Below are 115,343 nucleotides of genomic sequence, written 5' to 3' on the forward strand. Positions count from 1 at the left end.
CAATCGTGTGATTGGCGTGATCGGAATTATTTGCTCAACCCAGGCGCAGCGTGACGCGTTATTGAGCCAGATTGATAAATTTGTCACTTTTATTGAGCAAATCGCGGTGATGATCTCCAGTAAGGTCTTTGAATGTCTGGAGCGTTTACGCGCGCAGGAAACCCTCGGCGCATTTCGGCGTCTGATCGATGCCATGGACCGCGGCGTTGTAGCAATTGATGGCAATGGTCTTATCTGGCATGCCAATCATTCAGCCGATCGCATTCTCAACCGCGAAGTTCAGGGATTACCGCTGACCATTGAAACAACCGGGGACAGTTTGTATGGCGATGAAGAAGCATGGCTGACGCTTGAAGGCCAGAAACACCATGTACTGTGCAAACAAATTTCGCTCTCCTCGCTGGATAACGATCGCTTAACGATGGTCATCTTTCGTGATGCGCACGACTACCTGAGTAACCTTACTCCATCCCCTTATGAGTCTGACACGCAGGTGCGGCTGATTGGCCACTCTTCCTCAATGGAGCAGCTCAGAAGCACCATTAGCAAAATTGCCAACAGCTACGCCAGCGTGCTCATCACCGGGGAAAGCGGCTCGGGTAAAGAGGTCGTGGCATTTGCCATTCACCAAAACAGCCCCCGTAAAGCCGCCCCTTTCGTGACAATCAACTGCGCGGCAATCCCCGAGCAACTACTGGAAAGCGAACTGTTTGGCTATGTACGCGGTGCATTTAGCGGTGCAGATCCCAAAGGACGAATGGGGAAATTTGAACTGGCCAACGGCGGCAGCCTGTTTCTGGATGAGATCGGCGATATGCCGCTGCACCTGCAGGCCAAGCTGCTCAGGGTGTTGCAGGAAAAAGCGATCACCCGCGTGGGTTCTAATAACATCATTAATATTGATGTGCGCATTATTGCCGCGACCAACAAAAATATTAGCGCGATGGTGGAGAATAATCAGTTTCGCGAAGACCTTTTCTATCGCCTGAATGTCGTCCCTCTGGTGCTTCCTTCCCTGCGTGAACGCAGGGCTGATATCGCCGTCCTCGCACAATACTTTGCCGATGAGTTTTCGGTCAGTTACCAACGTGCACCGCAAAAACTGCCCGATGACGTTATTAATCGCCTTTATGCCTGGCACTGGCCGGGGAACATTCGTGAATTACGCAACGTCATCGAATACATTTTTGTGATGCGCGGAGAAGCCGCCGGGATCAACGCCAGCCATCTGCCCCCTTATTTACTCTCCCCGGCTGACAGCAGGAAAACCACGATGACCGCACAACCCCGACAGCTGGCGATCCAAGGAAAACAAGCGGAAAGGGACGCCATCGAAAATGCCATTCAGCGATTTGGTTCAAGCGTGGAGGGCAAAAAACAGGCTGCATCAGAACTGGGAGTCAGTATTGCCACGCTCTATCGAAAAATAAAACTGTATGGTTTGTGAGCCCCACTTTTTTAACAATTAAGCCCGCGTAGCGCGGGCTTGTGGTGTGTATAACAGAGCAAATTAAGTACAGGGATACTTAATCAAACACACCATTGATAACCGCGGTGACAATTGCCGTGCTCAGTGCAATCAACACCAGATTGTCGCCAACAACCTGCCATTCATAACCTGGGTAATACGGCAGTTGATTCAGCATCGAGGATGGGACACTTTTCTTAGCGATCCCCGGAGGAAGTGGTTTTCCTCGCGCCAGATTTTTGGCGATGCCCGGAGGCAGTGACTTATATCCCGTCAAACCATATCTGACGGCATACTGCCTGGCCATGTTATAGCTAATATCACTATCAACATGGTCCGGCTTGCCATAATTTTTACGCTGTTCCGATTGCGAGTTGTTTTTTGGGCCTGGGTTTCCTTTCTGGCTATGACTGCTATTACCCTTATTCCCACTATTACCATGGTTGCCGCTATTACCATTTCCGTTGCCATTACCGGGGTTAGCCGAAACGGGGATAGCGCACATCGACATCGCGGCAACGGCAACTAAAGCCGTTGCTAAAGTACGGAGCCTGGACATGATGATTCCTTAAGATATGGATACATACAAAATGTATGGTATTGCGTGAATATTGGCTATCGCTATGAATCCGATTTATTGGCAGAAAAACGCTGTCGCTTTGCAAAGTGAGCAGCTTTGATTGACCGTTTTTAAAATTAAAAACCGCCATTCCCGTTAACTCAGATCGGCAAGCGACAGGCACAGGATCTGAGTTTTTGGGAATAACTTCGCGAAAATGGAGAGAAAACGGCGTTTTTTTTCGGTTAAGCTATGTTCATGCTTTGGCGCTACCCATGGTCAGATTCACTATTCAGGAACCCACCCATAATGGCAAAAAGTACCCCGCAGCTGCCGCTCGACCCACATATGTGTCGCAGCTATGAAAAAAAGTCGCGAAGTCCGCTGGCGCTCTACTCAGAGTATCAGCGGATGGACGTCGAGCTGCGGGCTCCGCTGGCCATGACCTACAGCCACTGGCACGGTCAGGTTGAAGTGAATGTGCCGTTTGATGGCGATGTGGAGTACCTTTTCAATGACGAAGTGGTGAAAAGCAAACAGGGCTTTATCACGCTGTTCTGGGCCTGCACACCCCATCAGCTGACGGATGCCGGGCACTGTAAACAGATGGCCATCTTCAACTTACCGATGCATCTGTTTTTGTCCTGGCCGCTGGACAGGGAACTGATTAACCACGTGACGCATGGGATGGTGATTACGTCGCTTGCCTCGCAGCAGTTGAGCGCTTTTGAAGTGCAGCGTTGGCAGATTGAACTCAACAGCGACAATGAGCAAATTCGTCAATTAGCCATTGATGAGATTGCCCTGATGCTCAAGCGATTTAGCCTCGCTGGCTGGCGGCCAGTGCTGGGTAACAAAACATCGCGCACCCAGAAAAACAGTATTTCACGGCATTCACAGTTTTACGTCAGCCAGATGCTGGAGTTTATTGCCGCAAACTGCGACAAACAGCTTACGGTCGATGCAATTGCCGAACACGTTAAGCTCAACCCAAATTATGCGATGGGCATTTTTCATCGCGTGATGCAACTAACCATGAAACAGTATATTACCGCAATGCGCATCAACCATGTGCGGGCTTTGCTCAGCGATACGGATAAAACAATTCTGGATATCGCTACAATTGCAGGTTTCCGATCCAGCAGCCGTTTTTATAGCTCATTTCATAAATACGTCGGCATGCCGCCGCAGCAGTATCGCAAACTGAGCCAACAGCGCCGAAATCATTCACCTTATGCCGAGGGGTAATTTATTCGTCAAACTCACTCTTACCTTACAACCAAAATATAAGCATCAGAATAGCAGGTCAAAATAGATAATCTGCAGCAGTTAATAAAATAGGGTTCAGACATGAACTCTGGCAACTATGTTACTCAGTTATGGGTGACCTGTAGCAGGTATTTATTTGACGTGTTCAACCATTAACGATTGGGATGTAATTATGGAATTAAATAGCTGCACCGCCAACAACAGAAAGCCATTGTCTTTCTTTTGGTCAGTTTTACCCATGATAGTCATGCTGGGTGGCATTAGCATCGGATATTTTATCTTCAATATTCGAGCTGAACCCATGATCCTCGTGGGAACCGCAACCGCCTCGTTTATCGCCATCGCTCACGGCTACACATGGGATGACATTCTACAATCTATTTGCAATAAAATATCTGAAGCGCTTCCTGTCATATTAATCGTCGCCAGTATCGGTTTCTTAATTGGCGCATGGATGGTGTCAGGCACTATTCCAATGATGATTTATTATGGTCTGAAGTGGATTAACCCGCAGTATTTCTATATTTCAGCATTTATGCTGGGAGCGCTGATCTCAGTCTGTACCGGCACCTCCTGGGGATCCATCGGAACCGTCGGGATCGCCATGATTGGCGTAGCGATTGGTCTGAATGTTTCGCTGCCCATTGCTGCTGGCGCTATTGTCTCCGGCTGCTGGTTTGGTGATAAGCTTTCTCCGGTTTCTGACTCAACCAACATGGCGGCGCTGGCTGCCGGTGTAAACCTGTACTCGCATATCGGCCATCTGCTGTGGACCACCGGCCCGGGATTTATTATTTGCTGCGTCGTATACAGCTATATGGGCATGGGCATTGATGCCTCATCCAGCGCGCCTGCCAATATCACCAACTTGATGAACGCTATCGGCCAGATTTATCACTTTAACATTCTTCTACTGTTGCCACCGATCATCGTTTTGTATGGCTCACTGTCAAAAAGACCGCCAATCCCGATGCTCTTTTTATCCACAATAGTCTCGATGATTCTGGCATTAGCCTTTCAGCAATTTACCGCATCATCGGTTGGCGAATCCGTGGTTAGCGGTTTTAAGCTCGCGATGCTCACCGGAGATAACCTGCCAACACTGTCATCAGATGTTTCCCGCTTACTGGAACGAGGCGGCGCCATTTCAATGTTTAGCAGCTTCGTCACCGTCTTCAGCGCCTTCAGCTTTGCCGGCGCAATGAGTGCGACAGGCTCTTTGCACACCGTCATAAACGCGCTCACGAAAGGCGTTAAATCCACATTCCGCCTGGTGGCCACCACGATTGTGACGACGTTCACCATCTGTGCCTGTACGGCAAATGGAACCTTGCCACTGCTGCTGTGCGGCGATGCCTTTAAAGAAGAATATAAAAAACGAGGGCTTGCGACAAAGAACCTCTCGCGTACTACCGAAGATGCCGGAACCGTTGTCGAACCGATTATCCCCTGGTCTGCCTCAGGCGTTTATTGCGCCACGATGCTGGGCGTGGCGACGCTTGATTATTTGCCATGGGCAATCCTCTGCTACAGCGGCATCATCTTTGCCCTGCTGTGGGCGGCCACCGGTATTGGTATTGCTAAATATGAACCAAATGAAGCTACAGAGCATATGGTTGAGCAAAAATCATAGGCTAATAAATAGCTAAATATTGGCTACCACCAGGGTAAATTTAATATATCAATTAGATATACAGAAATATTCTTCACTGTTGCGTTGCTTAAACTATTTTTCAGAGACTGTCCAGGAGTCAGCAATGTCTTTGTTTGATGATATTGTCATAAGGGATGTTAATTGCCGTAAATACGGTCAATTACAACAGATGTACGGCACCACCGATGTATTACCGCTGTGGATTGCAGATATGGATTTTGTGACGCCAGAGCCAATCATGAGCACACTGCGTTCAGTGGTATCGCAGCCAGTACAAGGCTACAACCTGGATTATCCGCAATGGAAAGAGTCCGTTATTCATTGGTATGCACAACAGTATGATGTCGACATAAAGCCACACTGGTTGCATTTTATTCCCGGCGTCATAAAAACTATTGTGCTCTCTCTGATGGTGTTTACCCGACCAGGTGATAATATTTTAACCTGTACGCCAATATATGACCCCTACCCTAATCTGGTAAATACCAGCGGCAGGAATTTGATTCAAACGCGCCTCATTGAGAAAGATGGTCATTACGAATTTGACTGGCATGATTTCAGCGAAAAACTCAAGCAGTGCAAAATGTTTCTTTTCCCTTCGCCGCATAATCCGGGCGGTATGGTGTGGTCGCGGGAAACGCTGGAAAAAGTAAGTCACTATTGTCAGCAAGCTGGCGTCATTATTCTCTCAGATGAAGTGCATAGTGATTTAACCCTGCCAGGCAAGCGCCATCTGCCGTTTTTTACTTTAGACGAAGCGACAGGGAGTCAGTCAATCGTGCTGACCTCAATCAGTAAAACCTTCAATACGGCGGCGATCCAGGGCGGAATTGCCATTATTAAAAATGATGAATTACGCCATCAGTTCTATGGTTTCCTGGATAACTGCTACCTGGCCGAGACACATTCATTACAGCAGGCGGCCATTTACAGCGCCTTTACCCATTGTGGCGACTGGCACCAAAAATTATTAGCCTACCTGGCCGACAATGTGGCGTTTGTTAAAAGTGAAATTGAAAAGCACTGTCCCTTAATCTCCATTGTGTATGGCGGCGCATCGTATCTTCTGTTCCTGAACGCGGAAAAAATGAATCTTAGCGATGAACAGCTAAGCGCATTTTTTGTGCAGGAAGCAAAACTGGGTCTGTCACCAGGCGCACAATATGGCCCCGGCGGAGAGGGTCACATGAGACTCAACGTTGGGTGCCCGCGCTCGGTACTGGTAGAAGCGATGAACCGACTGAAAGCGGCGTACCAAAAACGACAGAACGCGTAGCGCGCATCACACTCTTTGCCCCGCCACGGTGGGGCAAAACTATACAAAGATGTTGCAGAACTGCTATAAAGTTTTTCCGTTCTGTCGGCTGGTGTTAAACTGGAAAGTGTGATCTTCATCATAACCTGCTTAAACAGAGAAAAGAGACACTGCTATGCAACATATCATTGAGGGCTTCCTCAACTTCCAAAAAGAGATTTTCCCTCAACGTAAGGAACTCTTTCGCAGCCTGGCATCCAGCCAGAATCCCAAAGCGCTTTTCATCTCCTGTTCCGATAGCCGCCTGGTGCCAGAACTCGTTACTCAGCAAGAGCCCGGACAGCTTTTCGTTATCCGCAACGCCGGTAATATCGTTCCGTCTTTTGGACCGGAACCCGGTGGCGTATCTGCTACGATTGAATACGCGGTTGTCGCACTTGGTGTGACGGATATCGTCATCTGCGGACACTCCAACTGCGGCGCGATGAAAGCCATTGCTGATAGCCAGCCTCTGGATCCGATGCCCGCTGTGGCTCACTGGTTGCACTATGCCGATGCCGCGAAAGCCGTGGTTGAGAAGAAAACCTGGGATAACCCAATCGCTAAAGTTAACGCCATGGTGGAAGAAAACGTTATCGCACAGCTCAATAATATTAAAACGCATCCTTGCGTCGCGGTTGGGCTGCGAAATAATGCGCTTCGTCTGCACGGCTGGGTATATGACATCGAAAGCGGTGAAATCCGTACCCTTGATAAAAACAGCAAAACCTATGTTTCCCTTGCAGATAACCCGCAGGTGCATTTCGAGTAAATTTTCCCCTGGAGCAAGGATGCTCTGGAGAGCTTTTACCTACTTTTGTGCTATAGACAAAAAACGCACTTGCAGCTAGTTTTTTAAATAGCCGTTGATGTTTTGCTTTTGCATTGGCCTTAGCTCATCCATTCAGTATTGCAACAGATTGCATGTATTTAGAGTTAAAACAGCTGTTCACCTGAGTGTTTTATCAAAATTATCTAGCAGCGATATCAATTCTGATAATGGTGCAGGCGATAAAAAGGAGCTGACGCAAATGCTAGCGAAATTAAAACGAATAATAAATATGTTATTCTATCATGAATCATGGGATATCATGATTATTAAGGATCATGGTACACACCAATTCCCAGATAACACACTGGATATATTAAATAAATCCGCTGCACAGCAGTTAAAAAAGGAATATACGTTTCAAGCCGATCCTTTTCTTATTGAAAAAGATGATAAACTGTATGTTTTTTATGAAGCTTTTAGCTTTCGCAACTCGAAAGGCACGCTCCGATGCCGTATTCTTGATCGTGAACTGGTTGAAATTGATGACGTGAAACTTGAAGGTTTTGACGACCTGATGTGTCATTTGTCATTTCCGTTCCTGATCAATATTAACGATCAGCTCTTCATGATTCCTGAATCATCAGAAAGAAAAGAAGTGATACTGTTTCAGTCAGTAGAGTTTCCTACACGCTGGAAGAAAATTAAAGTTCTAATCTCTGACACCGAAGTGACAGATAACATTTTTCTTTCAATGAATGAGACCTGCTATCTTATATCGACCACCATGGATAATAAAATAATTATTCATTCGGCAGAGCATCTTCACGGACAGTGGCAGAGAATTACTCCTGCATTGAAGGTGAGCAATCATCATCATCGGGGAGCGGGTGCGCCTTATCTTGTCGATAACAAAATGTATTTCTTAACCCAGGAATGCACACCTGAAACATATGGAAAATCTATCTACATCAAAGAATTAGTCACACTGAATGACGCTACTTTTGATGAGAATCTGATCGAACAAATCAATTCGTCGATCAACCACAGTGACGGCGTTCACACGCTAAATTTCTCAAGTAACTATATTGCCTATGATACAAAAATAAACAAGTTCAGTTTTTTATCTATACTTAGAAAAATATCTTACAAGTGTATGGTGAGTTACCGAAATTATTACCTTGCCAGGCGTCACCAATAGCGTTTTCTATGATAGTGACGTGAATCAATGCCCATTTTCATCGCATTTTCTGGAGTCCATATGGCTATTCTTGTCACTGGTGGTGCAGGTTATATTGGTTCACATACTGTTTTAACGCTACTGGAAAGAGGCGATGATGTCGTTGTCATCGATAATCTGGCAAACGCCAGCCGAATCTCGCTGGACAGGGTCGCGGAACTCACAGGAAGGGAACCCATTGTCTATATCGCTGATGTTCTCGACAGGCAGGCATTAAAAAACATTTTCGCCAACCATAACATCACCGATGTCATTCATTTTGCGGGCCTCAAATCGGTTTCCGAGTCGATAAAAGAACCCCTTGCTTACTACGAAAACAACGTCACTGGAACGCTGGTTTTACTGGATGAGATGCTGGCCGCAGGCGTTAATCGATTCATTTTTAGCTCATCAGCTACGGTATACGGTAATCCGGAAAGCGTGCCGCTGAGCGAGCAATCGCGTACGGGGGGAACCACCAATCCGTACGGTACCTCTAAATTAATGGTCGAACAGATTCTGGCCGATTTCTCCCGCGCGCAGCCCGATTTCCGCATTACCTGCCTGCGCTATTTCAACCCGGTAGGCGCCCATCCATCGGGTCGGATTGGTGAGGATCCCAACGGTATCCCCAATAACCTGGTGCCGTACATCTCCCAGGTTGCGATTGGTAAGCTGAAAACCGTGTCGGTGTACGGTAATGACTATCCAACCCCCGACGGCACCGGCGTTCGTGATTATATCCACGTCATGGATTTGGCGACCGGCCATTTAGCCGCGCTGGATAGCCAGAATAAAGGCGCTGCCTATAAGGTGATTAATCTCGGTACCGGGGTCGGTTATTCTGTGATTAATCTGATTGAGGCGTTTGAAAAAGCGGCGCAGAAAAAAATAAGCTATCAGTTTGTCGACAGAAGGCCCGGCGACATTGCCGAATGTTGGTCTGACCCGTCACTGGCATACAAAGAGTTAGGTTGGAAGGCCATCTACAACCTTGATGAAATGATGCGTGACACCTGGAACTGGCAAAAAAACAACCCGAATGGTTATAACATCTGATGTACCCGGCAACGAGCCTTAGCCTCAGGCTCGTTGCCATGACGGGTTAGCGTGCCGTTATCGTTGATACGCGATACCAGCCGCTGCTCTGCTTTCCTTCGTTGGCAAAGTTAATTCTTGCCGCCCCGGATTTATCCAGCATCGAAACCTCAATGGCGTATTGCCCTTTCGCCAGTCGGCCCGGCATGGGCAATGCGTAGCTAACCTGATAAACGCCCGGGAGCCAACGTCGTATATCATCCGCCGCATTCCCCTGCGCCACCACCTTATTGGCGCTATCCACCACACGAAATGCCAGCGTGTAGGGCAGATAAATCGGTGCGATACCTTCGTTATACCAGGTACTGTTCAACCTCAACGTTTGTCCGCCGTCCCACACAGACTCATGGCTCAGAGACGCTAAGCGAAACCGATAGCCCAGTTTGGTCAGCGCATCATCAACAATCGGTCGATAATCGCTGGGTATCGCTCTCGATTTCAGGTTGATCGTGCTGGCGTGCTGCTTGACCGCCCAGTCAAAAATGCCCTGCACTTCGGCACGCGTATAGTGGAAGGTGTTCTTCCAGTCCTGCATATATGAACAGATTTCCAGACTGACCGGCGCACGTTTCCAGGCATCGTTAAACCCCGAATAGCTCTGCTGTGCTGCCAGTAATCGCTGCGGGTAATCATCGGCCATATGGCTCCAGGAGTCCGAAAATACGCGCAGGTCACCCCAGCAATCCGCCCGCCATCCAGCCCCTCGCGCCACCGCATTCGCCAGGCTTTGCCCACCGCTCATCAACATTATTTTCGGCGTCGAAGGGAAGGCAGAAAAGTGCATTGCGACGTAGGGGTCTAACTGCGCGGTGGTGTACTGCTCCAACAGTGGTTTCAGATCAGGGAAATTGCTGTTATGCCATTCCCCCCAGGCCCCCACCATGCCGATATCCACAAAAGCGAGATTCTCATTACCGTCGTAGCGTTTTCCGAATGCGTTCAGCAGACGCTGGCTGTACTCAATAAACAGCGGGTCGCTTAAATCCGGAATAAATGTTTTATTATCGGGCGTCCAGCTGCCTTTCACGCCTTTTTTAATCAGCCAATCGGGAATTTTGGTGCCATCCCCCGGATCGGCAAGCACCATAAACCGCAGCCCGACATTCATCGCGGGACGATGCGCTACCGCGTATTTGAAGGCATCATCCACCAGCGCAAAATTATACTGACCTTCAACAGGCTCCAGCTCTCGCCAGTAAAATCGCTCGTATTCAAATCCGGTATTGGGATAATCCGCCAGACCCAGCGTTTCACCGTACCCCTGATGAAAACTTGCCACGCCAATCCCCGGATTGGTTAGCGGGCCCGTTAATGCTTTGGGGGTTACGGTCGTTAATGCGGACATAACCGCCAACGGAAAGGACATCAACAACAGCGCAGAAACCCATTTACACTTCATCGCAGTGACGCCCTCCACAGGTTTGTTTACGCTAGCGGTTTTTCAGACTTAACCACCAGTCCCATATACCCACATGAAAATTTTGGAACACATCAATACCTAATGCTGATTTGATCATATACAGCGTCAGCAATACGCAGCAGGTAACGAACAACACGGCTATCAGCAGCAAAAAAGTGAGCAATATTCTCGACAGGGTCGATTCCTGACGATGCTGCCGACGCAAATCTCTGCCAAACAAAAAAACCAGATAATAGCGTTTACTGAAAAAGGGAAAGCTTCGGCGAATATCGATCTGATGCCGCGAAGTCAGAGTCGAGGCCAGGATCGCTTTTTCCACCCCTTCTTTTTGTTCAGGAGTCAACCCTTGCGCAATCGGCTCGTCAAGGTGAGCATAAAATCGTTCGATGACGGGAGGACGATTTTGAGGACTGGTCAAAATTAACCTATATCTTTATCAATTGAGTGATAGACGTTAATCGTCTTTTTGGCGATTTCATGCCAGTTATAGTTTTGCAAATATACACGATAGTCCACGCTATTGGTTGCCGCCCACTCGGTTAGTTTTTCGGCCAGGCTGGTCACATCCCCCACCTTAAAATAGGCCTCGGACGGCAGTTGAACTTCGAGGTTAGCCGGAATATCACTGACGACGGCAGGAAGAGAAAATGACATTGCTTCCAGCAGCGCAATGGGCAATCCTTCATGGTATGAAGGCATCACAAACAGCTGTGCCTGGGAAAACACCGCCTGAAGCTCATCACCACGCAAGAACCCCGTCATCACAACGCCAGGCGTGTCCGCGGCAAGCTTTTTGAGGCGAATGCTGTATTCGGTCGGATGATCCGCATCGCCAATTAACACTAACGGCATAGTTAAACCGCTGCGCTGATAGGCGGCGATGGCATCATGCATCCCTTTTTCTTCCACAAATCGCCCAACCACCACGAGGTAGTTTTTCGGCTGCAGCCCAAAGCGGGAGAGCGTATTGTCGATGGTCAGCACAGATAACGACCGCGGCTCGTTGACGCCATTGTGAATTAAATGCGCATCATAGCGAGCGTGTTTTTTCTGGATCAGTTGATTAATAACCTCAGAAATCACAATCACTTCGTTGGCATATCTCACTGCCCAACGCTCACCCAGCAGCAATATTTTTTTGGCAACGAATCCCCATTTTTGACGATCGTAATCAGGTCCATGGTGGGTGAAAACCACCTTCTTCCCTAACATGCGTAATAATGGGATCACAAGCCCAGGTCCGATAGCATGGACATGCACAATATCTGAATGGTCGATACTTGTCCTAAATGCCGCTAAAACGGAATGGACAATCGCTTCCAGCGAGCGCTTTTTTGGTGCCCACAGCGCGTAGGTTTCAACTTTCTTATATAACGATCGTTTGTAATTTACATACGGCGAGCGTGCAATCACGCAAATATCAACGTCCAACTGCTGCTTAATGGCAGGATATAGATTCTGACAGTGTGTCTCCACCCCGCCCAATACATCGGGAATACCACGCGTACCAAAAACCGTTATTTTTTTACTCATACTATGGCCTGCTCAGCAGTTCTTTATAGAGCGCCAGTAGAGTATCCATATGTTTACTCAGCGCATATTTTTCACTCAATCGCGCACGACCCTGTAAGCCCATGACCCGCGCCTTCTCTGGCGAGTCGGCCAGTGCATCCAGCGCATTTGCTAACTCCTGCGCATTGCCAGGTTCGAATAAAATCCCTTCGATTCCGTCACGAATTTGTTCCGGGATACCGCCGATGCGCGATCCGATCACCGGCTTGCCTAAGGACATCGCCTCTAATATCGCCATCGAACAGTTTTCATAGCATTCTGAAGGAAGGATCACTGCCCGTGCATGCTTAATAAGGTTATCGAGAGCTTCCCCTTGTTGCACATAACCTAAAAACTCAACGTCCGGGTATTGGGCGACTAATTCATCGTGCAGTGGACCGTGCCCCACAATTTTCAGCGGCGCTTTGTTCTGCATTTTCTCATGCGCCGCCAATAACGTTGCCACGCCCTTTTCACGGCTCAGGCGACCGAAGTACAGCATATAGCCCGCATCGCTTACCTCACCCAGAGGACGGCTGTCATCAACGCCATTGACGATGACATCAATGCGCGAATTCGGCAGCGTACGCAACAATACACCGCGTAAAAAGACGCTCGGCGAAACGATCACATCCAGCGCCTGGTAATTTTGCGCAATATACTGCCAGGTCGCCTCTAAAGAGAGCAGGAGGCTTTTTGAAGCAGAGCCTTCCTGGCAACGATACCTGAAGGCATTGAAAACCGTCCCGGTAATACAGGAATCACACACTTTACCGTCGCGCAGCATGGAATAGGCAGGACAGACGATTTTATAGTCATGCGCGGTCAACACCGTTTTGCAGCCAAAATTGCGGGCCACTTTAATCAACGCCGGCGTTAACTGATGGTAAATGTTATGGAAGTGGACGATATCCGGACGCTCTTTTTGTAGTAGCGCCAGCATCTTTTTGCAGGCCTGCGAATTATGAATAAAGTTAACCGCCGTTTTGAGCCCGCCCAGCAGATTGCGCTCCTGGTGGTAGTCCACATTGCTGACGAAATAATCCGCATAGTCCGAAGGGAAATTGTTCTCATGCTGCATCGAGAAATCAATAACCTGTACTCCGGCCTGTTTCAGCATCTCGCGCTCTTGAAAATAAACGGTTTCCGCGCCGCCTTTAATGAAAAAAAACTTATTCACTAATAAAACTTTCATTGCGCCAGCCTTAGTTATTCATGAATGATTTTACTGTCAGGCGGAGTCAACGGATCGCGTACTGGTTTAGTCAACCCTTTAACAAGTCCCGCAGAAAGCACGGCCAGGTTCATTACGCTCTGCAATCCGTTCAATAACGATCGATTCTGCACGGTTTTCAAGATAATAAAGGCAAGCAAGGGTAGAAATGCAATATCGAAAAGTTCGAGATTGAAGGTCACCGCCGCAATAAACAAGGCAATCAGATAAACAGAAAAAATCGCCTCGTTCTTAACCATTTTTAACGCTTTGCCGAAATAAGGTTTTCCCCACGCACAACGTAAAAGCTCGCCCGGTGCCTGATAGTATCCACTTTTCCAGCGGTGCTTCAGCATCTGAAAGGTCGGCATGGTATGCGAAGTATGGATAAAATACGGAATATTCAGACGGCGTAGTTTATAACCCGCATCGAGCAAACGCAGGCCAAGTTCAGCTTCTTCATAAGCGTGCAAATTACGGTTGGTGAGATAACCAATTTTCTCAATCGCAGAGCGGCGATATAACCCACCACCGCCTAAATGGTCGCTATCTCCAAGCGGATAGATTTTACTAATACGCTGCTTACGCGATTTAAATTCATAGTTAACGGCATCGTCCATTTCAACGGTTCCCGCGACACCTGCATATTCCGGCTCAGCCTGCAAAAAAGCGACAGCCTGATCCACAAAGCCCCCTTCCAGCTCCATGTCGCCGTCCATCAGCAACAGATATTCCCCTTCACTATACAGATAACCTAACTGATGCCCGACGCCGCAGCAGCGATCGCCTGGGTCAGTTAAAGAGACCACGGTCACCCCTTTATCGATCGCAAGCTGTTGGGTGTTATCCGTTGACAGGCTATCTGCCACTATAATTTTATGTGGATAATCAACAAGCTGCCTGCGGATACTGTCTATCGTTTTCTCAATACATTCAGATTCATTGAGTGTTTTAATACTCACTGAAATAAACGGTTTTTGGTCCATACAATTACCCTACACAGCGAAGGACGGTTCGACGAATCACTAAACTTGATCCTAGTGATAAATAGAACAGGAATTGTAACATCGGTGTAATCATCAGTATCTGGCTGTAAGGTAAGCTAATTAAGCAACTGATAGCAAAAGCGTTAAACGCCGGTGCAAAGCTCAGCAACTGAAGATCCTGCTGGTCCAGTTGTTCAAGCGTCAGTAATGGCTTTGGCTGACAAACTTTCAGGATATAAATGAATAAGCTAATAAAAAGTAACGTGCCGATCACCCCGACTTCCCACAGCAGCATACTCAGGGAAGTCGAGTCGAGAATTAAGTTATAAATGATATTCAAAAAGCCCGGCGATACCGTACTCCCGCTGTTTGTGGCGTTGAGCCCATAACCAAATAACGTTCCTGAAAGCCCCCACAGATCGTTATTTTTCAACCAGAACAGGAACGTCGTAAAGCGCCCTAACTCCCCGGTAGACATGATGTAGTTCGGGTCAAAGATATAGCTTAAGGAGTCGATGAAAATGCTTAACGAGCTTTTCGACGGATCGCCGCCAAACGCGGAAGAATAATAGTACGCGAGGATCACTATCGACAGGCTAATAAGCAGCAGCATGCCCGCCACAATAACCAACAGCGTCTTCAGATTAACCTTACTGACGTCTTTGACGTAGCTCGGTGAGATCCACACCCACGCGAGGAACAGAGGTGACAGCAGAATGACGAACTTCACTTCACCAATAATACATAGCCCGATCCCAAGAACAATGTGCAACGCCATGGACTTGAACGTGGTCAACCCGTGCTTATACTCAGAGACTTTTAACAACATAATCAACAGGCAAAACAGGCCCATCGCAGCAGTGTTACCGCCCCCCATGGGGTCACCGCCAAACGTGCCAACCACAGAGTCCCATTTCTCATCTTCGCCACGCACCGCAACGCGCTGGGGAACGACCAGTAAAACCTGATAAATCATTACCGGGATTTGCGCGTAAAACACCCAGTACAGATAGCGCGTTGCACGGTAAATCTGCGACTCCCGGCAAAATCCCAGCAGCAAACAGATCATCACCAGTGACAATGCGATTTCATTTTTAAATGCCACAATCGCGACGGTGATCCCGCCCTGAATCAGCGTCGATGTTCCGGCCAGTATCAGGAACGAAAAATACAACGCCAGGACAATCGTCTCCTGCGCATCCAGCTGCAGCGAGCCATCACGCGTCTGCATCACCAATAATCCCACCATCAACAGGGTCAGGAAAAAGGGGATCCACAGCACCGACTGCATGCCGGTAAAGTATTGCACCAGGCCACACAGGATCAGCGTGATAAAGCTAAAAACCTGTAAATAGTATCCGGTATTCAGCGTCATAGTATCACCGGCTTGTCTTTCAGAAGATTGGCTCGCTTATTCATTTTCAGATAAATGAAGGCGTAGCGAATAAATGTCAGTGAAGAAAACAGGATAACCGACGTGGCATAATCTTTATGAAAATAGGGAATGACGACAAATGCGAATAACACAATCGCCAGCTGTTCCAGTTGGATACGCAGAAAATAGCGGTGGGAACCAAAAATAAGCTCAATCACCGTCAGAGGGCTTATCGCCAGCGCCGGGAATAAATAGGGCAACATGTAGCGCGACGTTTCAATGGAGTTAATCCAGTCTTCACTAAAGCCCAAACGCATCACTATTGGATAGAAAATAAACACCCCGAGAGTACAGATAACCCCCAGAACCAACAGTAGCATCCGCACCCTGGTATATTCATGATAATTAAAGGTATTATTTCTGAAGTCGATAGACCACTTGGAAAAAATAGTATTGCGCACTGCGTTGCCGATAATCACCACCGGCGCCAGGCAAAAGCGGCTAACTACGGAAAAATAACCTGCCGTCAGCGCCGAGAACCAAAAGTTAATCAACATAATCGGCAAATTACTGCTGGCCATCGCCAGCACTTCCGCACTCCCGACTTTGGTAATGTGATGGATATTTTGTTTGAAAAAATGCCAGTTACTGGCAGGTCGCAAATGTCTGGCCGCCACGGAACGAATATCAAACGAATGCAAAATACAGCTTATGGTCAGCACCATCGTCGCGCAGGCCCATGACCAATAAAACAGTTGCACCTGATGCGTAACCAGAACCGAAAGTAATACCACCACAGAGACAGAGATGCGCTGGAAAATCAGAAAACGAAAATTGGCCGTGCGCAGCGACAGGTTTTCCGAGATTAAAACCCACGCCGTCGCCAGCGTCAGCAAATAGAGGAACAGGATGTTCTGGTGAAACAGCCACGCTGTCAGTACGGCGTACGGTAAGGCAATGATCGTGCTTTGGATCAGGCAAAATACGACGTTCTGTACCAGTTCGTCGTCGTGCTGTTTTGGAATTAAAAGCTGCGATGCAAAGGTACACACCTGCGCGCCCACCACGGCGATGCTGTAATTGAGCGCATAAAGCCCCACCTCAGCCATATCGTACTTGTGCGAAATCAACCAGATAGACAGCGCACCAATCAACTGCGAGATGACTGATGAACCGGCTATCGTGGAAGCGCTCTTCAGTAGACTCATACCCGGCCTGGCGTCGTCATCAGTTGATCGGTACTGAAGTTAAGTGAACGCAGACCCTCCTGGGTTTCAAGATCTTTTTCTTCAACCGCATTGAGCACCGCGCCAATCACCACGCCGTTATTTTCCTCAATCTTATCCAGTGCGCTGGCGATGTGTCCCGCCGACCCCATCCCGGCTTTCACTATGAAAACAACCCCATCGACGGCACGTTTGATCAGTTGAACATCCTGGCTCTGATTCACAGCAGCAACATCAATAATGATGCGCTGATAATGCGATTTCAGTTCGCGCATTAAGGGTTCAACGTGCTCCGACGACAACATCAGTAAAGAAGAGATGGTGCTCTTGCCGTGCGCAATAAAGTCGAGATTATCACTGAGCGTAATCCGCGCCTGTTTAAGCTCAGTCTCCCCGCGCAACAGTTCCGCCAGACCTGCGGATGTTGCCGACGCCAGTTCAGAAGAGAGCCCATCAGTATTAAAGAAATCCGCATCAATAAGCAGAGTTTTCTGATCGAAACTAAAGGAGTTCGCCAACAAACTCGCCAGCAGAGAACGTCCTTCACCGTGCTCCGTTGACGCCACGATGAGCGTCTGTAATGACCGGTTATCGAGCATAATCCGGGTACGGATACCGTGCACAATATCGGCATTCAGCGGGTTCTTCAGGATCATGTCCCGCACTTGCGCACGCCCTGAGGTTCCACTAAAACGACGGATTTCGCCCAGCGGGGTAACGTTGAGGCGCTTTTTCATGCGACTCAGGCTAGCGATTGAGTTATCCATCGCCGCTTTGACAATGAAATACATGATGCTGAACACAACCACCAGCATGACCACCATCACCAACAGCAGTGATTTATTCGGCTTCGCCGGTTTTAATGCAGGAACTGCGGGATCGTATAACACCGCATCGGCATTCACGCCGGACAGCGACAACTCCTGAGTACGCTGATAGAGCGATTTGTACAGATCTTCCATTTTATCTAACGCCAGTTTTTGGCTGTTCCAGGCATCCCGTTTTGACGCCATTTTCTGGAAGATCGCTTTCTGCTCAGCCAATTGTTGCTGGTAGTTCTTTTCATCCGCAAGCGCCGCCAGATATTGCTGGCGTAAACCCACTTTCAGTTCACCCAACACCCGTCCCGTTTGGCTTTGGATCGACTGCACATCAGCTTCTGCTTTTAAAATGGCCGGGTTTTTTGGCCCATAGACTTTGCGCAATTCAGACAACGTACGCTGCGCCTGAATTAACGCAATGCGTAAATCCTGAATCTGGGCGTGGTTAGAGACCGAAGGTAGCGAGATAACACTCTCAGCGGACTTCCCTCCCCCGTTCACCTCGTTATAGACAGATTCCGCGGCAACACGACGCTGAGTCGCATCGGCCAGGCGATTGGTCACGATACTTAACTGCTCGGTTTCAAAACCATCAATACCGCGAAAGGTCAGCAGCCCGGCATTTTTCAGATAACTCTCCATATCTTCTTTTTGCTTCGCTATCGACTTCTGAATCTCTTCCATTTTTTCATAATTCAGTTCGCGGGCTTTCTCTACTTTCTGACGCTTTTGCTCCAGCGTATAGTTGATGAAAGCCTGAGCGACGCCGTTGGCGATATTAGCCGCAACCTGGGGCGAAGTCGATTCATAGGTAATAGAGGCGAGGTTCGTTGTCCGAATACCGATGACATTCAGGTTTTTCGACAACGTTTTCAGCGCCAGCTCCATTCTTAGTTGCCGACTTTCACTGCTATCAGCGCCCTGAGCATCGGCTTTTTCCCCGGTAAATGCCGGATTTTCATCCAGCTTCATATCGCGAACGGCTTGCTCGAGCACAATTCGTGAATGCATCAACGCATATTGCGTTTCGTAGTAACCACTGCGCGTTGAATCGAAACCATCAACCTGTGGGAACGGAGAAACGTTATCGGCCTGCGCCTTAATCAGCACAGTCGCCGTTGATACATACTTTGAGGACATCATGCTGATTAACGGATAAGCCACGACCCCGGCAACGATACCGGCCAGCGCGATTTTCCAGGCGTTCTTTTTCAGCGCTTTGGCAAAGCGGGAGAATTCAACAGTGCTTTCTCGTTTTTTGCCGTTTTCCACTATTGATAGTTTCATCGTCAGAAGAACCCCATGCCAATAATCACGACATCCCCAGGATGAACAGAGTGCGTTAAATCAACATTCTCAAGCAGCTGATTGCTACCTGACAGGCGAATGTTGATATCTTGACGGTCAGCACGATCTGTAAATCCCCCCGCCTGCGCAATAGATTTCTCGACGGTAAGTCCTGGCTCATAAGCGAATCCATTCGGACTTTTCACCTCGCCAGAAACATAGTATTTACGGAACTCGGCAATACTCACCGTCACCATCGGAGTAGTAAAATAATCTCCGGTCAGGCGTTGAGTTAATTCGTTAGTCACCTGTTCAGCAGTTTTATCTTTTAATATAAGAGCACCAACAAACGGGAAATTAATCTCCCCACTCTTATCCAAAATAAACCGCATCGTCATATCGGGTTGACCATGAACAGCGATATTGACAGTATCCCCTGCCCCAAGTCGGTAATCCTGCTGAACAGTAGCAGGATCGTCCATTAATCTCGGGCTGGACGTCGTGCATCCGACCATCAGGATACTGAATAGCAAAACCGCGCACAGTTCTATTATTTTCATTTTAGATCTGAACCTTAGCTTTAAGCATAATCATAGAATTATCATAACCCAACGTTCTGATGACTTCCTGATTGTCGTTGGGACCGATATAAAACGAATCAGTATCCTTATTCGAATTCAACGTATCTATTTGATATTTAATCTCAAAATTGACAGACGGCGTGTAGTCATAGCTCATGGTTACGCTAAATACCCCATCTTTATCATGCCGATCTTTATTCTGTTTTTTATAGTCTTCTGAAGTGTATGAGTAATCCAGCAAGGTAGAAAAACGGTTGCCTAACCAGAAGTGCTGGTAAGAAAGACCATACTGGGTGACTAAAATATATCCCCCAACTTCCGATGGGTCTTTAATGCTTTGCGCTGAGTGCACCGTGAAAACAGACTGCTGTAACGGCTTCCACTCCCCTTTTATATCCCAGTTTAGACCATTAAAATCATGCGAGTTTGCGTTGTTTTTAAATGTCTTGTACAACCATGAAATATTCATGTCGACATTGGTTTTTCCCGTCAACTGCGACTTCAGGCCATACAGCAAATAATACTCATTAGTGTCTTTTTCTGAGTTGTTATCATAGTGACGCTGGTTAGTAATAAAGCTATAGCGAAAACGCGTTCTGGATGTGTATTGGTCAAAAATTTCTGCCACCAGGCTATTTTCGTGCCATTCCTGTTCCTGAATATAATTGTAGAAATCTTCACTACTCTCCTGGGCGTCGGACGTATTGCCGAACGTCAGTTTTTTGTATAACAACGCCAGTTCCGCTTTCCCGCGCCCATCCGGCGCGCCATAGCTATAGCGCAATTCACTGTTAATAAAATTCGTCGTCAGCGGAGATTTAATCCCATACTGCTCGAATTGACCCGGTAGAAACCCCTCAGTGATCCCTCGACCGCGGGATTCGTGCCCAAGCGTATCCTCCAGATTGAGTGTTAAGCCGTGCTTGAGCCCATAGCGCCAGGCACCGTTAAAACGGAAAAAATGATCGTTATAGTTATCAGCGGAATCGCTTGAGTAGTTACGATAATCACCGGAGTACATCAGTAAATACTTATCCTGACCGCGCTCTCCGATCATACTCAAAACGGGCGCTGCGCTCTGAAACGAGGAACCGATAGCATCTCTGCTATGTGGCTGATAAGACACGTTATCATTATAACCATAGTCCACAGCGACCTTGCCCTGGAAGTCGATCCCCGCAAAGCCAATGTGTGATTTCGGTGTTAAATCAGCCCATACGGGCTGCGATATCACGATTCCGGTAATAACGAGTAATTTAGTATGCATTCTTACCGATAAATCCTTTAAAAATAGTTTTAATAATAATTTTTATATCCAGCCATAAAGACCAGTTTTGAATGTACTCAATATCGTACTGAACCCTTTTTTCCATCTTATAAAGCGCATCGATTTCCCCGCGGAAACCGTTGATTTGCGCAAGCCCGGTGATCCCAGGCTTAACTTTATGGCGGATCATGTAATTTTCGACCTGTTTACGGTACTGCTCATTATGCGTAACCGCATGAGGTCTGGGACCGACAATCGACATACTTCCCTGCAATACATTGATAAATTGCGGTAGTTCATCCAGTGAGGTGCGGCGTAAGAAACTACCGAATTTGGTTACCCGCGGATCGTTTTTAGTGGCCTGAATAACCGTATCGGCGTTCTCCATAACGCGCATCGAGCGAAACTTCCAGACCTTAATTTTTTGCCCGCTAAGACCATACCGATCTTGTTTGAAAAAGACTGGCCCGCGGGAAGTAAGTTTGATTCCAATGGCAATGGCCAACATTAGCGAAGAAATCATCACCATAATAATGCTGCCAAGCACCAAATCTTCCGCCCGCTTGATAAACGAACCCGCCCCTTCAAACGGCGAACTAAAAATTCCAATAGTTTGCAGGTTGTGAATGGAGCGTAGCTTGGACATGTTGTTACTGTAGGTATAGAAGTCAGGAACAATATACGTATCTACGGTAGTGTCTGACATCATCGCCAAAAAATGACGAATGCGCTGTAAAGCTACCATCGGTAAAGCGATGTAGATTTCGTCTATATTTCCCTGCCGGGCTTCCTCAACCAGATTGATCACCGGCCCACGAAAGGGGCTTTTAACCTTATCGACGATATCGCCACAGCGGGATAAGGCGCGCTCATCATAAAAAGCCAGATCCAATGTGATATTAGCGTATTCATCCATTAACGCGTTTTCTGCAGCCAGACCATTGTCGGTCAGACCAATAATCGCCACGCGCATACTCTTTTTCGTTGAATATTTAAAAATGAAAAAGCGAATGTAATAAAGAAAAGGTAATGGGATGAAGTACCAGTAAATAATCGCTGAATAAAAGGGGGAAGGCAGTTTGTCTAAGTAGCCGAGAGACTCGGGTTCAGCCACCGTCATGCTGACCAGTTCGTTAAAAAAAATCGCCAGCAGCGTACAAAAAACCAACCGTTTTTGATTACGTAAACCGATCGTCTTAATCTTTTGTTGATACATTTTAATGTATTCAGCAAACAGTAAGAAAAAGACTGAGAAGAGAATACTCAGAATGGCAATGGTGTTAAATGGCGCCAGACCTAACAGATGGGCGCTAAAAATTAACGTCGCATTGATTACAATGAAATCGACCAGCTTTAAAAAGACTGGATATCCGTGGCTGCTAATCTTTAGCGATTTTTTAAGCATATCTCAGCCCATTATTTATTGATTTTTAATTGTTTTTTTCCTCATTTATGTTGCTAATTATATCACAAGTCTTAAAAACGCAATGGCACACAGTCATTAAATGTAAAAAACAATGTAATACAATGTGATGGGTTTCGCACCATACAAATGCAACCCAATGATTTAGATGATTATTTATTGGTAATATTTTTTAATTTCATCCTTAAAAAACATGATTAATTGCAACATAAACATCATTGACAGTTCACAATTCATAAGCTACCACGGGTAGAATCACATGATGATCGCCTGACAACGCGTTAACCTTACAAAAAGCAATACTTTGTCCAAACCTCGTTGCGCTATGGTCAGTGATGAGAGTCCTGGAGAGCGACAAGAAGAAATCAATAAGTCTATTTATAATTCCCACCATAAAAATAACTTAGTAACACATTTACAAAGCAATGATTAGCAACCTTATTATAAATAAGGTATTTTACGAAGAGTCTGCGATTGCTTTCATTTTCACGCTCAAAATTCAAAAAAAAACGAATAGTAAAAAAATTTAGTTTAAATAATTGTAGCAACTCCGATGAGTAGAAGTGGCAAGCATGGCTTAAATTAAAACGATAGCCAATCATTGAGAAAATGCGTGTTACATATTACTAATGTCAACATTCTGCATGAACACACCTTTAACATCAGAATTTTCAGCGCTTACCAACACATCGATTTAAAATAAAGAGAAGAGAATAAATGACAGCATTAAAATTTTGTTAAAAGCAGCGTAAATCGCCCCAACGAATTATTGATAACAATGTATACACTTTTGTTAAGATATATATAAAAACACCTTCCAAAGCCATTCAATCATGCCAAAAAATTTTGTTTACTTATTTTTCGCAAATAAATAATATCCGCGCCGGATTACTTGTTGAGCAATTTACGCACGTTAATCATTTCTTTCAAATGAAGTCCTACATCATTTTTTGACGTTGATGAACTCCAGCTGAATCTGTGCCTCTGACAAGTACTTTTCTGGGTAAATAATAAATTTAACGGAGTTATGATGATGAAAACTGCACTTACCAGCAGTGTACTGGTCGCTTTGTTTGCCGCTAATGCTGGCGCAGCAGCGAATTACGTTACCACTGCCGCAACAGGTTCTAAAGCCACCGCGACGGTCCATTTTACCGGTGAAATTGTTGCCAGTACCTGCGTGGTGAGCACAGCAAACCAGCCAGGTAAAACAGTGGCATTGCCACAAGTTACCAACCAGCTATTTAGCGGCGCGGGCTCTAGCACCGGTGATACTCCGTTTACGTTGCAATTTAGCGGCTGTAGTGGGGTAACTGGAGGAAGCGGCTATGTGGTGGTCTTTACTGGTAAAACCCCTGGCAGTAACACAGCACTTCTGGAAGCGAAACGTGGCTCGGCTTCTGCCACCGATGTTGGCATCGAAGTGGATCAAGCGGGTCATGCCCTCGATTTCGCTTCCGGTAGTAATGAGGTGAGCTTAACAGCAGATCAAAATGGCGATGCACAAATCGATCTGGTCGCCAAATATCAGCAAATTGGCGGAACGCTGCCTGCGGCAGGCACGATCACTGCGGATATGAATTACACCGTCATTTATAAATAACGGACGTTGATTGCTATGGATGGCACTCTTCCCTGAACCTGGAAAGTGCACCTGATGAATAAAATATTCTTTTACCTGTTGCTGTGTGTGGTTAGCACCGCTCACAGCGCAATTAATTTAGGTCAAACACGCGTTATTTATAATGAGAACGATAAAGCGGCGATGTTTGACGTCAACAATAATACAGACAAGCCATATATGGTACAGACGTGGCTGGATAATGGTAATCCGGATGAGACACCAGCCAATCTGCCAATGTTAATTACGCCCCCGATCCTGAAACTTGATGGCCATAAATCAGCCGTGTTGCGAGCTATTTATCAGGGCAATGGCTTTCCTGAGGATGTTGAATCTGTAGTGTGGATTAATGTGCAGGAAATCCCCACCATCGAGAATGAAGAAAATACCTTACAGCTGGCGCAGCGTATTCGCATCAAACTATTTTATCGCCCTGTTGGGCTGAATATGACGCTACCTGAAGCCGTTGAGAAATTACAGTGGCAGTGCCACGGTCATACTCTGCGGGCAGTCAATGCGACGCCGTTACATATCTCCCTGACGCAATTACATATTAACGGCCAAAACATCGATGCCGACATGGTTAATCCGCATGGCGAACGCACGTTTGCGTTGTCACAGCAAAAAGTCAGCCATATCGGTTTTAGCTGGGTAGATGATTACGGCGGCACTAACGCGGTTAATAACGTCCCGGTATCTTGCAATTAAGTTAGGGTTGCACATGATGAAAAAAAATAAGCAGCCGCAACGGTACACCCTCTTTACGCTGTCAACGCTGGCCGTGTGCATACCTGCATACGCCAGCAGCACGCCGCAGTTTAATACCCGTTTTGTACATGGTACGCAAAATATTACCTCCGTAGTGCAAATAGCCCGTAATGACGGACTTAGCGAAGGCACGTTTGAATACGATATATATCTAGACCATAGCTTCGTCGAAACGCGCAATGTTGACTTTAAAAGACGTCAACCACAAGGCAAGCCGCAACCTTGCCTGAGCGCGGACGATCTGCGCAAATACGGGATTAAAATCCCTGAAGGTAACGCCGATACCTGCGTGGAGCTCACGGCTCTGATCGCAAACAGTCGCCTGACGGCAGATGCAAACTACCAGCGCATTGATATTTCAGTACCAGAAGCGTTTCTGCTTTCGACTGCGCATGACGCCGTGCCTGAATCGGCCTATGACGATGGGATTAATGCCGCTTTTGTCGGCTACAACGCCAATACGACGCACCTGATTGAACAGGGTCAGGATCATGACTCTGTTTTTGCCAGTTTTGCCAACGGTATAAACCTGGCGGGATGGCATTTTCGCAACCAGTCTACTTTCAACTATGCCAGCGGTTCAGGCCGTCAATGGCAGGCGGTTTCCACGTGGGTGGAACGTAATATTATTGCGCTGCGTAGCCGCTTGCGCTTCGGGCAAACCTATACGGACGACGATGTGTTTGACAGCATCCAGTTTACCGGGGCACAGCTCACCAGCGATGAAAACATGTTGCCTGATAGCCAACGCGATTTTGCGCCAGTCGTTCGCGGCGTCGCCAATAGCAATGCCACAATAGAAATCCGTCAAAATGGCTATCTGATTTACAGTAAAAACGTCGCGCCGGGCGCATTTGACATTGATGATATCAACCCCAGCAACCAAAGCGGCGACCTGAACGTCAGCGTTATTGAAGCCGATGGCAGTCGGCGTAATTTCACTGTGCCTTATTCGGCGGTACCGAACATGCTGCGTGCAGGTAACAACCGCTTTCAGTTTACGGCAGGGGAATACCGCGACGGTTACAGCGGCGGCTGGCGGCCCCGCTTTGTTCAAGGCACATTGAGTTATGGTCTCAGCTTTGGCTCCACGTTGTACGGTGGTTTCCTGACCGCAGAAAGCTATAATGCGATTGCCACCGGGATCGCTCAGGATCTGCACCAGTTCGGCGCGATCTCTTTCGATATCACTACCGCCAGAGCGCAGCTCGCCAGTGGAGATGCGTCCACAGGACAAAGTTATCGTTTCTTATACTCCAAATCGCTGAACCAGTACGGTACGGATTTCCGTCTGGTAGGCTACCGCTACAATACCTCCGGTTATTACAGCTTTAGCGACACCATTAACGAGCATAACAGCTGGTCCTCGGGCTATTACGACATCGCCTATGACGACCCGAATCAACAGCTGCGTTTTCCTGGCGAAGAGCACAACAAAAAGCATTACTACACCACTAACTACAATAATCGCCGCCAACGTTTTGAGGTCTCTGTTAACCAGCGTTTGTGGGATAACGCCTCTCTTTACGTCAGCGCCAGCCAGCAAAACTACTGGCACAACGGGAGTCACGACCGCACGATACAGCTGGGTTACAACGATACACTGGGGAAAATCAACTGGAGCGTTTATGTACAGGATACCCGTAACCAGTACGACTACCAGGACCGCAGTATCAACCTGACGCTTTCCATTCCATTCGATTTCATGGATAGCCGCGGCTTTGTCTCCACCAACATCATGCATAGCCAGCAGAATGGCGACAGCTACTCCACCAGCTACAGCAATACAGCATTTGACGATCGTCTGAGCTGGGGCGTTCAGGGCAGTACCACCGATCGACAGGATTCCTCTGCCGGGGTTAACGCCGCCTGGCAAGGCGATAAGATGAATGTTCAGGGGGGCTACAGCGCAGGACGCAACTACCAGAATATGAATATGGGCATCAGCGGCGGGGCAATGCTGCACGCAGGCGGCGTGACGCTCATGCACGCTCCTGGCGACACCATGGTGTTGGTCGAGGCCAAAAATGCCAACGGTGTCCATATCCAGCAACAAAATGGCGTGGCAATTGACGGTAACGGCTATGCGGTCCTTACCGCCGCAGACGCATGGCATTACAACGTGGTGAGTCTGAATACCGCTGATATTGGTGCCGGGCTGGATATTCCGCAGGCACAGAAAAAAATTGTTCCAACAGAGAAAGCCATCGGCAAAGTGGTGTTTGAAACCTTCAGCGGCCGCAACTATCTGGTCAATGCCGTCATGCCCGGCAATATTGCCCCCCCGGTCGGCGCGAACGTACGAGATACCAAAGGTCGTAGCCACGGTCTGGTCGGTATGCATGGCGCACTGTATGCCAGCGGTGTGGAAGACAATTCTCGCCTGGAAGTGCGCTGGGGCTCCCATGCAAATGAACACTGCTTTATTCAAATGCCGGATAACCATAACCAGCCGGTGAAGAAAATCGGATATACACAAATTACCGCCCAGTGCGTCGGCTCGTAAGGTGCAATCAATGAATCCGTTAAAAATAGTTAAACTTGTGGTGCTGCTTTGTTTGCCGATATTCAGTAGTGCAAGCTATGCGGTTACCTGTACAGCAAACAGCGTCTCCGTACACGTTGATCCCATTAAAATCAGCCACAGTACCACCGCTGGGGACACCGTTTGGGTGTCCAATCCACAAACCGTTAGCGTCACTTGCCGCGACACAGACTATATGCCCCACGGCGAAGCCGCCAGAATCTACATCGACCCTGATCATGAGTTTGCGCATTTTCTGCAGGGAACCAATATGAAACTGGTGGTGAGCATTGATGGTCGCCCCTACGATCAAAGCGCCCAGGCCGTCACCACCCAATATCAGGCAACGTTGCCCCGAGCAGGTTCAGACAACTACTGCAGGAGTAATAACCACAGCCATACCAGTGACTGCCAGGCGCGCCCACAAACATTTTCTTTCACCTTTAACCTCAGTCTGGTCGCTACCGGAAAACTCCCGGATCCTTTGCCTGCGCTGGCCGGTCGCACCATCAACAAAGTTTTCGTCGTCGACGGTATTGGCAGCATTAACGCCTGCGGTTCGCATTGCTCCACCAGCAATCCGGCAAAAAACTTTGGCCCCGCGCTTAATGGCCTGAATAACATCAGTTATATCAACTGCGAACCGATCGTCTCTATCAGCTCTGACAAAGGAACGGATACCGTCGAGTTTGGCAGGATCAGCATTACCGAAGCAAAAGTGGGAAAAGATAACAGCCACAGTAAACAGTTTGCCGTTATTGCCGCAGAAGCCGCCGGGAAGCATGAATGTCGCGGCATCAACTACGCGGTAACGTTTACCGGCACCACGAGCAACAGCGGCGCAGTTTTTACCGGTCAGGGTACGCCAGATATCGGCGTTACGCTCCAGGATGCTGCACACCCCGGCTCCGGGGACATTATCAGCGGCAACCGTATCGATTTTGCCAGCAGCGCGTTTACCAACCAGAGCGACAGCCGACGCAAAGAGTTCATGGCAACCCTGTTCTGGCTGAAAAATCCTCCCCAACCCGGCACATTTAGTATCCCTGTCAATGCGACGGTGACCTTTAAATAACAGGCGCAGGACGATGCTGATCGTCCTGAGCGTCTCGCACCAGGCATAAAAACCGCAGTCGTACGCTTAACCCGCCTAATGTTTCACTCCGTGATAGCTGAGGGTGCGAGCGGTGCAGACGAGCAATGTCGTTGACCAGCGCCAGGCCTATCCCGGCGCCAGGGACATTACCGACGTTATCAAGGCGATGAAACGGTAGCAGCGCCTGGTGCACCATCTGCTCATCGATACCCGGCCCGCTATCTTCAACCACCAGCACCACCGCCTCTCCTTTTCGCAGCAGACGGGCGGTTACCACACCATGCGGCGGCGTGTATTTTAGTGCGTTATCCAGCAGATTCCCGCACAGTTCGCCAAGCAGGACTTCATCGCCCTCAATCCACACCGCATCCTGTTCCCCTTCATAGCCCAGATCGATCCCTTTACTGCGCGCCTGCGCCAGTCGCGTGAAACAACTGCTTTGCACCACCTCATACAAATTAACCGGCGAGAAGTGCCTTTCTCCTTGCTCTTTGCGCTTCACAGCCGACAACTGTAACAGCCTTTCCGTCAGTTGAATGGTGTTGTCCAGCGTGGAGCTCATGGCTTGCAGACTCTCATACCATTGCTGCGGCTGCTGGCTGGCGAGGGCCACCGCCGCCTGAGTTTTTAGCACCGCCAGCGGCGTTTTAAGCTGATGAGAAGCATCCGCGCTGAAGCGTTCCTGGCGAGAGATCAGGCCGCGAAGTCTGTCCAGATAACGGTTGAATGCCACAATCAACAGACGGGTTTCCGACCACGGCAGCAGCTCCGGCAGCGGCGTCAGCAGCCCAGGCTCGCGACGCACCATCAGCGATGACAGCTGGCGCATCGGGCGTAACACCCGACGCAGCAGCCAGCCGACCAGCACCAGCGTGAGCAGCACCAGCAGCCCTTGCGAAACCCACGAGGAAAACAGCAGCTGTCGCGCCAGGTAACGTCGCGATTGCAGCGTTTCGGCGACATAAATCTCGGCCATGCCGATAATGCCGCCCTCGTTGACGGGCTGCAGCAGACGCGCCACGCGAATTGCCTCCCCGCGATATTCAGTGTGATAAAACCACGCCAGCGCCGGATAAAGCCGCGTACGCGATGTCGCAGGCGGCATCGCAGGTAAATCGTCATAACCTGAGATAACCTTCCCCGCCGGATCGACCACCTTGTAATACAACCTGTCGTTCATATTCAGCTCAAAGCTGTCCAGCACCACCCACGGCACATTCACTTCCAGCTGTTTGTTGTGCACCACCAGTCGCTCGGAGACGGTTCTGGCAGACGAGAGCAGCGTCCGGTCATACGCCTGCGTCGCCGCCTGTAGCGCGCTGACATAGCTGTTAAATGCCGACAGCCCCCACAACAACATGAGCGGCAAACCCAGAAACATCAGCAGTTGCAGGTACAACGATTGGGGTTTAACCCACTTCATCGCTACGCTCCAGCACATAGCCCAGCCCGCGTAGCGTGGCGATGCGCACATCGCTTCCCTGTAGCTTTTTACGCAGACGATGGATGTACAATTCAATGCTTTCGGGGCTGACCTCATCGTTTAGACTGAAGACCTGTTCAAACAACTGCTGACGCGAAACCGGTCGCAATCGACGGTACATCAGCACCGTCAGCAATGCCTGTTCGCGCGGCGTGAGCGCCAGCGGCTGCCCCTGCAACAGAAAATAGCCCTCATCGTGAAACGCCAGTTCGCCCAGTTGCTGTATGCCCTGCACCTGCCCCGCGCTGCGGCGTAGCAAAGCCCTCAGCCGGGCATCCAGCTCCTCGATTTCAAACGGTTTTGCCAGATAATCATCGGCCCCGACGTTCAATCCTTTCACCCGATCGGCCACCGCGCTGCGCGCCGTCAACAGCAGCACAGGAAGCGTCTGCCCGCGTTTGCGCAGGCGCTGCACGACGTCAAGACCATCCAGTCCCGGCATATTGATGTCCAGCACCGCCAGCGCGTACGTTTCGCTATGTAAAAGATGGTCGGCCGCCAGGCCATCAAAAACGCAGTCGACGGCAAAACCGTTTTGCACCAGCGCTTTCTCCAGCCAGTGAGCTAACTCACGGTTATCTTCCGCTAATAAGAGACGCATATCACATCCTGTAAAGTTTCTGCCGCATTGAAAGGGAATTGAAAGGTTAATGTTTTAACAATCACGCAACCGAACTGCTACACATCGGCTCACATAATCACAAAAATCTTCTTCCGTACCCGAAAATCCGGTTTTCCGGCGTGAGGATAAACAATGAAAAAACAGTTACTTCGTACCCTTACTGCAAGCATTTTACTGATGAGTACCTCTGTTCTGGCGGAACAAGCGCCATCGCGCACGGAATGTATCGCCCCTGCTAAACCTGGCGGTGGTTTCGATCTCACCTGTAAGTTGATTCAAGTGAGCATGATGGAAACCGGCGCTATCGAAAAACCAATGCGCGTAACCTACATGCCCGGTGGCGTTGGCGCCGTGGCCTATAACGCGATCGTCGCGCAACGTCCGGCTGAAGCGGGTACCGTAGTGGCATTCTCCGGCGGCTCGCTGCTGAACCTGTCACAAGGGAAGTTTGGTCGCTACGGCGTTGATGATGTCCGCTGGCTGGCAAGTGTCGGCACTGACTACGGCATGATTGCCGTACGCCAGGACTCACCATGGAAAACGCTGAAAGATCTGCTGACGGCTATGGAGAAAGATCCTAACAGCGTGGTCATTGGCGCAGGCGCCTCTATCGGTAGCCAGGACTGGATGAAGTCGGCGCTGCTGGCGCAAAAAGCCAACGTCGATCCACACAAGATGCGCTATGTGGCCTTTGAGGGCGGCGGCGAACCGGTCACCGCGCTGATGGGGAATCACGTCCAGGTGGTTTCCGGCGATCTCAGCGAGATGGTGCCTTATCTTAGCGGCGACAAAATCCGCGTGCTCGCCGTGTTCTCTGATGAACGTCTGCCAGGCCAGTTAGCTAACGTACCAACCGCCAAAGAGCAGGGTTACGACCTCGTGTGGCCCATCATTCGTGGCTTCTACGTTGGACCAAAAGTCAGCGACGCCGAGTATCAGTGGTGGGTTGATGCCTTTAATAAACTCCAGCAGACCGATGAGTTTAAAAAGCAGCGCGATCTGCGCGGCCTGTTTGAATTCAACATGAGCGGTAAGCAGCTCGACGAATACGTGAAAAAGCAGGTCACGGATTACCGTGAGCAGGCGAAAGCCTTCGGTCTGGCGAAATAAGCGCAGAGGCAAAGATGATGAGCGATCGTATTTTTGCAGGTATCTGGCTGTTGCTCTGCATAGCCGGGCTGTTCGTGGCCTGGCAAATCACCAGCGAATACAGCTATGAGCCGGTTGGGCCGCGTCCCTTTCCGCTTGGCATTATCAGCCTGATGCTGGTATGCGCCGTGGCGCTGCTGTTGCGCCATCCCGACACCATCAGTTGGCCCCGCCGCCACGTGCTGCAAAAGCTGCTGACAATGGTGATTGTTCTGTTGATGTACGCCTGGGGTTTCGAATGGCTCGGTTTTCCCATCGCCACCGCCATTCTCACCGTGGTAATTGGCATGCTGTTCGGCGCAACGATTCCGGCTGCGGGGATTTCCGGCGCGGTACTCGGCATTCTGCTGTGGTATGCCTTTGACCGACTGCTTGACGTCACCTTACCACTCGGCGCCTGGCTGGGTTAACGGAGAAACGATGGATACCTGGATTTATCTTTCTCAGGGTTTCGCGGTGGCCATGACGCCGGAAAACCTGGTCATCGCCCTGATTGGCTGTTTTGTCGGTACCATTGTCGGGCTGTTGCCTGGTCTTGGACCCATTAACGGCGTGGCGATCCTCCTGCCTCTGGCCTTCGCTTTGCATCTGCCTGCAGAATCTGCGCTGATCCTGCTGGCTACGGTCTACATAGGTTGTGAATACGGCGGACGTATCTCCTCCATCCTGCTGAATGTTCCCGGCGATGCGGCGGCGATTATGACCGCGCTGGATGGCTACCCGATGGCGCAGCAAGGCCGCGGCGGCGTTGCGCTCTCTATCTCGGCGGTCAGCTCTTTCATTGGTTCGCTTATCGCTATCGGCGGCATCATTCTGTTTGCCCCGGCGTTAGCCCAATGGTCGCTGGCCTTCGGTCCGGCAGAATACTTTGCCTTAATGGTTTTCGCCATTGCCTGCCTTGGCAGCATGATGGCGCAAAACCCGCTGAAATCATTTCTGGCAGCGCTTATCGGTCTCGGCCTTGCGACCGTCGGCGTTGACGCCAATACCGGGGTTTATCGCTTTACCTTTGACAGCGTTCATCTCTCCGACGGTGTGCAGTTTATCGTGGTAGTGATTGGGCTGTTCTCAGTCTCTGAAATACTGTTAATGCTGGAACATACCAGCAGTGGCCAGACGCTGGTGCGTAAAACGGGCCGCATGTTATTTAACGCCAAAGAAGGTGCGCAGTGCGTTGGCGCAACCCTGCGTTCATCGGTGATTGGCTTTTTCGTCGGCGTCCTGCCTGGCGCGGGCGCAACCATTGCCAGCGCTATCACCTATATGACCGAGAAAAAGCTCAGCGGTAATAGCGACAGCTTCGGCAAAGGGGATATACGCGGCGTGGCGGCCCCCGAAGCCGCCAACAACGCCTCGGCCTGTGGCTCCTTTATCCCGATGCTGACGCTCGGCGTACCGGGCTCCGGCACCACGGCGGTGATGATGGGCGCGCTGACGCTGTACAATATCACCCCGGGTCCGGCCATGTTCACCGAACAGCCGGACATCGTCTGGGGGCTGATTGCGGCGCTGCTGATTGCTAACGTGATGCTGCTGGTGATGAACATCCCGTTGATCGGCCTGTTTACCCGTATGCTGACCATCCCCTTGTGGTTTTTGGTACCGGCTATCGCGGCAGTCTCCGCGGTGGGCGTGTATGCCGTCCACAGCACCACTTTCGATCTGGTGCTGATGGTTGCCCTCGGCGTGCTGGGCTACATATTGCGCAAAATGCACTTCCCGATGTCGCCGTTGATTTTAGGCTTCGTTCTCGGGGAAATGCTGGAGCAGAACCTGCGTCGGGCGCTGTCTATCAGTAACGGTAATATGGATATTCTGTGGGCCAGCGGCGTGGCGAAAGTGCTGCTGGTGATGGCGGTACTGGTTATCGTGGTCCCGCCAGTGCTACGCCTGATTCGTAAACGTAACAGCAAACCACAGGTGGATATCAGCTAATAATATGCCGGATAACGGCGCTGACGCGTCTTATCCGGCATTTTCATCTTAATTCCTGAACGGCACTGAGTACGTGCTCAACAAACCGCGTCAGCTTAGGCAGCGGACGCAAATCTTGTCGCCACAGTAGATGAATCGGCCGCGGCTGCGGCGTAAACTTTTCCAGTATCCGAACCAGTTTCCCGGTAGCCAACTCTTGCGCCAGCAGCACCTCCGGTTGCAATAACAGTCCGGCCCCCGCTACCGCCGCCATACGCAGGCCATGACCATCGTTACAGCGCAGGATCGCATCGCGCTTCCATCTGACTTCGCCCGTCACGCCAGGCAGTATCCATTCGTTGCGAGCCGTCCACACGGTATGGGACAGGCACAGATGATCCACCAGATCCGCAGGCGTAAGGGGCGTGCCATGACGGGCAAGATAATCCTTTGATGCACAGATCGCCATACGGTAAGGGCACAGGTATTTCGCCACCACATCAGTCTGATGGATATCGCCAATACGGATCGCCAGGTCGACGCCTTCATTCACCAGATCAACCATCCGGTTGGTCAGATCCAGCTCAATGCGCACTTCCGGCCATGCCTGTAAAAACGCAGCGGCCAGCGGCGAGATAACGCAAGCGCCAAAAGAAGTAGGCGCGCTAATGCGCAGCGTCCCCGCAGGGGCCAGCCGCAGACGCTCTACCGAACGCTCGGCTATCGACACCTGCTCCAGCACGCGGCGGGCTTCTTCAAAATAGACACGCCCGGCATCGGTCAGGCTCTGGCGGCGAGTATTGCGCTCCAGCAGACGCGTGCCAAGCTGTGCTTCCAGTTGGGTGATATATTTTCCCACCATCACCGCAGACATCTCGAGTCTAGTTGCCGCGGAGGTAAAGCTTCCGCTCTCCACCACGGCGATAAACGTTTCCATGCCGCGCAGCTTATCCATATTACAAACTCCTGGTTAGTAATCATCTAACTTATAGCCAGTTTATCCGATTTCATTTTCATTAAAGAATAGCGGCTCACACTATTCTGGAGGTGGTTATGAAAATCGTCATTATTGGTGCCAGCGGTACAGTGGGGCGCGCAGTCACAGAAACGTTAAGCCGTAAACATGAGGTGATCCGCGTAGGTCGCACGCAGGGAGATTACCAGGTCGATATCACCTCGCAGGAGAGTGTCGAGGCATTGTTTGAAAAAGTCGGTCGGGTAGATGCGATCGTTTCCGCCACCGGCAACCTGTTCTTTGGCCCGCTGTCGACAATGACCGACGAGGACTTTAATCAGGGATTACAGGATAAGCTGTTAGGCCAGATACGTCTGGCATTAACCGGGCAACATTTCCTCAATGATGGCGGCTCGATTACGCTAATTAGCGGCATTATCGCCCATGAACCCATCGCACAAGGGGCGAATGCGGCAACGATCAATGCCGGGCTGGAAGGATTTGTGCGCGCTGCTGCCTGTGAGCTAGGTCGTGGTCAGCGCATAAACCTGATAAGCCCAACCGTACTCAGTGAATCCGCCGAAGCATACGATGGTTTCTTCCCAGGCTTTGAAAGCGTCCCCGCCGCTACCGTTGCCAACGCCTATCGCCGCAGCGTGGAAGGCATCCAAACCGGACGTATTTATAAAGTCGGTTACTGACTTTGCTGCTGCCGTTGAGTTACCCTCAGCGGCAGCATAATTAACTCTTTGTTTTAAAATAATATTACCTGCCCTTCCTTCTCATCCCCGCACTTAACCTCACTTTTTATAATGTTAAATAATTGTTGTTTTTGATCACAAATAATAAACAAACAAGCCCATTCTGTGCGCGTTTTTCAAAAATGTAGATATTTTTAATTTATGGCTACGAAACGAGCTGCGCCATATCTCCCTGACAATCTACTGAGAGGAACGATTTGATGAACGCACTGACTGCCGTAAAACCGAACGCTGATGATCCAGCCCAGCACTACAGCGGTTTCACGTTGAAACCATCAGCCCAGTCGCCTCGCCTGCTGGAGCTGACTTTTTCCGCTGAGACCACTGAGCAATTTCTGAAAGCCGTAGCGCAGTGGCCGGTGCAGGCACTGGAATACAAATCCTTCCTGCGCTTCAAAGTGGGCAAGATCCTCGACGACCTGTGCGGTAATCAGTTGCAGCCTTTGCTGCTGAAAACGTTGCTCGATCGTGCCGAAGGCGCACTGCTGATCAACGCTGTTGGCGTAGATGATGTGGCACAGGCTGAAGAGATGGTCAAGCTGGCGACGGCGGTAGCGCATCTTATCGGGCGCTCCAATTTTGATGCGATGAGCGGTCAATACTATGCCCGTTTTGTGGTGAAAAACGTTGATAACTCAGACAGCTATCTGCGCCAGCCGCACCGTGTAATGGAGCTGCATAACGACGGAACCTACCTCGAAGAAATCACCGACTATGTGCTGATGATGAAGATTGACGAGCAGAACATGACCGGCGGTAACTCGCTGCTGCTGCACCTCGACGACTGGGAACATCTGGATCAGTACTTTACCCACCCGCTGGCGCGTCGCGCCATGCGCTTTGCCGCACCGCCAAGCAAAAACGTCAGTCAGGAAGTGTTCCATCCGGTGTTTGACGTTGACCAGCAGGGCCGCCCGGTGATGCGCTACATCGACCAGTTCGTCCAGCCTAAAGATTATGAAGAAGGCGTCTGGCTGAGCGATTTGTCCGATGCGTTGGAAACCAGCAAGGCCATTATTTCCGTTCCGGTTTCAGTCGGTAAATTCCTGTTAATCAACAACCTGTTCTGGTTGCACGGTCGCGATCGCTTTACCTCGCATCCTGACCTGCGCCGCGAACTGATGCGCCAGCGTGGTTATTTCGCTTACGCGACAAACCACTACCAGACCCATCAGTAAGCGCGAAGGAATAAAGCGGATGTATGATTTTGTGATTATTGGCGGCGGCATTATCGGCATGTCGACCGCCATGCAGCTGATTGATGTCTATCCGGACGCCAGAATCGCGCTGCTGGAAAAAGAGTCCGGCCCGGCCTGTCACCAGACGGGCCACAACAGCGGCGTAATTCATGCCGGGGTCTATTACACCCCCGGCAGCCTGAAGGCGCAGTTTTGCCTGGCCGGAAATCGCGCCACAAAAGCCTTTTGCGACCAAAACGGCATCCGCTACGACGTCTGCGGAAAAATGCTGGTTGCCACCTCCGAACTGGAAATGGAGCGCATGCGCGCGCTGTGGGATCGCACCGCCGCTAACGACCTTGAGCGCGAATGGCTGAATGCGCAGGAGCTTCGCGAGCGTGAACCCAACATCACCGGGCTGGGCGGTATTTTTGTTCCGTCGAGCGGGATCGTCAGCTACCGCGAAGTCACCGCCGCGATGGCGAAAATATTTCAGGCCAAAGGCGGTGAGATTATCTACAACGCTGAGGTCAGCGCGCTAAAAGAGCACGCTGCGGGCGTTGTCGTACATACCCGTCAGGGTCAGGAATTTGAGGGAGCGACGCTGATTAGCTGCTCTGGCCTGATGGCGGACCGACTAGTGAAAATGCTCGGCGTTGAACCCGGCTTTATCATCTGTCCGTTCCGTGGCGAATATTTCCGTCTGGCGTCAGAACATAACCAGATAGTCAACCATCTGATCTACCCCATCCCCGACCCGGCGATGCCGTTTCTCGGCGTTCATCTGACCCGGATGATTGACGGCAGCGTCACCGTGGGCCCCAACGCGGTACTGGCATTTAAACGTGAAGGCTACCGTAAACGCGACTTCTCGCTCAGCGATACGCTGGAGATCCTCAGCTCTTCCGGCATTCGTCGCGTGCTGCAAAACAACCTGCGCTCAGGACTTGGCGAAATGAAGAATTCGCTGTGCAAAAGCGGTTATCTGCGGCTGGTACAAAAGTACTGCCCGAGTCTGACGCTCAAGGATCTGCAGCCCTGGCCTGCAGGCGTGCGGGCACAGGCTGTATCACCGGACGGCAAGCTAATCGACGATTTCCTGTTTGTCACCACGCCACGCTCAATTCACACCTGTAACGCGCCTTCTCCGGCAGCAACGTCGGCGATCCCTATCGGCGCGCATATTGTCAGCAAAGTTCATGCGCTGCTGGAGAACCAGAGTAATCCCGGACGCACGCTGCGTGCGGCACGTAGCGTGGAAACATTACACGCCGCATTCACCCGTTAAAACGATTTAGACAGGACGCAATTATGCAACTTAACGATCCAACCTTATTTCGCCAGCAGGCACTGATCGACGGCAACTGGCGTGACGCCAACAGCGGCGAGACCATCGCGGTGACCAACCCCGCCAACGGTCAGCAATTAGGTAGCGTACCGAAAATGGGGGCGGATGAAACCCGCGAAGCGATTAACGCCGCTAACCGCGCTCTGCCCGCCTGGCGTGCGCTGACCGCCAAAGAGCGGGCCAACATCCTGCGCCGCTGGTTCAACCTGATGATTGAGCATCAGGACGATCTCGCCCGTCTGATGACCCTGGAACAGGGTAAACCGCTGGCAGAAGCCAAAGGTGAAATCACCTATGCCGCTTCCTTTATTGAGTGGTTTGCCGAAGAGGGCAAACGTATCTATGGCGATACGATCCCCGGCCACCAGGCCGACAAACGCCTAATCGTCATCAAACAGCCGATCGGCGTTACCGCCGCGATTACGCCGTGGAACTTCCCCGCGGCGATGATTACCCGCAAAGCCGGTCCGGCGCTGGCGGCTGGTTGCACAATGGTGCTTAAACCGGCCAGCCAGACTCCCTACTCCGCACTGGCGCTGGCAGAGCTTGCCAATCGCGCCGGGATCCCGGCAGGCGTTTTCAGCGTGGTGACCGGTTCAGCGAGCGCGGTCGGCAACGAGCTAACTGGCAACCCGCTGGTACGCAAGCTGTCATTTACCGGCTCAACCGAAATTGGCCGTCAGTTAATGCAGCAGTGCGCCAAAGACATCAAAAAAGTGTCGCTGGAGCTGGGCGGCAATGCGCCGTTTATCGTCTTTGACGATGCCGATCTTGATAAAGCCGTGGAAGGCGCACTGGCATCGAAGTTCCGTAACGCTGGCCAAACCTGTGTCTGCGCCAACCGCCTGTACGTGCAGGACGGCGTGTATGACCGTTTTGCCGAAAAACTCCAGCAGGCAGTGAGCAAACTGCACCTCGGCGATGGTCTGCAACCTGACGTCACCACCGGACCGCTGATCGACGAGAAAGCGGTAGCCAAAGTGCAGGAACACATCGCCGATGCTCTGGATAAAGGCGCGCGCATTATCGCGGGTGGCAAACCTCACGCACTCGGCGGCAACTTCTTCCAGCCCACCATTTTGGTGGATGTGCCTGACAACGCGAAGGTCGCCAAAGAAGAGACGTTCGGCCCGCTGGCTCCGCTGTTCCGTTAAGGACGAGGCTGACGTCATCGCTCAGGCCAATGACACCGAGTTTGGTCTGGCCGCCTATTTCTACGCCCGTGATTTGAGCCGCGTCTTTCGCGTTGGCGAAGCGCTGGAATACGGCATTGTCGGGATTAACACCGGCATTATCTCCAACGAAGTCGCCCCGTTTGGGGGAATTAAAGCCTCCGGTCTTGGCCGTGAAGGATCGAAATACGGCATCGAAGACTACTTAGAAATCAAATATATGTGCATCGGCCTTTAATAAAATAAATACTGGAGAACACCTGATGAGCACCAACAAAGAACTTATGCAACGTCGCAGCAACGCCGTTCCCCGTGGCGTAGGACAAATCCACCCTATTTTTGCCGAGCGTGCAGAAAACTGTCGAGTCTGGGACGTTGAAGGCCGTGAATTCCTCGATTTTGCTGGCGGTATTGCGGTGCTGAACACCGGCCACCTGCACCCGCAGATCGTCTCTGCGGTAGAAGCACAGTTGAAAAAGCTGTCCCATACCTGTTTCCAGGTGCTGGCCTATGAGCCGTACCTGGAGCTGTGCGAAATCATGAATAAGAAAGTGCCGGGCGATTTCGCCAAAAAAACCCTGCTGGTGACAACCGGCTCGGAAGCGGTGGAAAACGCGGTGAAAATCGCCCGCGCTGCCACCAAACGAACCGGCACTATCGCCTTCAGCGGCGCTTACCACGGTCGAACCCACTACACCCTGTCGCTGACCGGGAAAGTAAACCCGTACTCTGCCGGAATGGGACTGATGCCGGGCCACGTGTACCGTGCGCTTTATCCTTGCCCGCTGCATGGCATCAGTGAAGACGATGCTATCGCCAGCATTCACCGTATCTTCAAAAATGATGCCGCTCCGGAAGATGTTGCCGCCATCGTGATTGAGCCCGTCCAGGGCGAAGGTGGTTTTTACGCCGCCTCTCCTGCTTTTATGCAACGTCTGCGCGCCATTTGTGACGAGCACGGCATCATGCTGATTGCCGATGAAGTACAGAGCGGCGCGGGCCGTACCGGTACGCTGTTCGCTATGGAGCAGATGGGCGTTGCGCCCGATCTCACCACCTTCGCCAAATCTATCGCCGGTGGCTTCCCGCTGGCGGGAGTGACCGGGCGCGCCGAAGTCATGGACGCAATCCCACCGGGCGGTCTGGGCGGTACCTATGCCGGTAACCCGATTGCCTGTGCCGCCGCACTGGCGGTACTGAATATTTTCGAACAGGAAAATCTGCTGCAAAAAGCCAACGAGCTGGGGCAAACCCTGCGCGAAGGCCTGCTGGCTATCGCGGAAAGCCACCGCGAGATTGGCGATGTACGCGGGCTGGGAGCGATGATCGCAATAGAACTGTTTGAAGACGGCGATCACACGAAACCAGACGCCAAACTGACCGCGGAAATCGTCGCGCGTGCGCGCGATAAAGGGCTGATCCTGCTCTCCTGCGGACCTTACTACAACGTACTGCGCATTCTTGTCCCACTGACCATTGAAGATGCCCAAATCCGCCAGGGGCTGGACATTATCGCTCAGTGTTTTGCCGAAGCGAAGCAGGGTTAACACCGCATTCGACCAATAAAAAACGCAATCCTCAGGCCGGATAAGGCGGAGCCGCCATCCGGCAGACAGGGTCAATAACAATAATACGCGTGCCCCGGCGCGGGAATGCCGGGGTGCTCTCCCAAGTGAAATACTTTCGAGAGGTTTAAAAGATGGGGCAAGTGTCACAATCACATGATTTAGGGGGCGGGCTGAAATCACGCCACGTCACCATGCTGTCTATTGCCGGGGTTATCGGCGCAAGTTTGTTTGTGGGTTCAAGCGTGGCGATTGCAGAAGCCGGTCCCGCAGTATTACTGGCCTATCTGTTCGCCGGATTGCTGGTGGTGATGATTATGCGCATGCTGGCCGAAATGGCCGTTGCCACCCCGGATACCGGTTCCTTTTCCACCTACGCCGATAAGGCCATTGGCCCGTGGGCGGGTTATACCATCGGCTGGCTGTACTGGTGGTTCTGGGTGTTGGTTATCCCGCTGGAAGCGAATATTGCCGCCATCATTCTGCACTCCTGGGTTCCAGGCATTCCTATCTGGCTGTTTTCTCTGGTTATCACGTTGGCATTAACCGGCAGTAATTTGCTGAGCGTCAAAAATTACGGTGAGTTCGAGTTCTGGCTGGCGCTGTGCAAAGTGATTGCCATACTGGCGTTTATCACTCTCGGCGCGGTGGCGATTAGCGGTTTCTATCCCTATGCCGAGGTCAGCGGAGTTTCGCGCCTGTGGGATCAGGGCGGCTTCATGCCCAACGGTTTTGGCGCGGTGATCAGCGCGATGCTAATCACCATGTTCTCCTTTATGGGCGCAGAGATTGTTACCATCGCCGCCGCCGAGTCCGACACCCCGGATAAGCACATCGTCCGCGCCACCAACTCGGTTATCTGGCGTATCTCTATCTTCTATCTGTGCTCTATTTTCGTGGTCGTCGCGCTGATTCCGTGGAACATGCCGGGACTGAAAGAGGTGGGCTCTTACCGCTCGGTGCTGGAGTTACTGCATATCCCACACGCGAAGCTGATCATGGACTGTGTCATATTGCTGTCGGTAACCAGTTGTCTGAACTCCGCGCTGTATACGTCCTCGCGTATGCTTTACTCCCTGAGCCGTCGTGGCGATGCTCCCGCCTTTATGGGTAAAACGAACCGGAGTAAAACGCCTTATGTGGCGGTGTTGCTGTCTACGGGTGCCGCGTTCCTCACCGTGGTGGTCAACTATTATGCCCCGGCCAAGGTGTTCAAATTCCTGATCGACAGCTCCGGCGCCATCGCCCTGCTGGTTTATCTGGTGATTGCAATTTCCCAACTGCGGATGCGCAAAATCCTGCTGGCGCGAGGCGGTGAAATTAAACTGAAAATGTGGCTCTATCCGTGGCTTACCTGGCTGGTAATCGCCTTTATTATCTTTGTGCTGGTGGTGATGCTCTTTCGCCCGGCTCAACAACTGGAAGTTATCTCTACCGGGTTGTTAGCCATAGGAATTATTTGCACCGTGCCTATTATGTCACGCTGGAAAAAACTGCTATCGTGGCAAAAAGCACCGTTGCAAAATACGCATTAAACCTTTTCCCGGCGCAGGCCGGGAAAACCGTTCAGGAGTAAGACCATGACCGCCATTCCCCAACCGACGGCCATTGATGGATACCGCTGGCTGAAAAACGACATCATCCGCGGTGTGTATCAGCCTGATGAAAAACTGCGTATGAGCCTGCTGACCTCACGCTATGAGCTTGGCGTGGGACCGCTACGCGAAGCGCTTTCGCAGTTGGTTGCCGAGCGGCTGGTCACGGTGGTCAATCAGAAAGGGTATCGTGTCGCCCCAATGTCCGAACAGGAGTTGCTCGATATTTTCGATGCCCGCGCCAATATGGAAGCCATGCTGGTCGCGCTGGCCATTGAACGCGGCGGCGACGCCTGGGAAGCTGAAATTCTGGCGCGGGCGCATATGCTCGGCAAGCTTGAAGCCGTTGACGCCAGTGAACAGATACTCGACGAGTGGGATCAGCGCCATCAGGCTTTTCACTCGGCAATTGTCGCTGGCTGCGGTTCACAGTATCTGCTGCAAATGCGCGAACGGCTATTCGATTTGGCGGCGCGCTACCGGTTTATCTGGCTGCGAAAGACGGTGCTGTCGGTGGAGATGTTGGAAGATAAACACGATCAGCACCAAACGCTGACCGAAGCAATTCTGGCACGCGATGCTGCACGTGCCAGCGAATTAATGCGCCAGCACCTGCTGACGCCCATTCCGATTATTCAACAAGCGATGTCCGGCAAATTGCTGACGCAATAAGCCTGAACTTTCTTATTGTTCTGGAATACGCAAAACCTGCCCTGGATAAATTTTATCCGGGCTTTTCAGCATCGGTTTATTCGCTTCAAATATCTGGTTATACAGGTTGGCGTTACCGTATACCTGTTTGGCAATAGCGCTCAGGGTATCTCCTGATTTTACGGTATAAAACTGGCTTTCACTCGCCGGCGCAGAAGTTTTTACCTGATCGTCGACGCTGGCAATACCAGAGATATTACCAATCGCAATCAGGATTTTTTCTTTCGCTTCCTGACTTAATCCATCGCCAGAAACGGTGGCTTTACCTTCGTTAATTTGGACGTTCACTTTATCCGCATCCGGGATGCCCGTTTTGTTCAGGTGTTCCTGTACCTTTTTTGCCAGATCGGCAGTGTCATGGTTGCCAGTAACCGCATCCCACAGTTTTTCACCCGCATCTTTTACAAAATTAAAGAGTCCCATATCCACCTCGGTAGTTAACAATCAACACCAGGAAGTGTAGCAGAGGAGAAAGAAGCGCAAAGAAAACGGCGCCAGAGCGCCGTAGTAGAAAAGTAATTAGTTACGCGTTTGTATCCAGAAGGCGTGGATCAGACCCGGGATGTAGCCCAGCAGCGTCAGAACAATATTGAGGATAAATGCCCAGCCGAACCCCTTCCCCAGCAGCACGCCAAGCGGGGGCAGAATAATAGTAAAAACGATTCTCCAGAAACCCATACACACTCCATACAAGCAAAAAGTTACTCATTGTTTAAAAAGAGATTTTATCTCTAAGCATAGTCAGTGTACCTAACTCTGCCAGCCTTCCCTTGCTGTTTTACCCTCCTTTACGCTCTTTACGCTGGCGTACGTTGACTGTTTATTTTAGAATAAGCTTAATTTAGAACATGCTTAAATACATATGACTGAACTTGAACAACTCCAGGCCAGCGCTGAGCAGGCTGCTGCCTTGCTAAAAGCGATGAGTAACCCGAAAAGGTTGCTGATTTTGTGCATGCTCTGCGGCTCACCCGGTACCAGCGCGGGCGAATTAGCCCGTGTTACCGGCCTGAGTCCTTCCGCCACTTCGCAGCATCTGGCGCGTATGCGTGAAGAGGGCCTGATAGACAGCCAACGCGATGCCCAGCGCATCCTGTACTCCATCAAAAATGCGGCCGTGAATTCACTGATCGCCACATTAAAAACACTGTATTGCCCATAAGGAGCCATCATGACCATTGGGACGATTTCCCCACGCGAGGCGCAGACGCTGGTCGCACAAGGCGCAAAACTGATTGATATCCGCGATGCTGACGAGTATCTGTACGAGCATATTCCGGAGGCGCATCTGGCGCCATTACCTACGCTAGAGCAGGGATCGCTGCCTGCAAATTTACGCGCCGGGCAGGTGATTTTTCACTGCCAGTCAGGCAAACGTACACAAAACGCGGCGACAAAACTGAACGCTATTGCCGCGCCTGCGCAGGTCTGGTTGTTGGAAGGTGGCATTGACGGCTGGAAAGCCGCAGGTTTTCCGGTGGCAAAAGATCGTTCACAACCGTTACCGCTGATGCGCCAGGTGCAGATAGCCGCAGGCAGCCTTGCCTTACTCGGCGTCATTCTGGGCTACACCGTTAGCAGCGCCTTCTTCCTGCTGAGCGGTTTTGTGGGCGCCGGGCTAATACTCGCTGGCGTGACCGGCTTTTGCGGCATGGCGCGATTGCTGGATATCATGCCCTGGAACCGACGTACTCATTAAGCGGTAATCATTGAAACTGCGCTGTACCCGCTGATTGACGTGATCTATGGTGAGTTCTGCGATAAATAAAGGAGAGCAATATGTTTAAACCTGGCGATCTGGTTCAACCACGCATGGGTGGACCTAAACTGAAAGTTGTCGAAGTCAATGGCGATCACATTGTGGCGGTACACGCCAGTAATGAAAGCGGCGAAAAATTCACGCTAAAAGCAGCTGACGTGACGCGATATACCGAAGAGGGTGATTTTGGCGTTTGCTGAAAATAAGCGGTGAGGTCGCCCTCACCGCATTAATAATCAGATCAAAAAGTCATCAAGAGATTTACCGGCAGCCAGTGCCTGGGCAATTGGCTTCGGTGTGCGACCCTGTCCGGTCCATGTTTTTGTTTCACCATTGAGATCGGTAAAACGATATTTCGCCGGGCGCGGCTGACGTTTTTTAACTGAACCTGCCGTCGCAGGCGTCATGCTCAGTAGCTCTTCCGGATTGATCCCGTCTGCCTGCATCAGCGCCAGCAAAGTATTAATTTTTTCCTGCTGTTCTGCACGTTGGCGCTGTAGTTGTTCTTCTTCATCGCGGCGTTCTTTGGTCACTACCCTGAATTTTTCAAGCATATCTTCCAGCACATCAACGGAAAATTCACGAGCCATTGCACGCAGCGAGCGGATATTATTTAAGTTTTTTAACATTGAACTCATATTAACAAAACCTCTTTAACGTAAAACATAAAAACGGTATTACCCTAAATATTGTATGCAACTGCTTATTATATTTCCAGTCTAATTTATTCGCATATTACTAATCAAAAAAGCTAATTCGTGTATTTATAGCATCCATTTTGACATCGCCTATGCGATATATTCTATTCCTCTGCTAGTCGCTATAAATATACCTGCAAGGAGTCTCAGGGTATCAGTCGAGAAACAGGCCACAACATCGCGCGGAGCCGGTGCGTATACATATTGCACATTAGTCAACATTGAGAAAAGGAGCGCAAAAAATTCAGAAAAACAAATTTCCATAACCCATTGATCTAAAATGCCTTTAATTAAATCAGCAACGAAAATACCAAAACGAACAAAAAACAAACCATTGCAGAGCATTTTATCGACAAAAAGGCAATAAATAAAAATTTTAAGCTAGTTGCTAGTTATTATCCAGGCAGATATCCTATTCAAACGCGAAAGCAGCAAGACAAATCACTAGCAAGAAGGTATTCAAAACCTTTTTTTCCCTTTTTACAAGGAGCATTAACATGTTCTCTCCGCAGTCACGCTTGCGTCATGCAGTAGCAGACACGTTCGCGATGGTTGTTTATTGTTCTGTCGTGAACATGTTGATCGAAATATTCCTTTCAGGAATGAGCTTCGAACAGTCTCTGTACTCCAGACTGGTGGCTATCCCCGTCAACATCCTGATCGCGTGGCCATACGGCATGTATCGCGATTTGTTTATGCGCGCGGCGCGTAAAGCCACGCAAGCAGGATGGGGGAAAAACCTGGCGGACGTGCTGGCTTATGTCACCTTCCAGTCACCAGTGTATGTGATTATTCTATTGACGGTTGGCGCAGACTGGCACCAGATTACGGCTGCAGTAAGTTCGAACATCGTGGTATCAATGCTGATGGGCGCGGTCTATGGCTACTTTCTTGATTATTGCCGCCGCCTGTTTAAGGTCAGCAGCTATCACCAGGCTAAAGCCTGACAGATCTCTTCGCGACTGGCCCTGCCAGTCGCATTATTAGTTTGAACTAACGTCGCCAAACAACCCACTCAGATAACGCTCAAGCGCAATTCGCGAACTGAAGCCGTGCGGAATACCATAATGTTCGTGAGTCTCTCCGGCTAAATATAGCGGGAATTGCTGGTAGTGATCGCAGGTTTTAATATCCGTCGCAGGTTCCGCCAGCGAAGAGCTGCGCTCTTTTAGCGTGGGATGGATAACTAATGCGGTACGTCCCATACGTGCTTCACGGTTAACGTACACATAATTTTCGCCACGACGATAGCCGTACGTTTTTTGCGTCACTACATCGACGGTAAAGCCCACTTTTTCAAGTACGCGCGCCACCTCATCAGGTCGTAAATACATATATTTTCCTCGTTATCTTTTTTACTGCGGGCTTACCTTACCTGATTCAGCATTAGCAACGCTTTCAGAAAAGTCCATAAACGAGTGGCGATGGTGGGAGGAATATCTTAAGAACCGCGCAGAATTATGTCAGCGACATCCGCAGTTGATACGCCGCCTGCTGCGCCATTTCCACCGAGCTGATGTTGGTAAACGACAGCAATATTCCCCCCTTTCCTGCTGAAGTTATTCGCCAGCGGCTTAACGCCTGAACCGCCAGCCCGGCCTGATTCGCTTTGCGCACTAGCGCAACATCATCTCCGTCGACAGTTATCACCAGCTGAATCCCTCCTTCCTGAGGAATGACGTTAAACCCTTGTTCGCTCAACGCGTTTTCCATCCATTGACGTCGCAGGGCATAATTCTGGCGCATACGTTTTAAGTGCCGCCAGAAGTGGCCATCTTGCATAAAATCCGCCAGCGTTTGCTGCCATAAAACCGGAACGCTACAGGCCGTTAGCGCCGCCTGCTGACGAAAATGTTCGACCTGAGTCAGGGGTACCACCAGCCATGCCGTGCGCAAAGCCGGAAACATCGATTTGCTGAACGTTCCGGCATAAATCACCCGCTGGGGCGCATCCAGACTTTTTAGCGGCGGCAACGGTTTGCCGTGGTAGCGAAATTCACTGTCGTAATCATCTTCAATGATCCACGCCTGCGCCCGAGTCGCCCATTCAAGCAGTTGGTGGCGACGGTCTAATGACAGGGCGACGCCCAGCGGACTTTGGTGTGCGGGTGTGAGCAGCACAAAACGCGCCTGCGGGTAGTCACGGATCCCAGCGCAGACATCCAGGCCATCGGCATCAACCGACACCGGCATCAGCTCAATGCGCTCCTGAGCCACCACGGGGTGAATCAACGGAAAGCCAGGATCTTCGACCCACATCCCCTCACCGGGTTGAGACAGAGCGCGCAGGATTAACGTCATTGATGCCGCGTAGCCTGAAGTAATAAAAATCTGCTCCGGCTGGCACTCAATACTGCGTGAGACGCGCAGGTAATCGACAATCGCCTGACGTAAAACCCGTTCGCCGCAAACATCGCCCACGGCCAGGTCAAAACGCGTTTGGGTGCGTAAACGCCGCCCCATCACCCGCGCCCAGACGTCCCGCGGGAAGAGATCGAGTGCGGGTAATCCCATCTGAAAAGGCTGCGGCCTGGGGTTTTCTCCGGCGAAGATGGCGGGAGACACAGGTGCGTTTTCCGGTCGCAGTTGCTCACTGACAAATGTTCCTGCCTGCCCGCGCCGCGTGAGCCAGCCCTGCGCCACCAGATCTGCATAGGCATTTTCCACCGTCGAACGTGATACCCCCAGCTCCTGGGCCCAGGTCCGACTGGAGGGCAATCTTGTGCCTGGCTTTAGTTCACCTTTCTCAATGGCGTTTTTTAACTGACGGGCGATTTGCTGATAGCGTGGCATTTATGGTCTGCTTTTTTGGCAACAATATGGCTCTCTATAGCAGTCCATTATAGTGCTACATTGCGGGTCATCCAAACGAGGAGAAATACCATGACAATGTTACGCCAGCCCTATTATGAACTCAGTCCTGAAATCTATAACGCTTTGGTTCAGGCCAGCAAAGCGCTGGAAAACTGCGCGCTGGAACCTACGCTGACGGAACTGATTTACCTGCGAGTCTCGCAAATCAACGGCTGCGCCTTTTGCCTGGAAATGCACAGTAAGGCGCTGCGCAAATCCGGTGTTGCACAGGCCAAACTGGACGCGCTGGCAGGCTGGCGGGTGAGTCATCACTTCAGCGAGCAGGAGCGTGCGGCACTGGCGTGGGCCGAATCCGTCACCCATATAGCCAACACCCATGCCGAAGGTGACGTTTATTTGCCGCTGCTCGACCATTTTAGCGCGAAAGAGATTAGCGATTTGACGTTTGCTATTAGCCTGATGAACTGCTTTAACCGTCTGGCGGTAGGGATGCGCATGTGATTCTGCGCTGCCGGATGGCGACATAAGCGCCATCCGGCAACCTGCCATAGTTTCTATCACTTCCTCCGTCACGCTCATCACCCAGGCCCTCATCAATCTAAAATTACCATATCTTGTATGGTTGAATCTTTTTAAAACTACATCTAGTATCTCCTCTATCAAGACACACACAACCTGACGCCCTCTATCGCGTCATTCTTTTACTTTTAGATGGAAATACGAATCATGCGCATTGTTATTTACACTCGTAACAACTGTGTTCAGTGCCACGCCACTAAGCGGGCGATGGAAAGCCGCGGGTTTGACTTTGAGATGGTAAACGTCGATTTACACCCCGATATGGCTGATCGCCTGCGCGATCAAGGCTTTCGTCAGTTACCGGTCGTGGTCGCAGGGGAAACCAGTTGGTCAGGATTTCGCCCGGACATGATCAACCGTCTGCGCCCGGCTCCTCAAGTGGCCAGCGCATGAGTCAGCTCGTCTACTTTTCCAGCAGCTCCGAAAATACGCACCGCTTCATGCAGCGTCTGAGGCTGCCTGCCATCCGCATTCCGCTTAACGAACGCGAGCGGATCCGGGTAGACGAACCTTACATTTTAATCGTGCCCTCCTACGGTGGCGGCGGTACAGCTGGCGCGGTCCCGAGACAGGTGATCCGCTTTTTAAACGATACGCACAACCGGGCGTTAATCCGTGGAGTGATCGCCTCCGGCAATCGCAATTTCGGGGATGCCTACGGTCGCGCGGGTGATGTCATCTCACAAAAATGCGGCGTGCCGTGGCTCTATCGCTTTGAGCTGATGGGCACCCAAAGCGATATCGACAACGTGCAAAAAGGAGTGAGCGAATTTTGGCAACGACAACCGCAGAACGTGTAGAACAGCAGACGCTGGATTATCACGCCCTTAACGCCATGCTGAATCTGTACGATAAGGCCGGGCGCATTCAGTTCGACAAAGACCATCAGGCGGTGGAGGCATTCTTTACCGCCCACGTCCGCCCCAACTCGGTGGCGTTTGCCAGCCAGCAGGCGCGTCTGGACACGTTGGTGGATGAAGGCTATTACGATGCCAGCGTGTTAGCCCGCTATGATCGCGCGTTTGTGCTGAAGCTATTCGCCCACGCCCACGCCAGCGGATTCCGTTTCCAGACGTTCCTCGGCGCATGGAAGTTCTACACCAGCTATACGCTGAAAACGTTCGACGGGAAGCGCTATCTCGAAGACTTTGAGGATCGCGTAACGATGGTGGCGCTCACGCTGGCGCAGGGCGATGAAGCGCTCGCTCTGCAACTGACCGATGAAATGCTCTCCGGGCGTTTTCAACCCGCCACGCCAACCTTTTTAAACTGCGGTAAACAGCAACGCGGCGAGCTGGTTTCCTGCTTCCTGTTACGCATTGAAGACAACATGGAGTCAATTGGACGGGCGGTCAACTCGGCGCTGCAACTCTCCAAACGCGGCGGCGGCGTGGCATTTTTGCTCTCTAACCTGCGTGAGGCAGGTGCCCCCATTAAGCGCATTGAGAACCAGTCCTCTGGGGTGATCCCGGTAATGAAAATGCTGGAGGATGCGTTTTCTTATGCGAATCAATTAGGGGCGCGTCAGGGTGCAGGCGCGGTGTATCTGCACGCGCATCATCCGGATATTTTGCGTTTTCTCGATACCAAACGTGAAAACGCCGACGAGAAAATCCGTATCAAAACGCTCTCGCTTGGTGTGGTGATCCCGGATGTCACCTTCCAGTTAGCCAAAGAAAATGCCCAAATGGCGCTGTTTTCACCGTATGACGTGGAACGAATTTACGGCAAACCATTCGGTGATATCGCCGTAACTGAACGGTATGACGAACTGGTTGCCGACAAACGAGTGCGCAAAAAATACATTAACGCCCGCGATTTCTTCCAGCGACTGGCCGAGATCCAGTTCGAGTCCGGCTACCCTTACATCATGTTTGAAGACACGGTGAATCGCGCCAATCCGATTGCCGGTCGTATCAATATGAGCAACCTGTGCTCGGAGATTTTGCAGGTTAACAGCGCTTCCACCTACGATGAAAACCTCAATTACGCGCAAACAGGGCACGATATCTCCTGCAACCTCGGCTCGTTGAATATTGCTCATACCATGGATTCGCCAGACTTTGGGCGCACCGTGGAAACGGCGGTTCGCGGTTTAACGGCCGTTTCGGACATGAGCCATATCCGCAGCGTACCCTCAATTGAGGCCGGGAACAGCGCATCGCACGCTATCGGTCTTGGGCAGATGAACCTGCACGGGTATCTGGCACGGGAAGGTATCGCCTACGGCTCACCTGAAGGGCTGGATTTCACCAATCTCTATTTCTACACCATCACCTGGCATGCGCTGAATACGTCGATGAAGCTCGCCCGGGAACGCGGCAAAACCTTTGCCGGATTCAGACAGTCCCGCTACGCCAGCGGTGAGTATTTTAACCAGTATCTACAGGGCGACTGGCAGCCAAAAACCGCCAAGGTTCGCACACTGTTTGCCGCCAGCGGCATTACGCTGCCAACGCGTGAAATGTGGTCGCAGCTGCGTGAAGATGTCATGCGCTACGGCATTTATAACCAGAATTTACAAGCGGTTCCGCCAACGGGTTCTATCTCCTACATCAACCATGCGACATCAAGCATTCACCCGATCGTGTCAAAAGTGGAGATTCGCAAAGAGGGCAAAACCGGGCGCGTTTACTACCCTGCCCCGTTTATGACCAATGAGAATCTGGCCTTGTATCAGGATGCCTACGAGATTGGTCCACAAAAAATCATTGATACCTACGCTGAAGCAACGCGGCATGTCGATCAGGGGCTTTCACTGACGCTCTTTTTCCCCGATACCGCCACCACTCGCGATATCAACAAAGCGCAAATTTACGCCTGGCGTAAAGGCATCAAATCGCAGTATTACATCCGACTACGCCAGTTGGCGCTGGAAGGAACCGAAATCGAAGGTTGCGTGTCATGCGCGCTGTAAGGAGGACAACATGACATTATCCCGCGTAAGTGCCATCAACTGGAACAAGATTGAGGATGATAAAGATCTCGAGGTTTGGAATCGCCTGACCAGTAACTTCTGGCTACCGGAAAAGGTCCCGCTCTCCAACGATATCCCGGCCTGGCAAACGTTGAACGCCGCCGAACAGCAGCTGACTATCCGCGTTTTTACCGGGCTGACGCTGCTCGACACCATTCAGAACATAGCCGGTGCGCCAGCATTGATGGCCGATTCGTTAACGCCGCATGAAGAGGCGGTGCTATCGAATATCAGCTTTATGGAAGCGGTGCACGCCCGTTCGTACAGCTCAATTTTCTCCACTCTTTGCCAGACCAAAGACGTGGATGCGGCTTACGCGTGGAGTGAAGAAAATACCCCACTCCAGCGCAAGGCGCAGATCGTTTTGACACATTACGCCAGCGACGAACCGTTGAAGAAAAAAATTGCCAGCGTGTTTCTGGAATCCTTCCTGTTCTATTCCGGCTTCTGGTTGCCAATGTATTTCTCCAGCCGCGGAAAACTGACCAATACCGCCGATCTCATTCGTCTGATCATTCGTGATGAAGCAGTTCACGGGTATTACATTGGTTATAAATATCAAAAAGGTCTGGAGCACATTTCTGAATCAGCACGCGAGGAGTTAAAGAATTTTGCCCTCGACCTGCTGATGGAATTGTATGATAACGAAGCGCGTTATACGGAAGAATTGTATGCAGAAACCGGCTGGGTGGATGACGTCAAAGCCTTCCTTTGCTACAACGCCAATAAGGCATTAATGAATTTGGGGTATGAGGCATTATTCCCGCCAGAAATGGCGGAGGTTAACCCGGCAATCCTTGCTGCGCTGTCGCCCAACGCTGACGAAAACCACGATTTCTTCTCGGGTTCCGGTTCATCATACGTGATGGGAAAAGCTGTCGAAACCGAAGACGACGACTGGAATTTCTAGCGCTCATTTCCGCGGAAAATACCGTACATTTTTCGCGGAAATATTCTAACAGGATCACACTTTTGTCGTGCAAATATAATTGTGTGATCTACACTCAATATCAGCCGCATTATTCGCCTGCATTTCAGCAATTCAGGCGACTTTTCATTGCCATTTACAAAAAATATTACCCCATTCACATTCGCGCTCAGCCCTTATATCACGGGAAGTCCCGCCACATGGCCTTCGGCAATATTCGTGCCACAAACAAATTCAGGGTTGTCTCAGATTCTCAGTATGTTAGGGTAGAAAAAGGTCACTATTTCCATCAGGTAATATATCGATATAAACAAATAACAGGAATCATTCTATTGCATGGCAATTAAATTAGAAGTTAAAAATCTCTATAAGATATTTGGAGAGCATCCGCAGAGAGCCTTCAAATATATTGAAAAAGGACTTTCAAAAGAGCAGATTCTGGATAAAACAGGGCTATCGCTTGGCGTTAAGAACGCCAGTCTGGCCATTGAAGAAGGCGAGATATTTGTCATCATGGGATTATCCGGTTCGGGTAAATCCACAATGGTACGCCTTCTCAATCGCCTGATTGAACCCACCCGCGGGCAAGTATTGATTGACGGCGTAGACATCGCCCGGATATCCGATGCTGAGCTTCGCGAGGTGCGCAGAAAAAAGATTGCGATGGTTTTCCAGTCCTTTGCCCTGATGCCGCACATGACGGTCCTGGACAATACGGCATTCGGCATGGAATTAGCCGGTGTTGGCGCGGATGAACGTCGTGAAAAAGCGTTAGATGCGCTACGCCAGGTTGGTCTGGAGAATTATGCTCACGGATACCCGGATGAACTTTCCGGAGGGATGCGCCAGCGTGTGGGCCTCGCCCGTGCATTAGCCATTAACCCTGACATCTTATTAATGGATGAGGCCTTTTCTGCCCTCGATCCGTTAATTCGTACCGAGATGCAGGATGAACTGGTAAAACTACAGGCGAAACATCAACGTACCGTGGTCTTTATTTCCCACGATCTCGACGAAGCTATGCGTATTGGCGACAGAATTGCCATTATGCAAAACGGTGAAGTGGTCCAGGTCGGCACGCCAGATGAAATCCTGAATAATCCGGCCAATGATTATGTACGCACCTTCTTCCGCGGCGTTGATATTAGCCAGGTCTTTAGTGCCAAGGATATTTCACGTCGTAGCCCTGAAGGTTTAATTCGTAAAACGCCCGGGGTCGGTCCACGTTCAGCGCTGCAATTATTGCAGGACAAAGATCGCGAATATGGTTACGTGATCGAGCGCGGCAATAAATTCGTCGGCGTTGTCTCTATCGACTCTTTAAAAACAGCATTAAGTCAGGCGCAAGGTATTGAAGCGGCATTGATCGATGAGCCGCTAGCCGTGGATGCACAAACTCCTCTCAGCGAGTTGCTTTCTCATGTCGGCCAGGCCCCGTGCGCGGTGCCGGTTGTTGATGAGGAACAGCAGTATGTGGGCATCATTTCAAAACGCATGCTGTTACAGGCTTTAGATCGTGAGGGGGCAAACAATGGCTGATCAAACCAATCCGTGGGATACCACACCAGCGGCCGACAGTGCCGCACAGACCACCGATGCCTGGAGTACGCCATCAGGCGCGCCAGCTGACGGCGGTAGCGCAGACTGGCTGACCAGCGCACCCGCGCCGGCGCCAGAGCATTTCAATATTATGGATCCGTTCCATAAAACGCTAATCCCGCTGGATAGCTGGGTCACAGAAGGGATCGACTGGGTCGTTACCCATTTCCGTCCGGTCTTCCAGGGCATTCGAGTCCCGGTGGATTATATTCTCAACGGCTTCCAGCAGCTTCTGTTGGGTATGCCAGCCCCGGTGGCGATTATCCTGTTCGCTCTGATTGCCTGGCAGATTTCCGGCGTTGGAATGGGCGTTGCTACGCTGATTTCATTGATTGCAATCGGGGCCATCGGCGCGTGGTCGCAGGCCATGATCACCCTGGCGCTGGTACTAACCGCGCTGCTGTTCTGCGTGGTGATCGGTCTACCGATGGGGATCTGGTTGGCGCGCAGTCCACGGGCGGCAAAAATTGTTCGTCCGCTGCTGGACGCCATGCAAACCACACCGGCGTTCGTCTATCTGGTGCCGATCGTCATGCTGTTTGGTATTGGTAACGTCCCGGGCGTGGTGGTGACGATTATCTTCGCCCTGCCGCCAATCGTGCGTCTGACCATTCTGGGTATTAACCAGGTGCCAGCCGACTTGATTGAAGCCTCGCGCTCATTTGGCGCCAGCCCGCGTCAGATGCTGTTTAAAGTGCAGCTCCCGCTGGCGATGCCTACCATTATGGCCGGGGTCAACCAGACGCTGATGCTGGCGCTCTCAATGGTCGTCATCGCGTCGATGATCGCCGTCGGCGGACTGGGTCAGATGGTTCTGCGCGGAATCGGTCGTCTGGATATGGGGCTTGCCACCGTCGGCGGGGTTGGGATCGTGATCCTCGCCATCATTCTCGACCGCCTGACGCAGGCTGTCGGTCGCGACGCCCGTAGCCGTGGCAACCGTCGCTGGTACACCACCGGTCCCGTAGGGCTTATCACTCGCCCATTCACGAAGTAATTCACCCGTTGCCCGGTGGCGTATTGCTTACCGGGCCTATACGTCCCTCCAATAATTAAGGAACAACGATGCGACAGAACGTCATTATTGCCACAGCGTTTGCCACCCTTGTCTCCACCAGCACTTTCGCTGCCGATCTGCCAGGCAAAGGCATCACTGTACAGCCAATCCAGAGCACTATCTCTGAAGAATCCTTCCAGACGCAACTGGTCGCCCGTGCGCTGGAGAAACTGGGTTATACCGTTAACAAAACAAGCGAAGTTGACTACAACGTCGGCTATACCTCCATTGCCTCTGGCGATGCAACTTTTACCGCTGTGAACTGGCAGCCGCTGCATGATGATATGTATGCCGCAGCGGGCGGAGACAAAAAGTTCTATCGCGAGGGGGTATTCGTTACGGGTGCCGCGCAAGGTTATCTGATCGATAAAAAAACCGCTGAGCAGTATAAAATCACCAATATTGCCCAGTTAAAAGATCCGAAGATCGCCAAAATCTTTGACACCAACGGCGACGGAAAAGCAGACATGATGGGCTGCTCGCCGGGCTGGGGCTGCGAAGCGGTGATCAACCACCAGAACAAAGCCTTCGATCTGGAAAAAACCGTCGAGGTCAGCCACGGTAACTATGCGGCGATGATGGCTGACACTATTACCCGCTTTAAAGAAGGCAAACCCATTCTTTACTACACCTGGACACCGTACTGGGTGAGCGACGTTATGAAACCGGGTAAAGATGTGGTCTGGCTGCAGGTGCCGTTCTCTTCCCTGCCAGGCGAGCAGAAAGACATTGATACCAAGCTGCCAAACGGCGCCAACTACGGCTTCCCGGTGAACACTATGCATATCGTCGCCAACAAAGCCTGGGCGGAGAAAAACCCGGCTGCGGCGAAACTGTTTGCCGTCATGAAGCTGCCGCTGGCGGATATCAACGCGCAGAACGCGATGATGCACGACGGGAAAGCATCTGAAGCCGACGTTCAGGGTCACGTTGACGGCTGGATCAAAGCCCACCAGCAACAGTTTGATGGCTGGGTGAAAGAAGCGCTGGCTGCGCAGAAATAACCCCCTCGTAGGTCTGATAAGCGTAGCGCCATCACACCAATGCCGGATGGTGGCGCGATGCGCCTTATCCGGCCTACACGCCCTCCTCCCAACCGCACAATCCATCACCCAACAAATCAGCAACATTTAATCACTTACGTTATGATTGTTTTCTGCAACCCATTTTTCAGTTGAAAACCATGACGAAAACCACTCAGGGACTTAGCCCTTCGCTGATCCTGTTAATGTCTATCGCCACCGGCCTCGCCGTCGCCAGTAACTATTACGCGCAGCCGCTGCTCGACACCATCGCACGTAACTTTTCGCTATCGGCCAGCACCGCTGGCTTTATCGTCACCGCGGCCCAGCTAGGCTATGCCGCCGGCCTGCTGTTTTTAGTACCGCTTGGCGATATGTTTGAACGTCGGATGCTGATCGTCTCCATGACGCTGTTAGCAGCAGGCGGCATGCTTATTACCGCCAGCAGCCAGTCGCTGGGCATGCTGATCCTCGGCACCGCCCTGACCGGGTTGTTCTCGGTAGTGGCACAGATTCTGGTTCCGCTGGCGGCGACGCTTGCCACGCCGGATAAGCGCGGTAAAGTTGTCGGCACCATTATGAGCGGCCTGCTGCTGGGTATCCTGCTGGCGCGCACCGTGGCGGGATTACTGGCCAATCTTGGCGGCTGGCGCACCGTATTTTGGGTCGCATCGATATTAATGGCACTGATGGCGATTGCGCTGTGGCGCGGTCTGCCGAAGATGAAATCAGATACTCATCTCAACTATCCGCAACTGTTAAGCTCCGTATTCAGCCTGTTTATCCATGATAAATTGCTGCGTACCCGCGCGATGTTGGGCTGCCTGACCTTTGCCAATTTCAGTATTCTCTGGACCTCTATGGCGTTTTTGCTCGCCGCGCCGCCGTTTAACTACTCCGAAGGAACGATCGGGCTGTTTGGCCTGGCAGGGGCCGCAGGGGCGTTAGGCGCGCGTCCGGCAGGTGGTTTTGCCGATAAGGGAAAATCACATCTCACCACGACCACAGGTCTGTTATTACTGCTGCTCTCCTGGTGGGCTATCTGGTTAGGGCATAGTTCCGTGCCAATGCTGATTATCGGTATCCTGGTCCTGGACCTCACCGTTCAGGGTGTGCATATCACCAACCAGACGGTTATCTATCGCATTCATCCGGACGCGCGTAATCGCCTGACCGCCGGATACATGACCAGCTATTTTATTGGCGGGGCGGCAGGTTCGCTGATTTCGGCCTCCGCCTGGCAGCATGCCGGTTGGGCTGGCGTTTGTCTGGCCGGTACGACCGTTGCCCTACTCAACCTGTTGGTCTGGTGGCGAGGATATCACCGTCAGGAAGCCGTAAATTAAGCATATAGCGTATGTTTACCGCTGATTGGGCTCCGCAGGGTGTTAAGGAGCCCATCAGTCTGCTAAGGTTATAACTCATTGAACCAAGTTATATTAATTTCGGTAATGAAACCTATAACCCTATGGAAAGCCCGATATCCCAGTCTGAACCCAGTTCTGCGACGCTAACTGAAGGATTCAAAGACAGCCTGCCAATAGTCATCAGCTATATTCCGGTCGCTTTTGCATTTGGTCTCAATGCCACTCGCCTTGGCTTTACTCCGGTTGAAAGCGTGTTTTTCTCCTGCATTATCTATGCGGGAGCCAGCCAGTTTGTCATCACCACAATGCTCGCCGCAGGCAGTTCTTTGTGGGTCGCCGCACTGACCGTCATGGCCATGGATGTACGCCATGTTTTGTACGGACCTTCCCTGCGTAGCCGAATCGCCCAGCGACTGAGCAAACCCAAAAGCGCGCTGTGGGCCTTTGGCCTCACCGATGAAGTCTTTGCCGCCGCCACGGCGAAGCTGGTACGGGATAACCGGCGCTGGAGTGAAAACTGGATGATCGGCATTGCGCTATGCTCCTGGGCCTCCTGGGTGTTTGGCACGGTGATCGGCGCGTTTTCCGGCAGTGGTTTACTCAAGGATTACCCGGCAGTTGAAGCGGCGTTGGGCTTCATGCTCCCGGCGCTGTTCATGAGCTTCCTGCTCGCCTCTTTCCAGCGTCAACAAGCACTCTGCGTGACTGCAGCACTGGCCGGCGCGCTGGCTGGCGTCATGCTGTTTTCCATTCCTGCCGCCATCCTTGCAGGCATTGTCTGCGGATGTCTGACGGCTCTTATCCAGTCATTTTGGCAGGGAGGTCCCGATGAGCTATGAGGTCTTGCTGCTTGGCCTGCTGGTCGGCTGCGTTAACTACTGTTTTCGTTATTTGCCGCTCCGTCTTGGAGTGGGGAATGTTCGCCCGACGAAGCGCGGCGCGACGGGCATATTACTCGACACCATTGGCATTGCATCAATTTGCGCCCTGTTGGTGGTGTCTACCGCGCCAGAAGTGATGCACGACTCTCGTCGGTTCGTGCCTACGCTGGTGGGGTTTGTCATACTGGGCGCAAGCTTCTATAAGACCCGCAGCATCATCATTCCAACCTTACTGAGTGCTCTGGGCTATGGATTAGCCTGGAAAATGCTGATTGTCTTATAGATAAAAACAATCATTTTAAATAAATAATACATTTACTTTATTTGTCACTGTCGTTACTATATCGGCTGAAATTAATGAGGTTATACCCAAATGGATAGTTCGTTTACGCCCATTGAACAAATGCTAAAATTTCGCGCCAGCCGCTACGAAGAGTTCCCTTATCAGGAAGTGCTTCTGACTCGTCTATGCATGCACATGCAGGGCAAGCTGCTGGAAAACCGCAATAAGATGCTGAAAGCTCAAGGGATTAACGAGACATTGTTTATGGCGTTGATTACGCTGGAGTCTCAGGAAAACCACAGTATTCAGCCTTCTGAACTGAGTTGCGCGCTTGGCTCGTCACGCACTAACGCAACCCGCATTGCGGATGAGTTAGAAAAACGTGGCTGGATCGAACGTCGCGAAAGCGATAACGATCGCCGCTGTCTGCATCTGCAATTGACCGAGAAAGGCCACGCATTTTTGCAAGAGGTGTTACCGCCTCAGCATAACTGCCTGCATCAGCTTTGGTCATCTCTCAGCACCACCGAAAAAGATCAGCTTGAGCAAATTACCCGTAAACTTCTGACCCGTCTTGACCAGATGGAACAGGATGGCGCGGTATTAGAAGCGTTGCGCTAACGCGCCGACTCGCTCAGAAATCCAGATTTATAAATGAAAAAACCGACAGGCCAGCACGCATACTGCTGGCCTGTCTGATAAACAGGTCGGCTCAGCCGATGTGAAAAAAAAAGAAGATCGTGGAGAACAACATGAGCGTAAATGCGGAGACTCAAACCCCGCAGCAACCGGTCAAGAAGAATGGCAAACGTAAAAGTATGCTGCTCCTTCTGACCTTGCTCTTTATTATTATTGCCGTGGCATATGGGATTTATTGGTTTTTAGTACTGCGTCATGTCGAAGAGACAGACGATGCGTACGTGGCAGGGAACCAGGTTCAAATCATGGCGCAGGTATCAGGCAGCGTGACGAAAGTCTGGGCTGATAACACTGACTTTGTAAAACAAGGCGATGTGCTGGTCACCCTCGACCAGACGGACGCAAAGCAGGCATTTGAAAAAGCCAAAACTGCGCTGGCTTCCAGCGTGCGTCAGACGCACCAGTTGATGATCAACAGCAAGCAGTTACAGGCAAGCATTGAAGTGCAGAGAACCGCGCTGGCGCAGGCACAAAGCGACTTTAATCGCCGTGTCCCGCTGGGCAACGCCAACCTGATTGGCCGCGAAGAGCTGCAACATGCGCGTGATGCCGTCGCCAGCGCTCAGGCTCAGCTTGATGTGGCTATCCAACAATATAATGCCAACCAGGCGATGATTCTCGGCAGTAAGCTGGAAGACCAGCCCGCCGTGCAACAGGCGGCCACTGAAGTGCGCAATGCCTGGCTGGCGCTGGAACGAACCAGAATCGTCAGCCCAATGACTGGCTATGTTTCCCGTCGTTCCGTGCAGCCGGGGGCGCAAATTAGCCCGACCACGCCGCTGATGGCGGTCGTTCCAGCCACTAACCTGTGGGTGGATGCCAACTTCAAAGAAACACAGCTCGCGCACATGCGTATCGGTCAACCGGCGACCGTGATCAGCGATATTTACGGCGATGACGTGAAATATACCGGTAAGGTTGTCGGGCTGGATATGGGTACAGGCAGCGCCTTTTCCCTGCTGCCAGCACAAAACGCAACGGGTAACTGGATCAAAGTCGTCCAGCGTCTGCCGGTGCGTATTGAACTGGATGCACAGCAGCTGGCGCAGCATCCGCTGCGTATCGGTTTATCTACGCTGGTTACGGTAGATACCTCAAATCGTGACGGACAAATTCTGGCAAGCCAGGTTCGCACCACGCCGGTATCAGAAAGTAATGCACGGGAAATCAACCTTGCTCCGGTCAATAAGATGATCGAAGAGATCGTGCAGGCCAACGCGGGCTAATTCAAAGGTGCGTGTGATGCAACAGCAAAAACCGCTGGAAGGCGCGCAGCTCGTCATTATGACGATCGCGCTGTCCCTGGCGACATTCATGCAGGTGCTGGACTCCACCATTGCTAACGTGGCGATCCCCACTATCGCCGGGAACCTCGGCTCTTCACTGAGCCAGGGAACCTGGGTGATCACCTCATTCGGGGTGGCGAACGCTATCTCGATTCCGATCACCGGCTGGCTGGCAAAGCGCTTTGGCGAAGTAAGGTTATTCATGTGGTCAACTATCGCCTTCGTCATTGCGTCATGGGCATGCGGGATGTCCACCAGCCTGAACATGCTGATTTTCTTCCGCGTAATCCAGGGGATTGTCGCCGGTCCATTAATTCCACTGTCACAAAGCTTGTTGCTGAATAACTATCCTCCCGCCAAGCGTTCCATCGCCCTGGCGCTATGGTCGATGACGGTGATTGTTGCCCCGATATGTGGCCCTATTCTTGGGGGCTATATCAGCGACAACTATCACTGGGGCTGGATATTTTTCATCAACGTGCCAATCGGTGCTGCGGTGGTATTGATGACCCTGCAAACCCTGCGCGGTCGGGAAACCAAAACCGAGCAGCGGCGCATCGATGCCATTGGTCTGGCCCTGCTGGTCATTGGTATCGGCAGCTTGCAGATCATGCTCGACCGCGGCAAAGAGCTGGACTGGTTCGCCTCTCAGGAGATTATCATCCTGACGGTGGTCGCCGTTGTCGCCATCAGCTTCCTGATCGTCTGGGAGCTTACCGACGAGCACCCCATTGTCGACCTCTCGCTGTTTAAGTCGCGCAACTTTACCATCGGCTGTCTGTGTATCAGTCTGGCCTATATGCTCTACTTCGGCGCAATCGTCCTGCTGCCGCAGCTGTTGCAGGAGGTATACGGCTATACGGCAACCTGGGCCGGTCTGGCGTCAGCGCCGGTTGGGGTGATTCCGGTGATCTTATCGCCGATTATCGGCCGCTTCGCGCACAAGCTTGATATGCGTCGGTTAGTCACGTTCAGTTTTATAATGTACGCCGTCTGTTTCTACTGGCGTGCGTGGACGTTCGAACCGGGTATGGACTTTGGCGCATCGGCCTGGCCACAGTTTATTCAGGGGTTCGCGGTAGCCTGCTTCTTTATGCCGCTGACGACTATCACGCTGTCCGGCTTACCGCCTGAGCGTCTGGCCGCGGCATCAAGTTTGTCGAACTTTACGCGAACGCTGGCCGGCTCTATTGGCACATCAATTACGACGACGATGTGGACTAACCGCGAGTCACTTCACCATGCGCAGTTAACGGAATCCGTTAATCCTTACAATCCAAATGCGCAGGCAATGTACGATAAGCTGCAGGATTTAGGGATGACGCATCAGCAAGCGTCAGGCTGGATAGCCCAGCAGATCACCAATCAGGGGCTGATTATTTCCGCCAACGAAATCTTCTGGATGTCGGCGGGGATCTTCCTGGTCTTGCTTGGCCTGGTGTGGTTTGCCAAGCCACCCTTCGGTGCGGGCGGCGGCGGCGGTGGCGCGCACTAAGTATCTGATAAAAGGGATCTGCGGATCCCTTTTTTATTGCCCCGTAAACCACCTCCCAGGGAGATGGTTTACGGGGCAATAAAAAACCCCGGTTATAAGCCGAGGTTAATTTAAATACTGGAACAACTAATCAGTATGACTAAATATGCAGTTCCTGCAGTTTCTCTTTCGGCAGCGCCAGCTCTTCATTGCTGTTAACGCGTACATCATGCTCCAGAATATGACGTGCGATATCCTGTGCTTCGCTAAGAGAGTGCATCTGATACGTGCCACACTGGTAAACGTTCAGCTCCGGGATCTGGTTTTGATCCTGCACTTTCAGCACGTCCGCCATCGCCGCTTTCCACGCGTCGGCAACACGCTGCTCGTCTGGCGTACCAATCAGGCTCATGTAAAAGCCAGTGCGGCATCCCATCGGAGAGATATCGATAATCTCCACGCCGTTGCCGTTGAGATGGTTACGCATAAAACCTGCAAACAGGTGTTCCAGCGTGTGGATACCTTTCTCAGGCATCACTTCTTTGTTCGGAATGCAGAAACGCAGATCAAACACGGTGATTGCGTCGCCATGCGGGGTGTTCATCGTTTTTGCAACCCGGACCGCGGGAGCTTCCATCCGGGTGTGATCGACAGTAAAACTATCTAACAACGGCATTTAGCCACCTCCGATAAATTTTTTGAAAATAATCTGAACTCTTTGTTCCGGGGCGAGTCTGAGTATATGAAAGACGCGCATTTGTTATCATCATCCCTGTTTTCAGAGATGAAATTTTGGCCACTCCCGAGTGGCCTTTTTCTTTTGTATCAAGCGTGCTTTTCCAGCCACACGCTAAACGGCTCAGTATCAGCCGCTTCGATCTCCTGCTGACGACGCTTTGAAGCCTCGGTTTCAGCAATAAATTCCGCTTCCTGCAATATTTCTAACGGCTCTTCACGCAGCAGATTTCGGTAAGCCTCACCCAGCGCTTTACCCGTGCCGCCAATGCCTTCATCAATCATAGACCGTAGGATGCGGGCAGAGAAAGTCAGTTCTGGGTTGTCAAAACAGGCAACCAGTTCATCACAGACCTTTTGATACTCCTCTCCCCCATCGATGCTGTCCAGCGTTTGTGCCACGCGTTTCAGATCGCGGAACAGATCTTTCCCTACCTTAGGCAACGGGAACTGGGCTGTTTCACAGCCAATACCTAACGTCAGCCCAGGCTTACGACCTTCGAGAATCACCCGATTCCAGTTTTTACGCGTACACAGCAATTCATCACTGCTCATTTCCGGGGCATCGGCCAGCGCACACCAGACCATAAACAGATCGAGGAAACGCACCTGCTGCTCGTCCACGCCGATCGGTGAGAACGGGTTGATATCCAGTGAGCGAACTTCGATGTACTCAATACCGCCACGCAGAAGCGCGTCAGAAGGCGTTTCGCCACGACGAGTGACGCGTTTCGGGCGAATAGGCGCATACAGCTCATTTTCAATCTGCAGAACGTTGCTGTTGATTTGCAGACGCTTACCGTCCTTCTCCAGACCAATCGCCGCGTACTCCTCGGAAGGGGTTTTAATCGCGCGCTTTAATCCTGCCACATACTCATGCAAATCGTTAAACGTAATTCCGAGATTGCTTTGCGACTTATTGGTATAGCCCAAATCACTCAGGCGCAGCGACGTCGCATACGGCAGGTAATACATCCCACAGTCGGTTTTTTCAAACGGCAGGGTTGTCGGTTTTCCTTGCAGGAAAGAGGAACAAATGGCCGGAGAGGCGCCAAACAGATACGGGATCACCCAACCAAAACGGTAGTAGTTGCGGATCAGACGGAAGTAACCCGCGGAGATCTTCTCTTTAGCATCTTCGCCGTCCGTTACGCCACATTTCGCCTGCCAGAAAGCCATCGGCAATGAGAAATTGTAGTGTACGCCGGAGATAGTCTGCATCAGCGCGCCGTAACGGTTTTTGAGGCCTTCACGGTACAGCGTTTTCAGACGACCAGTATTCGACGTACCGTACTGTGCCAGTTCGATATCCTGACCTTCTGCAATATAGCAAGGCATGCTCAGCGGCCACATACGCTCGTCGCCCAGGTTCCTGGCGGTATACCGATGCAGGTCGCGCATGAACGTGAGCATTTTCTCAATGTCGTCGCCTGGAGGCGTAATAAACTCCAGCAGTGCTTCGGCAAAGTCAGTGGTTATCCATTTATGTGTTAGCGCTGAGCCTAACACCTCAGGATGGCCTGTCGTTGCTAATGACCCATCTGCATTAACGCGCAGCGTTTCGCGCTCCAGCCCACGTTGAATCCCCTTTAACGCCTGAGGATGGTTTTCCAGCCAGGCCAGCGCCTGTGATACGTCCGGGATCAAATTGACCTCCCGCCTGTCAAAATCGTTTTAATTAGCATAATGGTATTGGTTACCCTGAAGGCTATCTCACAACACAATTAGTGCCACCACATAATGCCTTGCGTCGTTACCGCTGCGACAACTACATAGCGCAGCGCCTTGCCAAGGCATAAGAAAAAAAGTACTGGCCCCCACGAGATGCGCATCCATCCAGCTAACAGGCACAGTAAATCACCCACAACCGGCATCCAGCTTAATAATAGTGTGACAGCGCCATAGCGCCGCAGCCAGCCAGTGGCTTTTTCTTGCCAGCGCGATGTTTTACGCAATGGAAAGAAACGCCCAAGGATAACGTTAGTTAACCCTCCAAGGCTATTACCCATTGTTGCTGTTAAGACTAAGACCCAGGGATGACTTACCCCAGAGACCAGCAAAGCAACTAAAACAACTTCAGAATTGCCGGGTAATAGCGTAGCGCTGAGAAAACTGCTGGCAAACAGTGACAGGAGCGATAGTCCATCACTCACAATAACCGGACATCCACCGCGTCCATTCCTGCGGCACGCGCCGCCTGCAGTCCAAAATCGGCATCTTCAAATACGACACAGCGCGCCGGAGCAACACCCATACGTTCGGCACAGAGCAAAAACGTATCAGGAGCAGGTTTATGGTGTTGTACGTGATCGGCTGCGACTACAGCATCAAAATAGCGACGCAGCCCAAGGTGTGCGAGAAGAGCTTCCGCAATCGCGCTTTCACTCCCCGTACCTACCGACATAGGACGACGACCATGCCAGGCTTTCACGACGTCAACCAATGGCAAAGGCTGGACGCTATCCAGCAGCATACTTCTCACCTTGTCGGTTTTTTCACGCGCCAATGCATGAGGGTCAAGATCGGCATGATTCAATTCAATTACCGACTGGGCAATACGCCACGTTGGGGAGCCATTGAGGGCGACCATGGCTTGTTCATCAAAATGTAATCCATAATGCCCCAATACCTCATGCCACGCCTTACGGTGCGTTGGCTCGGTATCCAGGATGGTGCCATCCATATCAAAAATCAAACCCGCATAACGTTCGTACATCGTCTTCTCACAAGCCGAATGACCAGACGTTATTTTATCGTAATTGATTGATTTTGTCGCTGACAGCGAATTAAGGGGGTTCCGGGAGTATGTGGAAATGATTCAAAGGAGAGAAGATGGTGCATCCGGGAGGATTACTCGACTGCGCCTCGCCCTGGGGCCGTTGCTGAAGCAACGTTATCATCCCTGGTGCTCACGATTATCTCGCAGACCATGAAACAACAGTGTTGCTGTTATCTCGGAGAAGATGGTGCATCCGGGAGGATTCGAACCTCCGACCGCTCGGTTCGTAGCCGAGTACTCTATCCAGCTGAGCTACGGATGCATCAGGGAAACTTGCTTTACTGCAGACTTGATGTCGCTGCTAAAGCGCTATCAAGTAAGATGGTGCATCCGGGAGGATTACTCGGCTGCGCCTCGCCCTGCGGGCCGTTGCTGAAGCAACGTTATCCTCCCTGGTGCTCGCGATTATCTCGCAGACCATGAAACAACAGTGTTGCTGTTATCTCGGAGAAGATGGTGCATCCGGGAGGATTCGAACCTCCGACCGCTCGGTTCGTAGCCGAGTACTCTATCCAGCTGAGCTACGGATGCATCGGGAAACTTGCTTTACTGCCGATATTGATATCGTAATGAGCGATATCAAGTAAGAGATGGTGCATCCGGGAGGATTACTCGGCTGCGCCTCGCCCTGTGGGCCGTTGCTGAAGCAACGTTATCCTCCCTGGTGCTCGCGATTATCTCGCAGACCATGAAACAACAGTTTTGCTGTTATCTCGGAGAAGATGGTGCATCCGGGAGGATTCGAACCTCCGACCGCTCGGTTCGTAGCCGAGTACTCTATCCAGCTGAGCTACGGATGCATCAGGGAAACTTACTTACTGCAGATTTGATATCACTGCTAAAGTGATATCGAATTTCTGTAACAACGCTAATGCGCTATTGCAGAGAAGATGGTGCATCCGGGAGGATTCGAACCTCCGACCGCTCGGTTCGTAGCCGAGTACTCTATCCAGCTGAGCTACGGATGCAAATGGCGGTGAGGCGGGGATTCGAACCCCGGATGCAGCTTTTGACCGCATACTCCCTTAGCAGGGGAGCGCCTTCAGCCTCTCGGCCACCTCACCAACACGCCTCTTGCGAGTGCTTCGAAGAACTTGTTTCTGCTCATCGTCGCTGCGTGGCGCACATATTACTTTCTGGGACTTATAAGTCAAACAATTTTTCCAGCGCTTTTATCGTTTGCACATTTCACGCGCAATTAGTCTGCAAAAACGGCAAAAAGAGTGTTTTATCAACAGATAAATTGGCAATTTCCTGAGGCAATGAACAAACGGAAAAATCGCAGGGAAAGGCAATACGCGGATGGGAATCGAAAAAATGAGGAAGACGAAGAAGAAAAGAGAAGAAAAGGGATAATTCAATCAGGTTGCGCCTCACCAGAAAGGTGAGACGCGAAAACCTTAGTAACTGGACTGCTGGGATTTTTCAGCCTGGATACGCTGGTAGATCTCTTCACGATGGACAGAAACTTCTTTCGGGGCGTTTACGCCAATGCGCACCTGGTTGCCCTTCACCCCTAAAACTGTCACGGTGACCTCATCGCCTATCATGAGGGTCTCACCAACTCGACGAGTCAGAATCAGCATTCTTTGCTCCTTGAAAGATTAAAAGAGTCGGGTCTCTCTGTATCCCGGCATTATCCATCATATAACGCCAAAAAGTAAGCGATGACAAACACCTAAGTGTAAGCAGTCACGGCATCACATTCTGTTAAACCTAAGTTTAGCCGATATACACAACTTCAACCTGACTTTATCGTTGTCGATAGCGTTGATACAAACGCTGCGGATTGAAGTCCGCAGCGTCGACTTACGCTTATAATTATTACAGTTTTGCGCTGACCCAGCCTTTCACACTGGCTAACGCTGCTGGCAGAGCCGCAGCATCCGTACCACCGGCTTGCGCCATGTCCGGACGACCACCACCCTTACCGCCTACCTGCTGAGCGACCATTCCAACCAGTTCCCCTGCTTTCACGCGATCTGTCACGTCCTTAGACACACCCGCAATCAGAGAAACCTTACCTTCCACTACCGTTGCCAGAACGATAACGGTAGACCCCAGTTGATTTTTCAGATCATCAACCATGGTACGCAACATTTTCGGCTCAACGTCCGCGAGTTCGCTGACCAGCAGCTTCACGCCATTGATATCAACCGCTTTGCTGGAGAGATTTGCACTCTCCTGCGCCGCAGCCTGTTCCTTCAATTGCTGCAATTCTTTTTCGAGTTGACGCGTACGCTCCAGCACGGAACGAACTTTGTCACCAATATTCTGGCTATCGCCTTTCAGCAGCTGCGCAATATCGCTTAAGCGATCGCTCTCAGCATGCACGGTTTGGATAGCGCCTTCACCGGTCACAGCTTCGATACGACGAACGCCCGCCGCAGTGCCTGACTCAGACACAATACGGAACAGACCGATATCACCCGTACGGCTGGCATGAGTACCACCACACAGTTCGGTAGAGAAATCACCCATGCTCAGAACACGCACGTGGTCGTCATATTTCTCGCCAAACAGCGCCATTGCGCCTTTGGCTTTCGCCGCTTCGAGATCCATGATGTTCGTTTCAATCGGCAGATTGCGACGAATTTGCGCATTCACCAGATCTTCAACGGCACGGATTTCAGCAGGCTTCATAGCTTCAGTATGAGAGAAGTCGAAGCGCAGCACTTTATCGTTAACCAACGAGCCTTTCTGTGCCACATGCGTGCCCAGTACCTGGCGCAGCGCCGCGTGCATCAGGTGCGTTGCGGAGTGGTTCAAGCGAATGCGCGCACGACGAGCTTCATCAACATCAGCCTGTACTGCATCGCCAATTTTCAGAGAACCCGCAGACAGCTTACCGATGTGACCAATCGCCTGGCCATATTTCTGCGTGTCGCTCACGGCAAACGCGAAGCCTGCGCCTTTCAGTTCACCCTTATCGCCAACCTGACCACCAGATTCCGCATAGAACGGAGTCTGATCCAGTACGACAACTGCGTCCTGACCTGCGTTAATTGCGTCTACCGCTTTACCATCAACAAACAGCGCGGTCACTTTGCCGTTAAGTTCCAGGTGTTCGTAGCCTTTAAATTCAGAGGCGCCATCAACACGAATCATCGCATTGTAGTCTGCGCCAAAGCCGCTGGCTTCACGTGCGCGACGGCGCTGTTCTTCCATTGCAGCTTCAAAGCCCGCTTCGTCAACCTTAATGTTGCGCTCGCGGCAAACGTCCGCCGTCAGGTCAACCGGGAAACCGTAGGTGTCATACAGACGGAATGCGGTTTCGCCATCCAGTGTATCGCCGGACAGTTTTGCCAGTTCTTCATCCAGCAGCGCCAGACCACGCTCCAGTGTACGCGCAAACTGCTCTTCTTCGGTTTTCAGAACATGCTCAACCATAGCCTGCTGACGCTTCAGTTCTTCACCTGCGGAGCCCATGACGTCCACCAGCGGACCAACCAGCTTGTAGAAGAAGGTATCCTTCGCGCCCAGCATGTTGCCATGACGCACCGCGCGACGAATGATACGACGCAGCACATAACCACGGTTTTCATTCGACGGGACAACGCCATCGGCAATCAGGAATGCACAGGAACGGATATGGTCAGCGATAACGCGCAGCGACTTGTTGCTCAGATCGGTCGCGCCGGTGACTTTCGCCACGGACTCAATCAGTGAACGGAACAGGTCGATTTCATAGTTGGAATTAACGTGTTGCAGCACGGCCGCAATACGCTCAAGGCCCATACCGGTATCCACGGACGGCTTCGGCAGCGGTTCCATGGTACCGTCAGCCTGACGGTTGAACTGCATGAAGACGATGTTCCAGATCTCAATGTAGCGATCGCCATCTTCTTCTGCGCTTCCCGGAGGGCCACCCCAAATGTGGTCGCCATGGTCGTAGAAAATTTCGGTGCACGGACCGCAAGGGCCGGTATCACCCATCTGCCAGAAGTTGTCGGAAGCATAAGCCGCGCCTTTGTTATCACCGATACGGATGATACGTTCGCGCGGAATGCCGACTTCTTTTTCCCAGATTTCATAGGCTTCATCGTCAGTTTCATAGACGGTGACCCACAGACGCTCTTTTGGCAGGGCAAACCAGTTTTCACCGGTCAGCAGTTCCCATGCGTATTGAATAGCATCATGTTTGAAATAATCGCCGAAGCTGAAGTTGCCCAGCATTTCGAAGAAAGTATGGTGACGTGCAGTGTAACCGACGTTTTCCAGGTCGTTGTGCTTACCGCCCGCCCGCACGCAACGTTGCGAGGTGGTTGCGCGGGAATAATTACGCTTGTCGAGGCCAAGGAACACATCCTTGAACTGGTTCATCCCGGCGTTGGTAAACAACAAAGTAGGGTCATTGTTCGGTACCAGGGAGCTGCTGGCAACTACCTGATGTCCTTTACTATGGAAAAAATCGAGAAACGCCTGACGGATCTCAGCGGTGCTCTTGCTCATAATTATCCTGAAGAAATCAAGCTAACGAAATGTCATTACCAGCATCGGCACGTAAACTGCGCCTCTGGCAATCGAAAAGTGGGAATAAGATAAGTTTTCTTTACTGGGAAGTAAAATCCCGTATGCGCTCAATCGTCAAAATTTCGCCATATTGCCTGAATATCTTCCATCAGATAGCCACGGTAGAGCAAAAAGCGCTGGACCTTTACCTTATCTGAAAAATCTACAGGTAAAGGTTCTCCGTATTTACGAATGGCCTGTGCGCGCGCAAGTGCTGCCCAGTCAATTTCGCACTCGCGCATGGCTCGTTCAACGGCTTCACGCGAAATCCCTTTTTGGTTTAATTCCTGACGCACGCGCGCGGGTCCATAACCTTTACGGCTACGGCTGGAGATAAACTGCTGAACGAAGCGGTCATCATCCAGATAACGACTTTCAATACACCAGGCGATAACCTTGTCGTAATCCTCCGGCGTTGCATCAATGTCTTCCGGTCCATTTTTTCCCATCACCGGAGCGGCCAGCTTACGCCGCAGTTCCTGCTCGCTGTGATCGCGCATCGCCAGTATACGTACAGCGCGGTCAAGAAGTCGGGAATAAGCGGAGCGGCGGGAAGTTGCTTCTGTCATAGTGAGCCTTCAGAAATGGAAAAGGGCTGCATGGTATGCAGCCCTTCTATGTGCGATAACGTCAGATTATCAGAAATCTTCGTTCGTTTCTTTTACATCTTCACCGCTGTCATCAACAGAGAAGTCTGGTTTTGAATCCGGGTTATTGAGCAGTAACTCGCGTACTTTCTTCTCAATTTCCTTCGCAGTTGCCGGGTTTTCCTTCAGCCAGTTAGTGGCATTCGCTTTACCCTGACCAATTTTCTCACCGTTGTAGCTGTACCATGCACCGGCTTTTTCAATCAGCTTCTCTTTCACGCCCAAATCGACCAGTTCGCCGTAGAAGTTGATACCTTCACCGTAAAGAATCTGGAATTCAGCCTGTTTGAACGGCGCTGCAATTTTGTTTTTCACGACCTTAACACGGGTTTCGCTACCAACCACGTTGTCGCCTTCTTTCACCGCGCCAATACGACGGATATCCAGGCGAACAGAAGCATAGAATTTCAGGGCGTTACCACCGGTGGTGGTTTCCGGGTTACCGAACATAACGCCAATCTTCATACGGATCTGGTTGATGAAAATCAGTAGCGTGTTGGACTGCTTCAGGTTACCGGCCAGCTTACGCATGGCCTGGCTCATCATACGTGCCGCAAGGCCCATGTGAGAGTCACCAATCTCGCCTTCGATTTCTGCCTTCGGCGTCAATGCGGCAACGGAGTCGACAACGATAACGTCAACCGCACCGGAGCGCGCCAGCGCATCACAGATTTCCAGCGCTTGTTCACCGGTATCCGGCTGAGAGCACAGCAGGTTGTCGATATCAACGCCAAGCTTGCGCGCATAGACGGGATCCAGCGCGTGTTCAGCATCGATGAACGCACAGGTTTTACCTTCGCGCTGTGCGGCAGCAATAACCTGCAGGGTCAGCGTCGTTTTACCGGAAGATTCAGGCCCGTAGATTTCAACGATACGGCCCATTGGCAAACCGCCCGCGCCCAATGCGATATCCAGAGAAAGCGAACCAGTGGAGATGGTTTCCACATCCATGGAACGGTCTTCACCCAGGCGCATGATGGAGCCTTTACCGAATTGCTTTTCGATCTGACCCAGCGCTGCCGCCAACGCTTTCTGTTTGTTTTCGTCGATAGCCATTAATTACTCCTGTCATGCCGCTTTCGGGTTAAACCGCGAAACGTGATAGATAATGTTCTGTTGGGGCAATTATACTGTATGCTCATACAGTATCAAGTATTTTGTAGAAATTGTTGCCACAGGGTTTGTAACGCGTAGGCGGTCGCCTGTCGACGTACCGCATCGCGATCGCCGCTGAAGCATTCCCGGCGAGTAATCCCCTCGCCGCTCGCGCTGGCAAAAGCGAACCATACCGTCCCCACGGGCTTTTCTTCACTGCCGCCATCTGGCCCCGCAATACCGCTAATCGAAACAGCGAAATGCGCGTGGGCCGCTTTTAGCGCGCCAATCGCCATCTCCACCACCACAGGTTCGCTCACCGCCCCATGCTGGACCAGCGTCTCTTCGCGCACGCCAATCATCTGCGCTTTGGCTTCATTGCTGTAGGTCACAAACCCGCGCTCAAACCAGGCGGAGCTGCCGGCAATATCCGTAATTGCTTTGGCTACCCAGCCGCCGGTGCAGGATTCCGCCGTCGTCACGGTTGCCCCGCGCGCTTTCAACGCCAGGCCAACCTGCTCGCTTAACTGCATCAGTTCACTGTCGGTCATTTCAGCCTCTGTCAGTTAAAAAAATATGCCGGACAAGATAGCACTTTCATAACCAAGATGGGGATGAGGAGACAATTTTACGAGGGGCATTCAGAAAATAGATAAACCGCATTCAAAAGAGTACCGGATAACGCACCAGGATAGCGTATTCGGTCTACAAGGAATTGCCCCTGTAGACCGATAACAAATGATTACTGCACGCGCGCCAGCGCGACCGCCTGACCCAATTGCCACACGGCCATGGCATAGTGGGTACTGTGGTTATAGCGGGTGATGGTGTAGAAGTTCGGCAGTCCATACCAATACTGATAACCGGTACCGATATCCAGTCGCAGCAGGCTGGCCTGCTGATGATTCCCCAATGACTGCTGCGGCGTCAGGCCCGCGGCGGCAAGTTGAGAAATGCTGTACTGGGTTTTAAAGCCGTTCGCCAGCCCAGGCGCCTGGCCATTCGCCGGAACCGCAACCATATCGCCTTTCACCCAACCGTGGCCTTTGAAATAGTTCGCCACGCTACCGATAGCATCAACCGGATCCCACAGGTTAATGTGACCATCGCCATTGAAATCAACGGCATATTGTTTATAGGAAGATGGCATAAATTGGCCGTAGCCCATCGCCCCTGCGAAAGAACCTTTCAAATCGAGCGGATCGTCGCTTTCATCTCGCGCCATTAGCAGGAAGGTTTCCAGTTCACCAGAGAAATATTCCGCGCGACGAGGATAGTTAAACGACAACGTCGCCAGCGCATCCAGAATCCGCGTTTTACCCATCACGCGGCCCCAGCGAGTCTCTACGCCAATAATGCCAACGATAATTTCCGGCGGTACGCCGTAGACCTGCCATGCACGGTTCAGCGCATCTTCATATTGGTTCCAGAAGGCCACACCGTTTTGTACGTTATCCGGAGTGATGAACTGTTTACGATACCGCAGCCATGCACCGTTAGGTCCGGCTGGCGGTTGAGTCGTCGGCGCCTGGCGGTCCATCAAACGCAATACCGAGTCCAGACGCTTGGCCTGCGACAGGATCTCCTGCAACTGCTGGCGGTCAAAGCCGTGCTTATTCACCATTTTCTCGATGAACTGCTGCGCGTTCGGATTATTGGCAAAATCGCCGCCCGTTTGCATGACATTGTGCTGTGGCTCAAGCAGGAAGCCGCCGGATGGCGTACCCGTAGTCGTTTGAGTCTCTGAAGGTTTAGGTTTGCTGCTACAAGCAGCAAGCAATACGAAAAGGGGAAGTAACGCTACATAACGACGCTTGAACATGAGACATCCATTAAACAAATTCAGCCTGGGAGAAGTATGGTAAAGCATCCTCCGCCACACAAGGAAGCAGTAGTCGCTCTCCTTCACAGAATTTCCCCCCTCTTGCACTCCTGACCGGCACATTTGCGCGTTCTCACGCACAATCTTTCAAATTAAAATATTTACCTTTCATTTTGCGATCAAAATAACACTTTTAAATCTTTCGATCTGATTAAAATTAGTTACCGTTTGGCAAGATAACTAAAACCCCTACAGGAGAGAATAATGATCGACACCATCACACTCGGTGCTGAGTGGTTTATCGGATTGTTCCAGAAAGGCGGAGAGGTGTTTACCGGCATGGTGACCGGTATTCTGCCTCTGCTGATCAGTCTGCTGGTCATCATGAATGCGCTGATTAACTTTATCGGTCAGCAACGTATTGAACGTTTTGCCCAGCGCTGCGCCGGAAACCCGCTGTCCCGCTATCTACTGCTGCCGTGCATCGGCACATTTGTGTTTTGTAATCCTATGACGCTGAGCCTGGGCCGCTTTATGCCGGAAAAGTTCAAGCCCAGCTACTACGCAGCCGCCTCTTACAGCTGCCATTCAATGAACGGCTTATTTCCCCACATCAACCCCGGTGAGCTGTTCGTCTATCTGGGGATCGCCAGCGGACTGACCACGCTGGGTCTTCCGCTCGGCCCGCTGGCGGTGAGCTATTTGCTGGTCGGCCTGGTGACCAACTTCTTCCGCGGCTGGGTGACCGATTTCACCACCACCATCTTTGAGAAAAAAATGGGCATTCAACTTGAGCAGAAAGTACATCTGGCGGGAGCAGCATCATGACGCGTATTCGTATTGAAAAAGGCACCGGCGGCTGGGGCGGCCCGCTTGAACTGGATGCCGAGCCAGGCAAGAAAATTGTCTATATCACCGCCGGGACTCGCCCCGCAATTGTCGACAGGATAGCCAGCCTGACAGGTTGGCAGGCCGTTGATGGCTTCAAAGAAGGCGAGCCGCCAGAGAACGAAATTGGCGTGGCGATCATCGACTGCGGCGGCACGCTGCGCTGCGGGATCTATCCAAAACGCCGTATACCAACAGTGAATATTCACGCGACGGGTAAATCAGGTCCGCTGGCCCAATATATTATCGAAGATATCTATGTCTCTAGCGTGAAAGAAGAAAACATTACCGTCGTCGGTGAAGCATCCGCTGCGCCAACGCCAGCAAACAGCACGATGGGTCGCGAGTACGACACCAGCAAGAAAATTACCGAACAAAGCGACGGTCTGCTGGCAAAAGTCGGCATGGGAATGGGTTCAGCCGTTGCGGTTCTGTTTCAGGCTGGGCGAGACACTATCGATACCGTCCTGAAAACCATTCTGCCGTTTATGGCGTTCGTCTCGGCGCTGATCGGCATCATTATGGCGTCTGGCCTGGGGGACTGGATTGCCCATGGACTCGCACCGCTGGCCAGCCATCCGCTGGGGCTGGTAACCCTGGCGCTGATCTGCTCTTTCCCGCTGCTGTCCCCTTTCCTCGGCCCTGGTGCGGTCATCGCCCAGGTTATCGGCGTCCTGATCGGCGTACAGATTGGTTTGGGGAACATTCCTCCGCATCTGGCGCTACCTGCCTTGTTCGCCATTAACGCTCAGGCGGCATGCGACTTTATTCCAGTCGGATTGTCGCTAGCCGAAGCGCGCCAGGACACGGTCCGCGTCGGTGTGCCATCCGTACTGGTGAGTCGTTTTCTGACCGGCGCACCGACCGTTCTCATCGCCTGGTTTGTTTCCGGCTTTATTTACCAATAAGAGGCACTCAAAAATGACCGTGATTTATGAAACCACCATCACCCGCATCGGCCAGAGCGCCCCGGATGCACTCTGCGACCAGATGCTAATTACCTTTCGTGAAGGCGCGCCTGCGGATATCGAAGAATTTTGCTTCATCCATTGCCATGGGGAGCTGAACGGCTCTTTGCAGGCTGGGATCCAATTTGAGCTAGGCCAGCATCACTACCCGGTCACAGCCGTTGGCAGCGTGGCGGAACAAAACTTACGTGAACTGGGGCATATCACTCTGCGTTTTGACGGACTGAGTGAAGCGGAATTTCCCGGCACCGTACACGTTGCGGGCCCCGTACCGGACGGTATCGCACCGGGCTGTATTTTGAAGTTTATTGCTTAAGATTTAAGGAGATAAAGATGAATCAGGTTGCCGTTGTCATTGGTGGAGGCCAGACCCTGGGGGCATTCCTTTGCCGTGGGCTTGCGACAGAAGGGTACCGCGTCGCGGTGGTGGATATCCAAAGCGATAAAGCCGCCAACGTCGCGCAGGAAATTAACGCCGAGTTTGGCGAAGGCACCGCCTACGGTTTTGGCGCTGATGCCACCAGCGAACAGAGTGTGCTGGCGCTGTCGCGCGGAGTGGATGAAATATTTGGCCGCGTCGATCTGCTGGTTTACAGCGCGGGTATCGCAAAAGCCGCGTTTATCAGCGACTTTCAGCTTGGGGATTTCGACCGCTCGCTGCAGGTGAATCTGGTCGGCTACTTCCTCTGCGCACGTGAATTTTCACGCCTGATGATCCGCGATGGCGTCCAGGGACGCATTATCCAGATCAACTCCAAATCAGGGAAAGTGGGCAGTAAACACAACTCAGGCTATAGCGCGGCAAAATTTGGCGGCGTAGGTTTAACCCAGTCGCTGGCGCTGGATCTGGCAGAGTACGGGATCACCGTGCATTCACTGATGCTCGGCAATCTGCTGAAATCACCGATGTTCCAGTCATTATTACCGCAATATGCGACCAAGCTTGGCCTTAAGCCAGACGAAGTCGAGCAGTACTACATTGATAAGGTTCCACTTAAGCGCGGCTGCGATTATCAGGACGTGCTGAACATGCTGCTGTTTTACGCCAGCCCGAAAGCCTCTTACTGCACCGGTCAGTCCATTAACGTGACCGGTGGTCAGGTGATGTTCTAAGAAACATGATTGCCCGGTGGCGCTGCGCTTACCGGGCCTACACACATCTGTGTCGGATAAGGCACAGCCGCCATCCGGCAAAATCAAAGGAGCACATTATGGTTTCCGCACTGATTACCGTCGCCGCTATCGCCTGGTGCCTGCAACTGGCGCTCGGTGGCTGGCAAATATCCCGCTTTAACCGGGCGTTTGATCAACTCTGCCAGCGGGGTCGGGTTGGCGTAGGTCGTTCCGGTGGACGGTTTAAACCCCGCGTGGTGGTCGCCATCGCGCTGGATGAACAGCAGCGGGTTACCGATTCGTTATTTATGAAAGGTCTTACTGTATTTGCCAGGCCCGGTAAAATTGCCACGATAATGGGCAAACATCTTGATGATTTACAGCCTGATGTGATCTTTCCCCATGATCCGTTAGCGCAGAATGCACTATCATTGGCGCTTAAACTGAAACATGGATAATTTCGTTGTGAATGCTAATAGCTTGCGAAATTATCATTTTGCAACCTATTAAGTCAGGGTAATCACGCCTATGAAACCTCGTCAGCGACAGGCGGCCATACTGGAGCACCTGCAAAAGCAGGGAAAATGCTCGGTTGAAGAACTGGCCCACTACTTTGACACAACCGGCACGACCATTCGCAAAGACCTGGTCATTCTGGAGAATGCCGGAACCGTCATTCGTACCTATGGCGGCGTGGTATTAAATAAAGACGAATCCGACCCGCCAATCGATCACAAAACGCTAATCAATACGCATAAAAAAGAGCAGATTGCCGAAGCCGCCGTCCGTTTTATTCACGATGGCGACTCGATTATTCTGGATGCGGGCAGCACCGTATTGCAGATGGTGCCGATGCTCACCCGCTTTAGCAACATCACCGTCATGACCAACAGTCTGCACATTGTTAACGCCCTTTCAGAGCTGGACAACGAGCAAACTATCCTGATGCCCGGCGGGACCTTTCGCAAAAAATCTGCGTCATTTCACGGTCAGTTGGCAGAAAACGCCTTTGAGCAGTTCAGCTTTGATAAACTCTTCATGGGTACCGACGGCATTGACCTCAATGCCGGCGTGACCACCTTTAATGAGGTGTTTAGCGTCAGTAAAGCGATGTGCAATGCCGCTCGCGAAGTGATTCTGATGGCTGACTCGTCAAAATTTGGGCGTAAAAGCCCCAATGTTGTGTGCAGTCTGGAAAGCGTCGACAAGCTGATTACCGATGCGGGTATCGACCCTGCGTTTCGTCAGGCGCTGGAAGCAAAAGGGATTGAAGTGATCATAACCGGAGAAACCAATGAGTGATGCATTACTGAACGCGGGCCGTCAGACGTTAATGCTGGAGCTACAGGAAGCCAGCCGACTGCCTGAACGACTGGGCGATGATTTTGTCCGCGCCGCCAATACTATCATCCACTGCGAAGGCAAAGTGATTGTCTCCGGGATTGGCAAATCAGGCCATATTGGCAAAAAAATAGCCGCGACCCTCGCCAGTACCGGCACACCCGCCTTTTTTGTGCATCCGGCTGAAGCGCTGCACGGCGACTTAGGGATGATTGAAAGCCGTGATGTCATGCTGTTTATTTCCTACTCCGGCGGCGCAAAAGAACTGGATCTCATCATTCCGCGCCTGGAAGACAAATCCGTCGCTCTGCTGGCAATGACCGGAAAACCGACCTCACCGCTGGGTTTGGCAGCCAAAGCCGTGCTGGATATTTCCGTTGAGCGCGAAGCCTGTCCGATGCGCCTGGCACCGACTTCCAGCACCGTGAACACTCTGATGATGGGCGACGCGTTGGCAATCGCCGTGATGCAGGCTCGCGGCTTTAACGAAGAAGATTTTGCCCGCTCGCATCCGGCGGGTGCGCTGGGCGCTCGTCTGCTAAATAAAGTGCATCATCTGATGCGCCGTGACGATGCCATTCCGCAGGTGACGCTCACCACCAGCGTCATGGACGCGATGCTGGAACTAAGCCGTACGGGTCTTGGCCTGGTGGCAGTCTGCGACGACGAGTCGCTGGTGAAAGGCGTCTTTACCGACGGCGACCTGCGCCGCTGGCTGGTTGGCGGCGGAGCGCTCACCACTCAGGTTAGCGAAGCAATGACCCATAATGGCATTACGCTGCAGGCGCAGAGCCGCGCCATTGACGCCAAAGAGATCCTGATGAAGCGCAAAATCACTGCCGCACCGGTGGTAGATGAAAACGGTAAACTCACCGGTGCTATCAACCTGCAGGATTTCTATCAGGCAGGTATTCTCTAATCCTTCAGCCCCAGACGTTTCGCCAGCCGGTGCAGGTTGGCGACGTCTGTTTCCAGCGCCCGCGCACTTGCCGCCCAACTGTGATTATTTTGCGCCAACGCCCGGCGGATCATCTCCCGCTGGAATGACTCCGTTGCCTCACGCAGGTTGCGATGCTGCGGGATCTCCGCAACAACCTCCGCCTGGGGAGCCGGGGTTTCATCCTGCAGGGCAAAATGCTGCGCCTCAAGCACCACTTCATCCCCTGCCCTGGTGGCCCTTGCCAGAACAACCGCCCGGTGAATGGCATGTTCCAGCTCACGCACGTTCCCGGGCCAGCCATAATTCAACAGATGGCTACGCGCGCCGGGACTTAACACCACGCGGGAAAGTCCCAGCCGCAGCCGACATTGTTCGCAAAAATAACCGGCCAGCAGTACCACATCTTCGCCGCGTTCACGAAGGGGCGGGACGGAAAGGGGAAAGACGCTCAGACGGTGGAACAAATCCGCACGGAAATTCCCGGCCAGCACCTCTTCCCGTAAATCACGGTTCGTTGCCGCCAGCACCCGAACATCCACGCGCAGGCTGCGATCGTCACCCACACGCTGAATATCGCCGTACTGCAACACACGTAGCAACTTAGCCTGTAACGCCAGCGAGAGTTCGCCAATCTCATCGAGAAACAGCGTCCCATTGTCAGCCATTTCAAACTTACCGCTACGATTGCTGATAGCCCCGGTAAAGGCGCCTTTTACGTGACCAAACAGCTCACTTTCCGCTACGGTTTCCGGCAACGCCGCGCAGTTCAGATACACCAGCGGATTCACCGCGCGCGGCGAACCTTCATGGATAGCCTTAGCTACCAGCTCCTTCCCGGTCCCCGTTTCGCCGCTAATCAGTACGTTGAGATCGGATCCCGCCACAATCTCAATCTCTTTTTTCAACTGCAGCATATTGGGCGACAGGCCAATCATTTGGGTTTCAGTCACCTGCTCGAAGGCCGTCGACGAGCCCGGCAACATATTCTGGCTTTCCAGTTGTTCAATCAGCAGCGCATTGCTCAGCGCGCCCGCCGCCAGCGCGGCAATCAGCCTAAGTTCTTCATCGCTGAAAACATCGAATTGATCGGGCTCCATGCCATCCAGCGTTAACGCGCCAATCAGATTTTGACCGGCGAACAGCGGTAAGCCAATGCAGGCGTGTACCTTCAGGCTCTCCTGGCCCGGAATCAGCCCATCGTAAGGGTCTGGCAAATCGCTGTCGGCAGGGAAACGAACCACGTCCCCGGCGCGGGCAATCGCCTCTAGACGAGGATGCCCTTCCAGGGTAAAGCGCCTGCCGAGAACGTCCTGCGCCAGCCCATCGATCGCCAGCGGAATAAACTGTCGCGACTCATAGCGCAGCAATGCCGACGCGTCGCACTCCAGCACCTGACGCAAGGTGGTTATCAGGCGTTGAAAACGGTCCTGATGTCCAATACCGCTTTGTAATTCAATGGCGATACCCGCCAGCACGTCTACGGAAAAACTCATGACGACCTCATTGTCATTTTGACAATTCATATTGTCATATTGACAATAAAATGAATAGTCATTTTGACTACCACCTTATAGGCATTAAAAAACAAACCCTTTAAAATCAACAAATAAAAAGTTGGCACGCAACCTGCAATAAGCAAAACATCTTTTTTAGAAAAACGCTGAATTAATTACTGAGGTTGCTATGTCTATTCTGGTTAAAAATAACATTCATTGGGTTGGCCAACGTGACTGGGAAGTTCGTGATTTCCACGGGACTGAATATAAAACGCTGCGCGGTAGCAGCTACAACAGCTATCTCATCCGTGAAGAAAAAAATGTCCTGATCGATACAGTAGACCACAAGTTTAGCCGTGAATTCGTGCAGAACCTGCGCAGTGAAATTGACCTGGCAGATATCGACTACATCATCATTAACCACGCGGAAGAGGACCATGCCGGTGCGCTGACTGAGCTGATGTCCTGCATCCCTGACACGCCAATTTACTGCACAGCCAACGCTATTGACTCTATCAACGGGCACCACCACCACCCGGAGTGGAACTTCAACGTGGTGAAAACCGGCGACTCGCTGGACATTGGCAACGGTAAGCAGCTGATCTTCGTTGAAACGCCGATGCTGCACTGGCCTGACAGCATGATGACCTACATGACCGGCGATGCGGTGCTGTTCAGTAACGATGCCTTCGGCCAGCACTACTGTGATGAACGTCTGTTTAACGACGAAGTTGACCAGACCGAACTGTTCGAACAGTGCCAGCGTTACTACGCCAACATCCTGACGCCGTTCAGCCGTCTGGTGACACCGAAAATCACTGAGATTCTCGGCTTCAACCTGCCGGTGGATATGATTGCCACTTCCCACGGCGTGGTATGGCGCGACAACCCGACACAAATCGTTGAAATGTATCTGAAATGGGCGGCTGACTATCAGGAAGACCGTATCACCATTTTCTACGACACCATGTCCAACAACACCCGCATGATGGCGGACGCCATTGCCCAGGGCATTAACGAAGTTGACCCCAACGTGGCGGTGAAAATCTTTAACGTCGCCCGTAGCGACAAAAACGAAGTCCTGACTAACGTCTTCCGCTCTAAAGGCGTGCTGGTTGGTACTTCAACGATGAATAACGTAATGATGCCAAAAATCGCTGGTCTGGTAGAAGAGATGACCGGCCTGCGTTTTCGTAACAAACGCGCCAGCGCCTTTGGTTCACACGGCTGGAGCGGCGGTGCGGTAGACCGTTTGTCCACACGCTTGCAGGATGCCGGTTTCGAGATGTCGCTGAGTCTGAAAGCGAAATGGCGTCCGGATCTGGACGCGCTGGAACTGTGTCGCCAGCATGGCCGTGAAATCGCACGTCAGTGGGCGCTTGCTCCGCTGCCGGAAACAATCGTCAAAACGGCAACCAAAGAGGAAGAGTGCGCCTGTGCCGCTGCGGCTGCCGCTGATCTTGGTCCAAGCATGCAGTGCAGCGTATGCCAGTGGATTTACGACCCGGCAAAAGGTGAACCGCTGCAGGATGTCGCGCCGGGAACACCGTGGAGCGACGTGCCGGATAACTTCCTGTGCCCGGAATGTTCATTAGGTAAAGACGTCTTTGACGTACTGGCAACGGAGGCAAAATGAGCCGCGGAATTGTCATTATTGGTTCGGGCTTCGCCGCCCGCCAGTTAGTCAAAAATATCCGTAAGCAGGATGCAAATGTCCCGCTGACCCTGATTGCTGCAGACAGTATGGATGAGTACAACAAGCCCGATCTCAGCCATGTTATCAGTCAGTCGCAACGTGCAGACGACCTCACCCGCCAGTCGGCGGGGGAGTTTGCCGAACAGTTTAATTTGCGCCTGTTCCCGCACACCTGGGTAACCGACATCGATGCCGATGATCACGTAGTGAAAAGCCAGGAGCAACAGTGGCCATACGACAAACTGGTGCTGGCGACGGGAGCGTCGGCGTTCGTACCGCCGATTACCGGACGTGAGTTAATGCTCACATTGAACAGCCAACAAGAGTATCGCGCCTGTGAAACACAACTGCGTGACGCCCAACGGGTGCTGATTGTCGGCGGCGGCTTGATTGGCAGCGAACTGGCGATGGATTTTTGTCGTGCTGGTAAAGCGGTGACGCTTATCGACAACGCCGCCAGCATTCTGGCTTCGCTGATGCCGCCAGAAGTAAGCAGTCGCTTACAGCATCGTCTGACCGATATGGGCGTACACCTGCTGCTGAAGTCGCAGATTCAGGGGCTGGAGAAAACGGAGTCGGGGATTCGCGCCACGCTCGATCGTAGCCGCAGCGTAGAAGTCGATGCGGTGATCGCCGCAACGGGCCTGCGCCCTGAAACCGCGCTGGCGCGTCGCGCCGGGTTGAACATCAATCGTGGCGTCTGCGTCGACAGCTACCTGCAAACCAGTCACCCGGACATTTATGCTCTCGGCGACTGTGCGGAAATTAACGGTCAGGTACTCCCGTTCCTGCAACCGATTCAGCTGAGCGCCATGTATCTGGCGAAAAACCTGCTCGGCGGCAATGCACCATTGAAGTTGCCTGCCATGCTGGTAAAAGTCAAAACGCCGGAATTACCCTTGCATCTGGCTGGGGATACCCAGCGCCGCGATCTGAACTGGCATATTGCCGCCGAAGCGCAAGGGATGGTGGCCAGAGGGATGAACGACGCAGGCCAGCTATGTGCCTTTGTCGTCAGCGAAGACCGCATGAAAGAGGCCTTTGCGCTGCTGAAAACGCTGCCCGTGTAAGTACAGGATACCGTTGCTTGATTTATTAACCTCACGCACATGGATGTGCGTTGCCACTTGTCGGTATGCCCCGACCTGTAGTTCTTGCCCCGCCAGTCCCGGGGCTTTTTTTATTTTTGCGCCAACGCCCGCGCCGCGGCAATCACGCCCTGCCCCAACGACAACCCGCCGTCGCCCGCCGGTAAACGCTGCGGGAACAGTAAGGTAAAATCATGCAGATAAAACGCCAGCCGGGCTGACAATAAGCGGTTATGCATCACACCTCCGCTGAATACCAGCGTCTTAATCCCCCGCTCTTCGGCCTGCAAACGCATCAGGGTAGCAAACCCACGCGCCAGCGCGTCGTGAAACGCCCACGCTCTTTCGGCAGGTTTGGCCTGCCAGGTCAGCCATTGCTGCCAAAAAACCGCTAAGTCCAGCTGATTGCCATCAAGCGGCACCGTGACAGGGTGCTCAACGCCAGCACATTGCGATGCCATCGCCTCCAGCGCGCAGGCCGCCTCACCTTCATAACTCAGCGATTCCGGCGCACATTGAAGCGCGGCGGCAACGGCATCAAACAGCCGTCCGCACGATGACGCCAGCGGTGCGTTAATCCCCCGCTCAATGGCGCGCGCCAGCACGTTCCAGTTTTGATGTTGCAGCACCGATGTTTCCGGGTAGCGCTGCCAGTAAGGAACAAAGCGCAGGCACTGCGCGAGCAAATTGCGCCACGGCTGTTTTGCCGCCAGATCGCCCCCCGCCAGCGCTACAGCCGGTAAGCCGCCAAGGTGTTCGCATTCACGATAGTTGACCCGCAAACACTCCCCCCCCCACAGCGCGCCGTTTTCCCCCATGCCGATACCGTCTAACGTCAGAGCAATCACGTCGCCACCATCGAGCGACCAGCCGTGCTCGGCCAGACACGCAGCGGCATGCGCATGGTGATGCAGCACCGTTTCGGTTGGCAGATTCATTTCGCTGGCCCACTGGCTGGAAACATAACCAGGGTGTGCATCATGCACGATACGCTGCGGCGTAAAGTCATAAATGTTCTGGATAAGGCGCAGCGCATCACGCCACTGCTGCTGAATGCCGTCATCGCTGAGATCGCCCAAATGCTGGCTGATAACCGCCTGTTCACCACGCACCAGGCAGAAGGTATTTTTCAGATCTGCGCCCAGGCAAAGCATCGGCGGCACGTCGTGAAATCCTGGCGGCAGCGCTACCGCATCCGGCACGTAACCCCGTGAACGACGCAGCATCTCGCCACTGTCGCGTACCACAGAGTCATCCATCCGCTGCACAATTTCGCGGTTATGCAGCAGGAAACCATCGGCAATTTCGTGTAAATCTTCCAGCGCCTGGGCGTTGGTAATAGCGGGCGGTCTGCCGCTGAGATTGCCGGAGGTCATTACCAACGGACAATTCATCTCTTGTAAGAGCAAATGCTGCAACGGATTCGCTGGCAGCATGACACCCACTTCCGTTAACCCTGGCGCAATGCCCTCGCTCAATGCTGCGACATAGCGTTTCTGCACCAACACGATCGGCGCGGCTGGGGTTGTCAGCAAACGACGAGCGGGTGCAGGCAGTCCGTCATCACCGGGCAGCATCACTGCCAGAGGTTTTGCCGGACGGTGTTTGCGCAGCCTGAGCAGCGCTACGGCGTCATCATTTCGTGCATCGCACACCAGATGAAACCCACCAATCCCTTTAACGGCCACAATACCGCCTGCTTTCAGGCGCGATACTACCGCCTGCAACGCCTCTTCTTTCTCCGCCCGCTCACCCGCGCTAAACCATTCGAGGTGGGGACCGCATGCCGGACAGGCAACGGGCTGGGCATGGAAGCGACGGTCGTATGGATCACGATACTCTTTATCGCATTGCGCACAGAGTGGGAATGACGCCATCACGGTAAACGGGCGATCGTAGGGCATGGCGCGGATAATCGTAAAGCGCGGGCCACAGTGGGTGCAGTTGATAAAGGGATAACGATAGCGGCGTTCGCCGGGGGTGTTCATTTCAACCAGACATTCTGGACAGGTCGCGGCATCCGGAACGATTTGCGTATTCATCGTGCCGCCAGCACTTTGCCGAATCGAGAAATCGGCAGGCGGCTGCGTCCAGGCGAACGCTTCGCTCTCAACGCTGTCAATGCGCGCCAGCGGCGGGCAGTGTTGATGCAATTGCGCAATAAACTCTGCCGGATCTTCCTGTATACGCACAACCACACCGTCACCGTCGTTACACACATCGCCATGTAGCTGTAACCGCTGCGCCAGTTGCCAGACGTAGGGGCGAAATCCGACGCCCTGTACCTTACCGCGAATACGCAGCTGTACGCCGGAGTGGTTGTTTATTGTCATGATGAATTCCCGCGGTATTGTATCCCTGAAATGTCCGTTTGCCGGATGGCGGCTTCGCCTTATCCGGCACGTATTTTACGCGGATTTTCAGATATCAGAACAGCAAAGATGCAGTGGAATCCAGCGCCGCGCGACGGCGTTTTTCAGCGCTCAGTTGCTCAAGCTTATTGCGATCCACATAAATCAGCGCGTGAGTCGGGCAGACTTCCATACAGGCAGGGCCGGCCTCACGATGGTGGCACAGGTCGCACTTATTGGCTTCGGCTTTTTCTGCCCGGACGTTCAGACCTGCCCCGCTATTACGAACAACCGGACGCACGACCACTTCCATTGCGCCATAAGGGCAAGCCACAACGCAGGTTTTACACCCAATGCAGCGCTCCTGCATCACGTGGACAAAGCCTTTATCACGGCTGATTGCACCGTTCGGACAGACGTTAGCGCACGGCGCGTCTTCACACTGGCGGCACAGCGTCGCCGTGGAGACATTAACGCCTTTGATGACGTGAATGCGGGGTAAAAAGGTTTCAGGGGTCAGCGATGCGCAGTCCTGGTTATCCTGATGGGATACCACGCAGGCCACTTCACAGGTACGGCAACCAATGCATTTATTGGCGTCTGCAATGATGAAACGGTTCATCAATTTCTCCAGCAATGACAGATTATCTGCCGAAGCATTCATAAATCGTGCCAGAATTTAATTAACTGTTATTAAAGGTTTTTTATTTTGATGAATGCAGAGAAGCCGTGTCATCGTCACTAGTGACGATGACAAATGACAGCCGTCAGCGCAAAACGAGCGGCGCAACAGAGTCGCGTTGAATGAGTTCACCGGTGAAGGTTTTTGGCGGCGTAAACGCCCCGTCATCCAGCATAAAGATCAGGCGGCCTATCGTTTCCTGGATCATTTCCGTTACCGGGATTTTGACGCTGGAAAGCGCCGGAATAGTGTATGGCGCGATAGCGATATCATCGAAGCCAATCACCGACACCTGAGCAGGGACGCGCACGCTATGCGCGTGCAACTGCTTTATCGCACCGATCGCCATATCATCATTGCTGGCCACCAGCGCGGTAAAATTGACCTTATGCGAAAGCAAAGTATCGACTCCCGCTGCGCCGCAGGCTGGCGTCCATTTCCCTTTAACAATCAAATCATTATTAAGCGGAATGCCATGATGTGCCAGCGCGTCTTTATAGCCTGAAAGTCGCTCCACGCCGGTAGGCGAATCCATCGAGCCAGTAATAAAACCAATCTCTTTGTGCCCGGCGGCAATGAGCTGAGTAACGGCGTTAAAACTGGTTTGCTTTTGATCGCACCACACGCAGTGGCTGGTATTTTTTCGCAGCCGCCGATTAAGCACCATAATCGGCTGGGCGTGGGCGTCGATGATATCGTCTATCTCATCCACGCTAAGAAAACGCGGATAGATCATAATCGCGTCACAGCGCAGGTCGAGCAGGTACTGGATCGCCTGACGCTCTTCCTCTGCGCTGTGCTTACCGTCAGCCAGCAACAACTGGCGTCCCTTATCTTCCGCCATCCGCGCGGTATGAAACAGCAGTTCGCTGAAATAGACGCCGTGATAAAGGGTATTAGTTACCACCAGACCCAGCGTCTGCGTAGTTTTCGCTGCCAGACTGCGTGCCAGCAAGTTAGGGCGGTAACCACTCTCTTCAATGGCCTGAAACACGCGGTCTTTGGTTTCCTGGCTGACATAACCATTCCCGGAAAGCACCCGGGAAACCGTCGCTTTTGACACCCCGGCACGCTTCGCTACCTCCAGCATCGTGGTCATATTACTCATCCCTTTTCTCTCAATGTGACGCAGTGTACTGCACCGTTTCGCCGCTGTCCTTGCTGCTAAATTGCAAACGCTGACATCTGGTGATCGGAGTCACAATTATAAAAAATGATCAAAATTAAAACTTGCCCATTATGTGTAATTTAAACATGATTTTGTGGAACCGGTTTCCTATCTGCGTTTCATCAACCCAGAAAAGCGACCAACGTGAACGGATAAAACATAACGTACTCTACTGATAAAACAGGATTAAATCCGATGTCCAAAAATTATGCAGCGCTGGCGCGCTCGGTTGTGACGGCTCTGGGAGGCGTGGACAACATCACAGCAGTGACCCACTGTATGACCCGTTTGCGTTTCGTTATCAAAGATGACTCGCAGGTCGACAGCACGACGCTGAAGACGCACCCTGGCGTGCTCGGCGTGGTGCGCAGCGATAACCAGTGCCAGGTGATCATCGGCAACACCGTTTCGCAGGCGTATCGCGAGGTAGTCAGCCTGTTACCTGCCAATATGCAACCTGCAGAGCCGCAAACCAAACCTCGGCTGACGCTGAAGCGGATTGGCGCGGGGATCCTCGACGCGCTGATCGGCACAATGTCCCCGTTGATCCCGGCTATTATCGGCGGATCAATGCTCAAGCTGCTGGCAATGATCCTCGAAATGACCGGCGTGCTGGTGAAAGGATCGTCCACGCTCACTATTCTGACCGTAATCGGCGACGGCGCCTTCTTCTTCCTGCCACTGATGGTTGCTGCCTCAGCAGCCATAAAATTCAAAACCAACATGTCGCTGGCAATCGCCATCGCAGGCGTACTGGTGCATCCCAGCTTCATCGAACTGATGGCGAAGGCCGCGCAGGGTGAGCACGTTGAGTTTGCCCTGATCCCGGTGACAGCGGTGAAATACACCTACACGGTGATCCCGGCGCTGGTCATGACCTGGTGTCTGTCCTACATCGAACGCTGGGTCGATCGCATCACTCCGGCGGTAACCAAAAACTTCCTTAAACCGATGCTAATCGTGCTGATCGCCGCCCCACTCGCCATCGTCATCATTGGCCCGATCGGTATCTGGATCGGTAGTGCAATTTCAGCGCTGGTTTATACCATTCACGGCTATCTCGGCTGGCTGTCGGTGGCCATTATGGGCGCATTGTGGCCGCTGCTGGTGATGACCGGTATGCACCGCGTCTTCACGCCAACCATTATTCAGACCATTGCCGAAACCGGAAAAGAAGGCATGGTGATGCCGTCGGAAATCGGTGCCAATTTGTCGCTGGGCGGTTCATCGCTGGCAGTGGCATGGAAAACCAAAAACCCGGAACTGCGTCAGACGGCGTTAGCGGCAGCCGCCTCGGCCATCATGGCAGGCATTTCCGAACCCGCGCTGTATGGCGTGGCGATCCGCCTGAAACGCCCACTGATTGCGAGTCTTATCAGCGGCTTTATCTGCGGTGCCGTTGCCGGAATGGCCGGACTGGCGAGCCACTCCATGGCGGCTCCAGGCTTGTTCACCAGCGTACAGTTTTTCGATCCAGCCAATCCGATGACCATCGTTTGGGTGTTTGGCGTGATGGCACTGGCGGTCGTGCTTTCCTTTGTATTAACACTGCTCCTCGGCTTTGAAGATATTCCTGTCGAAGATGCAGCCGCGCAGGCCAGAAAAAACCAGGCCGCGCAACCAGGCAATATCAATAGAGCCAGCATTTGACTGGTATGAACTGAGGTTAACTATGTCTGTTTTTCCGCAAGGATTTTTATGGGGCGGCGCACTGGCCGCCAACCAGTCTGAAGGGGCATACCGGGAAGGCGGCAAAGGGCTGACCACCGTCGATATGATCCCCCACGGCACAAACCGCATGGCCGTCAAACTGGGTCAGGAAAAACGCTTTACGCTGCGGGATGGCGAATTTTATCCCAGCCATCAGGCAATCGACTTTTATCATCGCTATAAAGAAGATATCGCGCTGATGGCGGAAATGGGGTTTACGGTTTTTCGTACTTCCATTGCCTGGAGCCGTCTCTACCCCAACGGCGACGAGCTGACGCCTAATGAAGAGGGTATCGCGTTTTACCGGGCCGTGTTTGCCGAGTGTAAAAAATACGGTATTGAGCCGTTAGTTACGCTGTGTCACTTTGATGTGCCGATGCATCTGGTCAGCGAGTATGGCTCCTGGCGTAACCGCAAAATGGTAGAGTTCTTTACCCGCTACGCCCGTACCTGCTTCGAGGCCTTTGACGGTCTGGTGAAGTACTGGCTAACGTTCAACGAAATCAACATTATGCTGCACAGCCCTTTTTCTGGCGCCGGACTGGTGTTTGAAGAAGGTGAAAATCAGGATCAGGTGAAATATCAGTCCGCCCACCACGAACTGATTGCCAGCGCCCTGGCAACTAAAATTGCCCATGAAATTAATCCGCAAAACCAGGTCGGCTGTATGCTGGCGGGCGGTAATTTTTATCCTTATTCCTGTAAACCGGAAGATGTGTGGACCGCGCTGGAAAAAGACCGCGAAAACCTGTTCTTTATTGATGTGCAGGCGCGCGGGGCTTACCCCGCTTACTCTGCCCGTGTGTTTCGCGAAAAAGGCGTGGTGATAGAAAAAGCGGCGGAAGATGACGATATCCTGAAAAACACCGTCGATTTCGTCTCGTTTAGCTATTACGCATCGCGCTGCGCCTCCGCTGAAATGAATACTGGCAATACCAGCGCCGCTAACGTGGTGAAGTCGCTGCGTAATCCGTACATTGCCGCCAGCGAATGGGGCTGGGGCATCGACCCACTCGGTCTGCGCATCACCATGAATATGATGTATGACCGCTACCAGAAGCCGTTGTTTCTGGTGGAAAACGGGCTGGGGGCGAAAGATGAGATCGATGCTAACGGCGAAATCAATGACGACTATCGCATTAGCTATTTACGCGAGCACATTCGCGCCATGGCAGATGCTATTGAAGATGGCGTGCCGCTGCTGGGCTACACCACCTGGGGCTGTATCGATCTGGTTTCAGCCTCAACCGGTGAGATGAGCAAACGCTACGGTTTTGTGTATGTGGACCGCGATGACGTGGGCAACGGCACGTTAGCGCGTAAACGCAAAAAATCGTTCTGGTGGTATAAGAAAGTGATTGCGAGCAACGGGACCGATCTGGAATAACAATGTTGCCGGGTGACACTGCCATCCGGCAACACGTATTATTCAGAATATATATACCCGCTGTCTGTTATCATTTTTATTGTACAACTTTAGGATTTTGCAGCAGCGGCAAAGGCGCTTCGCCCAACGCGTGGACCTGACCAATAATTGTCGCGCTCCGGCCAATCTGTAATGACTCAACATTCGTACTATTATGGGAGCCAAACTGGAACTGAATCACGTTGTTCGTTTTATTATTTTCGTCTTTCAGGCTGACAAGATAAGAATAAGCATTGGAAATACCATTAACCTTACGAATATCAATGACCACGCCCCGCAGCTTCACCCATTCACCAAGATAGTCCTTATTGGCTTTAACAGGATTTAAGGTATAGGGCGCGACAAAATCAGCGACGGACAAGGTTGGCATTGACGCAGCTGATGACTCCCCCGGTTGAAATAATCGGTCTCCCGCAGAGAAGAACGCGTCAGCCGCCGTCTCGCACCCGCTAAGAAGAGAGGAAATAATAATTAAATTTACCAAACGAATACCTGAACGCATAAATAACTCCTGTATATTAATTTCCCATATATTCAAACTCTAAATAATTCGAGTATATAACCTCCCTGAACAACGCCGAAATATAATATAACTCCCGTATTAGTAAAAGAAGAGAATATTCCCCCCCAACTATTATCAACTTCTCATCTTTTTCATTATTTGCATTCTATTTTCTGGATCTGCCTTCCAGTTTCGGGTTTGCCCTCCCGCCTTTTTACTGGCATTTTATTCAGTAGTTTTCCATCTCTTTATTTGTAACAAGGGAGTGTTTATGTCTGGTAAAAATGGCAATGCCGAAGCGGTTATCAACAAGCCATTACGTCATTTTAAAGTCAGCTATGTCAGAGTACGGCATGAAGATCGCAAAACCGGTTTTACACGACGTATAAGCCGCCATGCTTCACTCACGATGAACGGAGACTGGCTGGAACAGGCGGGGTTCCCAACGGGCACGTCAGTAAAAGTATCGGTTACGCAGGGGAAATTAATTATTGAACAAGCAGGTGAATAGTCTGTTTCGAGGGTGTCGACGTTATCCGGATGGTGGTAATGCGACACACCATCCGGTATTCAGTGCCCTCAGGCTCAGGCTTCCGGTGCCTCTAATTCAGCGAACCCACCGTGTCCTTCCCACCCGGCTAATCGCTGATAGACGGTATCTACCGCATCTTTGATCGGCTGTGTCATCGGGTAGTAAAAACCGACAATATCCGGCTGAATGCCAAGGAAAATCACCTCGCCAACGTCGTCTTTCAGCTGATCGACCAGGTAGTTCAGCGGCATGTTGTGGGTGGTCATCATGAACATCTCGGCAATATCATCAGGATCGATAATGCGGATTTCACCAGGATTTAGCCCCATATCGGTGGCATCCACAATCAACAGACGCTGCGGGCGCAACTCGCGGATGGCGACGATGTCGTTTTCCGGCGCGCTACCGCCGTCGATGACAACCCATTGTCCTTGAGGATTTGCAGCACACATTTCGGCCAACAGCGGCCCCGCGCCGTCATCGCCCATCATGCTGTTACCCACACATAATAAAACGTCAGTCACGATGTCTCCTCACCATCAGATAGATGGCGCTTTCCTGGTGGATATCGTGAAGCATGCTAAGCATCAGCTTGCTCCACTCCTGCTGCTGCGGGGTCTGCACGGCACGCGCATCATCGAACGCGCGCGCCAGCATTTGCACATGGTTGAAATCGATGACGATCTCGCCGTACTTCGGCACGCCTTCCATTTTCCGGCGGGCTTCACTGCCTTCGGCAAGCGTGGCAATCCACGCCAGATATTCATCCCACGGACAGGTTAACGCCGCTTCCAGGCAATCGATGATCCCAAGGTGGTGACCAATCGCCAGGCTGTAATAGACAACCTGCTGCGCCTCAGCGGGCGTTGCATCGTTCTCATCAATAAACTTACGGCTCAGTTGACTGAACACCACCGTTTCACTCATCGGATACGCGCCTCTTCGACAACATGATTAAGATGCGTGACGATCTCGGTCAGACGCGGATCGTTTTCCGCTTCCAGCCAGCGCGCCACCTGATGCTCGCCCTGCCCTAACTGCGTCATATAGTCATCAGCAATCTGGCGACCGTAACGGTAGCCCGCCAGACGGCGTGCTTCACGATCCACCTTCACGCGCAGCGGCTGAACCATGTTCGGATGCAGAATTTCAGCCGGCTGTTCGTCCAGTTCACCTGGCGCACGCGCGTGAATTTTTTGTTCCAGCAGACCCAGCGCCATTGCAAAACCGTACAGCGTAGCCGCAGGCGTTGGCGGACAGCCAGGAATATACACATCCACCGGTACGATTTTATCCGTGCCGCCCCATACGCAGTATAAGTCGTGGAAGATACCGCCGCTGTTACCGCAGGCACCGTAAGAGATACAAATTTTCGGATCTGGCGCAGACTGCCAGGCGCGCAGCGCCGGAGAGCGCATGGCACGCGTTACCGCGCCGGTAAACAGCAGGATATCCGCATGGCGCGGTGATGGTACAACTTTGATACCAAAACGTTCGGCATCAAACAGCGGAGAAAGCGTAGCGAAGATTTCGATTTCACAGCCGTTGCAGCCGCCGCAGTCCACACGGTAAACGTACGCTGAACGCTTGATGCTTTTAAGCAGCGACGCTTTCATGCTGGCAATGGATTCATCCACCGTCATCGGTACCGGAATACCGTTGGCGTCACGTGGGCCTAATAAATTGCTCATCAGCTGGCCTCTTTCATATGGCGAGTCAGTTCAATACGGTCAGACGGCACCAGGCATTTCTGGCGCTTACAATCCGGGCAGGTCTCAAAGCTTTCACGGTGGTTTTCCGCACGGCTGTCGCCGTTGTGCTTAAGCAGCGCAATGGCGTAATCGATCTCTTTTTGTACCGCAAACGGGCGGTTACATTCGCGACAATTACACAGCGCAAAGCGGGACTGCTGCAGGAAATCCTCTTTCTTCCACACCGCCAGTTCATACTCCTGCGACAGCTTGATTGCCGCCGTCGGGCAGACTTCTTCGCAGCGGGCGCAGAAGATGCAACGACCGAGATTGAACTGCCACGCCAGCTCATGGGTGACCAGATCGGTTTCTACCGTCAGTGCATTCGACGGGCACGCATTCACACAGGCCGCACAGCCAATGCACTGCTGCGGATTGTGTTCCGGTTTGCCACGGAAGTTTTTATCGACCGCAATCGGCTCCAGCGGATACGACGATGTCGGCGCCCCGGTTTTGATGACTTTTTTGATAAAGGTAAACATGGCGATTCCTTATTTCAGCGGCGAGTTTTTACGCTCGATGCTGTAGCGCTCAAGTTCTTTGTACGGCACGACTTTGCTCTTCTTCTTACGCACATCGACCACGGTCATACGGTCGGTACAGGAGTAGCAAGGATCGAGGCTACCGATAATCAGCGGGGCATCGGAAACGGTGTTGCCACGCAGCATGTAGCGCAGCGTCGGCCAGTTGGCGTAAGTCGCCGCGCGACAGCGCCAGCGATACAGTTTCTGGTTGTCGCCAGTCATACTCCAGTGAATGTCATCCCCGCGCGGCGCTTCAGCAAAGCCCAGCGCAAAGCGGTGTGGAATGTAGGTGAAACCTTCCACAGCCAGCGGGCCGCCTGGCAGGTTGTCCAGACCAAAGTCGATCATATTCAGTGCGGTGTAGACTTCATTGATACGGACTTTCAGACGAGAAATAACGTCGCAACCCTGCTCACTGTGAACTTCCATCGGCAGCAGGCCATAGCCCACAAACGGGTGATCGGCGCGGGTGTCACGCGCATGGCCGCTGGCGCGTACCATCGGGCCGACGTTACTGAAGTCACGGGCAATCTCCGGATCCAGACGGCCAATACCTACGGTACGCTGTTCCATGTTCGGCGTGCTGAGCAGCATATCGACCAGTTCCTGCACGTCACGACGCATCTGCTGCGCCAGTTGACGGGTCTGGATCATATCCTCTTTCAGCAGATCACGACGAATACCGCCGATCAGGTTCAGACCGTAAGTTTTACGTGCCCCGGTGAGGATCTCCGCCATCTTCATGGAGGTTTCACGCACGCGGAAGAACTGCATAAAGCCGGAGTCAAAACCGGTAAAGTGACAGGCCAGGCCGAGGTTCAGCAGGTGCGAGTGCAGGCGTTCAACTTCCAGCAGAATGGCGCGGATCATCTGCGCACGTTCCGGCACGACGATGCCCATCGCGTTCTCGACGGAGGTGGTATAGGCGGTGCTGTGCGCAAAGCCGCAAATGCCGCACACGCGGTCGGACAAGAAGGTCACTTCGTTGTAACCCATGCGGGTTTCCGCCAGCTTCTCCATGCCGCGGTGGACATAGAACAGACGGTAGTCGGCGTCGATGATGTTTTCGCCGTCAACAAACAGACGGAAGTGACCGGGTTCATCAGAGGTGACGTGCAATGGGCCAATCGGCACCACGTTGTTTTTCTTGTCGCCCAGTTCGTTGATGAACTCGTAGGTTTCAGCATCGGTAGTCGGCGCGGGGCGCTGGCGATAATCCATGCTGTCTTTACGCAGCGGGTAGAGTTCGTCCGGCCAGTCATCCGGCAGTACCAGACGACGCTCATCGGGCAAACCAACCGGGATCAAACCGTACATATCGCGCACTTCGCGCTCGCCCCAGACCGCAGCAGGCACGCGCGGCGTGACGGACGGGAACTCCAGCTTATTGGCATCGACTTCAACGCGCACGGTAATCCAGCACTTGGTACCCTGCTCCATCGACAGCACGTAGTACACGGCATAATGACCGCACAGCTGACGTTCGTCGTTACCAAACAGCACGGACAACCAGCCACCCTGTTTGTAGTACAGGAACTCCACCACTTCCGGCAGGTAGTTCACCTTGACGGTGATCGTCAGCTGATCTTTGGTCTGCCAGGCTTCATCCAGCACGACGCCCGGGAAGGCCTGGTGCAGCGCCGCGAGATATTGTTGACCTAATTTTTCTTCAGACATGCTCAAACTCTCTTAAATCACGCCACCAGCAAGGAGACGAACGCTAAAAACGCAAACCCAAAACCGGCCCAGGTCACGCGTGAAGTGGCGCAAAAACGCAGACGCGCCATGCTGTTTTCGAACAGGGCGATGACCAGCACGCCGAGAACCAGTTTGATGACGGCAATCACCAGCGCCAGCAGCAGCCCACCCGAGGTGAAGGTTTCCATCTCTCCCCACGGCAGGAACACGCCAACGAACATTTGCAGAACGACCAGTTGCTTAAGGCTAATGCCCCATTTCAGCACCGCAAAACCGCTGCCGCTGTATTCGGTCAATGGACCTTCCTGCAGCTCCTGCTCTGCCTCTGCCAGATCGAACGGCAGTTTGCCCATTTCGATAAAGGTGGCGAAAGCACAGGCGCACAGCGCCAGAATCAACGGAATGCTGCGTGCAGTAGGCCAGTGATAAATGGTATCGGCGATATTGCTGATATGCGTTGAGCCAGCAACCTGCGCCGCAACCCACAGACCCAGCAGCAGGATAGGTTCAACCAGCACGCCGAGCATCGCTTCGCGGCTGGCGCCAATAGCGGTAAACGGGCTACCGGTATCCAGGCCCGCGATAGAGAAGAAGAAGCGGGCGATGGCGAACAGGTAAATTAAGGTGATCAGATCGCCCAGTTGCGGCAGTGGTGAGCCAACGGTCACTACCGGCAACGCGGTGGCGATAGTCAGCATCACACCCACCATCACAAACGGCGTCAGGCGGAAAACCCAACTGGAATCCGCAGGCGCAATGCTCTGACGGCCCAGCAGTTTGATGATGTCGCGGTATTCCTGCAAAACGCCCGGACCGCGGCGATTGTGCAAACGCGCACGTGCCACGCGGGTAATACCGGACAGCAGCGGCGCAACGGCAAACAGCACCAGCGCCTGAATTAACGGATATAAAACACTCATTCTCAGGCTCCTCGTGAAACCACAATCACCACCAGTACCGCCAGCTCAATCAGCGCCAGGCGACGGAACAGCACCGGTGCAGCCGCATTCTGCCAGCCCGGAACCAGTGATACCGGATTCAGCCATTTGCGCAGTTTGAGTACCGGCGCAAAGGCTTCTTTCACCGGCATGGCAAAACCGTGTGCGGTAATGACCATTGACTGCTCGTGATCGTAACCACACACCCATGCCGCACCGCGTGAACGCGATGGCAGACGGTTGCCTTTGAAAATCGCCATGATGATGAACGGCAGCAGCGGACATGCGATCAGCAGCAGCGTGATCATTGGCTGAGAAACGGTGGTGTTCGCGGTTTCCAGCGGCAGCGGAACGGCAGCGGAGATCATCGGCAGCAGCCACGGCGCAGCAACGCCCCCAATCACGCAGCAGATAGCCAACGCGACTACGCTAACGCCCATCAGGATTGGCGCGCAGCAGGCATTTTCAGCTTCCTTCGTGCGCGGTGCACCAAGGAACGTAACCCCATAGACTTTCGCCATACACATCACCGCCAGCGCGCCGGTAATCGCCAGTCCTACCGCCAGCAACGGTCCTAACAGACGACCGACAAACGCGCCGCTGTTGCCAAGCTTAAAGAAGGACTGGTAGATAACCCACTCACCGGCAAAACCGTTCAGCGGCGGCAGTGCGGCCATCGCCATCAGGCCAACCAGCATCGCCAGAGAGATAACCGGCATACGTTTACCGATACCGCCCAGTTTTTCGATATCACGATGACCGGTACGGAACCAGATGCTGCCTGCGCCCAGGAACAGAACGCTTTTGAACAGGCTGTGGTTTACCAGGTGGTACAGACCGCCGGTCAAACCCAGCGCAATCAGTGCAGGTTGATTCAGGGAAATTCCGGTTACGCCTGCGCCCAGACCCAGCAGAATAATGCCGATGTTTTCCAGCGTGTGATATGCCAGCAGACGCTGAATGTTGTGTTCCATCAGCGCATACAGACCGCCGACAAACGCGGTGATCATTCCCAGCACCAGCAGCGTAATGCCCCACCACAGCGGCGCATTACCGCCCAGCAGCGACAGGGAGAGAATACCCAGCAGCCCCACTTTCATGACGACGGTAGAGAACAGCGCCGCCGCCGGTGCGCTGGCGTTGGCGTGTGCCTGTGGCACCCATCCGTGCAGCGGAATAATCCCGGCCAGCAGGCCAAAACCCGCCACGCCCAGCAGCCAGATATCAGACCCGAGCGGCAGCTCCTGAGTGCGCAGGTCAAGCAGGCGCAGCTCCAGGGTGCCGTAGCGTTGCCACATCAGGTAGCAGGCAATAGCCAGCAGTAGCGTGCCGACGCGGCCCAGCGCAAACCACAGTTTGCCCTCTTTGCTGCAGCCGGTGAGGAACACGGCACACAGCGCCATGATTTCCGCCATCACCACCAGCGTTCCGAGGTTGCTGGCAACCACCGCACATACCGCTGCGGCCATCAGCAGATTCACCAGCAGCCCGTTGGCTTTTACCTGCGGATGACGATGCCAGTCAATGTTGAACAGGCTGACAAACAGGCCGCACAGGCCCAGCGTAATCAGCCAGATAGCGTTCAACGGGGTAATTTGCACACTGTGACCAATAAACGGCATCACACCGCTTAAAGCCAGGGCATTAGTCAGTACGGTGAAACCCGCAGCCGCTGTACACAGGCTGCCAACCGCACCGCCAACCCCGGCAATCCAGCCGCTCAGCGGTTTGTGAAATGAAAACAGAAATGCCAGAACCGCAGCCGCCGTAAACCAGGCTACGCCGCTGTTAATCAGTGAAATTGCGCTCATTTTGCATCCCCACTCTGAGCCTGCTGAAACAAGGTGAGATCGCCGAAGTCGGTATTGAAAGTCAGCTCACGCTTACGTTTGCTGGCGCGGGCAATATCCACGTTACTCACCAGGTGCAGGGCTTTGGTCGGGCACATGCGTACGCAGGCCGGACCAAGCTCGTCAAAACTGCACAGATCGCATTTCACCGCGATGGCACGAATACCCGGAACCCAGTCCAGCAACGTGCTCACGCGGGCAGGCGCTGGCGGAGCCGGAGGCGCTTTTGGCGTATTGGCGTTTGCCGGGATATGCAGCGGACGGCTACCGGAAAACTCAATCGCGCCAAACGGACAGGCGATCCCGCACAGTTTGCAGCTTACACACAGGCTTTCATTCAGCTGCACGGCACCATCAACGCGATTAATCGCATTAACCGGACAAACGGTGGCGCAAGGCGCATCTTCGCAATGATGGCAAAGCTGCGGGGCGGATTCTTTTTCATTTAACATCACTTTCAGGCGCGGCATTGACTGCAGGCCATGCTGGCGATGTGTCTCTGAGCAGGCGGCTTCACAGGTGTGGCAGCCGATGCAAAGAGTGGAGTCAGCAATTACAAAACGATTCACCAGGCATTCCTCAGGTGATAGTCATTTTTGACGAAAACATGTCTGGAAAATGTCATTTCGACATTTTTCGACATGCCCATTCCCTAAACGTCGTGACGCAGTATGAAAGTGCATCATGACAAAAGTGGGCACACCCAAGGCTTAAGCCGGGCTATGTCCCTCAATCAGCTGGCTTAAATTCACCGGCATATTGTTTTCAACCGCGGTATAGAGACTGTCGTAGACGGTGGCGATTTTTTCGAGATAGTGCTCCAGCACCTGCTCGCGATCGCGGTTGCTGATACGCTCATCAACCTTACCGTCGATGGTCAACTCAGCCTGTGCAATCAGTTGCTTATCATCACCGTCTTTCGTTTCAACGTAGTACTCGATGGTGTGGCTGTTAAAGCCGTCCGCCAGCGTGACGTAGATAGTGAAGTGTTCAAAAAGGACGAAGCAAAGATCCTTGTCCGGTGCGCAGCTCATTGCATGATGCAAACGCGCTTTTGACAGGGTGATCCCCTGAACCAGCGAGTTGCAGTAAATACGCCACTGGTCCTGTAGGCGACGATGCCGTTCAGCGATGTAATCGGCTTTTTCGCTTATTTCCCAAATAGTCATGTCAGGTTACCCGTTTAGCAGAGATGAACAGCTTTAAGCACATTTCATGCCAAAATTAAAAACTTTAATTTTCATATAGATAAAAAATCAAAGAGCGGTGACGACATGTCATTTCGTCATCGTCGTCATTGTCACGATAGAAAAAATTCAAGCTGGCATGTTTATTGCTTTTAATACGGCAACTTCATAGGAGGCGGTATGCACGAAATAACCCTCTGCCAACGGGCACTGGAATTGATTGAACAACAGGCCACGCAATACGGTGCTCAACGAGTAACTGGGGTCTGGCTCAAAATTGGCGCATTTTCTTGCGTAGAAACCAGCGCTCTCGCCTTTTGTTTTGATCTGGTATGCCGCGGGACCCTTGCAGAAGGTTGTAAACTCCACCTCGAAGAACAAGAAGCCGAATGTTGGTGCGAATCTTGTCAGCAATACGTCACCTTACTGACGCAACGCGTGCGCAGATGTCCGCAATGCAACAGCGATATGCTGAGAATTGTGGCCGATGACGGCTTACAGATTCGACGTATTGAAATAGATGAAACTCCAGCGCCGGATGCCTACGCCTAAGCGTCATCATCCGGCAACTGAAGTATCGCAAGTAATAAGATCAGGAGTGAGCGATGTGTACGACATGTGGTTGCGCTGAAGGCAACCTTTATATAGAGGGTGATGAGCATAATCCCCACTCGGCGTTTCGCAGCGCGCCATTTGCCCCAGCGGCTCGTCCGGCGCTGAATATTACCGGGGTGAAGACCTCCAGTTTCACACCGAGCCAGACCGAAGAAGGCGATTTGCATTACGGTCACGGTGAAGCAGGCACCCACGCGCCAGGCATGAGTCAGCGCCGGATGCTGGAAGTGGAAATTGACGTGCTGGATAAAAACAACCGTCTGGCCGAGCGCAACCGCGCACGCTTTGCTGCCCGTCAACATCTGGTATTAAACCTTGTCTCAAGCCCAGGCTCCGGTAAAACCACGCTGCTGACCGAAACGCTGATGAAGCTCAAAGACAGCGTGCCTTGCGCCGTCATTGAAGGCGACCAGCAGACGGTTAACGATGCCGCCCGTATTCGCGCCACAGGTACGCCCGCCATCCAGGTCAACACCGGTAAAGGTTGCCACCTTGACGCACAAATGATTGCTGACGCCGCGCCACGTTTGCCGCTTGAAGACAACGGCATCCTGTTCATTGAAAACGTCGGGAACCTGGTTTGCCCGGCCAGCTTCGACCTCGGCGAACGCCATAAAGTAGCGGTGCTTTCCGTCACCGAAGGCGAAGACAAGCCGCTGAAATACCCGCATATGTTTGCCGCCGCGTCGCTGATGCTGCTCAACAAAGTAGACCTACTGCCGTACCTCAATTTTGACGTAGAAAAGTGCATCGCCAGCGCCCGGGAAGTGAACCCGGAAATTGAGATTATCCTGATTTCCGCCACCAGTGGCGAAGGCATGGACCAATGGCTCTCCTGGCTGGAGACGCAGCGATGTGCATAGGTGTTCCGGGTCAAATCCGCACCATTGATGGCAACCAGGCCAAAGTCGACGTTTGCGGTATTCAGCGCGACGTCGACCTGACGCTGGTCGGAAGCTGCGATGAACACGGTCAACCCCGCCTGGGTCAGTGGGTACTGGTCCACGTCGGCTTTGCCATGAGCATCATTAATGAAGCTGAAGCGCACGACACGCTCGATGCGCTACAAAACATGTTTGACGTTGAGCCGGATGTCGGCGCGTTGTTGTATGGCGAGGAAAAATAATGCGTTTTGTTGACGAATACCGCGCACCAGAACAGGTGATGCAGTTGATAGAGCACCTGTGTGAACGTGCCGCACACCTCCCCTACACTGCTGAACGCCCGCTGCGCATCATGGAAGTGTGTGGTGGTCATACCCACGCTATCTTTAAGTTCGGTCTCGACCAATTGTTGCCCGACAACGTCGAGTTTATACATGGCCCGGGCTGCCCGGTTTGCGTTCTGCCGATGGGCAGAATCGACAGCTGTGTGGAAATCGCCAGCCATCCGGAAGTGATTTTTTGCACCTTTGGCGATGCGATGCGCGTTCCGGGTAAACAAGGTTCTTTGCTACAAGCCAAAGCGCGCGGCGCGGATATCCGCATCGTCTATTCACCGATGGATGCGCTGAAGCTGGCGCAGGAAAACCCAACGCGTAAGGTTGTGTTCTTTGGCCTGGGTTTTGAAACCACAATGCCAACCACCGCCATCACCCTTCAGCAGGCAAAACAGCGTGACGTGCAGAACTTTTACTTTTTCTGCCAGCACATCACGCTTATCCCTACGCTGCGCAGCCTGCTGGAACAGCCGGACAATGGCATCGACGCCTTCTTAGCGCCGGGCCATGTCAGCATGGTGATTGGCACCGATGCCTATAATTTCATTGCTTCAGATTTCCATCGTCCGTTGGTGGTCGCCGGTTTCGAACCGCTCGATCTGCTGCAGGGCGTGGTGATGTTGATTGAACAGAAGATTGCCGCGCATAGCCAGGTTGAAAACCAGTATCGCCGCGTGGTGCCGGACGCCGGTAACCTGTTAGCGCAACAGGCCATCGCCGAAGTGTTCTGCGTCAATGGCGATAGCGAATGGCGCGGTCTGGGCGTCATTGAGTCCTCTGGCGTTCACCTGACGCCAGACTATCAGCGCTTTGATGCCGAAGCGTATTTCCAGCCAGCGCCGCAGCAGGTGTATGACGATCCGCGCGCACGTTGCGGCGAGGTATTGACCGGCAGATGCAAACCGCATCAGTGCCCGCTATTTGGCAAAACCTGTAACCCGGAGACCGCGTTTGGCGCCCTGATGGTCTCCTCAGAAGGCGCATGTGCCGCCTGGTATCAGTATCGTCAGCAGGAGTGTGAAGCATGAACAGCGTACAACTCGCCCACGGTAGCGGCGGTCAGGCTATGCAGCAGTTGATCAACAGTCTGTTTATGGAGGCTTTTGCTAATCCGTGGCTGGCGGAACAAGAAGATCAGGCCCGTCTGGATCTGGCGCAACTGGTCGCAGAAGGCGATCGTCTGGCGTTTTCAACCGACAGCTACGTTATCGATCCGTTGTTCTTCCCGGGTGGCAATATCGGCAAGCTGGCCATCTGCGGTACGGCTAACGACGTGGCGGTCAGCGGCGCGATCCCTCGCTACCTCTCCTGCGGTTTTATCCTCGAAGAGGGTTTGCCGATGGAGACGTTGAAAACCGTCGTCAACAGTATGGCGGCGACCGCGCGTGAAGCAGGCATCGCCATCGTGACCGGCGATACCAAAGTCGTGCAGCGCGGCGCTGCAGACAAGCTGTTCATCAACACGGCCGGAATGGGGGCGATCCCCGCCAACATTCACTGGGGCGCACAGACCCTCGGCCCAGGCGATGTGCTGCTGGTCAGCGGTACGCTTGGCGATCACGGCGCAACTATCCTTAACCTGCGCGAACAGCTGGGTCTTGATGGCGAACTGGTCAGCGACTGCGCGGTATTGACACCGCTTATCCAGACGCTGCGTGATATTCCCGGCGTGAAGGCGCTGCGTGACGCGACCCGTGGCGGCGTAAATGCGGTAACGCATGAATTTGCCGCCTCATGCGGGTTTGGTATTGAGCTGTCTGAAGCGGCCCTGCCCGTGAAGCCCGCGGTGCGTGGCGTTTGCGAACTGCTGGGTCTGGATGCGCTTAACTTTGCTAACGAAGGCAAGCTGGTGATTGCCGTTGAGCCTCAGGCTGCTGAAACGGTGCTTGCCGCGCTGCGCGCACATCCGTTAGGACGCGATGCCGCAATGATTGGTGAAGTGGTAGAACGCAAAGGTGTGCGTCTTGCCGGACTCTACGGCGTGAAACGCACTCTCGATTTACCACACGCCGAACCATTACCTCGTATATGCTAACAGCCGGTTGGCAGCAAGCTGTAGGCCGGGTAAGACGCATTTGCGTCGACATCCGGCCTTAACGCTGCATTATCACCTGATGGCGTTTTGCCGATCGGGTCTACGGTTCGTGTAGCTGGACCAGTCCGGCAATAATTTACGACTTATACCTATAATTCATTTACCGTTTTCGCACCGTTCTGCGGTGCTTTTCCTGGAAAAGCAATATGTCGTATACACCGATGAGTGACCTCGGACAGCAAGGCCTGTTCGATATTACTCGTACATTATTACAGCAGCCCGACCTGCCGTCTCTCAGCGAGGCGCTTTCGCAACTGGTCAAGCGTTCAGCGCTGGCCGACTGCGCGGCTATTGTCTTATGGCAGGCACAAACGCAGCGTGCGCGTTATTTTGCGACGCGTGAAAATGGTAACCCCATCGATTATGAAGACGAAACGGTGCTGGCGCATGGCCCGGTACGCCGTATTTTGTCTCGCCCCGATGCGCTGCACTGCAACTATCACGAGTTTAACGAAACCTGGCCACAGCTGGCCTCTGGCGGGCTGTATTCTAAATTTGGTCACTACTGCCTGCTGCCGCTGGCGGCAGATGGACGAATCTTTGGCGGTTGCGAATTTATCCGTAACGAAGACCAACCGTGGAGTGAAAAAGAGTACAACCGGCTGCAGACCTTCACCCAAATAGTCGGCGTCGTTGCTGAACAAATTCAAAGCCGGGTCAGCAACAATGTCGATTACGATCTCCTGTGCCGTGAGCGTGATAACTTTCGCATCCTGGTCGCCATCACCAATGCTGTGCTCTCCCGCCTGGATATTGATGAGCTGGTCAGCGAAGTCGCCAAAGAGATCCATCACTACTTCGACATTGATGCCATCAGCATCGTGTTACGCAGCGATCGCAAAAACAAGCTCAGCATTTATTCCACTCACTATCTGGATGAACATCATCCGGCACACGAACAAAGTGAAGTGGACGAAGCCGGCACGCTCTCTGAACGGGTCTTCAAAAGTAAAGAGATGCTGCTGATTAACCTGAGCGAACGCGATACCCTGGCCCCTTACGAAAGAATGTTGTTCGAAACCTGGGGCAACCAGCTACAGACTCTGTGCCTGCTGCCGCTGATGTCCGGCAATAATATGCTCGGCGTACTTAAGCTGGCGCAATGTGAAGAGAAAGTATTCACCACCGCCAATCTCAAACTGCTGCGCCAAATCGCAGAACGCGTGGCGATCGCCGTGGATAACGCCCTCGCCTACCAGGAGATCCACCGCCTGAAGGAGCGGCTGGTCGATGAAAACCTGGCGCTGACTGAACAACTCAACAACGTGGAGAGTGAGTTCGGAGAAATCATTGGCCGCAGCGAAGCGATGTACAGCGTACTCAAACAGGTCGAAATGGTGGCGCAAAGCGACAGCACTGTCCTGATTCTTGGTGAAACCGGGACGGGTAAGGAGCTGATTGCACGAGCAATTCACAACCTGAGCGGACGTAACGCCCGTCGGATGGTGAAAATGAACTGCGCGGCAATGCCTGCCGGATTGCTGGAAAGCGATCTGTTTGGCCATGAGCGTGGCGCATTTACCGGGGCCAGCACGCAGCGGATTGGACGCTTTGAACTGGCGGACAAAAGTTCGTTATTTCTCGATGAAGTTGGCGACATGCCGCTGGAGCTTCAGCCCAAGCTGCTGCGCGTTCTGCAGGAGCAGGAGTTTGAACGTCTGGGCAGCAATAAACTGATCCAGACCGACGTTCGCTTGATCGCTGCCACTAACCGCGATCTGAAAAAGATGGTCGCCGATCGCGAGTTTCGTAACGATCTCTACTATCGACTGAACGTCTTCCCGATCCATCTGCCGCCGCTGCGCGAGCGCCCGGAAGATATTCCGCTGCTGGTGAAAGCCTTCACCTTCAAAATTGCCCGCCGGATGGGGCGCAATATCGACAGCATTCCCGCCGAAGCCCTGCGTACGCTGAGCAGCATGGAATGGCCGGGTAACGTGCGCGAGCTGGAAAACGTCGTAGAACGCGCGGTTCTGCTCACCCGGGGCAACGTGCTGCAACTGTCCCTGCCGGATGTAATCGCTATGGCGCCGTCTACGCCGCCGGTGGCGACCGAAGTCGCGCAGGATGGCGAAGATGAATACCAGCTGATAATGCGCGTTCTGAAAGAAACCAATGGCGTTGTCGCCGGTCCTAAAGGCGCGGCACAAAGACTGGGGTTGAAACGCACAACGTTACTCTCGCGCATGAAGCGCCTGGGCATTGATAAGGACGCACTGGTTTAACGGATTATTGCCCGATAGCGCTACGCTTATCGGGCCTACGCCACTGGTGCGTTTGTCTTTGTTGGCCGGATAAGGCGCAGCCGCCACCCGGCATAGAATAGCTAAATCACTTCTTCCGCTGGTATTTCTCGGGTAACTCCGGCACCGGACGTTTGTCATCAATCAGATGACGCACGGTCAGGATCGGATGACGCCAGAGCATTCTGGGTCCAGCCCAACGCATAATTTGCTTCATCTCTTCGCGTTTAGCGGGCTGGTAACAGTGCACCGGACACTGTTTGCAGGCCGGTTTTTCCTCACCAAATACGCACTTATCCAGGCGCTTTTGCGCATAGGCAAACAACGCATCGTAATGCCCCGGTTCATCTGAAGCCTGCGGACACTGGCTCTCATACAGCGAGATCATTCTCTGGATCGTCATTTTCTCACGTGCAATACGTTTGCCGGACATGATGCCTCCATAATTAAGTTGCATAAATAATACACCTTAACTAAGCGCAGGACTATTACCTGGCGGTGATACATTCCTTAGCACCCTACGCAAATAAGAATTATTTTCATTTGTTTATGCCATGTGCTATATAACATAGCAAAGGCTATATTCGATGATAAATTAACCACTTTGTTGTGAGGGATACTATGCCGCATCTGCCCCATCTGAAGTCATTTCTCCTTGCCAGCGTGTTAACGGCGCTTACGCTGTCACCTGCCTGGGCGAAAGAAAAGTTCAAAGTGATAACCACCTTTACGGTGATTGCCGATATGGCAAGCAATGTGGCAGGTGACGCGGCGGACGTCAGTTCCATCACCAAACCCGGGGCAGAAATTCACGAATATCAACCCACACCGGGGGATATTAAACGGGCACAAGGCGCACAGCTTATTCTCTCCAACGGCCTTAACCTTGAACTATGGTTTGCCCGCTTCTATCAAAATTTGTCCGGCGTACCGGAGGTCATGGTCTCAAACGGCGTGCAGCCAATGGGTATCAGCGAAGGGCCGTACAACGGCAAACCGAATCCGCATGCCTGGATGTCAGCGGAGAACGCGCTTATCTACGTGGATAACATTCGCGATGCGCTGATGAAATACGATCCCGACCATGCCGCAACCTACCAGAAAAATGCGGAGAATTATAAAGCGAAAATCCAGCAGACTCTGGCGCCACTGCATGCAGAACTGGCGAAGCTCCCTGCTGATAAACGCTGGCTGGTCACCAGCGAAGGCGCATTCTCTTACCTCGCGCGTGATAACGGCCTGAAAGAGCTGTATCTGTGGCCGATCAATGCCGATCAGCAAGGCACGCCCAAGCAGGTACGCAAAGTGATCGATGCGATCAGAAAACATCAAATCCCTACCGTATTTAGCGAAAGCACCGTGTCCGACAAACCTGCGCGTCAGGTCGCCCGCGAGTCTGGCGCGTATTACGGCGGCGTGCTGTATGTCGATTCGCTCAGCGCTGCCGATGGTCCGGTACCGACCTATCTGGATTTACTGCGCGTGACGACAGAAACCATCGTCAGCGGCATCAACGACGGGTTAAGGAGCCAAAAATGAGTCAATCTGCGATTACCGTGAATCAGGTTACGGTGACGTATCGCAACGGCCACACCGCGCTGCGGGATGCCACTTTTCAGGTTCCGGGCGGCTCAATTGCCGCTCTGGTCGGCGTAAACGGTTCGGGAAAATCAACGCTTTTTAAAGCGCTGATGGGTTTTGTCCGGTTGGCGAAAGGGGAAATATCTATTCTGCAACAACCGGTTAATAAGGCGCTCAAACAGAATCTTATCGCCTATGTCCCCCAGTCAGAAGAGGTGGACTGGTCGTTTCCGGTACTGGTGGAAGATGTAGTGATGATGGGCCGCTTTGGCCATATGGGGTGGCTGCGTCGACCAAAACAAATCGACCACGACTGCGTGGATGCGGCGCTGGCGCGGGTAGATATGCTGGACTATCGCCATCGCCAGATAGGTGAACTGTCCGGCGGGCAGAAAAAACGCGTTTTTCTGGCAAGAGCCATCGCACAGGACGGGCAGGTTATTTTACTGGATGAACCCTTCACCGGCGTGGATGTGAAAACCGAGGCCCGGATCATCGATCTGCTGCGTGAACTGCGTGATGAAGGCCGGACCATGCTGGTCTCTACCCATAATCTGGGATCCGTCACCGAATTTTGCGATTACACGGTGATGATTAAGGGCACGGTGCTGGCAAGTGGGCCAACCGAAACCACCTTTACCCACGAGAATCTCGAGCTGGCATTCAGCGGCGTTCTGCGTCACGTCGCGCTGAGCGGAGGTGAACAACACGTGATTACCGATGATGAACGTCCGTTTATTTCGCGACGCGCGGCAAGCGAGGGGGAGTAATCATGAACTGGCTGACGGAGCCGTTTGGCTACCAGTACATGCTCAACGCCATGTGGGTTTCGGCGATGGTCGGCGGCCTGTGCGCATTTCTCTCCTGCTATCTGATGCTCAAAGGCTGGTCGCTGATTGGCGATGCGCTGTCGCACTCGATCGTTCCAGGCGTAGCCGGAGCCTATATGTTAGGGCTTCCCTTCGCGCTGGGCGCATTTCTTTCCGGTGGACTGGCGGCGGGCAGCATGCTGTTTCTCAATCAGCGTTCACGCCTGAAGGAAGATGCCATTATCGGGCTGATTTTTTCGTCCTTTTTCGGTATCGGGCTGTTTATGGTGTCGCTTAATCCGATGTCGGTGAACATTCAGACCATTATTCTGGGTAACATCCTGGCGATTGCGCCGGAAGATATCCTGCAACTGGCGATCATCGGCGTGATTTCGCTGACCATTCTGTTTTTGAAGTGGAAAGATCTGATGGTGGTCTTTTTTGATGAAAACCACGCGCGGTCTATCGGTCTGAATCCGGGTCGGCTGAAACTGTTGTTTTTTACGTTGCTCTCCGTTTCCACGATCGCCGCACTGCAAACCGTCGGCGCCTTTCTGGTGATTTGCCTGGTGGTTACGCCCGGTGCGACGGCCTGGCTGCTGACCGATCGTTTTCCTCGCCTGCTCACCATCGCCGTGGCGCTCGGCAGCCTGACCAGCTTTTTCGGCGCCTGGCTAAGCTACTGGCTGGACGGGGCAACCGGCGGAATTATCGTCGTTCTGCAAACGCTGCTGTTCCTGCTGGCATTTGTCTTCGCACCAAAACACGGTCTGCTGGCAAATCGCCGCCGCGCCCGTCTGGTGAACAAGGAGCAAGTATGATCTTAACAACGCTGCTGGAACCTTTTCAGTTTAGCTTTATGGTTAATGCGCTGGTCATCTCTACCATCGTCGCAGTGCCTTGCGCGCTGCTGTCGGTATTTTTAGTACTCAAAGGCTGGGCGTTGATGGGCGATGCCATGAGTCATGCGGTTTTCCCAGGGATTGTCCTGGCGTGGATTGCGGGCATCCCGCTGGCAATTGGCGCGTTTATCGCCGGTCTGTTCTGCGCGGTGGCGACCGGATACCTCGACGATAACAGCCGCATCAAACGCGACACCATCATGGGTATTATTTTCTCCGGGATGTTTGGTGCGGGTCTGGTGCTGTACGTCTCTATCCAGTCAGAAGTCCATCTCGATCATATTCTGTTCGGCGACATGCTGGGCGTATCGTTAAGCGATATCATGCAAACCGCGGTTATTACTCTGGGGATCGCGCTTATCATCGGACTTAAATGGAAAGATTTGCTGCTGCATGCGTTCGACCCACATCAGGCAAAGGCCAGTGGGCTTAACACCGCACTGCTGCATTACGGCCTATTGTGCATGATCGCCCTGACGATTGTCGCCACGCTAAAATCGGTAGGGATTATTTTGTCAATTTCATTACTGATTGCACCTGGCGCCATCGCGATTTTAATGACGCGGAAATTTTCCCACGCCTTATGGCTGGCGGTGGCGATGTCGGTCATTACCTCATTTATGGGCGTGTACCTGTCATTTTTCATCGACAGCGCGCCGGCTCCCACCATCGTCGTACTATTTTCCCTGCTGTTTGTGATTACCTTTATTTATGCAACCCTGCGAGATCGGCGTTTAGAGAATCAGCTTCAGCTGCAGGATCCGTAAATTATTGGTCAGCTAATGTTCTTGATATTAATATAGCCTCCGCCAGGAGGTTATATTATCGGCAGATTACAGCATCGTGATAATACGTTTAAATAAACGGATTATAGATTACTCTAACGTGAACAACGGTTTTGGCTTGCCAATGTGGTATCCCTGTAACCACCCGACATTCATGTGTTCCAGGTGCATCTGGATTTCGGCACTTTCAACAAACTCGGCGACAACCTGCATACCTTTCATTGCCGCAACCCGGCAGAAAGATTCGATGATATAGCGACTAACCTCACATTTTATAATCCCACGAACGAAAGACCCATCAATCTTCAAAATATCTGCTTCAATGTTCATCAGGCGTTCATAGCTTGCAAACCCGGCACCGAAGTCATCAATCGCGATTCGGCATCCCAATTGACGTAGTAAGCGTAGTGTATCTGCCGTGTGTTCTTTATCTGACAGGGTATCAGCCTCGGTTATCTCAAAAATAATCCGTTGCGGTATCACCACATATTCCTGCAACAACGCAGTTATCTTTGCAACGATACCTGAACGACATAGCGTCACTGGCGCCAGGTTAATGGAAAAACAACTCAGCGGATGGTAGCGCATGTACTTCAGGGTGTTCTCAATAACCCAAAGATCGATATCGGGTGCTAACCCTGTGTCGCGTGCAACCGACAGAAAATGGTCAGGGGAAAGAAATTCCCCGTGCTCATTGAGCATGCGGATCAATATCTCATGATAGGATTCATCACCACGAGTACTGACGATAGGCTGGGCCAGCAGGACAAAGGTATTGTGATCCAACGCGTTTTGCAGTGCAGCGCGAACATCCGTTGTATCGGTAGTAGGGTTGCCAAACAGTCGGCTATGCTGTGCCTCAAGGTTTTCCGGCCTGCCGTTGGTCATTGGCGATATGACTTTTGTTATTATTGGAGGGAACATCATATTCATATCAAATTAATAAATAAATACTAATTTATAGATAAAAATGGACATTCCGCGTAGCTGGCATCAGCGGTGAAGAAAAAGACAAAAACCAACATACTGATAATTAACAAAAATCACAAACCCAGTTTTTTCATTATCATTCCAGCTGAGTGCAAAAAAAACACGTCAGATGCTTTTAATGTTAACTTTAACATACAAAAAAAGAGAGTTTCCCTCGCTTCATAATTATTTTTCCGTCACTCACTAACTCCTGCAATACTTTGTGGATAGCACTGCGTGAGATATGATTTCGAGCGAGAATGAATGTATACACAGATGTGTTTTCACGCATCTCAGGCTCCATCGACCAAATATATTTCAGGTGTTCAATAATCAATTCACGGATAGTGCGATGCGATTGCAATTTTTCTCGTTGAAAATAGCGTTGCAGATGTAGCGTTAAAATATCAAATGCATGTTTCCAAAGATTCTTTGCAGTGAACAAAAGTTCGGCATTGGGTGCACTCATTGCCCACATTTCACAATCGGTATCACAACGTAAATAGTGTCCGGCAACTTCCGTACGCATTTGTGGCAAGCCGAGGATGGCCGGTGCAGATATACTTACCATCACTAAATCATTTTCCACACGATGAACAGAGACGGCCCCTTTCTCCAGAAACAAGATATTTCCATCACTCTTCAGATCAATACGCTGGCGTTTTTTGCGTAAGGACAGCCAGGCATTATCTGACTTTTTCATTTCATCACCAACAAGCACTACAGCATTTTCAATATCTTTCTGGAACATGGGACTCTCTACCGCAAATTATGGCTTTGTCAAAACGAGGGTGGAATTTTACTCAACACGAAAAATAAATGTCAGCTCACCAACAAGCTGACATTTATTCCCATCTACATCTACCACCGGCATTCCCTGGTGCCGTTGACGCGTTCAGACTCATGCTGTTTTCGCGTGGTGGCGCCAGGCAGTATATGACGCTGTCCATAAAGAATTAATGGCAATCATCTTTGTCGTTGTTATTTCATCTTTCTGTTCTTTGCAATGTAGCCAAAAAGATACAATGCATTGATTTACATATAGTTTATTTTCATTAAAAAGTTATCCTTGTTGTTATATTATGATAAGAAATTGAAACACTTCGCGGTTCTCGCTGCAGAGTCGGGTCCATACTGGTGGTCTTTATGGGCTAAGTGGTATCATGACTCGCCAACCGCCTGGCGCACCAGCAAGAGTAGAAACATCATGTCTGAGACTGGCAATGTCAGTTATCTGATTGAAAAAATAATAATATTTACGCCAGCTACACAATCTCTGGCGCGGATAGATCAACCCAATCAGCGGATAAAACTCAAACACTCGGCGTCATTATGTCTTTTATTACTTATTCAACATCGCGGGCAAGTGGTTTCCCAAAACGAACTACTGGAATTCGGCTGGGGTAAAAATCACCGCCAGGTGAGCTTCAACGCCTTTTATCAAAGCATTCTCTCTTTGCGCAAAAGTTTGCTGCAGCTGGAACTGGAGCAACCGCTTATCACCACGATCCCCCGCAAAGGGCTGATCATCCAGGAAGAGTTCAATATTCAGGTGATTGAAACTCCGGAGGAGAGCGTATCTTTTACAGCAGAACCTTTAGTGCCGGATGTCGCCATAGAAGAACTGTCAGATGACACAGCGCGCCAACCTTTGATAACCACTGCTGAAATGGTCATACTTGCCATTACCCTGATAATTTGTGTGCTTATAATGTATCCGTGGCAAACCAGTGATAACTATTTCTCCGGCTATATCACCGCAGACAAAGCCCCCACTGACTGTCAGTATTATTTTAATAATGATGCCAGTAATTTCTCCCGACATACGGCATTTATCAACAAAAATCCTGGGCTGTGTCAGAGCCATAAATTTATCTATATCACCACCTACCCTGAATCCAAGAAATTATCCGTGCTTGTATGTCGCTCACCGATGAAAAACAGGCAGGAAAACGCCTGTCAGTCGGTTTATTACCCACGGTATGATAGCTAATGAATTTTTATTCCCGAACGCCCCGCATCCAGACAGGTATTATCCTGTTGCTTTGTTTTGCTGCGCTAATTGTTACCGCCGTCTACCGGTACAGTAAAAACAATGGTCAGTTACATAATCTGACCTGTCGGTCTGCCATCGAGATTGTACGCAATACAAGCTCATTCCGAGGGATCATTGATATCAAAACCGGCGGCAGCAAAGGTATTGTGAATATTGATGGCATTATCAAAGATGCCGAAAATAATGAGCAGACCGTGCAACGCATGGTACTTTTTACACAATCCAGCTACGGCTCAAGCCCGGTTTGGATTTCGCAGAAAATCCAAATCTCCAATCGCGAAACAGCACCCGCCAGTCTCATTCAGGAACTCCTCCCCGACTTCTTCCTGACCAACACCAGCGTATCCAACGTCGATTTTTTTGCGCTGAATAGAGAGACGTATTTGATTACCAAAGAGGGGATCCCCTATCTGTACTGCCAGAATTATGCGTTGCCGGAAAATGAATAATCAATAAGCGAAGATTAAATAAGAGCAAAAACGATTTGAAAGAGTCACTTGATACGGACTTCGCGAACCACACGCCAGTGATGCCTTGGTGTGTTAATGCTGATTAATAAAGATTATTTTCTCTCATAATATAAAAACCCTATTCTAACCTACACTACCATAACTCACTGATTATGCGAACATTGTTACCCTGCTCGTCCAGCGTTATAACTTTCTGGTTTTCCAATAATCTCTTCCCCTCATCAATGCAGGATGTCAGCGACGAAGGACGGGCTGACCTGTGAAAAAAACGTATATGCTCGACACCTGTATCTGAGCGTTCATCCTGCACGGGCAGCTGTAATTCGTACTGAAGCGCCTGGAGCAGGCGGTGTTGGCCAGAGATCGGACGTGGTCTCGGCTATCAACTGGGCCGAACGACACGGCGATTGCCGGCATGCTATCGCCGCCGGCGTGTGCTGGTGACCATTAATGTGAGGGAGTTTGAGCGGGTGCCGGGGCTCACGCTGGAAGACTGGGCAAAATAAGCCGTAGTCTCCTGGAGTATCCTCTGAGCATACCCGGTATGGTTTTTGAGCATGTCGGGTATGCTGTCTTTATCGCTACCTGTCCTTATTCACGCAAAGCGCAAACGGCGACTGCAGATTTTCAATCAACCAGCCATTTAACAACGGATTGATCCTGATCTGACGGACTGTGCCTTCCGGAACATAAAAGAAGCTGTGTTTGAATATTTCATCACTGGCGGTGTCCTGTGATTTTTTGACATAGTGCATATTGCTCACTGAAATCTCGCCTGGTCTGTTCACCTCGTAGCCGAAATGAATTGTCCTGGAAACCGTTTCGGGGCCACCTTCAGAATTGATATATCCGGACAACACAACCTGACCAGAGAATTGTTTATCGAGGCGAAAGACGAGGTTCAGTGTTGCAGTAAAATCAGGGTTAAGATGGTTATAACGAATGATCGTGCTGCAGTCGATGTCCATGCCATTCTGTCGCTTAAGCATGTACATATAGAACCCGATGGACGATGCCATGACCAGTAGCAGACTGACAGCTGCACAGAGGCGACTTATCTTAATTGCTTTCATAGCCATTCCAGTAGTTATTAAGGCAGGATATATACTGCTTGTCTTTCGTTGTACATCTGCTGATAAATACCCGGCCTTTACTGCCATAAATATAAGCGTCTGACGCCTGATAAAGAAATACAGCCCCGTCCAGGCAGTCAATATTATTCTGCCGGGCCAGGGTGACAAAAACGTCCTTCTTTTTTTCGAGGAATGAAGCGGAGTTTTTCTGAATGGTGTACACCTGGCAGTTCTGATAGTTAAACAGAAAATGGGTCTGTATATCTTTCAGGGTCGATGTGGTTGTTGTAGGGATCTGACTGCCCGCAATAAAAATGACGGCGCTGGCGACAAACAAAGCTAAAAGCAGAATATTAAAGGTAAGTCTGTGTTTTAACGAAAATGCAGAAAACTGTCGGTTTATTCCAGGTCCGGCGCTGTCTGTTACTGCAGTCGACTCATGCACCGGGAGGGTATCAGTCATCACCACGACATCGATATCCTGATTAAACATAAAACCGATTCGTGGCACAGTGGTAATACATTCTGCCTGAATCCCGGTGCTGACAAAGTGCTTCCTGATTTCGGAAATATATTTATTAAGGGTGTGGTTTGACGAACGCAGGCCGTGTAAATCCCAGACATTATCCAGCAGCTCATCCCGGTTAATCACCTGCCCCTGTCTTTCCAGCAGATAGGTTAAAAGTCTGTTCATGGTTGCTGTCAGAATAATGACAGAATCT

At 51.9% G+C, this 115,343-nt stretch carries 111 protein-coding genes, 5 tRNA genes and 2 pseudogenes (1 of these 118 only partly in view); 64 read left to right on the forward strand and 54 right to left on the reverse strand.

Annotated features, from left to right (window positions below; translation table 11 throughout):
- Window positions 1-1,447, forward strand: the 3' portion of a protein-coding gene (locus BZK42_RS10130) for a sigma-54 interaction domain-containing protein (protein ID WP_080859111.1). Its footprint begins 302 nt before the window's first position; the window shows 1,447 of its 1,749 coding nt (coding positions 303-1,749); its start codon lies off the left edge, out of view; the stop codon is at window positions 1,445-1,447.
- A gap of 79 nt (window positions 1,448-1,526) precedes the next feature.
- Here BZK42_RS10130 and BZK42_RS10135 read toward each other — a convergent pair whose 3' ends face one another.
- Window positions 1,527-2,027 carry an anti-virulence regulator CigR family protein gene (locus BZK42_RS10135; RefSeq protein WP_053389479.1) on the reverse strand — a complete coding sequence of 167 codons (501 nt, stop codon included), beginning with the start codon at window positions 2,025-2,027 and terminating at the stop codon, window positions 1,527-1,529.
- A gap of 309 nt (window positions 2,028-2,336) precedes the next feature.
- Here BZK42_RS10135 and melR point away from each other — a divergent pair, with 309 nt between their 5' ends.
- From melR to galE, 6 genes are all read left to right on the forward strand, one after another.
- Window positions 2,337-3,275 (forward strand): transcriptional regulator MelR, encoded by a 939-nt coding sequence (gene melR / locus BZK42_RS10140; protein ID WP_053389478.1) that lies wholly within the window; start codon window positions 2,337-2,339, stop codon window positions 3,273-3,275.
- Between the two features lie 193 nt (window positions 3,276-3,468).
- Complete coding sequence (gene nhaC, locus BZK42_RS10145) at window positions 3,469-4,929, forward strand: Na+/H+ antiporter NhaC (protein ID WP_046275107.1); 1,461 nt, start codon at window positions 3,469-3,471, stop codon at window positions 4,927-4,929.
- A gap of 124 nt (window positions 4,930-5,053) precedes the next feature.
- Window positions 5,054-6,226, forward strand: a complete 1,173-nt coding sequence (locus BZK42_RS10150) for a MalY/PatB family protein (protein WP_046274870.1) — start codon at window positions 5,054-5,056, stop codon at window positions 6,224-6,226.
- A 154-nt stretch (window positions 6,227-6,380) separates the two neighbouring features.
- Window positions 6,381-7,016: a carbonic anhydrase gene (locus BZK42_RS10155; protein ID WP_080859112.1), complete on the forward strand. Its 636-nt coding sequence runs from the start codon at window positions 6,381-6,383 to the stop codon at window positions 7,014-7,016.
- A gap of 259 nt (window positions 7,017-7,275) precedes the next feature.
- Window positions 7,276-8,214 (forward strand): glucosamine inositolphosphorylceramide transferase family protein, encoded by a 939-nt coding sequence (locus BZK42_RS10160; RefSeq protein WP_080859113.1) that lies wholly within the window; start codon window positions 7,276-7,278, stop codon window positions 8,212-8,214.
- A 60-nt stretch (window positions 8,215-8,274) separates the two neighbouring features.
- Window positions 8,275-9,291: a UDP-glucose 4-epimerase GalE gene (gene galE, locus BZK42_RS10165; protein WP_016154109.1), complete on the forward strand. Its 1,017-nt coding sequence runs from the start codon at window positions 8,275-8,277 to the stop codon at window positions 9,289-9,291.
- A gap of 46 nt (window positions 9,292-9,337) precedes the next feature.
- Here galE and BZK42_RS10170 read toward each other — a convergent pair whose 3' ends face one another.
- Genes BZK42_RS10170 through BZK42_RS10220 form a run of 11 tightly spaced genes read right to left on the reverse strand, consistent with a single transcriptional unit; the run spans window position 9,338 to window position 22,462 of the window.
- Entirely contained in the window at window positions 9,338-10,729 is a 1,392-nt protein-coding gene (locus BZK42_RS10170; protein ID WP_080859114.1) for a DUF4832 domain-containing protein, read from the reverse strand.
- Window positions 10,730-10,760: 31 nt separating this feature from the next.
- Window positions 10,761-11,168, reverse strand: coding sequence for a hypothetical protein (locus BZK42_RS10175; RefSeq protein WP_016154111.1), 408 nt, complete (start codon window positions 11,166-11,168; stop codon window positions 10,761-10,763).
- Between the two features lie 2 nt (window positions 11,169-11,170).
- Window positions 11,171-12,283 (reverse strand): glycosyltransferase family 4 protein, encoded by a 1,113-nt coding sequence (locus BZK42_RS10180; protein WP_047358834.1) that lies wholly within the window; start codon window positions 12,281-12,283, stop codon window positions 11,171-11,173.
- A gap of 1 nt (window position 12,284) precedes the next feature.
- Window positions 12,285-13,496, reverse strand: coding sequence for a glycosyltransferase family 4 protein (locus BZK42_RS10185; RefSeq protein ID WP_047358833.1), 1,212 nt, complete (start codon window positions 13,494-13,496; stop codon window positions 12,285-12,287).
- Window positions 13,497-13,510: 14 nt separating this feature from the next.
- A complete protein-coding gene (locus tag BZK42_RS10190) occupies window positions 13,511-14,500 on the reverse strand; it encodes a glycosyltransferase family 2 protein (RefSeq protein WP_080859115.1) in 990 nt (329 codons plus the stop codon).
- A 4-nt stretch (window positions 14,501-14,504) separates the two neighbouring features.
- Window positions 14,505-15,875: a hypothetical protein gene (locus BZK42_RS10195; protein ID WP_047358832.1), complete on the reverse strand. Its 1,371-nt coding sequence runs from the start codon at window positions 15,873-15,875 to the stop codon at window positions 14,505-14,507.
- Complete coding sequence (locus BZK42_RS10200; protein ID WP_047358831.1) at window positions 15,872-17,083, reverse strand: lipopolysaccharide biosynthesis protein; 1,212 nt, start codon at window positions 17,081-17,083, stop codon at window positions 15,872-15,874. The genes BZK42_RS10195 and BZK42_RS10200 overlap by 4 nt, the downstream gene beginning before the upstream one ends.
- The gene (locus BZK42_RS10205; protein WP_047358830.1) at window positions 17,080-19,209 is read right to left on the reverse strand and encodes a GumC family protein; all 2,130 of its coding nucleotides are present in this window, start codon (window positions 19,207-19,209) and stop codon (window positions 17,080-17,082) included. Before BZK42_RS10205 ends, BZK42_RS10200 begins: the two co-directional genes overlap by 4 nt.
- 2 nt (window positions 19,210-19,211) lie before the next feature.
- A complete protein-coding gene (locus BZK42_RS10210; protein ID WP_047358829.1) occupies window positions 19,212-19,769 on the reverse strand; it encodes a polysaccharide biosynthesis/export family protein in 558 nt (185 codons plus the stop codon).
- Between the two features lies 1 nt (window position 19,770).
- Window positions 19,771-21,057: an outer membrane beta-barrel protein gene (locus BZK42_RS10215; protein WP_080859116.1), complete on the reverse strand. Its 1,287-nt coding sequence runs from the start codon at window positions 21,055-21,057 to the stop codon at window positions 19,771-19,773.
- A complete protein-coding gene (locus tag BZK42_RS10220; protein ID WP_046274861.1) occupies window positions 21,047-22,462 on the reverse strand; it encodes an undecaprenyl-phosphate glucose phosphotransferase in 1,416 nt (471 codons plus the stop codon). Before BZK42_RS10220 ends, BZK42_RS10215 begins: the two co-directional genes overlap by 11 nt.
- Before the next feature lie 1,048 nt (window positions 22,463-23,510).
- On the opposite strand from BZK42_RS10220, the gene BZK42_RS10225 reads away from it, so the two are divergent.
- Genes BZK42_RS10225 through BZK42_RS10240 form a run of 4 tightly spaced genes read left to right on the forward strand, consistent with a single transcriptional unit; the run spans window position 23,511 to window position 28,468 of the window.
- Window positions 23,511-24,083, forward strand: a complete 573-nt coding sequence (locus BZK42_RS10225) for a fimbrial protein (protein WP_046274860.1) — start codon at window positions 23,511-23,513, stop codon at window positions 24,081-24,083.
- 54 nt (window positions 24,084-24,137) lie between these two features.
- Window positions 24,138-24,809, forward strand: a complete 672-nt coding sequence (locus BZK42_RS10230) for a fimbrial biogenesis chaperone (protein ID WP_016157277.1) — start codon at window positions 24,138-24,140, stop codon at window positions 24,807-24,809.
- A gap of 13 nt (window positions 24,810-24,822) precedes the next feature.
- Entirely contained in the window at window positions 24,823-27,375 is a 2,553-nt protein-coding gene (locus BZK42_RS10235) for a fimbria/pilus outer membrane usher protein (RefSeq protein WP_080859117.1), read from the forward strand.
- 10 nt (window positions 27,376-27,385) lie between these two features.
- Entirely contained in the window at window positions 27,386-28,468 is a 1,083-nt protein-coding gene (locus BZK42_RS10240) for a fimbrial protein (RefSeq protein ID WP_019077517.1), read from the forward strand.
- On the opposite strand, the gene BZK42_RS10245 is transcribed toward BZK42_RS10240, so the two are convergent.
- Window positions 28,461-29,912: a sensor histidine kinase gene (locus BZK42_RS10245; protein WP_047414801.1), complete on the reverse strand. Its 1,452-nt coding sequence runs from the start codon at window positions 29,910-29,912 to the stop codon at window positions 28,461-28,463. The two genes, BZK42_RS10240 and BZK42_RS10245, sit on opposite strands and share 8 nt — an antisense overlap.
- Window positions 29,899-30,573, reverse strand: a complete 675-nt coding sequence (gene tctD, locus BZK42_RS10250) for a transcriptional regulator TctD (protein WP_016157281.1) — start codon at window positions 30,571-30,573, stop codon at window positions 29,899-29,901. Before tctD ends, BZK42_RS10245 begins: the two co-directional genes overlap by 14 nt.
- A gap of 153 nt (window positions 30,574-30,726) precedes the next feature.
- Here tctD and BZK42_RS10255 point away from each other — a divergent pair, with 153 nt between their 5' ends.
- Genes BZK42_RS10255 through BZK42_RS10265 form a run of 3 tightly spaced genes read left to right on the forward strand, consistent with a single transcriptional unit; the run spans window position 30,727 to window position 33,678 of the window.
- Entirely contained in the window at window positions 30,727-31,704 is a 978-nt protein-coding gene (locus BZK42_RS10255) for a Bug family tripartite tricarboxylate transporter substrate binding protein (protein ID WP_080859118.1), read from the forward strand.
- Window positions 31,705-31,718: 14 nt separating this feature from the next.
- Entirely contained in the window at window positions 31,719-32,153 is a 435-nt protein-coding gene (locus tag BZK42_RS10260) for a tripartite tricarboxylate transporter TctB family protein (RefSeq protein WP_087050849.1), read from the forward strand.
- 10 nt (window positions 32,154-32,163) lie between these two features.
- Window positions 32,164-33,678: a tripartite tricarboxylate transporter permease gene (locus BZK42_RS10265; protein ID WP_016154129.1), complete on the forward strand. Its 1,515-nt coding sequence runs from the start codon at window positions 32,164-32,166 to the stop codon at window positions 33,676-33,678.
- 43 nt (window positions 33,679-33,721) lie between these two features.
- Here BZK42_RS10265 and BZK42_RS10270 read toward each other — a convergent pair whose 3' ends face one another.
- Window positions 33,722-34,612, reverse strand: coding sequence for a LysR family transcriptional regulator (locus BZK42_RS10270; RefSeq protein WP_080859119.1), 891 nt, complete (start codon window positions 34,610-34,612; stop codon window positions 33,722-33,724).
- Window positions 34,613-34,710: 98 nt separating this feature from the next.
- On the opposite strand from BZK42_RS10270, the gene BZK42_RS10275 reads away from it, so the two are divergent.
- The 7 genes and pseudogenes from BZK42_RS10275 (at window position 34,711) to csiR (ending at window position 42,903) form a co-directional block, all read left to right on the forward strand.
- A complete protein-coding gene (locus BZK42_RS10275) occupies window positions 34,711-35,313 on the forward strand; it encodes a short chain dehydrogenase (RefSeq protein ID WP_047414795.1) in 603 nt (200 codons plus the stop codon).
- A 260-nt stretch (window positions 35,314-35,573) separates the two neighbouring features.
- Window positions 35,574-36,551: a glutarate dioxygenase GlaH gene (gene glaH, locus BZK42_RS10280; protein ID WP_016154132.1), complete on the forward strand. Its 978-nt coding sequence runs from the start codon at window positions 35,574-35,576 to the stop codon at window positions 36,549-36,551.
- Window positions 36,552-36,570: 19 nt separating this feature from the next.
- Window positions 36,571-37,839 carry an L-2-hydroxyglutarate oxidase gene (lhgO, locus tag BZK42_RS10285; protein ID WP_080859120.1) on the forward strand — a complete coding sequence of 423 codons (1,269 nt, stop codon included), beginning with the start codon at window positions 36,571-36,573 and terminating at the stop codon, window positions 37,837-37,839.
- Between the two features lie 23 nt (window positions 37,840-37,862).
- Window positions 37,863-39,309: pseudogene (gabD, locus tag BZK42_RS10290) on the forward strand (NADP-dependent succinate-semialdehyde dehydrogenase).
- Window positions 39,310-39,334: 25 nt separating this feature from the next.
- The gene (gene gabT / locus BZK42_RS10295; protein WP_047358822.1) at window positions 39,335-40,618 is read left to right on the forward strand and encodes a 4-aminobutyrate--2-oxoglutarate transaminase; all 1,284 of its coding nucleotides are present in this window, start codon (window positions 39,335-39,337) and stop codon (window positions 40,616-40,618) included.
- Window positions 40,619-40,770: 152 nt separating this feature from the next.
- Window positions 40,771-42,171, forward strand: a complete 1,401-nt coding sequence (gene gabP / locus BZK42_RS10300; protein WP_016154136.1) for a GABA permease — start codon at window positions 40,771-40,773, stop codon at window positions 42,169-42,171.
- Between the two features lie 45 nt (window positions 42,172-42,216).
- Window positions 42,217-42,903, forward strand: coding sequence for a DNA-binding transcriptional regulator CsiR (gene csiR, locus BZK42_RS10305; RefSeq protein ID WP_080859121.1), 687 nt, complete (start codon window positions 42,217-42,219; stop codon window positions 42,901-42,903).
- Window positions 42,904-42,915: 12 nt separating this feature from the next.
- Here the strand turns inward: csiR and lysM are convergent, their stop codons facing one another.
- Together lysM and BZK42_RS10315 are read right to left on the reverse strand one after the other, a co-directional pair.
- Window positions 42,916-43,365, reverse strand: a complete 450-nt coding sequence (gene lysM / locus BZK42_RS10310) for a peptidoglycan-binding protein LysM (RefSeq protein WP_016154138.1) — start codon at window positions 43,363-43,365, stop codon at window positions 42,916-42,918.
- Between the two features lie 96 nt (window positions 43,366-43,461).
- Entirely contained in the window at window positions 43,462-43,620 is a 159-nt protein-coding gene (locus BZK42_RS10315; protein ID WP_003037242.1) for a YqaE/Pmp3 family membrane protein, read from the reverse strand.
- Window positions 43,621-43,804: 184 nt separating this feature from the next.
- On the opposite strand from BZK42_RS10315, the gene BZK42_RS10320 reads away from it, so the two are divergent.
- The 3 genes from BZK42_RS10320 to BZK42_RS10330 all read left to right on the forward strand — a co-directional run bounded on the left by BZK42_RS10320 (window position 43,805) and on the right by BZK42_RS10330 (window position 44,901).
- Entirely contained in the window at window positions 43,805-44,104 is a 300-nt protein-coding gene (locus BZK42_RS10320) for an ArsR/SmtB family transcription factor (protein WP_016154139.1), read from the forward strand.
- Window positions 44,105-44,113: 9 nt separating this feature from the next.
- Window positions 44,114-44,641, forward strand: coding sequence for a rhodanese family protein (locus tag BZK42_RS10325; RefSeq protein WP_016154140.1), 528 nt, complete (start codon window positions 44,114-44,116; stop codon window positions 44,639-44,641).
- Between the two features lie 80 nt (window positions 44,642-44,721).
- Window positions 44,722-44,901, forward strand: a complete 180-nt coding sequence (locus tag BZK42_RS10330) for a hypothetical protein (RefSeq protein ID WP_016154141.1) — start codon at window positions 44,722-44,724, stop codon at window positions 44,899-44,901.
- A 36-nt stretch (window positions 44,902-44,937) separates the two neighbouring features.
- On the opposite strand, the gene stpA is transcribed toward BZK42_RS10330, so the two are convergent.
- Window positions 44,938-45,339, reverse strand: a complete 402-nt coding sequence (gene stpA, locus BZK42_RS10335) for a DNA-binding protein StpA (RefSeq protein WP_016154142.1) — start codon at window positions 45,337-45,339, stop codon at window positions 44,938-44,940.
- 557 nt (window positions 45,340-45,896) lie between these two features.
- Here stpA and alaE point away from each other — a divergent pair.
- Window positions 45,897-46,346: an L-alanine exporter AlaE gene (alaE, locus tag BZK42_RS10340; protein WP_016154144.1), complete on the forward strand. Its 450-nt coding sequence runs from the start codon at window positions 45,897-45,899 to the stop codon at window positions 46,344-46,346.
- Between the two features lie 36 nt (window positions 46,347-46,382).
- On the opposite strand, the gene BZK42_RS10345 is transcribed toward alaE, so the two are convergent.
- Window positions 46,383-46,733, reverse strand: a complete 351-nt coding sequence (locus tag BZK42_RS10345) for a DUF2002 family protein (protein ID WP_016154145.1) — start codon at window positions 46,731-46,733, stop codon at window positions 46,383-46,385.
- Window positions 46,734-46,857: 124 nt separating this feature from the next.
- Window positions 46,858-48,192, reverse strand: coding sequence for a MocR-like pyridoxine biosynthesis transcription factor PdxR (pdxR, locus tag BZK42_RS10350; RefSeq protein WP_046274850.1), 1,335 nt, complete (start codon window positions 48,190-48,192; stop codon window positions 46,858-46,860).
- 90 nt (window positions 48,193-48,282) lie between these two features.
- Between pdxR and BZK42_RS10355 the strand changes: the two genes are divergently transcribed.
- The 14 genes from BZK42_RS10355 to emrB all read left to right on the forward strand — a co-directional run bounded on the left by BZK42_RS10355 (window position 48,283) and on the right by emrB (window position 62,386).
- Entirely contained in the window at window positions 48,283-48,714 is a 432-nt protein-coding gene (locus tag BZK42_RS10355) for a carboxymuconolactone decarboxylase family protein (protein WP_046274849.1), read from the forward strand.
- Between the two features lie 225 nt (window positions 48,715-48,939).
- Entirely contained in the window at window positions 48,940-49,185 is a 246-nt protein-coding gene (nrdH, locus tag BZK42_RS10360) for a glutaredoxin-like protein NrdH (RefSeq protein ID WP_016157297.1), read from the forward strand.
- Window positions 49,182-49,592, forward strand: a complete 411-nt coding sequence (gene nrdI / locus BZK42_RS10365; RefSeq protein WP_019077526.1) for a class Ib ribonucleoside-diphosphate reductase assembly flavoprotein NrdI — start codon at window positions 49,182-49,184, stop codon at window positions 49,590-49,592. Before nrdH ends, nrdI begins: the two co-directional genes overlap by 4 nt.
- On the forward strand, window positions 49,565-51,709 hold the full coding sequence (gene nrdE / locus BZK42_RS10370) for a class 1b ribonucleoside-diphosphate reductase subunit alpha (RefSeq protein ID WP_046274848.1): 2,145 nt from the start codon (window positions 49,565-49,567) through the stop codon (window positions 51,707-51,709). The genes nrdI and nrdE overlap by 28 nt, the downstream gene beginning before the upstream one ends.
- Window positions 51,710-51,719: 10 nt before the next feature.
- Window positions 51,720-52,679 (forward strand): class 1b ribonucleoside-diphosphate reductase subunit beta, encoded by a 960-nt coding sequence (gene nrdF / locus BZK42_RS10375; RefSeq protein WP_019077528.1) that lies wholly within the window; start codon window positions 51,720-51,722, stop codon window positions 52,677-52,679.
- 354 nt (window positions 52,680-53,033) lie between these two features.
- On the forward strand, window positions 53,034-54,236 hold the full coding sequence (proV, locus tag BZK42_RS10385) for a glycine betaine/L-proline ABC transporter ATP-binding protein ProV (protein WP_016157301.1): 1,203 nt from the start codon (window positions 53,034-53,036) through the stop codon (window positions 54,234-54,236).
- Complete coding sequence (gene proW / locus BZK42_RS10390) at window positions 54,229-55,293, forward strand: glycine betaine/L-proline ABC transporter permease ProW (RefSeq protein WP_016154153.1); 1,065 nt, start codon at window positions 54,229-54,231, stop codon at window positions 55,291-55,293. The genes proV and proW overlap by 8 nt, the downstream gene beginning before the upstream one ends.
- 68 nt (window positions 55,294-55,361) lie before the next feature.
- Window positions 55,362-56,357: a glycine betaine/L-proline ABC transporter substrate-binding protein ProX gene (gene proX / locus BZK42_RS10395; protein WP_016154154.1), complete on the forward strand. Its 996-nt coding sequence runs from the start codon at window positions 55,362-55,364 to the stop codon at window positions 56,355-56,357.
- A 179-nt stretch (window positions 56,358-56,536) separates the two neighbouring features.
- Window positions 56,537-57,721: an MFS transporter gene (locus BZK42_RS10400; protein ID WP_046274847.1), complete on the forward strand. Its 1,185-nt coding sequence runs from the start codon at window positions 56,537-56,539 to the stop codon at window positions 57,719-57,721.
- Between the two features lie 122 nt (window positions 57,722-57,843).
- A complete protein-coding gene (locus BZK42_RS10405; RefSeq protein ID WP_019077531.1) occupies window positions 57,844-58,581 on the forward strand; it encodes an AzlC family ABC transporter permease in 738 nt (245 codons plus the stop codon).
- Entirely contained in the window at window positions 58,571-58,906 is a 336-nt protein-coding gene (gene ygaH / locus BZK42_RS10410; protein WP_016154157.1) for an L-valine transporter subunit YgaH, read from the forward strand. The genes BZK42_RS10405 and ygaH overlap by 11 nt, the downstream gene beginning before the upstream one ends.
- 90 nt (window positions 58,907-58,996) lie before the next feature.
- Complete coding sequence (gene emrR, locus BZK42_RS10415) at window positions 58,997-59,527, forward strand: multidrug efflux transporter EmrAB transcriptional repressor EmrR (RefSeq protein WP_003037300.1); 531 nt, start codon at window positions 58,997-58,999, stop codon at window positions 59,525-59,527.
- 131 nt (window positions 59,528-59,658) lie between these two features.
- The gene (gene emrA, locus BZK42_RS10420; RefSeq protein WP_016154158.1) at window positions 59,659-60,831 is read left to right on the forward strand and encodes a multidrug efflux MFS transporter periplasmic adaptor subunit EmrA; all 1,173 of its coding nucleotides are present in this window, start codon (window positions 59,659-59,661) and stop codon (window positions 60,829-60,831) included.
- Between the two features lie 16 nt (window positions 60,832-60,847).
- Window positions 60,848-62,386: a multidrug efflux MFS transporter permease subunit EmrB gene (emrB, locus tag BZK42_RS10425; protein WP_016154159.1), complete on the forward strand. Its 1,539-nt coding sequence runs from the start codon at window positions 60,848-60,850 to the stop codon at window positions 62,384-62,386.
- Between the two features lie 139 nt (window positions 62,387-62,525).
- Here the strand turns inward: emrB and luxS are convergent, their stop codons facing one another.
- From luxS to mltB, 15 genes are all read right to left on the reverse strand, one after another.
- Window positions 62,526-63,041: an S-ribosylhomocysteine lyase gene (gene luxS, locus BZK42_RS10430; protein WP_016154160.1), complete on the reverse strand. Its 516-nt coding sequence runs from the start codon at window positions 63,039-63,041 to the stop codon at window positions 62,526-62,528.
- Window positions 63,042-63,190: 149 nt separating this feature from the next.
- Entirely contained in the window at window positions 63,191-64,747 is a 1,557-nt protein-coding gene (gene gshA / locus BZK42_RS10435; protein WP_016154161.1) for a glutamate--cysteine ligase, read from the reverse strand.
- A gap of 77 nt (window positions 64,748-64,824) precedes the next feature.
- Window positions 64,825-65,253 (reverse strand): YqaA family protein, encoded by a 429-nt coding sequence (locus BZK42_RS10440; RefSeq protein ID WP_003825961.1) that lies wholly within the window; start codon window positions 65,251-65,253, stop codon window positions 64,825-64,827.
- A complete protein-coding gene (gene yqaB / locus BZK42_RS10445; RefSeq protein ID WP_080859122.1) occupies window positions 65,250-65,816 on the reverse strand; it encodes a fructose-1-phosphate/6-phosphogluconate phosphatase in 567 nt (188 codons plus the stop codon). Before yqaB ends, BZK42_RS10440 begins: the two co-directional genes overlap by 4 nt.
- 248 nt (window positions 65,817-66,064) lie before the next feature.
- Window positions 66,065-66,141, reverse strand: a tRNA-Arg gene (locus BZK42_RS10450).
- A 192-nt stretch (window positions 66,142-66,333) separates the two neighbouring features.
- Window positions 66,334-66,410 (reverse strand) — tRNA-Arg (locus BZK42_RS10455).
- A gap of 192 nt (window positions 66,411-66,602) precedes the next feature.
- A tRNA-Arg gene (locus BZK42_RS10460) sits at window positions 66,603-66,679 on the reverse strand.
- Between the two features lie 91 nt (window positions 66,680-66,770).
- Window positions 66,771-66,847: transfer RNA gene (locus BZK42_RS10465), tRNA-Arg, on the reverse strand.
- Window positions 66,848-66,850: 3 nt separating this feature from the next.
- Window positions 66,851-66,943 (reverse strand) — tRNA-Ser (locus BZK42_RS10470).
- 336 nt (window positions 66,944-67,279) lie between these two features.
- Window positions 67,280-67,465 carry a carbon storage regulator CsrA gene (gene csrA, locus BZK42_RS10475; RefSeq protein ID WP_000906486.1) on the reverse strand — a complete coding sequence of 62 codons (186 nt, stop codon included), beginning with the start codon at window positions 67,463-67,465 and terminating at the stop codon, window positions 67,280-67,282.
- Window positions 67,466-67,703: 238 nt separating this feature from the next.
- Window positions 67,704-70,331: an alanine--tRNA ligase gene (alaS, locus tag BZK42_RS10480; RefSeq protein WP_080859123.1), complete on the reverse strand. Its 2,628-nt coding sequence runs from the start codon at window positions 70,329-70,331 to the stop codon at window positions 67,704-67,706.
- Window positions 70,332-70,459: 128 nt separating this feature from the next.
- On the reverse strand, window positions 70,460-70,960 hold the full coding sequence (gene recX, locus BZK42_RS10485) for a recombination regulator RecX (protein ID WP_016154165.1): 501 nt from the start codon (window positions 70,958-70,960) through the stop codon (window positions 70,460-70,462).
- Window positions 70,961-71,029: 69 nt separating this feature from the next.
- Window positions 71,030-72,094, reverse strand: coding sequence for a recombinase RecA (recA, locus tag BZK42_RS10490; protein WP_016154166.1), 1,065 nt, complete (start codon window positions 72,092-72,094; stop codon window positions 71,030-71,032).
- A gap of 92 nt (window positions 72,095-72,186) precedes the next feature.
- Window positions 72,187-72,684, reverse strand: a complete 498-nt coding sequence (gene pncC / locus BZK42_RS10495; RefSeq protein WP_080859124.1) for a nicotinamide-nucleotide amidase — start codon at window positions 72,682-72,684, stop codon at window positions 72,187-72,189.
- Between the two features lie 191 nt (window positions 72,685-72,875).
- Window positions 72,876-73,955: a lytic murein transglycosylase B gene (mltB, locus tag BZK42_RS10500; protein ID WP_046274844.1), complete on the reverse strand. Its 1,080-nt coding sequence runs from the start codon at window positions 73,953-73,955 to the stop codon at window positions 72,876-72,878.
- Between the two features lie 264 nt (window positions 73,956-74,219).
- Here mltB and srlA point away from each other — a divergent pair, with 264 nt between their 5' ends.
- The 7 genes from srlA (at window position 74,220) to gutQ (ending at window position 79,184) form a co-directional block, all read left to right on the forward strand.
- The gene (srlA, locus tag BZK42_RS10505; protein ID WP_016154169.1) at window positions 74,220-74,783 is read left to right on the forward strand and encodes a PTS glucitol/sorbitol transporter subunit IIC; all 564 of its coding nucleotides are present in this window, start codon (window positions 74,220-74,222) and stop codon (window positions 74,781-74,783) included.
- Entirely contained in the window at window positions 74,780-75,751 is a 972-nt protein-coding gene (gene srlE / locus BZK42_RS10510; protein WP_080859125.1) for a PTS glucitol/sorbitol transporter subunit IIB, read from the forward strand. The genes srlA and srlE overlap by 4 nt, the downstream gene beginning before the upstream one ends.
- Before the next feature lie 13 nt (window positions 75,752-75,764).
- Window positions 75,765-76,127 carry a PTS glucitol/sorbitol transporter subunit IIA gene (gene srlB / locus BZK42_RS10515; RefSeq protein ID WP_016157310.1) on the forward strand — a complete coding sequence of 121 codons (363 nt, stop codon included), beginning with the start codon at window positions 75,765-75,767 and terminating at the stop codon, window positions 76,125-76,127.
- Window positions 76,128-76,144: 17 nt separating this feature from the next.
- Window positions 76,145-76,924 carry a sorbitol-6-phosphate dehydrogenase gene (gene srlD / locus BZK42_RS10520; RefSeq protein ID WP_003037345.1) on the forward strand — a complete coding sequence of 260 codons (780 nt, stop codon included), beginning with the start codon at window positions 76,145-76,147 and terminating at the stop codon, window positions 76,922-76,924.
- Window positions 76,925-77,022: 98 nt separating this feature from the next.
- Complete coding sequence (gene gutM / locus BZK42_RS10525) at window positions 77,023-77,382, forward strand: transcriptional regulator GutM (protein ID WP_016154172.1); 360 nt, start codon at window positions 77,023-77,025, stop codon at window positions 77,380-77,382.
- Between the two features lie 70 nt (window positions 77,383-77,452).
- On the forward strand, window positions 77,453-78,226 hold the full coding sequence (gene srlR / locus BZK42_RS10530) for a glucitol operon DNA-binding transcriptional repressor SrlR (RefSeq protein WP_003037350.1): 774 nt from the start codon (window positions 77,453-77,455) through the stop codon (window positions 78,224-78,226).
- Window positions 78,219-79,184: an arabinose-5-phosphate isomerase GutQ gene (gutQ, locus tag BZK42_RS10535; protein ID WP_046274841.1), complete on the forward strand. Its 966-nt coding sequence runs from the start codon at window positions 78,219-78,221 to the stop codon at window positions 79,182-79,184. Before srlR ends, gutQ begins: the two co-directional genes overlap by 8 nt.
- Here gutQ and norR read toward each other — a convergent pair.
- On the reverse strand, window positions 79,181-80,698 hold the full coding sequence (gene norR, locus BZK42_RS10540; protein WP_047499449.1) for a nitric oxide reductase transcriptional regulator NorR: 1,518 nt from the start codon (window positions 80,696-80,698) through the stop codon (window positions 79,181-79,183). The two genes, gutQ and norR, sit on opposite strands and share 4 nt — an antisense overlap.
- Before the next feature lie 190 nt (window positions 80,699-80,888).
- Between norR and norV the strand changes: the two genes are divergently transcribed.
- Both norV and norW read left to right on the forward strand, forming a co-directional pair.
- Entirely contained in the window at window positions 80,889-82,337 is a 1,449-nt protein-coding gene (gene norV / locus BZK42_RS10545; RefSeq protein ID WP_016154175.1) for an anaerobic nitric oxide reductase flavorubredoxin, read from the forward strand.
- A complete protein-coding gene (norW, locus tag BZK42_RS10550; protein WP_080859126.1) occupies window positions 82,334-83,467 on the forward strand; it encodes an NADH:flavorubredoxin reductase NorW in 1,134 nt (377 codons plus the stop codon). Before norV ends, norW begins: the two co-directional genes overlap by 4 nt.
- Window positions 83,468-83,577: 110 nt before the next feature.
- On the opposite strand, the gene hypF is transcribed toward norW, so the two are convergent.
- The 3 genes from hypF to BZK42_RS10565 all read right to left on the reverse strand — a co-directional run bounded on the left by hypF (window position 83,578) and on the right by BZK42_RS10565 (window position 87,617).
- Entirely contained in the window at window positions 83,578-85,818 is a 2,241-nt protein-coding gene (gene hypF, locus BZK42_RS10555; protein ID WP_080859127.1) for a carbamoyltransferase HypF, read from the reverse strand.
- 94 nt (window positions 85,819-85,912) lie between these two features.
- Entirely contained in the window at window positions 85,913-86,458 is a 546-nt protein-coding gene (hydN, locus tag BZK42_RS10560) for an electron transport protein HydN (protein WP_003037366.1), read from the reverse strand.
- Window positions 86,459-86,603: 145 nt separating this feature from the next.
- The gene (locus BZK42_RS10565; protein WP_080859128.1) at window positions 86,604-87,617 is read right to left on the reverse strand and encodes a LacI family DNA-binding transcriptional regulator; all 1,014 of its coding nucleotides are present in this window, start codon (window positions 87,615-87,617) and stop codon (window positions 86,604-86,606) included.
- Between the two features lie 264 nt (window positions 87,618-87,881).
- On the opposite strand from BZK42_RS10565, the gene ascF reads away from it, so the two are divergent.
- Both ascF and BZK42_RS10575 read left to right on the forward strand, forming a co-directional pair.
- On the forward strand, window positions 87,882-89,336 hold the full coding sequence (ascF, locus tag BZK42_RS10570) for a PTS cellobiose/arbutin/salicin transporter subunit IIBC (RefSeq protein WP_080859129.1): 1,455 nt from the start codon (window positions 87,882-87,884) through the stop codon (window positions 89,334-89,336).
- A 22-nt stretch (window positions 89,337-89,358) separates the two neighbouring features.
- Window positions 89,359-90,783 (forward strand): 6-phospho-beta-glucosidase, encoded by a 1,425-nt coding sequence (locus BZK42_RS10575; protein ID WP_080859130.1) that lies wholly within the window; start codon window positions 89,359-89,361, stop codon window positions 90,781-90,783.
- Window positions 90,784-90,859: 76 nt separating this feature from the next.
- Here the strand turns inward: BZK42_RS10575 and BZK42_RS10580 are convergent, their stop codons facing one another.
- Window positions 90,860-91,324 (reverse strand): OB-fold putative lipoprotein, encoded by a 465-nt coding sequence (locus BZK42_RS10580; protein WP_016157319.1) that lies wholly within the window; start codon window positions 91,322-91,324, stop codon window positions 90,860-90,862.
- Between the two features lie 271 nt (window positions 91,325-91,595).
- On the opposite strand from BZK42_RS10580, the gene BZK42_RS10585 reads away from it, so the two are divergent.
- On the forward strand, window positions 91,596-91,835 hold the full coding sequence (locus BZK42_RS10585) for a SymE family type I addiction module toxin (RefSeq protein ID WP_016154182.1): 240 nt from the start codon (window positions 91,596-91,598) through the stop codon (window positions 91,833-91,835).
- Window positions 91,836-91,909: 74 nt separating this feature from the next.
- Here BZK42_RS10585 and hycI read toward each other — a convergent pair whose 3' ends face one another.
- From hycI to hycA, 9 genes are all read right to left on the reverse strand, one after another.
- A complete protein-coding gene (gene hycI, locus BZK42_RS10590; RefSeq protein WP_016154183.1) occupies window positions 91,910-92,380 on the reverse strand; it encodes a hydrogenase maturation peptidase HycI in 471 nt (156 codons plus the stop codon).
- Entirely contained in the window at window positions 92,373-92,783 is a 411-nt protein-coding gene (locus tag BZK42_RS10595) for a formate hydrogenlyase maturation HycH family protein (RefSeq protein ID WP_003037385.1), read from the reverse strand. Before BZK42_RS10595 ends, hycI begins: the two co-directional genes overlap by 8 nt.
- Window positions 92,780-93,547, reverse strand: coding sequence for a formate hydrogenlyase subunit HycG (gene hycG, locus BZK42_RS10600; RefSeq protein ID WP_049040387.1), 768 nt, complete (start codon window positions 93,545-93,547; stop codon window positions 92,780-92,782). Before hycG ends, BZK42_RS10595 begins: the two co-directional genes overlap by 4 nt.
- On the reverse strand, window positions 93,547-94,089 hold the full coding sequence (hycF, locus tag BZK42_RS10605) for a formate hydrogenlyase subunit HycF (protein ID WP_080859131.1): 543 nt from the start codon (window positions 94,087-94,089) through the stop codon (window positions 93,547-93,549). Before hycF ends, hycG begins: the two co-directional genes overlap by 1 nt.
- Before the next feature lie 9 nt (window positions 94,090-94,098).
- Complete coding sequence (gene hycE / locus BZK42_RS10610) at window positions 94,099-95,808, reverse strand: formate hydrogenlyase subunit HycE (RefSeq protein WP_016154186.1); 1,710 nt, start codon at window positions 95,806-95,808, stop codon at window positions 94,099-94,101.
- A 17-nt stretch (window positions 95,809-95,825) separates the two neighbouring features.
- Window positions 95,826-96,749, reverse strand: coding sequence for a respiratory chain complex I subunit 1 family protein (locus BZK42_RS10615; protein WP_080859132.1), 924 nt, complete (start codon window positions 96,747-96,749; stop codon window positions 95,826-95,828).
- Window positions 96,750-96,751: 2 nt separating this feature from the next.
- A complete protein-coding gene (hycC, locus tag BZK42_RS10620; protein WP_047414258.1) occupies window positions 96,752-98,578 on the reverse strand; it encodes a formate hydrogenlyase subunit 3 in 1,827 nt (608 codons plus the stop codon).
- Window positions 98,575-99,186 carry a formate hydrogenlyase subunit HycB gene (hycB, locus tag BZK42_RS10625; protein WP_016154189.1) on the reverse strand — a complete coding sequence of 204 codons (612 nt, stop codon included), beginning with the start codon at window positions 99,184-99,186 and terminating at the stop codon, window positions 98,575-98,577. Before hycB ends, hycC begins: the two co-directional genes overlap by 4 nt.
- Window positions 99,187-99,327: 141 nt before the next feature.
- Window positions 99,328-99,786: a formate hydrogenlyase regulator HycA gene (hycA, locus tag BZK42_RS10630; protein WP_016154190.1), complete on the reverse strand. Its 459-nt coding sequence runs from the start codon at window positions 99,784-99,786 to the stop codon at window positions 99,328-99,330.
- 198 nt (window positions 99,787-99,984) lie between these two features.
- On the opposite strand from hycA, the gene hypA reads away from it, so the two are divergent.
- The 6 genes from hypA to flhA all read left to right on the forward strand — a co-directional run bounded on the left by hypA (window position 99,985) and on the right by flhA (window position 105,958).
- The gene (gene hypA, locus BZK42_RS10635; protein WP_080859133.1) at window positions 99,985-100,356 is read left to right on the forward strand and encodes a hydrogenase maturation nickel metallochaperone HypA; all 372 of its coding nucleotides are present in this window, start codon (window positions 99,985-99,987) and stop codon (window positions 100,354-100,356) included.
- Window positions 100,357-100,409: 53 nt separating this feature from the next.
- Window positions 100,410-101,282 (forward strand): hydrogenase nickel incorporation protein HypB, encoded by an 873-nt coding sequence (hypB, locus tag BZK42_RS10640; RefSeq protein ID WP_016154192.1) that lies wholly within the window; start codon window positions 100,410-100,412, stop codon window positions 101,280-101,282.
- The gene (gene hypC / locus BZK42_RS10645; protein ID WP_080859134.1) at window positions 101,273-101,545 is read left to right on the forward strand and encodes a hydrogenase 3 maturation protein HypC; all 273 of its coding nucleotides are present in this window, start codon (window positions 101,273-101,275) and stop codon (window positions 101,543-101,545) included. The genes hypB and hypC overlap by 10 nt, the downstream gene beginning before the upstream one ends.
- Entirely contained in the window at window positions 101,545-102,666 is a 1,122-nt protein-coding gene (gene hypD / locus BZK42_RS10650) for a hydrogenase formation protein HypD (RefSeq protein ID WP_080859135.1), read from the forward strand. The genes hypC and hypD overlap by 1 nt, the downstream gene beginning before the upstream one ends.
- Entirely contained in the window at window positions 102,663-103,673 is a 1,011-nt protein-coding gene (gene hypE / locus BZK42_RS10655) for a hydrogenase maturation carbamoyl dehydratase HypE (protein ID WP_080859136.1), read from the forward strand. Before hypD ends, hypE begins: the two co-directional genes overlap by 4 nt.
- A 206-nt stretch (window positions 103,674-103,879) precedes the next feature.
- A complete protein-coding gene (gene flhA, locus BZK42_RS10660; RefSeq protein ID WP_046274830.1) occupies window positions 103,880-105,958 on the forward strand; it encodes a formate hydrogenlyase transcriptional activator FlhA in 2,079 nt (692 codons plus the stop codon).
- A 106-nt stretch (window positions 105,959-106,064) separates the two neighbouring features.
- Here the strand turns inward: flhA and BZK42_RS10665 are convergent, their stop codons facing one another.
- Entirely contained in the window at window positions 106,065-106,409 is a 345-nt protein-coding gene (locus BZK42_RS10665; protein ID WP_003825888.1) for a nitrous oxide-stimulated promoter family protein, read from the reverse strand.
- Between the two features lie 188 nt (window positions 106,410-106,597).
- Between BZK42_RS10665 and BZK42_RS10670 the strand changes: the two genes are divergently transcribed.
- From BZK42_RS10670 to sitD, 4 genes are read left to right on the forward strand one after another with little or no spacing between them, the layout of a single operon-like run.
- Window positions 106,598-107,515, forward strand: a complete 918-nt coding sequence (locus BZK42_RS10670; RefSeq protein ID WP_019077550.1) for a metal ABC transporter substrate-binding protein — start codon at window positions 106,598-106,600, stop codon at window positions 107,513-107,515.
- Window positions 107,512-108,327, forward strand: a complete 816-nt coding sequence (gene sitB / locus BZK42_RS10675) for an iron/manganese ABC transporter ATP-binding protein SitB (RefSeq protein WP_019077551.1) — start codon at window positions 107,512-107,514, stop codon at window positions 108,325-108,327. Before BZK42_RS10670 ends, sitB begins: the two co-directional genes overlap by 4 nt.
- 2 nt (window positions 108,328-108,329) lie before the next feature.
- Window positions 108,330-109,187, forward strand: coding sequence for an iron/manganese ABC transporter permease subunit SitC (sitC, locus tag BZK42_RS10680; RefSeq protein WP_016157327.1), 858 nt, complete (start codon window positions 108,330-108,332; stop codon window positions 109,185-109,187).
- Window positions 109,184-110,035, forward strand: coding sequence for an iron/manganese ABC transporter permease subunit SitD (gene sitD / locus BZK42_RS10685; protein ID WP_016157328.1), 852 nt, complete (start codon window positions 109,184-109,186; stop codon window positions 110,033-110,035). Before sitC ends, sitD begins: the two co-directional genes overlap by 4 nt.
- Before the next feature lie 108 nt (window positions 110,036-110,143).
- Here the strand turns inward: sitD and BZK42_RS10690 are convergent, their stop codons facing one another.
- Both BZK42_RS10690 and BZK42_RS10695 read right to left on the reverse strand, forming a co-directional pair.
- Window positions 110,144-110,941: an EAL domain-containing protein gene (locus BZK42_RS10690; protein WP_016157329.1), complete on the reverse strand. Its 798-nt coding sequence runs from the start codon at window positions 110,939-110,941 to the stop codon at window positions 110,144-110,146.
- A gap of 229 nt (window positions 110,942-111,170) precedes the next feature.
- A complete protein-coding gene (locus BZK42_RS10695) occupies window positions 111,171-111,773 on the reverse strand; it encodes a helix-turn-helix domain-containing protein (protein ID WP_016154202.1) in 603 nt (200 codons plus the stop codon).
- A gap of 342 nt (window positions 111,774-112,115) precedes the next feature.
- Here BZK42_RS10695 and BZK42_RS10700 point away from each other — a divergent pair, with 342 nt between their 5' ends.
- The 3 genes and pseudogenes from BZK42_RS10700 to BZK42_RS29570 all read left to right on the forward strand — a co-directional run.
- Window positions 112,116-113,015, forward strand: coding sequence for a winged helix-turn-helix domain-containing protein (locus BZK42_RS10700; RefSeq protein ID WP_249025137.1), 900 nt, complete (start codon window positions 112,116-112,118; stop codon window positions 113,013-113,015).
- Complete coding sequence (locus BZK42_RS10705; RefSeq protein WP_016154204.1) at window positions 113,015-113,527, forward strand: hypothetical protein; 513 nt, start codon at window positions 113,015-113,017, stop codon at window positions 113,525-113,527. Before BZK42_RS10700 ends, BZK42_RS10705 begins: the two co-directional genes overlap by 1 nt.
- A gap of 409 nt (window positions 113,528-113,936) precedes the next feature.
- A pseudogene (locus tag BZK42_RS29570) lies at window positions 113,937-114,054 on the forward strand (VapC toxin family PIN domain ribonuclease); the annotation flags it as partial.
- 75 nt (window positions 114,055-114,129) lie between these two features.
- Here BZK42_RS29570 and BZK42_RS10710 read toward each other — a convergent pair.
- Together BZK42_RS10710 and BZK42_RS10715 are read right to left on the reverse strand one after the other, a co-directional pair.
- Window positions 114,130-114,621, reverse strand: a complete 492-nt coding sequence (locus BZK42_RS10710; RefSeq protein ID WP_046274826.1) for a FidL-like protein — start codon at window positions 114,619-114,621, stop codon at window positions 114,130-114,132.
- Window positions 114,608-115,315, reverse strand: coding sequence for a transcriptional regulator (locus BZK42_RS10715; RefSeq protein ID WP_249025138.1), 708 nt, complete (start codon window positions 115,313-115,315; stop codon window positions 114,608-114,610). Before BZK42_RS10715 ends, BZK42_RS10710 begins: the two co-directional genes overlap by 14 nt.
- Between the last annotated feature and the right edge of the window lie 28 nt (window positions 115,316-115,343).

Source organism: Citrobacter braakii (assembly GCF_002075345.1).
Classification (GTDB): domain Bacteria; phylum Pseudomonadota; class Gammaproteobacteria; order Enterobacterales; family Enterobacteriaceae; genus Citrobacter; species Citrobacter braakii.

Bases quoted from the DNA above. Each gene is read 5' to 3' on its own strand.
- BZK42_RS10135 (WP_053389479.1), bottom strand. From the start codon at position 2,027: ATGTCCAGGCTCCGTACTTTAGCAACGGCTTTAGTTGCCGTTGCCGCG.
- melR (WP_053389478.1), top strand. From the start codon at position 2,337: ATGGCAAAAAGTACCCCGCAGCTGCCGCTCGACCCACATATGTGTCGC.
- nhaC (WP_046275107.1), top strand. From the start codon at position 3,469: ATGGAATTAAATAGCTGCACCGCCAACAACAGAAAGCCATTGTCTTTC.
- BZK42_RS10150 (WP_046274870.1), top strand. From the start codon at position 5,054: ATGTCTTTGTTTGATGATATTGTCATAAGGGATGTTAATTGCCGTAAA.
- BZK42_RS10155 (WP_080859112.1), top strand. From the start codon at position 6,381: ATGCAACATATCATTGAGGGCTTCCTCAACTTCCAAAAAGAGATTTTC.
- BZK42_RS10160 (WP_080859113.1), top strand. From the start codon at position 7,276: ATGCTAGCGAAATTAAAACGAATAATAAATATGTTATTCTATCATGAA.
- galE (WP_016154109.1), top strand. From the start codon at position 8,275: ATGGCTATTCTTGTCACTGGTGGTGCAGGTTATATTGGTTCACATACT.
- BZK42_RS10170 (WP_080859114.1), bottom strand. From the start codon at position 10,729: ATGAAGTGTAAATGGGTTTCTGCGCTGTTGTTGATGTCCTTTCCGTTG.
- BZK42_RS10180 (WP_047358834.1), bottom strand. From the start codon at position 12,283: ATGAGTAAAAAAATAACGGTTTTTGGTACGCGTGGTATTCCCGATGTA.
- BZK42_RS10185 (WP_047358833.1), bottom strand. From the start codon at position 13,496: ATGAAAGTTTTATTAGTGAATAAGTTTTTTTTCATTAAAGGCGGCGCG.
- BZK42_RS10190 (WP_080859115.1), bottom strand. From the start codon at position 14,500: ATGGACCAAAAACCGTTTATTTCAGTGAGTATTAAAACACTCAATGAA.
- BZK42_RS10195 (WP_047358832.1), bottom strand. From the start codon at position 15,875: ATGACGCTGAATACCGGATACTATTTACAGGTTTTTAGCTTTATCACG.
- BZK42_RS10200 (WP_047358831.1), bottom strand. From the start codon at position 17,083: ATGAGTCTACTGAAGAGCGCTTCCACGATAGCCGGTTCATCAGTCATC.
- BZK42_RS10205 (WP_047358830.1), bottom strand. From the start codon at position 19,209: ATGAAACTATCAATAGTGGAAAACGGCAAAAAACGAGAAAGCACTGTT.
- BZK42_RS10210 (WP_047358829.1), bottom strand. From the start codon at position 19,769: ATGAAAATAATAGAACTGTGCGCGGTTTTGCTATTCAGTATCCTGATG.
- BZK42_RS10215 (WP_080859116.1), bottom strand. From the start codon at position 21,057: ATGCATACTAAATTACTCGTTATTACCGGAATCGTGATATCGCAGCCC.
- BZK42_RS10220 (WP_046274861.1), bottom strand. From the start codon at position 22,462: ATGCTTAAAAAATCGCTAAAGATTAGCAGCCACGGATATCCAGTCTTT.
- BZK42_RS10225 (WP_046274860.1), top strand. From the start codon at position 23,511: ATGATGAAAACTGCACTTACCAGCAGTGTACTGGTCGCTTTGTTTGCC.
- BZK42_RS10230 (WP_016157277.1), top strand. From the start codon at position 24,138: ATGAATAAAATATTCTTTTACCTGTTGCTGTGTGTGGTTAGCACCGCT.
- BZK42_RS10235 (WP_080859117.1), top strand. From the start codon at position 24,823: ATGATGAAAAAAAATAAGCAGCCGCAACGGTACACCCTCTTTACGCTG.
- BZK42_RS10240 (WP_019077517.1), top strand. From the start codon at position 27,386: ATGAATCCGTTAAAAATAGTTAAACTTGTGGTGCTGCTTTGTTTGCCG.
- BZK42_RS10245 (WP_047414801.1), bottom strand. From the start codon at position 29,912: ATGAAGTGGGTTAAACCCCAATCGTTGTACCTGCAACTGCTGATGTTT.
- tctD (WP_016157281.1), bottom strand. From the start codon at position 30,573: ATGCGTCTCTTATTAGCGGAAGATAACCGTGAGTTAGCTCACTGGCTG.
- BZK42_RS10255 (WP_080859118.1), top strand. From the start codon at position 30,727: ATGAAAAAACAGTTACTTCGTACCCTTACTGCAAGCATTTTACTGATG.
- BZK42_RS10260 (WP_087050849.1), top strand. From the start codon at position 31,719: ATGATGAGCGATCGTATTTTTGCAGGTATCTGGCTGTTGCTCTGCATA.
- BZK42_RS10265 (WP_016154129.1), top strand. From the start codon at position 32,164: ATGGATACCTGGATTTATCTTTCTCAGGGTTTCGCGGTGGCCATGACG.
- BZK42_RS10270 (WP_080859119.1), bottom strand. From the start codon at position 34,612: ATGGATAAGCTGCGCGGCATGGAAACGTTTATCGCCGTGGTGGAGAGC.
- BZK42_RS10275 (WP_047414795.1), top strand. From the start codon at position 34,711: ATGAAAATCGTCATTATTGGTGCCAGCGGTACAGTGGGGCGCGCAGTC.
- glaH (WP_016154132.1), top strand. From the start codon at position 35,574: ATGAACGCACTGACTGCCGTAAAACCGAACGCTGATGATCCAGCCCAG.
- lhgO (WP_080859120.1), top strand. From the start codon at position 36,571: ATGTATGATTTTGTGATTATTGGCGGCGGCATTATCGGCATGTCGACC.
- gabT (WP_047358822.1), top strand. From the start codon at position 39,335: ATGAGCACCAACAAAGAACTTATGCAACGTCGCAGCAACGCCGTTCCC.
- gabP (WP_016154136.1), top strand. From the start codon at position 40,771: ATGGGGCAAGTGTCACAATCACATGATTTAGGGGGCGGGCTGAAATCA.
- csiR (WP_080859121.1), top strand. From the start codon at position 42,217: ATGACCGCCATTCCCCAACCGACGGCCATTGATGGATACCGCTGGCTG.
- lysM (WP_016154138.1), bottom strand. From the start codon at position 43,365: ATGGGACTCTTTAATTTTGTAAAAGATGCGGGTGAAAAACTGTGGGAT.
- BZK42_RS10315 (WP_003037242.1), bottom strand. From the start codon at position 43,620: ATGGGTTTCTGGAGAATCGTTTTTACTATTATTCTGCCCCCGCTTGGC.
- BZK42_RS10320 (WP_016154139.1), top strand. From the start codon at position 43,805: ATGACTGAACTTGAACAACTCCAGGCCAGCGCTGAGCAGGCTGCTGCC.
- BZK42_RS10325 (WP_016154140.1), top strand. From the start codon at position 44,114: ATGACCATTGGGACGATTTCCCCACGCGAGGCGCAGACGCTGGTCGCA.
- BZK42_RS10330 (WP_016154141.1), top strand. From the start codon at position 44,722: ATGTTTAAACCTGGCGATCTGGTTCAACCACGCATGGGTGGACCTAAA.
- stpA (WP_016154142.1), bottom strand. From the start codon at position 45,339: ATGAGTTCAATGTTAAAAAACTTAAATAATATCCGCTCGCTGCGTGCA.
- alaE (WP_016154144.1), top strand. From the start codon at position 45,897: ATGTTCTCTCCGCAGTCACGCTTGCGTCATGCAGTAGCAGACACGTTC.
- BZK42_RS10345 (WP_016154145.1), bottom strand. From the start codon at position 46,733: ATGTATTTACGACCTGATGAGGTGGCGCGCGTACTTGAAAAAGTGGGC.
- pdxR (WP_046274850.1), bottom strand. From the start codon at position 48,192: ATGCCACGCTATCAGCAAATCGCCCGTCAGTTAAAAAACGCCATTGAG.
- BZK42_RS10355 (WP_046274849.1), top strand. From the start codon at position 48,283: ATGACAATGTTACGCCAGCCCTATTATGAACTCAGTCCTGAAATCTAT.
- nrdH (WP_016157297.1), top strand. From the start codon at position 48,940: ATGCGCATTGTTATTTACACTCGTAACAACTGTGTTCAGTGCCACGCC.
- nrdI (WP_019077526.1), top strand. From the start codon at position 49,182: ATGAGTCAGCTCGTCTACTTTTCCAGCAGCTCCGAAAATACGCACCGC.
- nrdF (WP_019077528.1), top strand. From the start codon at position 51,720: ATGACATTATCCCGCGTAAGTGCCATCAACTGGAACAAGATTGAGGAT.
- proV (WP_016157301.1), top strand. From the start codon at position 53,034: ATGGCAATTAAATTAGAAGTTAAAAATCTCTATAAGATATTTGGAGAG.
- proW (WP_016154153.1), top strand. From the start codon at position 54,229: ATGGCTGATCAAACCAATCCGTGGGATACCACACCAGCGGCCGACAGT.
- proX (WP_016154154.1), top strand. From the start codon at position 55,362: ATGCGACAGAACGTCATTATTGCCACAGCGTTTGCCACCCTTGTCTCC.
- BZK42_RS10400 (WP_046274847.1), top strand. From the start codon at position 56,537: ATGACGAAAACCACTCAGGGACTTAGCCCTTCGCTGATCCTGTTAATG.
- BZK42_RS10405 (WP_019077531.1), top strand. From the start codon at position 57,844: ATGGAAAGCCCGATATCCCAGTCTGAACCCAGTTCTGCGACGCTAACT.
- ygaH (WP_016154157.1), top strand. From the start codon at position 58,571: ATGAGCTATGAGGTCTTGCTGCTTGGCCTGCTGGTCGGCTGCGTTAAC.
- emrR (WP_003037300.1), top strand. From the start codon at position 58,997: ATGGATAGTTCGTTTACGCCCATTGAACAAATGCTAAAATTTCGCGCC.
- emrA (WP_016154158.1), top strand. From the start codon at position 59,659: ATGAGCGTAAATGCGGAGACTCAAACCCCGCAGCAACCGGTCAAGAAG.
- emrB (WP_016154159.1), top strand. From the start codon at position 60,848: ATGCAACAGCAAAAACCGCTGGAAGGCGCGCAGCTCGTCATTATGACG.
- luxS (WP_016154160.1), bottom strand. From the start codon at position 63,041: ATGCCGTTGTTAGATAGTTTTACTGTCGATCACACCCGGATGGAAGCT.
- yqaB (WP_080859122.1), bottom strand. From the start codon at position 65,816: ATGTACGAACGTTATGCGGGTTTGATTTTTGATATGGATGGCACCATC.
- csrA (WP_000906486.1), bottom strand. From the start codon at position 67,465: ATGCTGATTCTGACTCGTCGAGTTGGTGAGACCCTCATGATAGGCGAT.
- alaS (WP_080859123.1), bottom strand. From the start codon at position 70,331: ATGAGCAAGAGCACCGCTGAGATCCGTCAGGCGTTTCTCGATTTTTTC.
- recX (WP_016154165.1), bottom strand. From the start codon at position 70,960: ATGACAGAAGCAACTTCCCGCCGCTCCGCTTATTCCCGACTTCTTGAC.
- recA (WP_016154166.1), bottom strand. From the start codon at position 72,094: ATGGCTATCGACGAAAACAAACAGAAAGCGTTGGCGGCAGCGCTGGGT.
- pncC (WP_080859124.1), bottom strand. From the start codon at position 72,684: ATGACCGACAGTGAACTGATGCAGTTAAGCGAGCAGGTTGGCCTGGCG.
- mltB (WP_046274844.1), bottom strand. From the start codon at position 73,955: ATGTTCAAGCGTCGTTATGTAGCGTTACTTCCCCTTTTCGTATTGCTT.
- srlA (WP_016154169.1), top strand. From the start codon at position 74,220: ATGATCGACACCATCACACTCGGTGCTGAGTGGTTTATCGGATTGTTC.
- srlE (WP_080859125.1), top strand. From the start codon at position 74,780: ATGACGCGTATTCGTATTGAAAAAGGCACCGGCGGCTGGGGCGGCCCG.
- srlB (WP_016157310.1), top strand. From the start codon at position 75,765: ATGACCGTGATTTATGAAACCACCATCACCCGCATCGGCCAGAGCGCC.
- srlD (WP_003037345.1), top strand. From the start codon at position 76,145: ATGAATCAGGTTGCCGTTGTCATTGGTGGAGGCCAGACCCTGGGGGCA.
- gutM (WP_016154172.1), top strand. From the start codon at position 77,023: ATGGTTTCCGCACTGATTACCGTCGCCGCTATCGCCTGGTGCCTGCAA.
- srlR (WP_003037350.1), top strand. From the start codon at position 77,453: ATGAAACCTCGTCAGCGACAGGCGGCCATACTGGAGCACCTGCAAAAG.
- gutQ (WP_046274841.1), top strand. From the start codon at position 78,219: ATGAGTGATGCATTACTGAACGCGGGCCGTCAGACGTTAATGCTGGAG.
- norR (WP_047499449.1), bottom strand. From the start codon at position 80,698: ATGAGTTTTTCCGTAGACGTGCTGGCGGGTATCGCCATTGAATTACAA.
- norV (WP_016154175.1), top strand. From the start codon at position 80,889: ATGTCTATTCTGGTTAAAAATAACATTCATTGGGTTGGCCAACGTGAC.
- norW (WP_080859126.1), top strand. From the start codon at position 82,334: ATGAGCCGCGGAATTGTCATTATTGGTTCGGGCTTCGCCGCCCGCCAG.
- hypF (WP_080859127.1), bottom strand. From the start codon at position 85,818: ATGACAATAAACAACCACTCCGGCGTACAGCTGCGTATTCGCGGTAAG.
- hydN (WP_003037366.1), bottom strand. From the start codon at position 86,458: ATGAACCGTTTCATCATTGCAGACGCCAATAAATGCATTGGTTGCCGT.
- BZK42_RS10565 (WP_080859128.1), bottom strand. From the start codon at position 87,617: ATGACCACGATGCTGGAGGTAGCGAAGCGTGCCGGGGTGTCAAAAGCG.
- ascF (WP_080859129.1), top strand. From the start codon at position 87,882: ATGTCCAAAAATTATGCAGCGCTGGCGCGCTCGGTTGTGACGGCTCTG.
- BZK42_RS10575 (WP_080859130.1), top strand. From the start codon at position 89,359: ATGTCTGTTTTTCCGCAAGGATTTTTATGGGGCGGCGCACTGGCCGCC.
- BZK42_RS10580 (WP_016157319.1), bottom strand. From the start codon at position 91,324: ATGCGTTCAGGTATTCGTTTGGTAAATTTAATTATTATTTCCTCTCTT.
- BZK42_RS10585 (WP_016154182.1), top strand. From the start codon at position 91,596: ATGTCTGGTAAAAATGGCAATGCCGAAGCGGTTATCAACAAGCCATTA.
- BZK42_RS10595 (WP_003037385.1), bottom strand. From the start codon at position 92,783: ATGAGTGAAACGGTGGTGTTCAGTCAACTGAGCCGTAAGTTTATTGAT.
- hycG (WP_049040387.1), bottom strand. From the start codon at position 93,547: ATGAGCAATTTATTAGGCCCACGTGACGCCAACGGTATTCCGGTACCG.
- hycF (WP_080859131.1), bottom strand. From the start codon at position 94,089: ATGTTTACCTTTATCAAAAAAGTCATCAAAACCGGGGCGCCGACATCG.
- hycE (WP_016154186.1), bottom strand. From the start codon at position 95,808: ATGTCTGAAGAAAAATTAGGTCAACAATATCTCGCGGCGCTGCACCAG.
- BZK42_RS10615 (WP_080859132.1), bottom strand. From the start codon at position 96,749: ATGAGTGTTTTATATCCGTTAATTCAGGCGCTGGTGCTGTTTGCCGTT.
- hycC (WP_047414258.1), bottom strand. From the start codon at position 98,578: ATGAGCGCAATTTCACTGATTAACAGCGGCGTAGCCTGGTTTACGGCG.
- hycA (WP_016154190.1), bottom strand. From the start codon at position 99,786: ATGACTATTTGGGAAATAAGCGAAAAAGCCGATTACATCGCTGAACGG.
- hypA (WP_080859133.1), top strand. From the start codon at position 99,985: ATGCACGAAATAACCCTCTGCCAACGGGCACTGGAATTGATTGAACAA.
- hypB (WP_016154192.1), top strand. From the start codon at position 100,410: ATGTGTACGACATGTGGTTGCGCTGAAGGCAACCTTTATATAGAGGGT.
- hypC (WP_080859134.1), top strand. From the start codon at position 101,273: ATGTGCATAGGTGTTCCGGGTCAAATCCGCACCATTGATGGCAACCAG.
- hypD (WP_080859135.1), top strand. From the start codon at position 101,545: ATGCGTTTTGTTGACGAATACCGCGCACCAGAACAGGTGATGCAGTTG.
- hypE (WP_080859136.1), top strand. From the start codon at position 102,663: ATGAACAGCGTACAACTCGCCCACGGTAGCGGCGGTCAGGCTATGCAG.
- flhA (WP_046274830.1), top strand. From the start codon at position 103,880: ATGTCGTATACACCGATGAGTGACCTCGGACAGCAAGGCCTGTTCGAT.
- BZK42_RS10665 (WP_003825888.1), bottom strand. From the start codon at position 106,409: ATGTCCGGCAAACGTATTGCACGTGAGAAAATGACGATCCAGAGAATG.
- BZK42_RS10670 (WP_019077550.1), top strand. From the start codon at position 106,598: ATGCCGCATCTGCCCCATCTGAAGTCATTTCTCCTTGCCAGCGTGTTA.
- sitB (WP_019077551.1), top strand. From the start codon at position 107,512: ATGAGTCAATCTGCGATTACCGTGAATCAGGTTACGGTGACGTATCGC.
- sitC (WP_016157327.1), top strand. From the start codon at position 108,330: ATGAACTGGCTGACGGAGCCGTTTGGCTACCAGTACATGCTCAACGCC.
- sitD (WP_016157328.1), top strand. From the start codon at position 109,184: ATGATCTTAACAACGCTGCTGGAACCTTTTCAGTTTAGCTTTATGGTT.
- BZK42_RS10690 (WP_016157329.1), bottom strand. From the start codon at position 110,941: ATGACCAACGGCAGGCCGGAAAACCTTGAGGCACAGCATAGCCGACTG.
- BZK42_RS10695 (WP_016154202.1), bottom strand. From the start codon at position 111,773: ATGTTCCAGAAAGATATTGAAAATGCTGTAGTGCTTGTTGGTGATGAA.
- BZK42_RS10705 (WP_016154204.1), top strand. From the start codon at position 113,015: ATGAATTTTTATTCCCGAACGCCCCGCATCCAGACAGGTATTATCCTG.
- BZK42_RS10710 (WP_046274826.1), bottom strand. From the start codon at position 114,621: ATGAAAGCAATTAAGATAAGTCGCCTCTGTGCAGCTGTCAGTCTGCTA.
- BZK42_RS10715 (WP_249025138.1), bottom strand. From the start codon at position 115,315: ATGAACAGACTTTTAACCTATCTGCTGGAAAGACAGGGGCAGGTGATT.